Below are 115,343 nucleotides of genomic sequence, written 5' to 3'. Positions count from 1 at the left end.
TACGGAGGTACGGGGCAGGATTTCGCCAGATACCACATTTACCAGGGTGCCATTGCGGATATAGAGGGTAGCCTTTTTTTCTCCTCTCGCAAAAGCTACGAGATCAGGAAGACAATCCGCCAGTTGAGGTCTTGCAAATGTGGCTGCAGCTTGCGTCATTTCATGATTCCACCTTTGAAAATAAATTTACGTTCTATGTTACACAAATGATAGAAAAGAAACTAGTTCTCCTTTTGCCAATCTTGTTCAACAACAAAAAAACGGGGCTCGCTTGGCCCCGGTCTCAGACTTATCAGACTTATGCGGCTAGTCAGGCACCTTTTCGTGTACAGGGAAGTGGCATGATACCAGGTGCCCTTCAGCGTGAGACTGCAAAACAGGCGGTTTGCTGCGGCATATCTCCTGGACATGCGGGCAGCGGGTGTGAAAATGGCATCCGGCAGGCGGATTGGCTGGATTCGGCAGATCTCCCTGCAGGATGATCCGCTCTTTTCGCTTCGTCGGATCAGGTACGGGTACGGCGGCCAACAGGGCCTGGGTATACGGGTGCAGCGGATTTGCAAAGAGAGAGTCGCGATCGGCCAGCTCCACGATCTTGCCCAGGTACATGACGGCGATGCGGTCGCTGATATGCTTGACGGCCGGCAGTCCGTGGGCGATGAAGATGTAGGTGAGCTGAAGCTCTTTTTGCAGCTTCTTCAACAGATTGAGAATTTGCGATTGAATCGAAACATCCAATGCAGAGACCGGCTCGTCGCAGATGATCAGCTTGGGATTGAGGGCAAGCGCCCGGGCAATGCCGATCCGCTGCCTTTGGCCGCCGGAAAATTCGTGGGGGTGCCGATGCAGGTGGTGCTCGCCGAGACCGACGAGGTGAAGCAGCTCCGCGACTCTTTGCGTCAGCTCCGCCCCCTTGTGCAGGCCGTGTACTTTCAACGGTTCGGCTATGATGTCCGCCACTCTCATGCGGGGATTGAGTGAAGAGTAGGGATCCTGAAAGATGATTTGCAGATCGCGGCGAGTCCTGCGCACCTCTTCCTTCGATAGGGCTGACAAATTTCGTCCTTCAAACCAGATTTCCCCTTCTGTAGGCTCCAACAACTGCATGATGAGCTGTCCCGCCGTTGATTTGCCGCAGCCCGATTCCCCGACGATGCCCAGCGTCTCGCCGCGGTATACGGTGAAATCCAGCCCGTCGACCGCGCGGACGTGGCCGACCTGACGGGAGAAGGGCCCTCGTTTGAACGGAAAGTACTTTTTTAACCCTTTGACTTCAAGGAGAGGCTGAGCGGACTTTCTGGTTTGGTTCATAGCGTATTCCTCCCTCCTCTGCATAGAAACAGCGGGCCAAGTGGCCGGAACCCACTTTGGTCAACTGCGGCTTCTGCCTTGTGCACTCTTCGCCGGCCAGCGGGCAGCGGGGATGAAACGAACAGCCGACGGGCATATCGAGCGGATTTGGCACCGTTCCGGAGATGGAGTCCAGCTCCTCGCGCTGTTCATCCAGCTTGGGCAGCGATCCGAGCAGCCCTTTCGTGTAGGGGTGCTTTGGCCGGGCAAACAGCTCAAAAACATCAGCTTCTTCCACGATCTCACCGGCGTACATCACCGCTACCCGGTCGGCCATCTCCGCAACGACGCCCAGGTCGTGGGTGATCAGGATTACGCCGGTGTCCCGTTCCTTGTTCAACTGCTTCATCAATTCCAGAATTTGCGCCTGAATCGTCACGTCCAGGGCCGTAGTTGGTTCGTCGGCGATGAGCAGGGCGGGGTGGCAGGCGAGGGCCATTGCGATCATCACCCGCTGCCGCATGCCTCCGGACAGCTGATGGGGGAAGCTGTCGACGATCTTTTCCGGCCGCGGGATTCCGACCCGCTCCAGCATTTCCACGCTTCGCTCCCTTGCTTGCTGCTTGCTCAGTCTCTGGTGCTGCCGGAATACTTCGCCAATCTGGTTGCCAATCGTAAAGACGGGATTGAGCGACGTCATCGGCTCCTGAAAAATCATCGAGATCTTATTGCCTCTCAGCCTGCGCATCGCTTTTTGGCTAAGGGTTGCCAGATTTTGTCCCTCAAACAGGATTTCGCCGCGTGCGATTTCACCCGGCGGGGAGATCAGCCCCATGATCGACAAGGAGGTGACGCTCTTGCCGCAGCCGGACTCCCCGACGATCGCGAGCGTCTCTCCTCGGGATACGGAAAAGGAGACGCCATTGACCGATGGGACAATCCCTTCTTCTGTCTTAAAATGGGTATGCAGGTTTTTTACCTCGAGCAGTTTTGCTTCCACTTGTCCCACCTCGCTACTTCCCATTTTGCTTCATGCGCGGATCCAGCACGTCGCGCAGCCAGTCGCCGAGGAAAATGATCCCCAGGACCGTCAGGGTAATCGCCAATCCCGGAAACGTGGCAATCCACCAACTGGTCGCGACATAATCCCTGCCGTCGCTGAGCATGCCGCCCCATGATACGGTAGGCGGCTGAATCCCCAGGCCAAGGAAACTCAGCGATGCCTCCAGGATGATCGTGGTCGCCACACTCAACGTCGAGATGACGATGAACGAGGAGACGACGTTGGGCAGGATGTGCGTGAAAATGATCCGGGCGTCGCGGGCTCCTACCGAGCGGGCAGCCCGGACAAAATCGCGCTCTTTGATGCTCAAGACTTCCCCGCGGACGATGCGGGCGTAGTTGGTCCAATTGGTGATGCCAAGCACCAGGATCAGGGTGACCAGACCGGGACCCAGTACAGACAAAATGACGAGTGTAAACAAAATATTGGGGATCGCCAGAAAGGCATCGACGATTCGCATGATCACCATGTCGATCCAGCCGCCGAAGTAGCCTGATACCAGTCCCAAAAACACACCGATCAGCCCGGCGATGATCACGGAGCAGATGCCGACCAAAAGCGACACCTGGGATCCGTAGATGATCCGGCTGAGGATATCGCGGCCCAAATTGTCAGTCCCGAGCGGAAAGTCGGGTTTTCCCCCTTCCAGCCACATGGGCGGCTTCAAACGCTGGGCTACATTCTGCTTGGCCGGATCCTGCGGAGCAAGCTGACCGGCGAAGACGGCCATGAAGGTGATGGCCACGATGATCAACAGGCCGAGCGTGCCTGTTTTGCTTTTCAGCAAGGAACGGACCCCGCGGCGCAGCTTGCCGGCCCGTCTGTTCGTCTGCTGCATGGGGACGGAAGCGGCAGGCGTTTCCAATGATGCAGACATGCAGGTTCACCTCCGGATTATCTTCAGATGAAAAGATTCGCTTCTAGTTGTACTTGATCCGCGGATCGAGGAAGCGGTAGAGCAGGTCGGCCAACAGGTTGCTGATGATGACCAACAGGGCGATGACGAAGACGGCAGCCTGGACGATGGCCATGTCGCGGGTATTTACCGCTTGAATGATCAACTGCCCCATGCCCGGCCAGGAGAAGATCGTTTCGGTGATCAGCGTGCCGCCGATCAAAACGGAGGTCTGCAGGGCCATGATCGTGACGACGGGGATGAGCGAGTTGCGAAAAGCGTGCTTGTAAATGACCAGCATCTCCATCAGCCCCTTGCTTCTGGCGGTGCGAATGTAGTCTTGTCCCAATATCTCCAGCAGGCTGGAGCGGATTAAGCGGGTCATCTCGGCGGCAATGCCGGTGCCGAGAGTGATGGCCGGCAGGATCAGGTGCTTGAACGAACCGTGCCCAGACACGGGCAGGGTTTTCCATTTGACGGCAAACAGCAAAATCAGCATAATGCCTAGCCAGAAACTGGGCATCGCTTTCCCCAGCACCGCACCGCCGGTGACAAAAACGTCCAGAATGGAGTTGCGCTTGGTTGCCGACCAAATGCCCAGCGGGATGGAGATGACTGTCGCGACGAGCATCGCGGCGATGGCCAACTCAAAGCTCGCTGGCAGCCGTTCCAAGACGATGGGCAGTGCGGGCTGATTGTAGCGAAACGACGTGCCGAAATCCCCTTGCAGGAGATTGCCCATAAACTTGAGGTACTGGATATGCATCGGCTGATCCAGGCCAAGTGCTTTGGTAAGAATCTCGCGGTCCTCGTCCGTTGCCGTGTCAGAGAGCATCAACGATACCGGATCGCCCGTGACGTGCATCAGGGAAAAGACGATCAGGGTGATGAGAAACATGACCGGGATAAATTGCAGGAGCGCCTTGACGATGTACTGCCTCACGGTTTCACCTCCACAGGATGCTTGTAATGAAGAGGGGCCTCACCATAGAGATAGAGACCCCTTTTGTTTCGGAGAAAATCCTATTTTAACGTGATTTCATCGGCGAACAGCATTTCATCCAGCCGAGGTTCAAAATTGATCCGATCGCTCACCCCGAAGTTGGCGTTGGTCTGGAACAGATAGATCACCGGGCGGTCTTCCGCGACGATTCTCTGCACCTTTTGGTATTGCTCCGCCCGTTCATCCGGGTTCATGTTGGTTTCTGCTTCATCGAGCAGCTTGTCTACCTCGGGATTGTTGTAATCGGTCTCTCCCTTTGCCCGCTCGCTGTAGATCCGGTCAAATGCCAGCGAAGCGTCGAACATGGAGTTGGCGTAAGCGATCATGAACACTTCGCCAAAAGTCTTGCCCTTGTACTTCTCGTTAAATTTGCTCCATTCCAAAAACTCCAGCTTTACCTTGATGCCGACTTCCCCCAGCATAGCTGCGATCAATTCGGCTGTCTCCTTGTCTTTCAGGTAACGGCCGCTCGGAGAGCTCATCGTGATCTCCAGCCCGCCCGGATGGCCTGCTTCCGCCAGCAGCTGCTTGGCCCGTTCAGGGTCGTACAGTTGTTTCCCGTACAGGTCGGGGTCAGCGCCGAAGTTGCCGGGTGTGACGCGGGTTCGGGTGATGGTTCCGCCGCCGCCAAGGAGGTTGTCGACGATCGCCTGCTTGTCGATCGAAAGTTCGATGGCTTCCCGGACCTTGGGGTCGGCGGTCGCTGTTCCGGCAGTCATGCGCAGCGTCAACTGCATGACCCGCTGCGTCGGACCGGTAGCGGTGTGTGTGCCCTGGTTGTCATCGATGCGCTGCATATCGGTAGGAGGGATGTTGACGGCCAGGTCGACGCCTCCGGTCAAGAGCTCGGCGACGCGGGTCGAATCTTCCGGAATGGCGCGGAAGATCAGCTTGTCCCACTTGGGCTTGTCCCCGAAGTAATCGTCGTTTTTCACCAGGATCAGGCGGTCAGCCTTCTTCCACTCAGAGAACTTGTAGGGACCTGTGCCGACCGGATGGTTGAGAAATTCATCCCAGCCTTTTTCCTTGATGTACTTGGAAGGGAGCATTCCGGAACCGAGCCGGGAGAGCCGGTTGAGCATTACGGGCTGCGGTCCGTCCGTAATGATGTCGACGGTGTGGTCGTCGATGATTTTCACCTCTTTGATCTGTTTGTAGTTGCCGTACTCCAGGAGAGTATTGTCTCTGGCAGCCCGCTCCAGGGTGAATTTGACGTCAGCGGCTGTAAACGGATCACCGTTGTGGAATTTGACCCCTTCCCGCAGCTTGAAGCGCCAGGTGGTCGGATCGGTGTTTTCCCACGAAACCGCCAGGTCAGGCTGTATTTGCTGGCTGCGGTCTTTCTTCACCAGGTAGTTGAACATGTTGACGTGGACTGCTTCGGTGGAGGTATTGTTGTGGTTGTGAATGTCAAAGGATTCGATGTCGTTCCCGCTCGCGATCGTCAGTACCTTTTCGCCTGACGATGCCGTATCGCCGCCGGTCTGTGCTGGCGGCTGTTCTGTCGTCGTCTGCGGCGCCGAAGAGCTTGTACAGCCGGCGAGCAGCCCGGACAGCGCCAGAAACACCGCCAATCCAATTGATGCCAAACGTTTCACGTTGTGATCCCCCTTTTGGTAAACTCAAGTGCCATCGCGGACAGCAGTGCAGCGCCGATGGGAAGCGCTTCTTCGTCTAGATCGAACATGGGGTGGTGCAGCGGGTAGACGGCGTTTTTCTCCGGATTGCCCACCCCCAGGCGGAAAAAGACGCCCGGCACGTGATGGGTGTAATAGGAAAAGTCTTCGCCGCCCATGGAAGGTTCGACGATTTTGGAGCTGCCTTCGCCAAGCAGTCGATCAGCGGTCCCAAGTGCCAGGTCCACCATCCGGTCGTCATTGATGACAGACGGGTAGCCAAACTCGTAAGCCAGCTCGTACGAGGCCCCAAGCGCTCCTGTCACGCCGCCCACCACCTGCTCGATCAGCTTCGGCATCTGCTCGCGAAGCTTGGGGTTGAGCGTTCTGACGGTTCCGATCAGTTCCACTTCGGCAGCGATGACGTTGGCGGCGGTTCCGCCTTGAATCTTGCCGATCGTGATCACGACCGGGTCGAGCGGGTCGACGAAGCGGCTGGGAATATGCTGCAGGGCGGAGATCACTTCGGCTGTCGCTGTGATGGCATCGATCGCCTGGTGGGGACGGGCGGCGTGGCCGCTGTTGCCGATCACCTTGATCCGCAGCGTATCCGCGGCCGCGCAGCCGACGCCCCGCACCGCCGTGATCTGGCCGACGGGAACGCCCGGAAAGACGTGCAGGCCGGCCATGGCCTGGATCTGAAAGTCGCTTAGCAGGCCGTCATTGATCATTTCCTGGGCGCCTCCCTGATCTTCCTCTGCAGGCTGGAAGACGAAGACAATATTTCCCTGCTCGGGCCGGAAGTGCCGGGACAAGAGCTTGGCTGCTCCCATCAGGATGCTGGTGTGGGCGTCGTGGCCGCAGGCGTGCATCTTGCCGGGGATGGCGGACTTGTACGGGACGGTCTTCTGATCCTGTATCGGCAGGGCATCCATATCGGCTCGAAGGCCAATCGTCGGCCCGGGAGCCGATCCGCGAAGCACGCCGACGACGCCGGTGCGGCCTACGCCCCGTTTCACTTCCAGCCCCAGCTCCGTCAGATGGTCGGCGACGATCTGCGATGTGCGCGTCTCTTGAAAGGCAAGTTCAGGATGCAGGTGAAAATCGCGCCGCCAACGAACGATTTCCTCCTGCAGCGCTCTTGCTTTGTCCAGGATTTGCTCCAATGTTCATCCCCCTGTTCGCTTACGGTTGATGGGCGAAGCCCTCGATAATGGCAGCGATGTGTTTGATTCCCTGGATGTAGTCGTCGATGATGATATTTTCATTCGGAGCGTGATTGTTGGATGCAAAATGGCCGACTCCGACTGAGACTGCGGGGATGCCGAGGCTTTGGCAGAGTATGTACATGGGTCCGGTGCCGGGTGACATGGGCATGATCGTGGGTTCCAGCCCGTAAACCTGTCTGGCGGTGTCGATAACGGCCCGGGTCAACGGGTTGTCAAGCGGGGTGCGTGCAGGGTGTTCCAGCGAAAAGGGTTCCAGCTCAATGTCAGGGAAGCCCCTCTCGTCCAGATGCCGGCGCAGCAATCGCAGGATTTCATGCGGGTCCTGGTCCGGAACGAGGCGGAAATCCAGTTTGACACGGGCTTCGGAAGGCAGTACGGTCTTGGAACCGGGACCGGTATACCCCGATTCGATGCCGCATATGGTACAGGTAGGCTGGAAGATTAACTTTTCTTTTAGCGGAATGCCGGACAAATTCAGGAGGAACGATTTCAGGCCGAGCTGCTCCAGGGTGTTCGCCTCATCGTAGATCATGTTTTGCAGCAGTTCATTGTCGTGTTCGGACAACTCTGCCACCTTGTCGTAGAACCCTTTTATCCGGATTTGTTCGTCGGGAGTTTTCAATGTGGCTAACGCCCACAACAGGCGCCATGCGGGGTTCTCGATAATCGCCGCATTGGCGGAATGCAGGTCGGTGTTGGCCCCGCGGCAGATCAGCTCCACGTAGCACATCCCTTTTACGCCGAGGCTGACCTGCGGCCGACCATCGGCGTTTTTATAGCCGAACTCCCAGAGGCATCCGTCTGCTTGCAGCAGCTCGCGGTGCTTGTCCACAAATTCGGGCAGACAGACACTCCCGATTTCCTCTTCGCCTTCGACGATAAATTTGATGCCGATCGGCAGTTTGCCGCGCACCTGCAGGAAAGCGTGCACAGCCGCAAGCCGGGCGATCAGGTTGCCTTTGTTGTCGGCGACACCGCGGGCGTACATCCGACCATCCCTGATCTCTGCGGCAAACGGGGGAGAATCCCACAGTTCAAGCGGATCTTCCGGCTGTACGTCGTAATGGTTGTAAAAAGAGAGGGTCCTCTTGCCGCTTCCGGCAAACTGGCCGTAGACGACCGGGTATCCGGATGTCCCGATCTGCCTGGTTTCGCCGCCTGTATCTCGAATCATCCGCTCCACCATCGCGGCTGTCTCCTTCATGCCGCGGTTCTGGGCGGCGACGCTCGGCTGGCGGCAGAGCTCTTGCAGCCACTTGATATACGTTTCCTGGTTCTGATCGATGAAAGAAAATACGTCCTGCATGGGGTCCCTCCCTTTTGGGAAATATTCCGAAAGGCTTACTCAAAACTATAAATTACGCAGAATACAATGTCAATTTTGAAAATTCAAATATGAAATATAATTCTTGCGAAATGCAGGGAGGAAAAGGAGAAGGGTGGCCGAATTTTTTTGTAATTGAGAACATTTCCCTAAATATTCCCATTTGAAAAAAGTCATGTGAAGAAGGAGTTCCTCGTTATGTCCAGAAACATTCAACAACTGACAGACCAGCTGTATCCTGCGCTGATCGAGTGGAGGCGGGACTTTCACAAGCACGCGGAGTCGGGGTGGGTGGAGTTCCGCACAGCAAGCAAGGTAGCGGCCAAGCTGCACGAATGGGGCTACAATGTACAGGCAGGAGCCAAGGTCGTAAAGGGAGAAGCCAGAATGGGTGTGCCGGCGCCGGATTATCTGGCGGAGCAGGAGCAGCGGGCGATTTCGCAGGGGGCAGAGGTTGAGTGGCTGCCGTATCTGTCCGGCGGGTTTACCGGTGTCGTCGGGACTTTGGAGACGGGCCGGCCGGGGCCAACGGTGGCTTTTCGCGTCGATATGGACGCCTTGGATATAGCCGAGTCGACTGATCCGTCCCACTTTCCAAGCGCAAAGGGATTTCGTTCGATCAACCCCAGGATGATGCACGCCTGCGGCCACGATGCCCATACCGCAATTGGCTTGGGACTGGCCCGGCTGCTGACGCAGCTCAAAGACGAGCTCGTCGGCCGGATCAAACTCATCTTTCAGCCCGCCGAGGAGGGGGTCAGGGGAGCCAAGGCAATGGTGGAAGCAGGGGTGACAGATGATGTGGACATCTTCTTTGCTGCCCACGTCGGCTGTGGTATGCCGCTCGGCAGTGTGGTCTGCGGGGCGGAAGGCTACCTGGCGACGACAAAAGTAGATGTGGAGTATAGAGGTGTCGCGTCACATGCCGGGAGCAAACCGGAGAAGGGGAAAAATGCCCTGCTCGCTGCGGCAGCGGCTGTCCTTAACCTGCACGCCATTTCCCGGCACGGAGCAGGGGCTTCGCGAATCAACGTCGGCGTGCTGAACGCAGGCAGCGGACGCAATGTCATCCCCCATCTTGCTTCCTTCAAGCTGGAGACCAGGGGCGACACAGACGAGATTAACGACTACATATTGGAGCAGGCACTGCAAGTGATCAGGGGCGCAGCCGTCATGTACGGGGTTTCGGAGAAGGTGGAGATCGTCGGCAAGGCGGGCAGCGCCGTCTCCAGCTCTTCGCTGATCCCCTTTATTCGTTCCCAGGCCGAAAAAGTGGCAGAAGTTAGGACGATTCTGGATAGGCATCACTCCGGCGGCTCGGAAGACGCGACATACTTCATCAACCGGGTGCAGGAACACGGCGGGCTGGCCGCTTATCTCGTCTTCGGCACAACATTGGCTGCCGGTCATCACAACGAAAAGTTCGACATTGACGAGCAGGTCTTGAAAATCGCAGTAAAAACGCTGGCTTACTGCGCACTTCACGCCGGTGAGCTGCAAAGAGAAGAAAACGCATAGGAGGATGTGTAAAAGATGGCGGACATTTTAAGCTATTTGCAAGCAAACCAGCAACATATGCTAGCCGACCTGGAGTCCGTGGTAAAGGCGGAATCGCCGTCGAACGACAAGGAGCAGGTGGATCGCTGCGGGGCTGTCTTGCAATCCCTCTTCCAATCCCGTCTCGGTGTGGACGGAGAGGTCATCCCGCAGACCAAGACAGGGGATCATCTCCGCTTTGCCTACGGCGATGGAGATCATCAGATCCTGATTACCACTCACTTCGATACGGTTTGGGATGTCGGGCGCCTGAATTATCGCGTAGAGGGCAACAAAGCCTACGGCCCGGGGATCTTCGACATGAAAGGCGGCATCATTCAATCCCTCTGGGCGCTGAAGGCTTGCCGCGACCTGGGTATCCCGTTGGACCATAAAATCGTCTTCCTCTGCACCAGTGACGAGGAGATCGGCAGCGGCACATCGCGGGACCTGATCGAACAGGAAGCCTTAAAAAGCCAGGTTGTATTGGTCCCCGAACCGGCGGTGGCCGAGACCGGTGCGCTGAAGACCGCCCGCAAAGGCGTCGGCAGCTTTGTCATCAAGCTCAGAGGCAGGGCTTCACACGCCGGCAACCACCACGAAGACGGGATTAGCGCCGTCGATGAAATGGCCCGTCAAATCTTGTTCTTGCACAGCTTGACGGACTACTCCAAAGGTACGACGCTGAACGTCGGAATCGCACACGGGGGAAATCGCGTCAACGTCGTCGCAGAACAGGCGGAACTGCACGTCGATTTGCGGGTGACCAGCCTGGCCGAAGCGGAGCGGATCAGCAGCCTCATCCAGGCAGCCAAGCCGCAGCGGGAAGGCATCATCATGACAGTGGAAGGCGGCATCGAACGGCCGCCGATGGAGCGTACGGCCGGAGTGGGGCGGCTCTTTCACCTGGCGGCAGAAGCGGCGGGCGAGCTGGGGTTTGCCTTGACGGAAGCGGCGGTCGGAGGCGGCAGCGACGGGAACTTCACTTCTGCTTTGGGAATTCCTACGCTGGATGGACTGGGGGCAGTCGGCGACGGACCGCATGCGGAATACGAGCACGTGCGGATCGATCAGCTTCCGATCAGGGCCGCCCTGTTCGCCAAACTGCTCGCGAAGTTATGAGGCAACGAAAAAAGCTCCCGTAAAAGGGAGCGAAGGGGGCAGGCGGAGTCTATAATTAAACGGCTTTGATGTGGTAGAACGAAAATTGGATGCGGGCTGCCAACGCCTGCGATTTGCTAATGGCGAGTTCCCTTGCTTTAGAGGCTGCATCAAACATGCTGTTGGCCTTGATGGTTTCAATCCACTGTTTTGACTTGGTCTCAAATAGGAACTTGTAAGTACGCATATTATCGACCCTTTCTTCATTCTGTCGTTCCACTTACTATTATGAGGCTAAGATGTTAATCATGTGCTGATGTTTGTTAACGAACGGTGAAGAAATCTTGGCGTATTTTTGAACAAACCTGGATTTGCAGTGCCCTTCTGCACGTTTTGTTCATATGACTATAAAAAGGGCCACCTCGATTGATTGTCTGTCTGTGAAAAAGCCGATTTCCGAAAAAGGAGTCGGCTGCTTTTTTTATTGCATAAGGAACGGCCAATTGGCAAATTCTACAATCAAATGAGCAGAGGGAAAGGAAGAACTGCGAGTGTCTTTTTGGTCGAAGATTGGCAGATTGTTCACCGTTGATGATACCATTCTGGACGAAGATTTTTACTTGACGCCCACCAATGAAGAGGCTCAGAAATACTCGAACGAAGAACTTGGAGTTCCTCCCGAGGAGAAAAAGCAGGGTAACAAAAAACGCATTAAGACGATTCGCGAACTGCAGAAAAAGCCGGACACCAGAAGCCTGGATTCCCCACAGGTCTTCTCCGATATCTCCCTCAACAAGAAAAGGATTGAAAGAGACTTTTATTTGCCAAAAAACTCGGACATCGTCGTTCGCGAATTTTGGATTCCGCTTCATCCGCCGATCGAGGCGATGATTGTTTTTACAGAAGGACTCGTAGACAGCAAAGTGATCAACAACAACATTCTGGAACCGCTTATGATGCTGGCTGCGCTTCCCGAAGAGAAACGGGACAATTCCCGTTTTCAGATGATCAAGAACACCCTTTTGCCCGGCAATCAGGTGATGCAGTACGAGAGATGGGAGGACGTGAAGAAAAATATTTTGGCCGGGTCAACCGCTGTGTTTGTAGATGGTGTTGACGTGGCGTTTTTGGTTGAGACAAAGGGCTGGGAACACCGCAACGTCTCCGATTCCAAGGCAGAGGCAGCCATCCGCGGTCCGCATGATGCCTTTACGGAAAATCTGCGGACCAATACGGGTCTGGTCCGTTCGCGGCTGCGCACGGAACACCTGATCACGGAAATGACACAGGTGGGAAAGCTGGCGCCGACAGATGTGGCGATCATGTACGTAAAAGGCATTGCCAATCCCAAATTGGTCAGCGAAGTGAAGCGGCGCATCAACGCAATCAAGGCTGATTTCCTGCAGGACAGCGGCGTGTTGGAACAGTACATCGAAGACCGCACCGCCCTGCTGATCCCAAAAATGACCTCTACGGAGCGGCCGGACCGGGTGGCAGCCTCTTTGGCGGAAGGGTTTGTCGCGGTGTTTGTCGGGCAAAGTTCATTTGCCTTGATCATGCCGACGATGATCTGGTCCATGATGCAGACGTCGGAGGATTACTACATGCGTTCTCCCATCGCCAGCGTCATCCGGGTGGGCCGCATCCTCTCCTTGATCATAGCCTTGCTGCTGCCGGCCCAGTACATCGCCATCGCCAATTACCATCCGGAGATGATCCCGACCGATTTGATGCTGGCCATTGCCGCCGCCAGAGAAAAGGTGCCGTTTCCGCTGATCTTCGAGGTAATCATGATGGAGTTCGGCATTGAACTGATCCTGGAGGCGGGGATCAGGATCCCCAACGTCATCGGACCGACGATCGGAATCGTCGGGGCGCTGATTCTGGGCGAAGCAGCCGTTCAGGCCAGGGTTGTCTCCCCGCTGTTGGTCATCGTCGTGGCGATTACTACTCTCGCTACATTTACCATGCCCAATACCGGCTTTGCACTCGGGATCAGGGTGCTCAGGTTTGGCTATGTCCTCCTGGCTTCTTTTTGGGGATTCTACGGCATTACCCTGGGAGTGATCGCCTTGCTCATGCAGTGGGCCTGCTCCAAATCGTTCGGTGTTCCCATCTTGTCTCCGATGGCCCCGTTTCAACCACCTGTCGGCGATACGATGGTGAGGGTAGAGCCGTATAAGGAAACACATCGGCCGAGTCCGCTCTTCACAGGAAGAGAACACAGGGAAAATACGATTACCCGCACCTGGGATCCTACCGTGCACGACTCCAGGGAAGCCCGGTCAGGCATGAAAGAGGAGCGCGATCAGGATGATTAAGACAGGCCATCTGGGCAAGGTAGAGCTATTCGCGTTGGTAACGATCAGCGGGATCGCGGACATTTTTTTGAGTGATCCCCAACAGTTTGCCGAAAATACCGGTACGGCTGCCTGGATGCCGCCGATCATTGCCATGTTGATTTGCATGGTGATCTGGGCGGTTATCGCGCCGGTGCTCACTGATTCGCACACCAATCAACCGCTAAAGACAGGCTGGCTGCGAGTTCCCATCCTGCTGTTGATCATTATCTATCTGGTCATAGACGCAGGGATTGAAACCAGACTGTTTACGGAAACAGTGGTGACAACGGTCCTGCCGCAGTCACCGCTGTCGTTTGTGCTCATCCCCTTTGTCCTGGTTACGTTTTACTGTACTTACAAGGGGGTTGAAGGTTTATCGCGAATCTCCTGGATCTTCTTTCCGATTGCGATCGGCGGAGTCATTTCGCTGCTGCTGCTGAACTGGAATTGGTATCGGCCTTATTACCTGCTTCCGCTTTGGGGCGACGGCATACCATCAGTGCTCAGCTACAGCCTTGTCGTAACGGGGCAATTTAATAATATATTGCTGCTGGTGATTTTGTCTCCTCTCCTGCATGATTCGCGGGACAGCAAAGCGATCGGGTATTGGAGCCTGATTATCATCGGCTTTTTTTATGCCGTAGTAACGCTTGTTTTTTTAATGGTGTTCCCGTATGAAGCTGCTTTGGAGAGCCCGTATCCGATGTACCAGTTGGGCAGGTTGGCGAGAATCGGGAGGTTTATCCAGCGCCTGGAATCCGGGTATGTCTTCATCTGGATCTCCATGGCCCTGATCAAGACAGCCATTGACATCTGGATCACTTCCTATCTGGTCGCCATCCTGTGCAAGATGCCGGTAAATCGTCCGCTCATCCCGGCGATCATGTTAATGGTTTACGTGCTGGCCTTTTATCCGAAAAACTTTCCAGAGACATTAAGCTGGTATATCATTGTCGTCATTAATTGGAGTTGGCTTGCGGTGATCACCTTGCCTGCCGCTTTGCTGCTGTGGGCCAGGCTGTGCAATCCTTTTACACGTGGGAGGTCTGCTCCAAGATGAATCCAAAGGTGCTTTGCCTTATTCCGGTTGTTGCATTGATGCCGTTTCTGCTCGGCGGGTGCTATGACAAAATTGAACTGGAAGAAGTAGCATTTGTCGCAGCCGTCGGCATCGATGAAGCACCGGACGACCACATCGACGTATCGATTCGCGTTTCCATACCGCGAAAGCTGGCAGGCCAGGAAGGAACAAGCGGCGGAAGCGGCGAGGAAGTGTTAAGCGGAGCGAAGCCAATTACCGTCAGAGCCAAGTCGATCATCGAGGCGATTACACTGCTGCAAACGAATATCGAACGCCGCCTCGACTTCAGCCACATGTCCCATATACTGTTCAGCGATTCCTTGGCGAGGAAAGGGTTGATCAAGCATTTGCGGCCCCTCAGCCGCTATCGTGAATTTCGCCGGACGATTACGATTTCCATCGTCAGAGGCGAGGTAAGGGAACTGCTGCTCATGGACAAGCCGATATTGGAACAGTCGGTTCACCGTTTAACCCTATCGACTAACGCTGTGATGAAGAATACCGGACAAGCATTTCCTGCCAGCTTGCACACCTTTATCTACATGATGGAGACAGCAACCGACGATCCCGTCGCCAGTGTCATTGCCGTAAACAAGGAGGCAGCAAAGGATGAAAAAAGCATCCCCCAAGACAAGAAGATGGCGTTTTTGGCCGGTGACATCGCGCGAGAGGGAGGGAATCCCGTCGATTTTGCCGGGACTGCCTTGTTTAGGGAGGACAAGCTGGTCGGAATGTTGGATACGAAAGAATCTAGAATGCTGACGATGATTCGGGGCGAAATGCCGCAGATCAAGTTTCACTTTACCGACCCCCTCAGAAAAAAAGAACTTGTCACCTTGGAGTTGAAATACGCCAAGCCGCCGAAACTGCAGGTGGACTTGAAGGCAAATCCGATCCGGATCCACCTCAGTGAAAAGCTGGAAGCTACGCTAATCGGCGTCCACAGCGAGGTGAATTACACGACTCCCAAAAATATCTCACTGCTGGAGAAACAGGTCAGCAAGGAACTGGAAAAAAGGCAGGTAGAACTGATGAAAAAGGTTTACCACACCCACCAGTGCGATCCGTTCGGGATCCTCTCGCGGTCCCGCGGACAGTTTGCCACAGTGGGGGAGATGCAACATTTTGATCGCAGGAATGCGTTTAAAAACGCGATCGTGAACGTGGACGTAAAGATAGAGATAAGGAGAATAGGCAGCGTGCTGCGCCCGGTACTGCCTAGGTAAGGAGGTGCGAAGCATGTATGTTGTCATTTTCATAATCGAAGCGCTCATACCGCTTGGAATCCTGATTTACACGATCAATTTTGGCCGCTGGCTGGGGAAGAGAAAGCTGCCGGTCGGAGCCTTTGGCGCTTATTTCGTCGGCGGTTTGTCATTTGCTTTGACCATCTGGATGCTGCTGCGCGGTTTCTCTTGACGCGCCAAAAAAAGGAAGAGAGCACGCTTGATGTGCTCTCTTCCGGATCTTATTCGGTGGCAAATTTCTTTTTGTCCTGAAACAGCAGCTTCAGGATCGGCGGTGTCACAATGGTCGTGAACAGCACGACCATCACGAGAATCGAGAACAAGGCAGGGCTGAAGAATCCTCTCTCCAGTCCCAATGAGGCCAGGATGAGGGCGACTTCTCCCCGGGAGATCATGCCCGCGCCCACTCTGGAGGAGCTGCTCCAGGAGAAACCTGCCAGTTTTGCTCCCAGGCCGCCTCCGATCCATTTTGACAGTACGGCTAACAGTCCAAACGGCAAGATGAGCCAAAGAGAATCGAGTCCGCCGATTTCCGTACTAAGCCCGATGCTGATGAAGAAGATCGGGACGAAGAGGGAATAACTGAGCACTTCCACCCGTTCCATGATCTTTTCCTGGAATTCCGTTCGGGAGATCGCGATCCCCGCCAAATACGCCCCGATGATGTCGGAGATGCCTGTCTCTTCGGCAAAGTAAGCGAAGGCAAGGCATAGGATCACCGCCAGGACGGTCATGCCTTGAGGAATATTGGTATGGGAAAATTTTCGCAAAATCCACGGGACAAGCTTCCAGGCTGCGAAGATGCCGACGACGAAAAATACCAGCATTTTCAGCAGGACTGTCGAGATGCTTACGTCACCGCCGAGAATGCTCATCGTAAAGGCGAGCAGAACGATAACGACGATATCATCCAGCACGGCGGCACCGAGTATCGCCATCCCTTCCTTCGTTTTCAGGCGATCCAGCTCCCGCAGCGTTTGGACAGAGATGCTGACGCTGGTTGCCGACAGGACCAGACCGAAGAGCGCCGATTCGAATTGCGTCAATCCCATAAGCTGCCCGGAAAAGTACCCTCCCAGCAAAGGAACGATAATTCCGCTGAGCCCAACGTAGGTGGAGGCTTTGGCACTGGCTTTGAACTCCTGGAGATTGGTCTCCATCCCGGCGATGAACATCAGCAGGATCACTCCGAGACTGCTCAATTCCTTCAAAACCTCCGTATTATGTACCCAACCCAATAAAGAGGGACCAATGATAATTCCTGCGATCAATTGGCCTAAAACGGAAGGTTGTCCGAGCCGCAAGCTGAGATTTCCCGCGACTTTGGCAGCGATAAGAATAATGATTAATTCCAGTAGCACGTTTTTGTTCCCTCCTTCGTGAAATGCAACGGCTGAACCGCGAGTACCCTTTCGATATGTTGCTTCACTCGCTTCGAATGATTCCGGCAGTGCTCTCCTCCATTAAGTGTCATAAAGCGTTTTCAATCCCTCCTTCAACCATTTAGCCAGTAGATGATGAGAACTCGCAGTCATTTTTTGGCGTATAAATTTTCCAGAAAATAACCGACTGTAACATCCAGTGTCCCGACAAACAATGCGGCAGAGAGCGCAAAGTGGAGATGCGGTGTCCAAAGACGGGCTGAGCTGTAGATCGTCATCGTTCCGAAGAGGATCTCGGGGATCAGTTTCAGGCGGACCGGGAAGTCAAACCGCTGCAAGACGCTTTTGACGACGGGTTCCCCGATCACTTCGTAGAAGAATAAAAAGATCGTGGAAGAGATGGCAAGGATCATCAAGTCCTGTACTTCGGTATTATCGGCCAGGTTTGGAAACAAAATGCCCGCAGTCCAAAGAAATCCGAACAGCAATAATGCTGGTACGGCAAATGAGAGCAAAAAGGCAAAAGCTGCCAATAATATTGTAAGAATTTTGACAAACGTCGGCACGTGCGATCACCTACTAGTACTGGGCTAAAATCTGACAGAGAAGATTATAACATAAAATTTGGCTTCCATATCCATTAAGGTGTATTTTTTGCCGAAAAGTGTCGAGTTTCCGGTGCATAATGGGCATCCGGCTGTCGCAAGATAACGATGTAACATCTTGATAGGAGGGATTTTTGATGGCTTTAGTACCGTACGAACCTTTTCGCCATTTCGAAACGATGAGACGAGAATTTGACCGGTTGTTTCCCTTTTCGCTGGGATTTGGGTACGATCGGGAAATAGGTGTGCCAAAAATTGATCTGTACGAAACAGAGAACGAGGTTGTCGCATCTTGTGAAATCCCCGGGCTGGAGAAGAAAGAGGACGTCAATATAGACGTAGATAACAATATCCTGCACATCTCCGGAACCATCGAGCGGACCCACGAGGCAAAAGACGACCAGATGCATCGAAGCGAGCGTTTTGTCGGGCGGTTTGGGCGTTCGGTAACCCTGCCCGCCCGCGTCTCGACAGAAGGAATCAAAGCCACTTACCGCAACGGCGTGCTGGAAGTGCGGATGCCGAAAGAGCAGTCGCCGACAAAACGCAGGATTGATCTGGAGTTTCACTGACGTTAAAAAAGAGCCGCTTAGGGCTCTTTTTTCTTGCGTGCGGCTTCTTCCTTGCTCAACGTCGTGGAAGCGCGTGTTTGGGAGGGATTTTCCTTTCTGCCTTGTTCGTTTTTGACGCCGTTATGCTTTGACATCATACCACTCCTTTTTGGTTGTCACACATTAGCATGCCCAAAAAGGCGAAGCAGTCAAAAGCTAGACAAGGCGATGTGAATATGGGAAAATCAGTCGTCTTTGCGGGAATAAGCTTTCGTAATCAGCACGACCATCATCGCGATCATAGCAGCAGTCATGAGCAATGTCAACACAATAACCGAAGTACTGCCCAACTTTACGTCCCCCTTGCCTGTACATTAGCCTATTTTACATGAAGGGGGACGAGTCGACAATTGGCTGATCCGAAAATGGTTCAGGACAGCCCGTCTTCCTCCAGGGGAATTCTGACAGCGAGGAGCAGCCAGCAGTTGGCTAGTGTAAACAGGGCGGCTGTATAGTAAGCGGAAAAGGTTAACGGAAGGGCAAGCAGCTCGATGCCGACCACCAAATAGTTGGGATGGCGAAGATAACGGTAGGGGCCGCGTGTCACCCGTTTGGCACCCGGCAGGATAAAAATGCGCGTATTCCAAAAAGGCCCGAGACTGCGAATGCACCAGTAACGGAGCAACTGGGCGGCTGCGAACAGGGAAAACGGCGCCCACCACCAGTCAGCCAGCGGGCGGTCGGCGAGGCTGACTTCGGCTGCCAGGCTGGCAAAGAACATGACGTGCAGTCCGACGAGGTATTTGTAGTGATCCGCTCCAATTTCGTACCCGCCCCGCGAGCGTATGAAAGCTGCATTGCGGTGGGCCAGCCACAGTTCCAACAGCCTTTGGACAATCACGACCAGCAGAACGGAGATAAAGAATATCGACACGGCTACCTCCCCGACTCAAGCAGGATAAGTTCGGAACTAAACCCCGGGCCGAGTGCCGTGACCAGCCCGTATTCGCCCCGCGTCCACTGCTGCTCCAAGCTTTTTTCCAGAACAAACAGGACCGTAGCGGAAGACATGTTGCCAAATTCCGCCAGCACTTCTTCCGCAAGGCTGGTATGGTCGGGCTGCAAACCGAGCACTTCCCGATACGCTGCCAGCACTTTTGGACCTCCGGGGTGCGGAATGTACCGGGAGATATCGGTCAGGCTCATGCCGGTCCTTTCGAGAAAGCGTTCCACATTCATGCGGATTCGCTGTCTGATCAGCGTTGGAATGTCTCGGGAAAAGATCACTTTGAGCCCGTCATCCGTTACATCCCAGCCCATGACGTCAAGTGAATTCTTCCAGGTGGTGCTGATGCGGTCGATGATTTTTGCCAAAGGCCTGAGGGACAAGCTGTCCACACAGGCGTCGCCGGCAATCAGCACAGCAGCGGCACCGTCGGCGAAGAGCGAAGTCGCGACCAGATTGCTTTTGGAAAGGTCGTTTTTAACGAAGGTAAGGCCGCACAGCTCTACCGCCAGCAGCAGCACCATGGTTTCGGGAAAGGCCCTGACGTACTCGAAGGCCCGTGACACTCCCATTGCGCCGGCCGCACAACCCAGTCCCCAGATGGGAATGCGCGTGACATGCTCTTTCATATCCAGAAGGTTGACAATCCTCGCATCGATGCTGGGAGTGGCCAAACCGGTACTGGATACAAAGATCAAACAATCAATTTCAGCCGCAGAAAGGGAGAGTTTATTGAGGCAATTTTGAATCGCTTGGGTCCCGAGTCGGCAGGCTGATTCCACGTATAGCCGGTTTTTCTCGCCCACTGTGTGATCGGCTTGAAACCAGTCCGGGGGAACGGAAAAGTGGCGTTTGCGGATGCTGCTGTTGGCGAACACGGACAACAGCCGGTCGATATCGGAGTAAGCGCTGCCAAATAGCTGGCGGGTCATCCTCATCGATTCCTCCTGGTCTACTTGAAAAGGAGGAACGGCAGTACCGACAGAAAGAATGTAGGGCATCACAATACACTCCCGTTAAACCAAACTCAATGTAAGTGTGCCCATTGGAAAAAAATCCATTCATTGGATTGGGCCGCAAATTAGTGCCCATCGGCATAATGACACGGAAACAAGGATTGGGTTAAATTAATAAAAAAACAGTTTTGTTTTTTGGATCGCCCGAAACTGACAGACGAGGAAGTGAAGGACGTTGAAACAGCTGTATGAGATTATCCAATTCAACCGGGAGTTTGTTCAAAACAAGGGATACGAGCCCTTCCAGACAACCAAGTTTCCCAACAAGCGGATGGTTATCCTGACCTGCATGGATACGCGTCTGGTGGAGCTGCTGCCGCACGCGATGAACATCCGCAACGGGGATGTCAAAATCGTCAAGAATGCCGGCGCGATGATCTCCCATCCTTTTGGGAGCATCATGCGAAGTCTGGTGGTTGCCGTTTACGCACTCCAAGCCGAAGAGATTTACGTCATCGCCCACCACGATTGCGGCATGAGCCAGGTAGATTCGGGTGAAATGCTAAGCAAGATGAAGGAGCGGGGGATTCCGGACAATGTGTTTGATACGTTGCAGAACGCCGGGATTGATCTGAACCGCTTCCTGTCCGGATTTAAGAGCACCAGGGAGAACGTGGAGAACAGCGTCAGGGTCATCCGCAATCATCCTCTGATTCCGAAGAGCGTACCGGTGCACGGATTGATTATCCACCCGGACACGGGTGAGCTGGAACTGGTCATCGATGGATACGAGTCACAGGCGTAAGCCGGCCGCCGCTTCCAAGCAAGACAGTAGGGCTGTACCCGGCAGCGGGAGACTGCTTCCGGGCACAGCCCTTTTTTCTGGCAGACACTAGCGGATGCCCCTCGGCAGCGCAGGCGGAACGTAGTTGAGAGGTTCGGTAAAGGTGATGTAATCCAGGTTGATCATCTTCAACAGATAGCGCATTCCCGTGTCCGGATCGACGAGGATGAGGTGGTCGCGCCCGGCCGCTTCCAATTGGCCTTTGAAGATTTTGGCGTTCCACTCGCTGTTGTTTTCGAATGTCATGTAGACTGTTGCCATCTTCCCGAGGTTCATCCGCAAAATGTTTTCAATATAGGACTCTTCTACGGGTGGGTATGGGGAGGGCACACCTGGAATCCGAGCGCCGCTCGGACCCGGCGGGACCATCTGCTGCTGGGGCCCCGGCCCGCCAAACGGACTTGGAGGATAGGGAGGAAACGGTTGTCCCTGGTTCCCATAATAGGGGTTGTAAGCGTTCATGTATCATACTCTCCTTTTGCTTATGTTTAATAAACCCGGGGGCAATCTTGCGGTGTTGGAGCGTAAAAGCAATGCGCTTTGTATCGTCCCGTATTCTGCTGGTTAAACCAGGTGCCGGGACAGTCGCCAGTCGGCCTGAAGAACCAGAGGGCGTTCGTTGCCGGGTAATACGCTTCCCCCTTGATGACCCGCCTGGCGAGCCGTCTGTCTTTATCCCGGGGCCTTTGGTAAAAGTAGGGCAGCGTCACAGATTCAAACCCGCCAGGAGACTGGTAGACCATGTCTGAGACGGAGCGAATCCCTTTAAAATCAAGACAGTTGGCTATAATGCGATTTACCCCGACGTTGCCAACCATCATCATTCCAAGTTCTCCTTCCCCCTCAGCCTCAGCCCGCATCAACCTGGCCAGCAGATCGATGTCTGCAGAATTTGTTCGAATCAGGGGCATTAGCTCACCTCCAACAACGTAAAGTACAATTACAATATATTAGCGAATGCAAATTAGGTGTTTGTCTATTGAAAAATGCTTTTCTGGCGTAAAAAAGCCGGTTGGTCAGCGTTTCCGCGACCTCACCAGCTTAAATGCCAGCCACCCGACTGCAAGCACGGCAGCGACTCCCAGCAGTGTGATGTCAAGATATTGTTCAAGCAGCGTCTTCGCATATTCCCCGTACCAGAAAAACAGCAAGCCGATCGCGAAAAACTTGATCCCCCGCCCAAGAATCGCGTAAATGATCAGCTTCACAAACGAAAAGCCGAATACTCCCGACAGAATCGTAAACACCTTGAAGGGGATGGGTGTGAACGAGCCGACCAGTACGGCGGCGTCCCCATCCTTGGCGAATTTGTCTGTCGCCACGGAAATCCATTTTTGCGGCAGGATCTTGTTCAGGATGGGTTTCCCCAACACTTTGCCCATGAGATATCCAACAGGCGCACCCGCAATGGAGCCGAGGAAGGCGACAGTGGCATATATCATTGCGTGGGATGGATTGAGAAAACTCATGGCAATTTGCAAGAAAAAAGGGGGAAGCGGCAGAATGATGGAGTCAAGAAAGGCTAGTCCGAAGAGTCCCCAAGTTCCAAAACGCATAAAAAATTCCGTCAGTTGATCGATCATGGCCCGCTCCTTTTGAATGACTCTTACCCATTCATTATAAGCCAAAAAACCTCTGCGTTCTACAGAGGTATTGGCGTCTTTATGACCGCAGGGAGATTTAATAGTAAGGATAGTACGGGTACGGATACGGATATGGATAGTACGGGGGATAGTACGGGGGATAATACGGCGGGTAAGGGTAATAATAGTAGGGGTAGTTAAACAGGAATGGCAGAGCGAGAAACGGCAGCAGAGCTGCTGCCCCACCATCGTAATAACGGCGTCTTCTCCAGATGACAGGGTCGGCTGCCGGCGCGGGATGCGATCCGGGGGTTGGGGGTGGATAATTTTGAACCAACGGGAATCTCTCCTCTTTTGATTGATGATACACATTAAAAATAATATGTACATTCGTCTAGAGGGTGATGGAAGCGCTGGCAAAATAGGCATTCGGCCATTGGCAAAACTTCACAAAGGATAAGGAGGCTCTAACCATGCAGCAGCAATTTGGCGCTCATGAAATTATGGAACTGCACGAAGTGCTAAACGCTTCAATCGATGCGATCAATCTCTGCCAGGTGTATCTCCCGTTTGTCCGGGATCCGGAACTCAGGCAGATCATCTCCAACCAAATGCAGTTTATGACTACGGAATACAACAATCTGATTTACCAAATTAACGGCCGCGGCGGAGGACGGGCCATTCCCTATCGGACTCCGCTGTCCAAGCCGGGACAGTACGGCGTTCAGAATGCCAACCCGGTTCAGCCCCTGAGCAGTCCGGAGCAGATGGGTGATCGGGACGTGGCGTCCGCCGTTCTCGGCCTGCACAAAACGGGTGCCGTCATGAAAATGCACGCCGCTCTGGAATGTGCCGACCCGGAAGTGCGGGCGGCCATGCTGCAGGGGGCCAACAATTGCGCTCACCAAGCGTACGAAATCTGGTCGTACATGAACAGGCGGGGCTACTATCAGATTCCCGTGTTTCAAGAGATGGCGCAAACCAATATGCTGCGCGGCTACCAACCGATGGACCAGGCTTTGCCGCCGCACATGCAGCCGCCCGCGGGGTCGACCGACGCCGGACAGGCTTCGCCGTCTGAGCCAACCGTGACCAGCAGTGTCGGGACGAATCAGGATGCGAGTGCAAACGCCAGCCAGATCTTTTCGTCATCGGTCTACCGCAAGCAGCAGGCGACGACAGCCAGCCCGCTGAACCCCAATCTGTCCATGGGCGGGTCCGCACAATCCCCGCTTCATTCGCTGCCGGACCAGCCTGGGTCTGAACACAAGGCTGACCCGCTGATGTAACACCCTGCTGATAGGCAGGGCGTTTTTTTTGTGTTACGATCAAATGGGAAGAAAAAAGGAGAGAGGAGCGGTCCAGTTGATAGACAAAATACTAGAAAGAGCCGTAGCAGGGGAAAGGTTGGGTCTTGAAGACGGCTTGGCGCTGTTTGAAAGCGACGAGGTCGAGAAGATCGGCCACGCAGCCAACCAGGTCATGCAGAAATGGCACCCTGAGCCGATCACGACGTTTGTCATTGGACGCAATATCAACTATACCAACATATGTGACACCTATTGCCGGTTTTGCGCGTTTTACCGGCGTCCCGGTTCAAGTGAAGGATACGTGCTGCCAACTGAGACAATTTTACAAAAAATCCAGGAAACAGTAGATGTTGGCGGAACGGAAATCCTTATGCAGGGCGGGACCAATCCCGACCTGCCGTTTGATTACTACCTTACCCTGCTGAGAGATATCAAGCGTCGTTTTCCCAACATTACCATGCACTCCTTCTCTGTTGCCGAGGTCGAAAAGATGGCAGAGGTTTCGGGACTCCCCATCCCGGAAGTGCTGCGACAATTGAAAGCGGCCGGACTTGATTCGCTGCCGGGAGCGGGAGGAGAGATTCTTGACGACCGCACCCGCCGAAAGATTTCACGCTTAAAAGGATCCTGGAAAAACTGGATCGAGACGCAAAAAGCCGCTCACCGCGTCGGGTTGCCGGGCACGGCGACAATGGTGATCGGCTTTGGCGAGCTAATGGAAGAGCGCGTGCTTTCGCTCATGCGGATTCGCGAAGCCCAGGACGAAACAAAAGGGTTTACCGCTTTCATCACCTGGACGTTTCAACCTGAGAATACCAACATGAAGGCGGTCAACAATACGCCGGAAGAGTACTTGAAGACACTGGCCATCAGCCGTTTGATGATCGATAATATCCCCAACTTCCAGTCCTCCTGGGTGACTGTCGGCCCGGAATACGGCAAGCTGTCCTTGTCTTACGGGGCCAACGACTTCGGTTCGACGATGATGGAAGAAAACGTCGTCTCGGCAGCCAAGTGTACGTACAAGGTCAACACCAACCTCATTTTGGAGCTGATTCGTCAAGCCGGCAAGATCCCGGCCCAGCGCAATACCCAATACGAAATCCTGCGCGTGTTCCGGGAAGGCGAAGTCGCCGAAACCGACTTTGTCATGCAAAACTAAAGACATGTCCTCCAGGCTGACACCTCCCGCTGCGGGGGGTGTTTGCACTTCGAGCGAGGCTTGATCTTATTTTCGCAGAAGCTCTCGCCTCTGACCGAAGGTGGCGGGAGACTTCAATTACCAACTCCTTAAAAGTATATCGATAGTGGGGGGACATATACTGTAACTACACAAAAACGGTCATGCCCGTTTCGCCAGCCGCAAGCGGCCAGATCCATGTTTTAGGAAGAACGTCAAGACGTTTTCGCAGAAAAAGGAGGTGACGAACATGGAAAAGATATCCGTATTCCTCCCGAATGACCAGCAGTCCCAGCAGGAGGGATTCCGCGTGACGGTTCGGGCTGTTCAACAGCAGGTTTGTACGGACCCTGTAGCCGTAGAATTTCGGGAAGAAAACCGCGGCGATTACCACGCGTTTACCTTTGTCAGCTGGCCCGGTGAGGAATCCGCAGCGGGGACGAAGGATATCGTCCGTTCGTTCGTCGCCTTGATCGTAGTGGAGTGGATCGTTCGCACCCTGGAACCGGAGATGATTCGGGCGATCTTGCGCCGGGATTTCACCCTTGCTGACGCTTCCGACTGGGAAGTGATTTCCCCTTACGTTCAGTTTGTGCTGTACGGGTTGGAGGCGGAAGGCCCTTGGGGATCACGCCGGGCCAGGATGTACAGGAAAGTGTTTGAATACCTGGGGGAAAATCATGAAATGGTGCTTCACGGCTTCGTCCGGTTTCGCTTGAAGGAGGAGCTGGCCGCATTGCCGGACGCAGTGGAGAGCGGGATCGATGAATACCTGCGGGATCAGGAATACCAGCAGTTTGTCAATCTGCTGCGCTATTTCGTCTCGGTACAGGAGCCAAAGCACGAACTGGTGCACATCGTTTTCCCCAAAGATCAGCCGGGCTGGATTTTTGACGATCAGGGGCATCGGCTCAATCTCAAGCAGTTTGATGATTTGTTCGGCATGGCAGACGGGCTCTGCCGGGAAGAGGACTACTGGGTAAGCGTGCTCGTATCACTGGCGCCCAAACAGATCGTCTTTCACCTTGGGGAAAGGAAAAAGGCCCTGGCTGAGACGATCAGCGGCATTTTTGGCGAGCGGGTGACGTTTTGCCGGACCTGCGCATACTGCCTGACCTACTAGACCTGCTTGACTTCAACGTCCCAAATCCCTATAATACATTACATACTCCATACTGAACAGACGATGAGAAGGACGCGGATGTTGCCCTGCCGCCCACAGAGAAGCGGGCCTTTGGCTGCAAGCCTGCTGCGAGCACGCAACGATCTACCCCCTTTGAGTCACAGCCGGGAACGGAACACCTAGTATCGGCATGTCGGATTGATCCGTTATCTTTCGATGAGGGGCCCATTTTGCCTGGTAAAAAGGCGAATTGGCCTGAATTAGGGTGGTACCACGAGAACAAGCGCTCGTCCCTTGGGGATGAAGCGCTTTTATTATTTTTGAAGGAGAAGGGAGTTTTTACAGTGGCACATGTGAACGTTACCCTGCCGGATGGCGCCGTTCGGGAACTGGTTGCCGGCAGTACGATCGAAGACCTGGCGGCGTCGATCAGCCCTGGATTGAAGAAAAAGGCTGTTGCCGGAAAAATAAATGGAAAAGTGGTCGATCTCTACACGCCGATTACGGAGGATGCCGCTGTTGAAGTGGTCACTCTGGACTCGCCCGACGGCCTGGAAGTGTACCGCCACAGCACCGCCCACCTGTTGGCGCAGGCGGTGAAGCGCATTTACGGCAAAGAGGTAAAGCTGGGCATCGGGCCGGTGATTCAGGACGGCTTTTACTACGACATGGATATCCCGGAGTCTCTCACACCCGAAGACCTGGGCAAGATTGAAGCGGAGATGGAAAAGATCGTCCGCGAAAACCTGCCGATTCGGCGCAAAAAAGTAAGCCGTGACGAGGCGATTGCGATTTATCAGGAATTGAACGACCACCTGAAGCTGGAATTGATTCGCGACCTGCCGGAGGATGCGGAGATTACGATTTACGAACAGGGGGAGTTCTTTGACCTCTGCCGCGGTCCGCACCTCCCGTCTACCGGCTTTATCAAAGCGTTTAAACTGATGAGCGTAGCGGGGGCGTACTGGCGCGGCAATTCCGACAACCAGGTGCTGCAGCGCGTCTACGGAACGGCATGGCCGAAGAAGGCGGATCTGGACGAATACCTCCACTTCATCGAGGAGGCCAAAAAGCGCGACCACCGCAAGCTGGGCCGGGAACTGGAGCTGTACATGTTTTCCGAGGAAGCGCCCGGAATGCCGTTCTACCTGCCCAACGGGATGACCATCCGCCATCAGCTGGAACAGTTCTCCCGCCGCCTGCAGGAACTGGCTCACTACACCGAAGTGCGCACGCCGTTTATGATGAACCAGCGCTTGTGGGAACAGTCGGGGCACTGGGATCACTACCATGAGAACATGTACTTCTCCGAGGTGGACGGCGTCAAGTTCGCGTTGAAACCGATGAACTGCCCGGGACATATGCTGATTTACAAAAACAAGATGCACTCTTATCGCGACCTGCCGATCCGCTACTCCGAGTTTGGTCAGGTGCACCGCCACGAATACTCGGGCGCCCTCAACGGGATGCTGCGCGTCCGCACATTCTGCCAGGACGACGCCCACGTCTTTGTCCGCCCGGACCAGATCGAGGCGGAAATCAAGCGGATGATCAAGCTGATCGACAGCATTTACAGCGTGTTCGGCTTCGAATACTCGGTTGAGCTGTCCACTCGTCCGGAAGACTCGATGGGCTCCGACGAACTGTGGGAGATTGCGGAGCGCTCACTCAAGAACGTATTGGACGAGCTGGACATGGATTATGAGATCAATGAAGGCGACGGCGCTTTCTACGGTCCGAAGATCGACTTCCAGATCACCGATGCGCTGAAGCGGCGCCATCAATGCGGTACGATTCAACTGGACTTCCAGTTTCCGGAGAAATTTGACCTCACTTACATCGGGGCGGACAATGAAAAACACCGTCCAGTCGTCCTGCACCGGGCGATGTACGGATCGCTTGACCGCTTCATCGGCATACTGGTGGAGCACTACGGCGGAGCCTTCCCGACCTGGCTGGCGCCGATCCAGGTGCGCTTGATGACGATCAATGAAGCACATGCGCTGTACGCGGAAGAGATGAAAGAGCAGATGATGCTGGCAGGCATCCGCGTCGAGCTGGATGCGCGCAATGAAAAGATCGGCTACAAGATCCGCGAAGCGCAGATGGCGAAGATCCCGTACATGCTGGTCATCGGGGAAAAAGAGGTGCAGGATCGCACTCTCTCCGTCCGCAAGCGCGGCGTAGGGGACCTCGGTGCCCAGTCGCTTGAACAGTTCCTCGCCGATATCAAGAAGGAAATCGAAGAACACAGATAAAACAATGGCTGCCAGGCTGCAGCCCGGCGTAAGCAAACAAGCCAACAGTCCATACCTCCGAAAGCGGAGGATCGGCTGTTGGCTTTTTGCGGTTGAATTGTACACTGACTATTCAGCGGACGGGTTTCCCTTAACGTCGTGTTGTTGAAGCAGTCACACGTTTCAAAAATCACCCGATTGCCAGAGGAGATCCGGGCAACTGGCGGATATTTGGGGGACTTCGTCAGGACAACCTGTTATTCATTCCTCCCTGAAAAGAGATAAAATTGTTTCAATGTATAATTTTCATGTATGGAATAATCAATGAGTTCTTCAGGACTATAACGATCAGGCCAAAACAGCGCATCGTCGCAAGGCACGAGTCAAAGTCTTGACAGATGCCTGAGATACCTGTATTATTTACAAAGCAGTATCAACTTCACATTCGAGAATGAAGAAGAAGCGCCCTGCTTCTCACCTGAATCGACGTCCACATAGGGAAAGTTGACAGGTTATCTGTTGAAGCCTTGAGCCAATGGTTTTTTGCCTGGGTGAGACAAGTGCGGGCGCAGTCGCGTTCGCACTTTTTTAGGTAACGAAAGCGTATGAGACGTCAAGCAAGCACTTCTCGAAAGCTGATGGAGGTGGCAAGTTATTAGCAAGGATCAGATGTTAGTGAATGAAGCGATTCGTGCTCGTGAAGTCCGTTTGATTGGACCGGATGGCGCGCAGATGGGTGTCGTAGGAATCAGAGAGGCCTTGCGGATTGCCCAAGAGGCTAACTTGGACCTCGTGAACGTTGCACCAACCGCAAAGCCCCCCGTTTGCCGAATCATGGACTTTGGCAAGTTCAAATACGAGCAGGCGAAGAAGGAGAAAGAAGCGCGTCGCAATCAGAAAGTCATCGAACTTAAAGAGGTTCGCTTCTCTTCCAACATCGAAGAACACGATTTTCAGACCAAACTTCGCAATGTCCGCAAGTTCCTGGCTGACGAGGACAAGGTAAAATGCTCGATCCGCTTCCGCGGTCGTGAAATTACCCACTCCGAAATCGGTCAACAGGTGCTCGAACGCGTGGCTTCCCTCTGCGAGGATATCGCCAGCGTCGAACGCAAGCCAAAGATTGACGGGCGCAGCATGATCATGATTCTGGCACCGAAGGCGGACAACAAAAAAGATTGAAGACTGGAGGATTCACTATGCCTAAAATGAAAACCCACAGTGGTGCAGCGAAGCGTTTTAAGAGAACCGGTAGCGGCCGCCTGAAACGCGACCACGCTTACACAAGCCACTTGTTTGCCAACAAAACGACCAAAGCAAAACGCCATCTGCGCAAATCCGCTATGGTGTCCAAAGGCGATCAAAAGCGCATGGAGCAGTTGATCACCTACCTGTAAGCTTTTCTTATCCGTACAGCAATACCAATTCACGCAGCATGGCTCCCTAAGCGTCCGACAGCGGACCGCCATGCTCGAAAGATCAGGAGGAGTTTCGTATGCCAAGAGTAAAAGGTGGCACTACAACACGCCGTCGTCATAAAAAGGTCTTGAAACTGGCGAAAGGCTATTTTGGTTCCAAGCATCGCCTGTTTAAAACAGCGAATGAGCAAGTGATGAGATCCTTGATGTATGCGTATCGCGACCGCCGTCAAAAGAAGCGCGATTTCCGCAAACTGTGGATCACTCGTATCAACGCTCAAGCCCGTCTCAACGGCTTGTCCTACAGCCGTCTGATGCACGGTTTAAAAGTAGCAGGGGTCGAAGTAAACCGCAAAATGCTGGCAGACCTCGCTGTCAACGACAAAGCGGCATTCAACGAACTGGCAACTGTAGCGAAAAGCAAATTAAACGCGTAATCGCGCTGCCGATACCAAAGAAAGCACTCATCCAATCAGATGAGTGCTTCTTTTATGGGAATCATGACGGTGAATTCAGGTTCGTCTGTCAGCGGGTGATAGGTGACGGGATATAGCTCCAACTGCCTGTATTCGGCTTCATGCAGGGCGTACCCCTGTTCCTCGATCCACCGGTAGCAGTCCGTATAGGTGCCATTTATATTTTTCCACCGCTCGTGTTTGCAGGTGACATACGTCAGGGCGGGAATGTCGATGCGCCGCATGCCTTCAGGAATCTTGTCCCCTTCGCTTGTCTCCATGCACAGATGGAGGACAGTTCTGATTTCGCCGGAAGCAGCTTGCTGAAACGTTCCCCGCCAGACCACGCCTACTGCTGAAAAAGCGTTTTTTCTGACTACCTTTTTCTCCACATTACTCCACCTCTGCTAAAATCCCATAAGGGCTGCTCTGCAGCATTTCGGTAATATACCAACCTTCCTTGCCGTCGACGGCGAGCTTTTCGACGACAAATTTTTCCTTGGCGGTCGTGTACGGCTCTCCTGCCGAGGTGATTTCCGGGAAGCTTACCGTGTATTCAACCGCTGTGTCGCTTCGTTTCTGTTCCTGCTCCACAGTGATCGCACCCACCCATGGGCTGGAGAAGCCGGACACCCAGAAGGTGTCGCGAAGCCGGGCGTCTGCCTGCTTCCGCAACTCCGGGGACAGCGCTGCGTACTGCAGGGCTGCGCTTCGCGTCTGCTCGCCGCGGCCCCACAATTTCATGGCGGCTTGCGGAGAGTCGGGGATCAACGCGTCTTCGATCAGCTTGATTTGCTGTTCGATCTCTGCTTGATTCAGCGCCTTGATGGTTAATTTGTTCGCAGCTTGATCGTATTGGACTTCGGCTTTAAACAATTCTTCGATCCAATCCATCGGCACGTAGATATGGCCGTCGATGTTCTCGGCGCTGTAGATGAGAGAAGGCGTGTTGTTGATGGTGATCGTGATTCCGCGGCCTGAATGGGGCGCTTCCGGATTCAGCTGCAGCTCCCTTCCGGGGAACTGGGGCAAGGAGATGCTCTTTGCTTTTTCCGGCAGGGGCCACATCGCTGCTTCCCTTTCTGCTGAATGCGGCTGCAGGCCGTTATAGATAAAGGAATCCAGCTTAAGCTTCTGGTAATAGGCCTCATTCGTCGCAATCGTAACGGTTTGGGTTTCCTCATCCCATTGAATCGAACGCGCCCCCAGCTGCTCGGCGGCCCAGCGGATGGGCACCATGACTTGTCCGTTGGCCAAATGCGTACCCGGCGGGGTAGGGACGATCGATTGGTCCACTTGTATGGTCACGGTATCAGACGGGGCAGCGGCAAACACCGGTGCGCAGGTTAACGATAACGACAGGGCAAGACATGACAGTAGCAAACGACTTTTTTTCATCTGGGTCGGCACCTCTTCCTTGGGGTAATAATCATCTTTACCCATAACGACGCGTCCTTTGTCCCTAACGTTTCTGGAAACTTCTAGACTACAATCCGCGCTGCTGGTTACAATGAGAGATGTCGTATTACCATCGAAGAGACGGGGTGCAAACGAAAATGATTAAACAAATTGCGACGGTAGCAGTCTATGTAGAAGATCAGCAGAAGGCGTTGGAGTTTTGGACCCAGAAGGCAGGCTTTGAGGTATATGCCAATCATCCGATGGGACCGGCCGCCAACTGGATCGAGGTTGGTCCCAAGGGAGCTGGGTCTCGTCTGGTCCTGTACCCGCGGACGATGATGAAGAATTGGCAGGAGCAGAAGGCGTCAATCGTGTTTGAATGCGACGACATTCACCAGACGTATGAGCGCATGGCGGCCAACGGAGTGACCTTTTTGCAAGCGCCAAACCAAATGGCGTGGGGGACCTATGCGACGTTTGAAGATGTGGACGGCAACCAGTATTTGCTGAAAGGATGAAGAGAAGGAGCGCTCTGCGGCGCTCCTTTTGCCATTCCTGCTTGGACGGCTCTACTTTCCGCCGCTTATGAGCAGGCGCAGTCCGGCTATAAAGCGGTCCACCTCTTCATCGGAATTGTAGGGAGCAAGTCCGGCGCGAATCCAGCCGCTGGGGTTGATCTCCAGCTTGTCAGCCAGCGTAGAGGCGTAGAAGTCTCCATCGGCGATAAAGACGGCATGGTCTTCGGCCATCCGTAGGCAGACCTCCTGGGGGCTCCAGCCTTCGATGCGAAATGCTATTGTCGGGGTTTTCGCTACGGAAGCGTCAGCTTCGTACAGGGTGACGCCGTCCATCTCCGCAAGGGCCGACCGAAGTCTTGCCGCCAGTCGGTTTTCATGCTCTTCCAGCCGCTCGAATCCGGCGATGATCCGTTCCCTGCGGTTGGCGCCTGATCCCAGGCTTGCGATGAAGTCAATGGCTGGGCGGATGCCGGCGATCCCCTCGTGGTTTTGCGTCCCGGTCTCCAGCTTATCCGGCAGGTAGTCGGGAGCGGGAGCCAGTTTATAGGGCTGAAGCTGCTCAAACAGTCCCTCGCGAATGACGGTAATGCCGATGTGCGGGCCGAAGAATTTATAGGCGGAACACGTCAGGATATCGGCGCCGATCTGATCGCGATCAATGGCGAAGTGGGGAGCTGCGTGTACGGCATCTACCGCGACCAGGGCACCTGCCTGTCTGGCATGGCGGGCGATGCGCTCGACGTCGTTGATCGTCCCGACGGCATTGGATGCGAGGCCCACCGCGACCAGACGGGTGTTGGGCGTGATGATCGAATCCAGTTCATCCAGATCAAGCGTCAATTTCTTTGGATCCACTTTCAGCCAGCGAACAGTCATATTCCGGTCGGCTGCCACCGCAAGCCACGGGTCCACGTTCCCGCGGTGATCCAGCTCGGTCACGACGAGCTCATCGCCGGCTCTCCAGTTCCGGCCCAACGCCCGGGCAATCGCGAATGTAAGCGTCGTCATATTGGCCCCGAACGCGACTTCCTGCGGCTTTGCGCCAAACAGATCGGCGACGGCTTCCCGCGCTTCGGCGATGATTGCCTCGGTCTCGCGGCTGGTGGGAAAGGAGCCGTGCAGATTGGCTCCGCCGTTTGCCATATAGGATGCCATTTCTTGAATCGCAGATTTGACCGTCTGTGAGCCGCCCGGTCCGTCGAAATAGGCGACCGGTTTGCCGTTATACGTGCGGTTCAGGGCAGGAAACTGCTCCCTCACTTCGTGAATCGGAAAAGCATTTGCCAGTTTTGTCATGCGTGGTTTCTCCTTTCGTTCTCTCGCTCGCTTGATGAACTTTCTACCTATTCCCTATTCTCTTTTCAGGCGGATAATCCTTGTGAATATTCCAACCCTTCTGAAACAGGGAATAATACGACCGAAAATTAATAATAGTAAATCATTTTTAATATAATATTTACGCATGTACCTATAAAAACAGGAGGGATTGTATTGAAACTGAAACACGGGTTACAGTCGCCGCCGTTTTGCAAGGGCTTTCCTGACGGCGGAAAAACGCGAACAAAAAGGAGAGGGGCGTCCGCAATCGTCAGAGCGTTGATGGCCGCGACGCTGATCCTGTTCCCTTCGTTGCCGTCCTCTGCGGCGTCTGCAGAGGCAACAGGATTTTCCAAAGACAGGGCGGATTGGCAGCGCGAGTTTGAGCAAATTTTTGCGGACAAGGTGAGCACGGATTCACTCGCAGCGTATTCGAAAGGGCTCAGCCAGCGTCCGCAAATGGTAGGAACAGCGGGCAATGCCGCGGCGCTGGATTACGCCGTCGGCCAATTGCAAAAAGCGGGACTCAAGCCGGAAGTGAAGAAGTACGACGTTTATATGTCTGTCCCGAAAAAGATCTCTGCAGCGGAAACCTATCCCGAGAAGCGCGACCTGCAGGTAACGGAGAATCTCCCGAAAGGAACGCCTTACGCAGATGAGGTCGTTCCGGGGTACAACGCGTACTCTCCTGGAGGCACCGTGGAAGCTGAGCTCGTCTACGCCAACTACGCAAGGCCGGAGGATTTCGCCGAGCTTGAGCGTCAGGGCGTATCGGTCGCGGGAAAAATCGTGATTGCGCGTTACGGGCAAAACTTCCGCGGAGTCAAGCCGGAGCAAGCGGCCAAACGCGGCGCGGTCGGCATGATGATCTACAGCGACCCTGCCGATGACGGTTACATAAAAGGGGCTGTCTATCCGGACGGGCCGTGGAGACCGGACGACGCGATTCAGCGCGGAAGCATCCTGTACATTTTCCATTACCCGGGCGACCCGCTGACGCCGGGAGAGCCGTCAACGCCGGACACCAAGCGGATCGATCCGTCCGAGGCCGCATCCTTGCCGACCATTCCCACAACGCCGATATCGTACGGAGAGGCGCGCAAGCTGCTCGAATCGATGCAAGGAGATGAGGCTCCTGCGGCATGGCAGGGTGGTCTGCCCTTCACCTACAAGCTGGGACCCGGTCCGACAAAAGTCCGGATCTCCCTGGACATCGATTATCAGCGCGTTCCGGTAAACGACGTGATCGTCCGGATCCCCGGGGCGAAGTATCCTGATCAAACCGTGTTGATCGGCGCCCACCGCGACACTTGGGTATACGGATCGACTGACAACACGTCCGGCTGGAGCACGACGATGGAGATTGCCCGCGTTCTGAGCGAGATGTATCAGAAAGGCTGGAGACCTGACCGGACGATTGTTCTGGCAGGATGGGATGGCGAAGAATACGGCCTGTTAGGTTCCACCGAGTGGGTGGAAGAGCATCGCGGAGAACTTGCCAAAAATGCCGTCGCCTATATTAACATGGACAGCATCGGCGGACAGTTCTTCGGAGCGTCGGCAGTGCCATCGCTGAAGCAGCTTGTGTACGAGGTAACCAAGGAAGTGACCGAACCGAGAAGCAATATGAGCATTTTTGACGACTGGTATCTCAGATCAGGACGCAAGGCTCCGGCTCTTGGCGATTTGGGAAGCGGCTCGGACTACACCCCCTTTATTCAACATGTGGGTGTGCCCTCGCTCGATATGGGATTCGGTTCACCAGGGGGCTTGTATCACAGTGCCTATGACAACGTGGATGTCTTGACCCGGTTTGCGGATCCAGGCTATGAGCACCACAAGGCAGGCGCCCAACTCATCGGGATTGCCGCATTGCGCCTGGCAAATGCCGACGTGCTGCCGTTCAGCTACTCCGACTATGCGGCAGATGTAGTGAGCAGGCTGGAGAATCTCGCCAAGGAAGGCACACTGGGTGTCGATATGGCTCCCGCCATCGCCCAGGCCAAGGAGTGGCAGTCGGCAGCAGCAGCCTTGGAACAGAGGGCCCGGCAATTGCTGTCCGATGGCGTCAGCGAGGCTGATCGCAAAGAACTGGAGAAGATCAACGCGGCCATGCTGAAGCAGGAGCGCGATCTGATCCGGGAGGAAGGATTGGCTGGCCGTCCCTGGTACAAACACCAGATCTGGGCTCCCGGCCGGACGACGGGTTACGCTGCCCAGCCTTTGCCCGCCTTGGCGGAAGCCTTGCAAGATGGCGATAAAACGGCTGTGGAAAAGGCGGCAGACCAATTGAAAGAGGTTCTGGCGAATGCTGCGAACACCGCCCGCTCGGCAAACGAGTGAGAACACGGAAACACCCCTGATCCAAAAGAGTATTGACAAAGTACAGAAACATTCGCTAGTATTGAAATAATTAAACTGAATAGCAAACTTCTTATCAAGAGAGGCGGAGGGACTGGCCCGATGATGCCCGGCAACCAATCACCCACAGTGGGGAGATACGGTGCCAATTCCTGCAGAGCGTAAAAAGCTCTGAGAGATGAGAAGGGTTTGCTTACGGCAACGTATCCAAAGCCTTCTTCGCTCTGACGAAAGAAGGCTTTTTTGTTGTTAGAGACAGGGTCAAATAACAGGAGGGACAGACGCAGATGAACATTGAAACCAGACTGGTTCAAATCGGAGTTGGCAGGGAGGAGACGACAGGGGCGATCAGCTATCCCGTATTCAACGCGACGGCTTACCGCCACCCGGCGCCGGGGGAGAGCACCGGTTTTGACTACACGCGGACGGCGAATCCAACGCGCACCGTCCTGGAAGAAGCCGTTGCCGATCTGGAAGGAGGCGACGCTGCGTTCGCCTGCGCTTCCGGGATGGCGGCGATCCAGACGATAATGGGGCTGTTTTCCCAAGGGGATCACCTCGTCGTCTCGCTTGATTTGTACGGAGGTACATATCGCTTGTTTGAACAAATTCTCTCCCGCTTCGGGGTTTCCTTTACCTATGCCGACATGCGGGACATCGAGCAGGTGAGACTGGCGATTCGCCCTGAGACGAAAGCCGTTTTTGTCGAGACCCCGACCAATCCGCTGATGCAGGTGGCCGACCTGGCCGCGATCGCCCGGGTGGCGAAAGAGCATCAACTGCTCACCATCGTGGACAACACGTTTATGACCCCGTATTTTCAGCGCCCGCTGGAACTGGGGGCAGACTTGATCGTCCACAGCGCCACCAAGTACCTGGGCGGGCACAATGACGTGCTTGCAGGGCTCGTCGTTACAAAAGGGCAAGAATTGTCAGAAAAGCTCCGTTTACTGCACAACTCGATTGGCGCTGTGCTGGGACCCCAGGATTGCTGGCTGTTGATCCGCGGGTTAAAGACACTGGCCTTGCGGATGGAACGGCATCAGGCGAACGCCCTGTCGGTGGCCCGGTTTCTGCAGGACCATCCGGGCGTCAGCGAAGTGTTTTATCCAGGGCTGCCCGATCACCCCAGCTATGAGGTGCAGCAGCGGCAGGCGAGCGGTTTTAGCGGCATGGTCTCATTTCGCGTCAAGCACGCGGCACAGGTACCCGAGTTTTTGCGGAGTTTGAAACTGATCTCATTTGCAGAAAGCCTGGGCGGCGTGGAGTCGCTCTGTACCTATCCTTCAACCCAGACGCACGCCGACATCCCTGAAGAGGTTCGCGAAAAAGTGGGTGTCTGCGATCGGCTGCTGCGGTTGTCGGTAGGGATTGAGCATCCGGATGACCTGACGGCAGATCTGGCTCAGGCGCTGGAGGCTTCGGTTGTGAAAGGGGGAGTTCGGGCATGAATTTTGCGACACGGCTGCTGCACGGAACCAATGCGATTGACCAGGCGACAGGGGCTTCCAGCATCCCGATTTACCAGGCGTCCACGTTCCACCAAACTGACATCGACCAGATGGGAAGGTATGATTACGGACGCTCCGGCAACCCGACGCGGCAGGCGCTTGAAGAGGCCATCGCCCACCTGGAAGGCGGCGCCCGGGGCTTCGCCTTCGCCTCCGGCATGGCCGCCATCTCCAGTGTCTTCCTGCTATTTTCCGCCGGGGATCACCTGCTGGTGGCGGAAGACGTCTACGGCGGAACGTACCGCATATTGTCCCGCGTTTTGTCGCGCCTGGGGATCGAGGTGAGCTTCGTCGATACGACAGATCCCGAACGGGTGGCCGCAGGGATCAGGTCCAATACGCGTGCGCTCTACCTGGAGACGCCTTCCAATCCGACGTTAAAGGTAACCGATCTGGCGCTGATGACCGAGTTGGCCCGGCAGCACGGACTGCTGACGATCGTCGACAACACGTTCCTTACCCCGTATTACCAACGTCCGCTGGAATTGGGGGCGGATATCGTCATCCACAGTGCGACCAAGTTTCTCGGCGGCCACAGTGACGTCGTTGCGGGACTGGCGGTGACCCGGGACGAAGAGTTGGGAGAGCAGCTTTACGCGATTCAAAACGGCTTCGGAGCCATTCTCGGCGTACAGGACTGCTGGCTCGTCATGCGGGGCCTCAAGACGTTGAAGACCCGGCTTGACGCCAGCACGCGAAGCGCGGAAAAACTGGCAGAGTGGCTGGACCGGCATCCCGCGGTAGAGCGGGTCTACTACACCGGGCTGCCCCATCATCCCGGCCACGAACTGCAGTCCCGGCAGGCGTCAGGGCACGGTGCCGTCCTCTCCTTTGACGTAGGCAGCCGGCAAAACGCCAAAGCGCTGTTTGACGCTGTCAAGCTGCCGCTGGTCGCCGTCAGCCTGGGAGCGGTCGAGAGCATCCTCTCCTATCCGGCGCTGATGTCCCATGCTGCCATGCCGCCGGAGGAACGGCTGCACCGCGGCATCACCGACGGGCTGATTCGCCTCTCGGTAGGGCTGGAGGATACGGACGACCTGATCGCTGATTTGCAGCAGGCGCTCGCCGCCTGCTCCCAACCTGCCGCAGCCAAGCGCTGATTTTTGCCAAGGAGCTTCGCCTCGCCGTGAGGGAGCGGGTTCCGTTTTGAGTGCGAATATTTTCGGCTGACACATAAAAAGACGTAAGATCTGATAAAACAGTTCTTACGTCTTTTTAGTACCGAATTCAATTCAGATATGGCGTATCCATTTAACGCCTATCTGATTTTACAAAAATCCCAGGTATCATGCACGGGTTCAAGTAAGAATCACCAGCGTTCTTATTTAGGTTAGGAGAAAAGCACGGAGCTCCTGCTTTTACCGCTTTAAAGATTTCCTCTCTTGCGTTCATGTCATCCTCCTTTGCAACCAGCAACTCGTTTTCGGAGTTTTCCGTCTTTTTGTCATTCAGCAGAGCGCCGCCATTTTCCTGCCGGGGAAGACTTGGAACTTCCGTCCGCCCGGTTTGCTTATAGCCGTAAGGATTTCGGACAACTAGGCGGGTATCCATCCGGCCTCCCCTTACATAAGATGGGAAGCGAAGTGAGCGAGGAAAGGAGAGACAGCGCAGGTGAAGAAGTGGACCGAGGAGGAGATTTTGCTTTGGGCCTACCGTCTGGAGGGAAGAGAGCCGCAAGAGATTCTGCAGTGGATGGTGAGAGAATTTGGCAAGGAAGTGATTCTCGCCTCCAGCTTTGGTGCGGAAGATGTCGTGTTGATTGACATGCTGTTCAAAATATCTCCCAAAGCGCCCATTTTTTATTTGGATACAAACAAGCACTTTCGCGAGACGTACGAGACGCGCGACCGGCTGCAAAAACGGTATAAAACCACCTTTATTCAAGTGCTGCCCGAGATGACATTGGAACAGCAGAAAGAAGAGCACGGCGACAAACTTTGGGAAAGGAATCCCAATCTTTGCTGTGAAATACGCAAAGTGCGGCCGCTCAGCCGGATTTTGTCACAATACAAGGCGTGGATTACCGGGATTCGCCGCGACCAGGCTCCGACTCGTGCGCATGCAAGAAAACTGGAATGGGACAGCAAGTTCCAGCTTGTGAAATGCAATCCGCTCGCCTCCTGGAACAGCGAAGATGTATGGACCTATATTCGCGCCCATGACATTCCGTACAACCCGCTGCACGACCGCGGTTATCCCAGCATTGGCTGCGAGGTCTGCACGCGTCCGGTGGGGCCGGGAGAAGATCCCCGGGCAGGACGCTGGGCTGGATTTGACAAGACGGAGTGCGGGCTTCACAAGTAATGTTGAAGGGAGAGATTTGATGAGGCAGGAAAGTGTGCCGCACGGGGGAACGCTGGTCAACCGAATGGTGACGGGAAGGGACCTGGAAGTGCTGCGGCGGGAGAGCAAGGCTTTTCGAGTCATGACGGTCGACGCCTGGGTGCTGTCGGATATCGACTGCATCGCGATGGGCGCGTTTTCGCCCTTGACGGGGTTTCTAACGGAAGCGGACTATCTGGCAGTGCTGGAAAACATGCGCCTGCAGAGCGGGGCGGTCTGGACGATCCCGGTCACGCTTGCCGCAGAAGAGAGCTGGCGGGATGTGGCCATCGGCGAAAAAGTCCTGCTGCGGGGGAAGGATGGCGCAGATTACGCGGTGCTGACCGTCGAGAGCAAATACACGCCAGACAAGCGAACGGAAGCGCTGCACGTCTACCGGACGACGGAGGCGGGACACCCCGGGGTAAAAAAGCTGTATGAACGCCCGCCGCTGTACCTGGGCGGCCCGATCGAGGTCCTGCAGCGTCCGCGTCCGCAGATGTTCCCGGAGTACTATTTTACGCCGGAAGAGACGCGTTCCATCTTCAAGCAGAAAGGCTGGAAGACGGTGGTTGGGTTTCAGACCCGCAATCCCGTTCACCGTGCTCACGAGTACATTCAGAAGGTGGCACTGGAAACCGTCGACGGCCTGTTTCTCAACCCGCTGGTGGGCGAGACGAAATCTGACGATATACCGGCAAAAGTACGCATGCGAAGCTACCTGACGCTGCTGGAAAACTACTATCCAAAAGACCGCGTCTTTCTCGGGGCGTTTCCCGCTGCCATGCGGTATGCCGGACCGCGCGAGGCGGTTTTTCATGCGATGGTGCGAAAAAACTACGGCTGCACCCACTTTATCGTCGGCAGGGATCACGCCGGTGTGGGCGATTACTACGGAACGTATGACGCTCAGTACATTTTCTCCGAATTCACCCCGGACGAATTGGGCATTCACCTGCTGTTCTTCGAGCACAGCTTCTACTGCCGCAAGTGCCAGGGGATGGCCACCGCCAAGACCTGCCCCCATGATGCAGGCAGCCGCCTCACCTTATCCGGTACGAAGGTGCGCCAGATGCTTGGCATTGGCGAGGTGCCCCCGCAGGAATTTACCCGCCCGGAAGTGGCGAAGGTGTTGATCGCCGGTCTGCAGGAAAAAGCTGCCGTAGAGCTGTAACCGTCCCGTCCCTCTCTTCCTGTCAAGAGGGGGAAGGCGGGGTTTTTTGTGTATCCGCTTACATGGAGAGCGATCCAACGATGCCCGATTTTGACTGAACAATCGTTCGGGAGAAAGTTTGAAAAAATCCCGCGAACTGCATTGACACCGCATTTTTACGCGGATATAATCAGACGTAACATTTATTTTCTGACAACAGTGAAAGATGGAAAATCTTTTCCGATGCATAAAGGCAGTGATGAGGATAACGTTGTTCGCCTCTTCTTCCACAGAGAGCCCGGGGGGATGAGAGCCGGGTAAGAATGCGTTCAACTGCTCACCTCTGAGCCGCCTGCTGAAATCCGGTCGTCCGGAGAGTAGGTAAGGCCGTTTGACAAACGTTAGCGTGTCGCAGTCGATAACTAGACTGCATAAGGTCGGTTGTTGCAAAACGCCGATAAATTTTGGGTGGTACCGCGGAACCCTTTCGCCCCAATCAGACATGTACATCGTGTCGGGGAGGAAGGGTTTTCACTTTTTTATACGGAGATGGAGGAGGAGAAAACGATGAGTGTAAATGCCGCCGAACTAACCAAGCTTCGGAGTGTGCCAAATATCGGATTCGGCGAAGAGATGACAGGTGCGGAGGCTTTGCTGCGGTGTCTGTTGTTGGAGAACGTAGAGGTGATTTTTGGATACCCTGGCGGAGCAGTGCTGCCGATCTACGACTCCCTCTACAGCAGTTTTCTCAAACACGTCTTGACGCGCCATGAGCAGGGTGCGGTTCATGCCGCTGACGGCTATGCCCGCGCCACCGGCAAGCCGGGTGTTTGCATCGCCACTTCCGGACCGGGGGCAACCAACCTGGTCACAGGGATCGCGACGGCGCAGATGGACTCGATTCCGCTGGTCTGCATCACCGGAAACGTAGCCCAGCACTTGATCGGTACGGATGCGTTCCAGGAAGCGAACATCACCGGGATCACGCTGCCGATCACCAAACACAATTACTTCGTGCGCGACGTCCGGGATCTGCCGCGCATCGTCAAAGAAGCGTTCTACATCGCGACGACCGGACGCCCGGGACCTGTCCTGATCGACATCCCGAAAGACGTAGCCAATGCCAAAGCGCCGTTTTATTATCCGGACAGCGTGGAGATTCGCGGTTATCGCGACACGGTCGTCCCGAGCGATGAGGAAGTGCAAGCGTTTGTAGGGGCGATTTCGTCCGCGAAAAAACCGGTTATCCTGGCTGGCGGCGGAATTCTCTCCGCCGGTGCAGAAGCAGAACTGCTCGCCTTTGCAGAAAAAACCCGCATCCCGGTCATCAACACCTTTATGGGACTGGGCGGATTCCCGGGCACCCACGAACTGGCGCTCGGCATGCCGGGAATGCACGGCAGCTATACGGCAAACCAGGCCTTGCTTAATGCCGACTGCATCATCGGGATCGGCGCCCGCTTTGACGACCGGATCACGATGGGGCGGACGAAAGAGTTTGGACCCAACGCCAAGATCGTACACGTCGACATCGACCCGGCGGAGCTGGGCAAAAACGTGGCGACGGCCGTTACCGTGGTAGGCGATGCGAAGAGCACGCTGCAAAAGGCCCTGCCGTTGGCGAAAGCTTGCGACACAGCTGATTGGATCGCTCAGCTCAGGCAGTGGCAGCAGGAGCATCCGTACAGCTACAAGAAAAACAGCGATGCCCTGAAGCCGCAGGAAGTGATCGAAATGCTGTACGAAACGACGAACGGCGAAGCGATCGTGACCACAGACGTCGGCCAGCACCAGATGTGGACGGCACAGTACTACAAGTTTAAAAGTACGCGCTCCTTCATCTCCTCGGGCGGACTGGGCACGATGGGATTTGGCTTCCCGGCGGCAATCGGGGCGCAGTTTGCCAATCCGGACCGCACTGTCATTGCCGTCGTAGGGGACGGCGGCTTCCAGATGACCAATCAGGAACTGGCCATTTTGGTCCAGTACAGACTGCCGGTAAAAGTCGTCATCTTGAACAACCAGTGCCTTGGCATGGTGCGTCAGTGGCAGGAATTGTTCTACGAGAACCGCTACAGCCAAATCGATCTGACCTGCAGCCCCGACTTTGTCAAGCTGGCAGAGGCCTTCGGAATCAAAGGGATGCGGGCGACGACAACAGCGGAAGCGAAAGCAGTATGGGCTGAAGCACTCGCCTACGACGGCCCGGTCGTCATCGACTTCCGCGTCGAACCTGAAGAGAACGTCTATCCGATGGTCGCAGCAGGAGACACACTGGATCAAATGGTATTGGGGGAAGAGTAGATGGAACAACATACGATTGCCGTCCTTGTCAACGACCACCCCGGCGTGTTGACGCGAGTCGCCAACCTGTTCAGCCAACGAGGCTGCAATATCAACAGCATTACCGTAGGAGCTTCGGAGGAGCCGGGACTGTCCCGAATGATCATCACCTCCGGGGGCGACGATCAACGCATCGACCAATTGATGAAGCAGCTGAACAAGCTGATCGATGTCATCTCGGTCACTTTGCTCAGCAAAGATCCGATGGTCACGCGCGAATTGGCGCTGATCAAGGTGGATGCCGGCCCCGCACAGCGAGCCGAGATCAACGGGATCGTCGAACCGTTTCGGGCATCGGTGGTGGACATCGGCCCCACGTCGCTGATCATCCAGGCGACCGGGGATATTGACAAAATTGATGCACTTTTAGCACTGCTTGAGCCGTACGGCATTCGCGAGCTGACCCGGACCGGGTTAATGGCCATGGCGCGAAGTGTCGTCGATCAACCTTCATATATGTAAGAAAAACTCAACTGGTATGCGAAACAAGGGAGGAAATGAAAATGGTAAAAATGTACTACGAATCTGATGTAAACAAGGCGGCACTGCAAAACAAAACGATCGCAGTGATCGGTTACGGAAGCCAAGGCCATGCCCAAGCGCAAAATCTTCGCGACAGCGGATACCGCGTCATCATCGGTCTTCGCCCGGGGAAATCCTGGAACCAGGCAGTAGAAGACGGATTTGAAGTTTACACAGTAGCAGAGGTGACAAAAGAAGCTGACCTCATCATGATCCTCATGCCAGACGAGCGTCAGGCCCAGGTTTACAAGGAAGAAATTGCGCCGAACCTCAAATCCGGAGCAGCCCTGTTCTTCTCCCACGGCTTTAACATCCACTTCGGCCAAATCGTTCCGCCGGCAGATGTAGACGTCGTGATGGTCGCGCCGAAAAGCCCGGGCCACCTCGTTCGCCGCACCTATACCGAAGGCTTCGGTACTCCCGGCTTGCTTGCCGTCTACCAAGATACGACCGGCAAAGCACACGAACTGGGACTCGCATACGCCAGCGGTATCGGTTGCACCCGTGCCGGTGTCATCGAGACCACCTTCCGCGAAGAGACGGAAACCGACCTGTTCGGTGAGCAAGCAGTGCTCTGCGGCGGTGTGAGCGAGTTGGTCAAAGCCGGTTTCGACACGTTGGTGGAAGCGGGCTATGCACCGGAAATTGCCTACTTCGAGTGCTTGCACGAGCTGAAGCTAATCGTTGATTTGATGTACGAAGGCGGTTTGGCACGGATGCGCTATTCGATCAGCGACACGGCCGAATACGGCGACTACAGCACGGGACGCCGCATCATCACCGAAGAAACGCGCAAAGAGATGAAAAAAGTGCTGGCGGAAATTCAGGATGGCACCTTTGCCCGCAATTGGATCCTGGAAAATCAGGCAAATCGCCCTGGATTTAACGCACGCCGCCGTATTGAGGCAGAACACGGCATTGAAAAGGTAGGTTCCAAGCTCCGCGATATGATGGCTTGGATCAACAAAGACAAGTAATCACCCAAAAAAAGGAACATCAGTAAATAAACGGAGGAGGAAAGAGGATGCGTACAATCGAGATTTTTGATACCACATTGAGAGATGGCGAACAGTCTCCAGGCGTAAACCTGAGCTTGAATGAGAAGGTGGAAATTGCCCTCCAATTGGAAAAATTAGGCGTGTCTCGCATCGAGGCCGGATTTGCGGCAGCCTCCCCCGGGGATTTACGCTCCGTGGCTGAAGTAGCCGCCCGTGTAAAAAATGCGACAGTGATCAGCCTGGCGCGTTCCAATGAAAAAGATATTGACAAGGCGTATGAAGCGGTGCGAGGCGCGAACGATGCCGGGATCCACGTGTTCCTGGCAACCTCGCCAATTCACCGTCAATATAAGCTATGCATGAGCAAGGAAGAGGTGCTGGAGCGGGCCGTTGCCGCCGTCAAGTACGCCAAAAAATACGTGCAGCATGTTGAGTTTTCCGCCGAGGACGCCGGCCGCACGGAGATTCCTTACCTCGCCGAGGTGGTAGAGGCAGCGATTAAGGCGGGAGCGACCGTGATCAACCTGCCTGATACGGTAGGGTACTTGTCCCCGCAAGAATACGGTGATATCTTCCGGGAGATGTTCCGACTGGTGCCGGGCATCGAAAAGGTGAAGCTGAGCTGCCATTGTCACGACGATTTGGGGCTGGCAGTCGCCAACACGCTGGCTGCGATTGAGGCCGGAGCGACACAGGTCGAGGGAACCATCAACGGTATCGGCGAGCGCGCCGGCAATGCGGCGATTGAGGAAGTGGCCCTGGCTTTGGAGACCCGCAAGGATGTCTTCCAGGCCGTGACGACCTTGAACCTGCGCGAAATTGCCCGCACAAGCCAGTTGGTGAGCCGCCTGACCGGAATGATCGTGCCCGGCAACAAAGCGGTCGTAGGGGCTAACGCCTTTGCCCACGAGTCCGGCATTCACCAGGACGGCGTCTTGAAAGAGGCGACGACCTACGAGATTATCCGTCCGGAAACGGTCGGGTTCAAATCAAACCGGCTGGTTCTCGGCAAACACTCCGGACGCCACGCTTTCAAAGACAAGTTAGCCGAACTGGGATACCACCTGGAACAGGCGGAAATCGACGTCGCCTTCATCGCGTTCAAAGAGTTGTGCGACAAGAAAAAGGAAGTCAGCGATGACGACATCGTGGCGCTCGTCGATTCCAAGATGTCCGGCTCGGCTGAAGCTTACAAGCTGGAGTCCGTGCAGCTCTCTTATGGAAACCTGTCAGTTCCGACTGCCAGCGTCCGCCTGCTGCGTCAGGACGGCACCGTTTTGGAAGAGGCTGCTTGCGGCAACGGCTCGGTCGACTCCATCTACAAGGCGATTGACCGCGCCACCGGCGAAGAAGTAACGCTGGCCGATTACAAGATCGTCTCCGTTACACACGGCAAGGATGCACTCGGCGAAGTGTACGTCCGGCTGCAGCAGGGAGATTTGATCGTTCAAGGGCGCGGCGTCAGCACCGACGTCTTGGAAGCAAGTGCGATCGCCTACGTGAGAGCGATCAACAAAATCATTGAGCGTCGCGGCGAGACACTGGTTGCAAGCGTATAAAGAAGCGAAACGGCAAGAACGGGCATAATTTGCATGATTTATCATTATATGGAAGAAAGATGAGTGGCCTATGACAAAGAAATCTTTTACGATCGCGGTTCTGCCCGGCGACGGCATTGGGCCGGAGGTTACGGCGGCAGCGGTCACATTACTGGAACAAGTAGCGAAACAATCTGATGTTACATTCCAATTCACGTACGGCCGCATCGGCGGATGTGCGATTGACCAGGACGGCACACCGCTGCCGGAGGAGACGCTCCAGCTCGCAAAAGCAGCAGATGCGGTACTGCTCGGTGCGGTTGGCGGCCCGAAATGGGACCAAAATCCAGGCCATCTGCGTCCGGAAGCGGGATTGCTCGGCATCCGCAAGGCTCTTGGGCTTTACGCCAACCTTCGTCCGGCGACGATGCACCCCAGCCTGGTCGAGGCTTCGTCACTGAAACCGGAGGTCGTCTCCGGCGTCGATCTGATGGTAGTCCGCGAACTGACCGGGGGGATTTACTTCGGCGAGAAAAAGCGCTACCAGGGGGCAGACGGCGCTGAAGTGGCCGAAGACCAGCTCATTTACAACGAAGCGGAGATCGAACGGATTCTGCGCGTCTCCTTTGAGATCGCCCGGAAGCGGAACAAACGGCTCTGCTCTGTCGACAAGGCCAACGTATTGGAAAGCTCCCGTCTGTGGCGGAAAGTGGCTGACCGCGTGGCGGCAGACTACCCGGACGTAGAGCTGACGCACATGCTGGTGGACGCCTGTGCAATGCAGTTGGTGCGGGCGCCAAAACAATTCGACGTCATCGTGACGGAGAACATGTTTGGCGATATTCTCAGCGATGAAGCGGCCATGCTGACGGGTTCGATCGGCATGTTGGCTTCGGCCAGCCTGGCAGAAGGCAGCTTCGGCCTGTACGAACCGGTTCACGGCTCGGCCCCGGATATCGCCGGAAAAGGGATCGCCAATCCGCTGGCGACGTTCCTCTCTGCGGCATTAATGCTTCGGTACTCGCTTGGTCTGGATGCCGCGGCAGAGGCAGTGGAGAAGGCCGTCTCGGCCGTACTCGCTGCCGGCCATCGCACCGGCGACATCGCACCGGATCCCAGCAAGGCGATCGGTACCGCAGAAATGACCCAGTTGGTACTGGATGAACTGGCAAAACAAGCGGTGGCAAAATAAACAGAAAAGACAGTTGCCTCGATCATATCCTGATTGAGGCAACCGTAATTTCGCATGGTTACGCGGACTGCACGTACAGCGATAGAATTTTTGCAAGCAACGTTTCCGAATGGGGCAAACGTTGTTTTTTTATCTATTTTCGCAGAAGACTCCCACCTCTAGAGGCGGTGAGATGAATGCGATTTTTTTGCTTTTGCACCACTTTTCAGAACATACGTTTCCTTTCTGTGGTAACCGAATAGAACGTCTCCCAACAAAATCGTCATAAAACAACAAATATATTGACTGTTTTAAAACGATAAAATATGATGTATTTATCTTTGTATACAGAATGCAGTATTCAGAAAATGAAGGAGCGGGGTCAGATGAAAAAACTGATTAGGCGGACAGAGACACTCCAATCCCAGGTGTATGAATATCTGCGTGATAAAATCCTGATTGGAGGATTAGCACCGGGACAAAGGCTGATCGAAGAGAGGATCGTCGAAGAAACCGGGGTCAGCCGCAGTCCTATTCGGGAGGCAATCCGCCGTTTGGAAAAAGATGGATTGGTAGTGGTGCAGCAGCAAGGGGGGGTGACGGTTTACGCACCAAAATGGGAGGATTTTTCTTACCTGTACGAATGTCGGCTTAACTTGGAGCCAGCGGCCGCAATGTATGCAGCCGAGCGGCGTTCGCAGGCCCAGGTGGAGCGGCTGCAGGAATTGCTGGAGATGACGAGGAATCCAGCCCATCAAAGCGATCCGATAAAAATCCACGAATTGAACTTTGAGATTCACCACTTGATTTCGGAGGCAAGTGCCAACCCTTATCTGGTGAAAATGCTGAAGGATTTGAAGGTGTTGATTTCCTTCTATCGAAATGTGATCATTCGCACCCAGGAAAAACGTCCGGAAACGGTCGTGGACGAGCATGCCGCCATTCTGCAGGCGATTGCCGATCAGGACGGCCAAAGGGCCAAGCAGCTGATGGAGGAGCATATTCGGACGGATTACAGGTTGTATTTAGAATCCTATCAAGAATCAAACACACAGGGAGATCATTATGCAGAGGAAGAAACCACTGGAAGGACTTAGGGTGCTGGAACTTGGCACACTTGTCGCCGCTCCTTTTGCGGGAAAGATATTCGCTGAATTTGGCGCAGAGGTGATCAAGGTTGAGGCACCGGGAACGGGCGACCCGCTTCGCAACTGGCGTGCCATGCATGAGGATTCATCCATCTGGTGGTATGTGCAGGCAAGAAACAAAAAATCGATTACCGTAGACATGCGCTTGCCAGAAGGGCAGGAAGTGGTCCGATCGCTGGTGGAAAAAGTGGACGTCATTATCGAAAATTTCCGTCCAGGGACACTGGCGAAGTGGGGCCTTGATTACGAAACACTGTCAAAAATCAACCCCGGCCTGATCATGGCCAGTATCTCCGGCTACGGGCAAACGGGACCGTATCGCAGCAAACCCGGATTTGGCAGCGTGGGAGAAGCGATTGGGGGGCTCCGGTATTTGACCGGTTTTCCGGACCGCCCGCCTGTTCGGGTTGGCATCGCCATTGGCGATATCGTGGCCGGCATGTACGCGGTGATCGGCACGATGTTTGCCCTGCACGCCCGGAATAACCATCCGGAAAAACGAGGGCAGTGGGTTGATGTCGCTTTATATGAATCCGTTTTCAGTTTAATGGAGGGGATTTTGCCGGAATTTGACCTCAAGGGGATTGTTCGCGAGCGTACGGGAAGCACCCTGCCTGGGATTGCACCGTCCAATACATACGAATGTTCCGACGGCAAGTACATCGTCATCGGGGCGAACAGCGACAGCATTTTCAAGCGGATGATGTACGCGATCGGGAGAGGGGATTTGGCCGAAGACCCGCAGTATGCCGACAATCAAGGCCGAGCCGAGCGTGCAGATTTTCTCGACGAGGTCATCGGGAACTGGACGAAGCAGTACCCGCTTAAAGAGGTGCAAAAGCGGCTGGATGAGGCTGCTGTTCCGGTCGGACCGATCTACAGCATTGAAGACATTGTCAAGGACGAGCACTACAAGGAAAGGGAGATGCTGAAATCGGTAACCCTGCCGGACGGAAGGAAGGTCCTGGTTCCTGGCATCGTGCCGAAACTGTCGGAAACGCCGGGAGACCTGGAGTGGAGCGGCCCAAAACTTGGCCAGCACAATCAGGAAATCTTCGCAGGGCTGCTGCAGTTGAGTCAGGAAGCGATCGGCAAATTGAAGGAAAAAGGGGCGATTTAATGGCCGAGGTGCAGATTATTGAAGTCGGGCCGCGGGACGGACTGCAGAACGAGGCGGAGTTTGTCCCTACGGAAAAGAAGCTGCAGCTGATAGACAAGCTGCTCGATGCCGGGATTACGCGGATGGAAGCGACGTCGTTCGTTCACCCGAAAAAGGTGCCGCAAATGTCAGACGCTTCTGATATTATGTGCAAGCTACAGGAGTATAAAAACGTCTCCTTCGGTGCGCTGGTGCCAAACCGGAGAGGGTTTGAACGGGCGCGTGAACAGCGCATTGACGAAGTAAACTGGGTGACAGCCGCCAGTCAGACTTTTAACGCCCGGAACATCAACCAGTCGATTGAGGAGAATTTCGAGGCGTTTGTACAGCTTGTGCCGCTGATGAAAGAGGCTGGAGTAAAAATCCGTTTTTCGATTGCGACCAGCTTCGGCTGCCCGTTCGAAGGAAAAGTGGACGAGGACAAAGTCCTTTCGCTTGCCCTGGCGGCCTTTAAAGCAGGTGCTGATGAAGTAGGGCTGGCCGATACGATCGGAATTGCCGTTCCCGACCACGTCTACAGTCTGTGCAGCAAGGTATTGAAATACAGCAGGTCGGATTCGGTCGCCATTCATTTGCACGATACCCGTGGGCTGGCGCTTGCCAATACGTACGCCGCCTACACGGCGGGCATTCGTCTGTTTGAGGCTGCCGTCGGCGGATTGGGCGGCTGTCCGTTCGCGCCGGGAGCCGCGGGAAATGTGGCGACGGAAGACGTGGTCTACATGTTCGAGCGGATGAACGTCAAAACGGGAATCGATTTTTCCCGGTTGTTGGAAGCATCCGATTTTGCTGTCAGTCTCTCGAAGAGAAATCCGCTGGGCAGAATTCGCCTGGTGGAAAATAGAAATCAGTTGACGATCTAAAGCTGCATAATTACAGGGGGTATTTTTATGAAGAGCCGGAAAATATGGACAACCTTGCTGGCCGGATGTTTGCTGGCCGGATCTGTACTTGCGGGGTGCGGCGGAGGAACTGCCCCGACAGCGGAGAACAAGCCGCAAACCGAGGCCGGAGCTGGACAAACAGCTGCACAAGGCGGAGATGAGTACCAGGAAGTGACCATCCGCCTCGCCTATAATCTGCCGCAGGATCACCACGTTTCCAGGGGGGTGGAGGATTTTGCCAAGAAGGTGACAGAGAAGTCCGGAGGAAAAGTAAAAATTCAAGTATACCCGGCAGGACAGCTGCTCAGTGACAAAGAGATGAACCAGGCGATCTTGACGGGTGGTGTCGAAATGGGGGTAAACTCTTCGACGCTGTGGGCATCGGTAGTGCCGGAGATGGGTATTTTTGATGTCCCGTTCGCTTTCCCTACGTATGACCTGGCCGGAAAAGCGCTGAAGGGAGAAATTGGCGAAAAATTGAATCAACAGATGGAAGCAAAAGGGGCAAAAGTCCTCATGTACGCCGACTACGGTTACGCCCAATTTGCCAACAACGTAAAACCGCTGAAATCCCCCGCTGATTTCAAGGGTCTGAAATTCCGCAGCATCGGGGAAATCCCCTCTGCCATGCTGCAAGCATACGGGGCGGCACCGGTCTTTATGGGAGCGGGCGAGGTTTACATGGCGCTCCAGCGCAATACGATTGACGGCGCTACCTCCGGAACGACCGCGATGGTACAGCGCAAGTACGACGAAGTATCCAAGTATTTGACGATTGCCAACTACGCATACCTGGAATTTTTGCTCGCGGTAAACAAGAAGTTCTGGGACGGGCTGCCGCCAAAAACACAAGAGCTGCTCACCGCGACCGCCAAAGAGACGGAAGATTGGATTCGCCAGCAGGCGGAGCAGGAGGATAAGAAGACGGCAGAGCAGTTGAGAGAAAAGGGAATGGAAGTTTACGTCGTGCCCGAAAGCGATTATCCGGCGTGGAAAGAAGCCGCAAAACCTGCTGTTGACGAATATCTGAAAAACAGCGGAGATACCGGTAAAGAATTGATCCAGCTGGTAGAGAACTTACAGTAACGTAACACCTTGGGAGGGGGATCATGAAGATTTTAAAGTCGGTATACGCAGGTCTTGACCGCTTAATCACGCTGGGCGGACTTATGGCTGGTATCTTTATCTTTTGCGCGACGGGAATGATTTTTTACGAGGTCATTTCCCGCTTCCTGTTTAACGCTCCGACGATATGGTCGACGGAACTCTCGATTTACGCCATAATCGGAAGCTGTTTCTTTGGAGCGGCATACACACTTAGGCGGAACGGGCATATCAAAGTGGACCTGTTGCTCCACAATGTTTTCGCTCCTATTCGGAAAGGCATGCTGATGGTTTCCTGCGTAATCGGGTTTTTGTTCAGCACAGTCTTTACTGTATACGGGTGGGAACACGTCAGCAGCAGCAAGGAATTGGGTTTTACATCTGCCTCCCTGCTGAGGATCCCAATGTACATTCCTGAAATGCTCCTCCCGTTGGGCGGAATTTTGCTTTGCTTCTCCTTTCTGCTCCAATTTGTTGACACGATGAACGGAAAAGGAGAGGAGTCAGAATGATTTCATTTTTTTCAGGCGGTTTTGCCGTCTTGCTGTTGATTGGGCTCCCTGTGGCATTCGCGCTCAGTTTTGTCGCCGCCATCGGGCTGTATCTGTTCAACGGCGGGGCGCTGGGCTTGTCGCAAATCCCGATTATTGCGTACAAATCCCTGGACGATTTTACCATGAGCGCATTGCCGATGTACGTGCTGATGAGCCAGGTTCTCCTGTACAGCGGCGTGGGCAAAGAACTGTACGAGATGGCCAGCAAGTGGTTTCGCCATCTGCCCGGCGGTTTGGCGATCGCGACGCTGACGTGCTGTGCGATTTTTTCCGCGATCTCCGGTTCAAGTGTAGCGACGGCTGTCACGATCGGAATGGTCGCGATTCCGGAAATGACCGCGCGGGGCTACGATAAAAAAAGCGTACTCGGCTTGATGGCAGCGGGCGGCACGCTTGGCATCCTGATTCCGCCAAGCGTGCCGATGATCATTTACGGATCGGTCACCGGCGAGTCGGTCGGCAAGCTGTTTATCGCCGGTGTCATCCCCGGGCTGCTGCTGCTTCTGCTGTTTATGGTGTACGCGTCGTGGAAGACGAGGCATATCAAAGAGGCGCCGGCGACCTGGACTGAACGCTTCCAGGCCACCCGCAAGGCAATCTGGGGATTGCTGATGCCCGTCATTATCATCGGCGGTATTTATTCAGGTATCTTCACTCCTACGGAAGCGGCTGCCGTCGGTGTTGTGGTCAGCTTTTTGATCGCAGGCTTGGTGTATCGCAGTTTGTCGCTGGAAAATATGAAAAAGATTATTCTTTCCACGGTGAAGACGAATGCGATGATCTTGTTCATTATTGTCGGTGCCATGCTGTTCGGGTTTATTCTGACCTATCTGCAAATACCGCAAAAATTGACGGAGCTGGCGACGGCTTTGCCGGTTTCCAAGTGGGTTATCTTTGTGCTGATCAACATCGTGCTGCTCATTTTGGGCTGCTTCCTGGAAACAGTCTCGATCCTGGTCATTACCCTGCCGATCCTGTATCCGATCATCACTGCGCTTGGGTTCGATCCGATCTGGTTTGCGATCGTCATGGTCGTAAATATGGAATTGGCCTTGATCACTCCACCGGTCGGACTCAATTTGTTTGTTCTCAAGGGTGTGGATCCGAGCTCGTCGATTTCGACCATTGTCAAAGGATCCCTGCCTTACGTCGTAATCATGCTCCTGTTTATCGTACTGTTATCGATTGCGCCGGGACTGGCAACGTTCCTGATAGACAATGTGAAGTAAATCAGATGTCGTCAGATAACCCCTCCATCTGCTGTGAACCAGCGGGATGGAGGGGTTGTTTGTGAAAATAAAAATCTGATAATTCGGAATTGATTCGATAGTCATAGTGAATTGATGCCAAAAAAATGGTATGTTGAAAGTAGCGGGGTACCTATGATAATACCGGTGAAGCTAAGGAGGTAGTTTCAGGTGTATCAAATGGACAGCGTTTTACGTGATCATTTGCACAAGTGTGATGCCCAGTTGCAAAAGCGTTTGGCTCAGGCCATGGGCCTGGACGAAGAAATCACCGTATTGATTCAACGTAAAATCGATGATGGCCAGAGCACATGCGACGTCCTCAACAAGTTTGTACAAGATTGCGGATGCAGGATTATCAAGGAACTGCCGATTATCGGCGCCGTTGTCATCCGCCTGCCGGTAAGAATTTTGGGGCAGGTTGCCAGCAGCCACCACGTCCATCGGGTGCATCTCGACCGGACGATGCATGCCCTGCTCGACGTTGCCACACCGGCCATCGGGGTTACGCCGGAGAGCAGCAGCCGATTGACCGGAAAGAACGTTGCGATCGCGATCCTTGATACGGGCATTTACGCCCACCCCGATCTGACCGTGCCGCAGAATCGCATCGTCGCTTTTTACGATGTGATTCAGGGAAAAACCAAGCCTTATGACGATAACGGCCACGGCACCCATGTCGCCGGTTGTGCTGCCGGAAACGGTGGAGCGAGCGGGGGCAGGTATAAAGGCCCCGCCCCGGAAGCTTCGCTCGTCGGGGTCAAGGTGCTCGACGGCAGCGGACAAGGTTCGATCTCAGATATCATCGACGGCGTACAGTGGTGTGTTCAGCATAAAGACCAATGGGGCATTAGCATTTTATCCCTTTCGCTTGGCGGTCCGGCGAGTGAATCGTATCGCGATGACCCGCTTTGCCAGGCATTGGAGAAAGCGTGGCGGTCCGGATTGTTCGTCTGTGTAGCCGCTGGCAATGAAGGGCCGGGAGCGGGGACGATCAGTTCTCCGGGAATTCACCCACTGCTGCTTACGGTAGGGGCGGTAGATGACAAGCGTTCCGTTCCGCTGGAGGACGATAAGCCGGCGCCTTTTTCCAGCCGCGGCCCGACGATCGACGGCTTGACCAAGCCGGATATCGTCGCCCCGGGGGTAAATATCATATCGCTTCGTTCCCCGGGCTCAACGCTCGACAAGACCTATCCCGAACGGCGCGTAGGGGAACAGTACGTCGCCCTTTCCGGAACATCGATGGCAACGCCCATCTGTGCAGGTGCCGCGGCGCTGCTGTATGAAGCGAAGCCGGAAGCTTCCCCGGACGAGATCAAAACAGCTCTCTTGGCGGGAGCAAAGGACCTGTTTCACAACCCCAATACTGCGGGCAAGGGATATGTGCAAGCGGCAGGCGCACTGGATGCCCTCGAAGCGCCGGAGACTCCCGCTGTTTCTGTTAGTGGGGAGGAGACGCATATTTCGGTTGCCTTTACGCCTGAGATCGCAGGTATCATCGAACGGGAGATTGCCGCAGCGGCGTCGGAGATTGCGGTCGAAGTCCCGCGCATCACCGATTTGACGATTGTGACGGCATTGGCAAACGCAGCCCGCCGGGGCGTGCATGTGCGGATCCTGCTTGACGCAGGACATCCGGAAAACGTGGAGACGATTCACTTCCTTGCCGAAAAGGGAGCGGAAATCCGCCGTTTTCACATCGTTCCCGGGCAAGGCGGACCGCTGTACACCGCCTTTGCCCTTTTTGATCAGACCAAGGTGCTGCTGGGCAGCGGGGACTGGCGGCATCGCGACCTATATACCTCGCGAGAGCATGCTGTCTTGACGGACTCCTTGCAAGTGGTGGAGCAGATCGCGGGAGTCTGGCAGGCTGATTGGGATTCGGCGATTTCTGCAGCCGCAGGGGATGCGCGAGACGGCGCAAACGAACAGCTGAGAGCCGCAGGGGCCTGACCCGAACGCAGGCCTTGGCAGCGCCTGCCTGGTCGAAACGGAAAAAACCGGCACACAAGCGCAAGCGTGTGCCGGTTTTTTTTACCCGATCATGATCTTTCCTTTCGGGAAGCGATAATACTCCTTCTGTTTGCGCTGTGCCAGGGCGAAGGCGATCGTCAGCGGTCCCACCCGGCCGGCGAACATGGTGAGCGTGATAACAATCCGGCCGATATCGGTCAAGTGAGGGGTGAGTCCCATCGAGAGACCCACCGTGCCGAATGCTGAGGTCGATTCGAACAGGATCATCAAGAAGTCGACGTTTTGCTCGGTAATCGAAAGGATCATCGATGCGGCTATGACAATGAACAAGCCGCTCACTGTGACGGTAAGCGATTTGTAGATCATATGGGGCAGGATCCGCTGGCGGAAGAAAATCACGTCTTCCTTGCCTTTTACCTGCGCCCATACCGCCCCCAACAGGGTAGCGAAAGTGGTCGTTTTGATCCCGCCGCCCGTGGAACCGGGGGATGCCCCGATAAACATTAGGATGATGATGAAAAACAGCGATGAATGACGCATATCCCCGATGCTGATCGTATTGGAGCCATCAGTCCGGGCCGCTACCGACTGGTAGAAGGAGCCGAAGAATTTTCCCAGCATGGAAAGCGGCTGCAGCGTTTTTGGATTGTTGTACTCCAGCGCAAAAATGGCGACGGTTCCCGCTACGATCAGCCAGGCGGTCGTCGTCAACACGACTTTTGTATGCAGGGAGAGGCGCCGCTTATGGCGGCGGTACTCATACAGCTCCGACAAGACGATGAAGCCAATCCCGCCGAGGATCACCAGCAGAGGGATGACCAAATTGACGATCGGGTCTTCCACGTATGAGGTTAAGCTGTTAAAATGCCCCAATATGTCGAAGCCGGCGTTGTTAAAATTGGAGATCGAGTGGAACAATCCGAAGTAAAGCGCCTGGCCAAGAGGCATCTCAAAAGCAAAGCGGGCAGCCAACAAGAGAGCCCCGGCAAGCTCGATGATCGCGGTGAAGATGAGAACCATCCGGGCCAGACGGACAATTCCTTCGATCGAGATCTGATTGAGTGATTCGCGCAGCAGCAGCCGCTCTTTTAGCGAGATTTTTCGCCGAATCAACAGGGCGAAGAAGGTGGCGAAGGTCATAAAACCCAAGCCGCCCACCTGTATCAGACTGAGGATCACCAACTGGCCGAACAGGGTGAACGTGGTTCCAGTATCGACGACGACCAAACCGGTGACACAAGTGGCAGAAGTAGCGGTAAACAGCGCGTCAATCCAGGGCAGTCCTGTACCGCTGACGGTAGCTGCCGGCAAGGTGAGCAAAAAGGCGCCGATGACAATGATGACGGCAAAACCGAGTACCAGTATTTTGGGCGGGTCGTGCCTGAGGTTATTGATGACTTTTGAGAACATGGTATCGCTTCCTCTATCTTAAGCGTAGCTTTCTCCAGATGTAGATACTTCCACCTAGTAGTATAACCGCGATTGCGGCTCCTACCAAGTAGTCTTTTAACATCAAAACGACCAGTCTCCAATTTTCCCCGAGCAAATACCCTGCGCCGATCCAGAACGTGCAGAACAGAAAAAAGCCGGCAAAACTGTAGACAGTGAAAGCCAGCCAACTCATGTTTCCGACGCCGGCGACATACGAGGAGAGCGTCCGTACGCCGGGCAGCAAGCGGCCCAAGAGCAGCACCAGCGGGCCGTATTTTTTTGTGAACTGGGTAGTCAGTTGAATGGAGTGATCAGAAATCAGCAAGTACTTTCCGTATCGGGTCAAGAGCGGCAGTCCGTATACCTTGCCAAGGGCAAAGGCGATTAACGAACCCGTACCGCTGCCAAGTGAAGCGATCAGGACGACATATCCCAAATCGAATTGCTTCGCACTGGAGAGAAAGCCGAAGAACGCCAAAGCTGCGTCTCCCGGAAAAGGAAGTCCCATCCCTTCAGCGACGAGCGCGAGAAAAATGCCTGGGTAACCCAGCTTTTGCACCAGAGCGACGACAGCATCCCATACACTCGCAATCAAGCAATATCACCTCATGCTAGTATATCGGACAAAGCGGGAAAATAACACCGAATTATTTGAGCGTACTCACTTTCTGTGTTCTTGTTCGATCGTCTCCGAGCCCGCTTCCAGCTCTTGTGCCTTCCCCTGCCTTCCTCCCAGTTTTTTTGAGAACAGGACCGCGATTCCGATAGCCATAACGATCAAAATAAGCATGATTGCTGCCTGCAGTATCAGGTTGTTCCACTCAATGACAATAGCTCCAAAGGACATCCGAATTCACCTCACCCACGGGAATATTTTACCACAAATTAGGTAACCATTTCCGGGTTTGAGTGGCGTTATGCCAAATCTCTAATTACAAAATTTTCTGACGATATGTTAGTAATAAGTTATAACGAATACGATTGACTGGGGGAATGATGAGTTGGAACGGAACAACCGAAAGGAGCATAAATCCTTGCAAACACTTATGCGCTTGGATGGCAAAGTCTGTCTCGTCACCGGCTCGGGGAGCCAATCGGGGATCGGGTTCGCGGCGGCAGCCATCATCGGCCGGTTGGGCGGAAGGCTGGCGATAGCTGCCACGACGGAGCAGATCTACCAGCGGGCCGAGGAACTTGGGGCAGAAGGCATCGAAGCAACCGGCTATATCGCCGACCTGATGGACAGACGGCAGGTCCTGGCCCTGGCCGATTTCAAATGGCCCACTCCTGCTCCGACACAGGCAGGGCGATCGTCACTGTCGTCCCCACCCCGACGCTGCTGCGGATGGAGATGTCTCCCTGATGGCCCTCGATAATCTTTTTGGCAATCGTCAACCCCAAGCCGCTTCCCGCTATCTGCACGCCGTGGTGCTGCGGCTCGCGGTAAAAGGGCGTGAAAATTTTTTCGAGATTTTCCGCAGCGATGCCCGCGCCGTTGTCTGTGATCGCGATCAGCAAGCGGGCATCCTGCTGAAAAGCGTTGATCTGAAGGATCGTCTCCCCTTTATCGCGGGAGTATTTGATCGCATTCTGCAAAATGTTGACCAGCGCGCGATTCAGCTTTTTCGGGTCGACATGGACGAGCGGCAGATCGTCGGGGCAGTCGCATTGGATCTGAATGCTTGTGCTCTCCGCCTTGCCGGTGACAATCTCCAGAGCGTGTTCGAGGATAAAGCCAATCGGCAGACACTCCTTGTCGTACGTTTCGTTGACATCCAGGCGGGAAATCTCGAACAAATCTTCAATCAGCTGGATCATGTGGTTGATCCGGAACAGAATCAGCTGCATGTACTCCTTTTGCTGCTCGGGCGAAAAGCTGTACTCGCTGATCAGCTGGGCGTAGCCCTTGATGGACGTGAGCGGCGTCTTTAAATCGTGTGAGATTTGGACGATTAACTCGGTTCGGGCCAGTTCCGATTTTTTCAGACGGTCAAAGGTCTCTGTCAGCTGGGCGTTTGCTTCCTGCAGCGCTCTGGTGCGTTCATCCACCCGTTCCTCCAATTCGTTGGCCCGCTCGGTCAATTCGCGGATCAGCTTGTCAATCGTCACATTCATCGAGTTAAAGGTTTCCGTCAGATGGCCGATTTCGTCATGTACGGTGACAGGAATGGCGATCCTGTAATGGCCTTTGGCGATTTCCTGGGTCGCTTTCGTCAATTGCTTGACCGGCTCCGTCACAGTCCGGGAGAAATGGTAGGAGAAGAGGATGACGGTCACCGAGCCTAAGAACAGAAAGAATAACAGACGCCGGGCAAACGCCTCCATCTGAATGGCCGTTTGCTCATTGGCATTTTTGATAACCGGATCGATGATATCCGACTCGGGGATGACGAAGTGAAGCACCCAGCCGTTGCTCGAAATCGGCGCAAACATGACATAAAAATTTCCCTCCGGAGTGGACATTTTCCGAATGCCTTTGGCCGCGTTTTCGCTTCTCGCGGTGCTGCTGTCATCGCTGGCTGACGGTGGAAACGATGCGAGCGACCCCTGTGAAAAAAGCGCGGACGGCAGGCTGTTCTTCTGCCCGGCGATGAAATGCCCCTGCTTGTCCCGAATGAAGGCAAACGCGTGGGGCTCCTTAAATTTTAAGTGGAGGATCCGGTCGTCTATGTAGGCGACGGGAAAATCGGCCCCCAGCACACCGCGCAGTTTGCCCGACGGGAGGTAAACGGGAATCAATGCGGTCGTCACCGTTTCCCAGTGGGTGACGTCGTTGTACGGATTGGTCCATGTAATCGTTTTCTGCGGGTTATGCCGCTCATCCGCCAGATAGTAGAATTCGTAATCCTGGACCTTAATATCGGGCGGCAGTTTGTTGATGGCAACCTCGTAGTCGACATTCATCGCCGGGTAGATGATCCAGCCGGATTCGGCAAAGCAAAAAAACACCGCCTTGAGCATGGAGTTGTTCCGGTTCGTCTGCATCATCAAGGGCTCAAGTTCTTTGGCAGTGCCGAGCTCGCCCGTCGTCAGCTTGGGCGAAGCGCTGGCACTGACGAAAATATTGGCTTGCTCGTACGGATTGGCGAACGGTTCCCAGCGGTACCCCTGGGGACGCTGCATCAGCTGAATGTCGGGAAGCGCATCGGGATGCTTGCCGCTTTTGGCAAACAAGTATTCGGCCTGCTTTTGCAGCAGTTTCAAGTTCTCCTCCACTTTGAGAAATTCCATGTTGATCAGCTCCGCCTCTTTTTCCAGCAGGGCGAACTTTTGCTCCAAGGCGTCATCCATCGTGGTTTTGATTTGATTTTCCGTCATTCTGGCCGACAAGTCATTGACCTGAAACAGACTGTAAACACCGAGGACAATGAATGGGACAGACGATAGCAGGGCGGTAAAAGAGAGAATTTTGCGAAAAAACGATGTCTTAATGGTTTGCAGCCTCCACAAATTTGTATCCAACCCCTCTCACAGTCACAATGTAACGGGGATTCAACGGATCTTCCTCAATTTTCTTGCGCAAGCTCGACATGTGCACGATCACGGTTCTTTTTTCGCCGAATGAATCGATGCCCCAGATTTTGTCCAGCAGTTGTTCAGGCGAGAACACCTGGTTGGGGTGCTGCGTCAAAAAGTGCAAAAGATCGAATTCTTTGGCGGTCAGGTGGATCTTTTTTCCGTCACGCAAGACTTCACGGGCGCTGGCGTTAATGATCATGTGGTCAAAGTGAATGCTTTGGTCTTGTTTGGCCTGCTGTTTTTTCAGCATCCGGTTTCGTCGCAGGTGGGCCCGGACACGAGCCAGCAGCACGCTGATGTTAAACGGCTTTTCGATATAGTCGTCTGCCCCGATACTGAGGCCGAGAATCTTGTCGTTGTCTCCGTTTTTGCAGGTGACAAAAAGGATCGGAGACGTGGTCAGCATGCGCAGCTGTTGACAGACCAAAATGCCGTCGATATCGGGCAGCATCATGTCGAGCAGGATCAACGAAGGCGCCCTTTTTTTCACCTGTTCAATCGCTTCTTTGCCGGTAGAGGCTACGGAATAGGGGAGGGCTTCCTGTTCAAAACAGAGCGACAGGAGCTTTTGTATGTCTTTGTCGTCTTCTACGATCAGGATTTCATCCACATCAGATCCCTCCAGTCTTGTTGTTCCCCTCGCCGGTCTGCCGCCGGGGATACGAAGGTGTCATCATATGTCTGAAAATTGACAAAAAAATCAGCGAAACTTGATCAGGGTTTGACGTTGATTTGACTGAATAATCTTACGATTGATTATAGGCCAGATGTACAAAGAAAGAAAGGGGTTGGGCTATGAAGCATGTCCATTCATTAAATTGGAAAGGGAAAATGATCGAACGGGTTGTCAACACGGAAAAACCGCCGGAGGTGGAGGGCCTTTCACTGCTGCCGATGGGATGTGCCAATCTGTTTGATCCCGGATGGGAGACGGACTTTTCCGCCATGGGGCTCGACGGCTTATGCCAGCCGCATTACCGCGACATCTACGGCTGTTACGGCGACTGTTGGTGGGCGGCCCAGGTGCCTGACGGGCTGACGAACTACGGAAGCTGGGCGGATGAATGCCCGGTGGCAGCCAATGATTGGCGCAAATTAAAATACGTGAAGCCGTAAGAGGAGTGCCGCGATGACAAAAACGAGAATCTTGGCCGTGCTGTGCGCAGTCGTCGTAGTTGCGATCATCATCTCGCAATTGTCTGGCTCGCAGGAGACGAGCGACCGGCATGATGATCCGCCAAAAGAGGTTGTGCATGTCAGCAAGCAGGTGGAAAAATCGTGTATGAGCTGTCACGCTGTCGACCAGAACGGCAAACTGGCCCGCATCGAATACGTGCGAAAAAGCCCTGAAGGCTGGTCACAGACGATTGCCCGAATGGAACGCATTCACGGCGTTCAATTGTCGGCAGCGGAACGCGAGCAATTGGTGGCCGACTTGAGCCGGGAGCGCGGCTTGGCTCCGGAAGAAGCGGAGAAGGTGCAGTATTGGCTGGCAGACAAACCTTCCTATGCCGAGCCGTTGCCGCAAAATCCGAACGTGCAGAGCAGCTGCATTACGTGCCACGCAGCCGGGCGGTTTGAAGCGCAGCGCCGCTCGGAAGAGGAATGGAAAAACCTGAAGGACTTCCACCTGGTGATGTTTCCCTCGATCTATCTGAACCACCGCCATATGGACTGGCCGGCTGAAGCGGAAGCCGCACTGGAGTATCTGGCGCAAATGTATCCGCTCCAGACGCCGGAGTGGGACAAGTGGAAAGGCCGCGAGAACGATCTGCAAGGGAAATGGAAAGTAGCCGGATTTCAGGGAACAAAAGGATTCTACCTGGGAGAGAGCCAGTTCAAGAAAACGGAAAGCGGTTACAAGGAACAGAAGCAGATTCAGTTTCTGAAAAGCAAGGCGTCCGTTCAGCTGGAGGGCGAGATTAAGCTCTACGGCGGATTTATGGTACGCGCGGACTACAAGGCGGCAGGAAGAGAGTTGAAGGGAACCTACAATGTGCAAGGGCAGGGGAATGTGATTGAAGGCGACTGGTCAGAGAAGAGCGATTCGGGCCTTGCCGGGGAAGAAACGTATTACAAGCTGCAAACGGAAAAGCCGGAAATTATCCATTTTGAACCAAGGGCATTGAAAAAAGGAGCGACGAACCAGGTCACTCTCTACGGGATGAACCTCGGCAAGCTGAAGGCGTCCGATTTGCATCTGCCCACAGGCGTAACGGCAGAGGAGATCGACGTGGTCGCTGACGAACAGGCGCAGCTTCGCTTGACAGCGGCGGACAGCGCCGACATCGGTTCGTTTGCCATCGGGACCGATCGAGCGGTCGTTCACAAGGAACTCGTCGTGTACGACAAAGTCGACTATATCAAGATTGCCCCGGCGTACGGGGTAGCGCGAATGGGCGGCGAAGGCCCGATGAATAAAGTCAGCACCCAGTTTGTCGCCTACGGGATGAGCAAGGGAAAAGACGGCAAGCAGGGCACTGACGACGACCTGACCTTGGACGCTGTCGACGCCGAGTGGTCATTGGCCGCCTATCCCGAAGGAGCAAACAGCCAATACCTGCAGTATTTGGGGACGCTTGAGCAAGACGGCCTGTACACGCCCAAGGCGGAAGGGATCAATCCGGCAAGGGAATACACCCAGGAAAACGTCGGAAGCGCAACAGTCGTAGCCAAAGCGGCAGTTGACGGCAAGGTGTTTTCTGCTCAAGCCCATCTTGTGTCCACCGTTCCGGACTACAACAACATCGTTCACTAGGAAGGGAGATGTTCCGATTTGGGAACTGCGCAGCTGCGAAACTACATTCCATTTGAAGTAAGCGGCAGTGAGTATTTGTTTCACGGTTTGAGCGGAAATATCGTCCAGCTGGATCACCTTTCCAGGGAATTTGTCCGGTATGCCGAACAGAACGGCACGAGAAGCGGAGATACTGTGGAGCTGGACGTCGATGAGTACCTCGCTCAAGTAGGAGCAGATGCAGCCCCTCGGCACAGGCAGATGTTGGCGGAGTTGTCCCGACTGGAAATTCTGGACCTGGCAGAGACGGAGCTGAAGCGTTTTACCGCTACTCCGCCGGTGCCGGCAAGCACGGAGGGGCTGCCGGTCAAAACGCTGGTGTTTCATTTGGCCAATGCCTGCAACCTGCGGTGTACGTATTGCTATGCCGGGGATGGAGAGTACGGTGCGCCGCAGAAGTACATGTCGATCGAAACCGCCGAGCGGGCGATTCGCTTTTTGCTGGAAAACAGCTTCGACGAAAAGTCGGTGACGATCGTGCTGTTTGGCGGCGAACCGTTTCTCAACTGGAAAGTGCTGAAGCACATCGTCGAGCACGCTGTGGAAGAGGCGAAGAGGTGGGGAAAAACGGTCACGTTTTCCCTCACCACCAACGGAACGCTGATGACGGAAGAGCAGATGGTCTTTCTGCACAAGTACAAAATCGGCACCTCCGTGAGCATGGACGGCACCAAGGCAGCGCATGACAGGAACCGGCCGATGGCAGGCGGGCAGGGCTCGTACGACCGCACCAGCCAAAACGTCGCCAAGCTGCTCGAAACGCATACAACGGCGCCCATCGGCACGCGGGTGACCGTGGCCAAAGGGTTTGAAAAGCTGGAGACGTCGCTTGAGCATCTGCTCGCCAAAGGGTTTTACGAGGTGGGCTTCGCGCCCGTCACCGAATCGAACATGGAGCTTGCCCTGGGCGACGACGATTTGGCCGAGCTGCTGCGGCAGTTTCGCCAGCTGGCCGAGCTGTATGTCGAAGCGGCTGTAAACAATGAGTATCTGGGCTTTTCCAATCTGACCAATCTGCTGAAGGAACTGCATACAGGAACGAATAAAGCGTATGGCTGCGGCGCCGGTCTGGGTTTTTTTGCGGTCAGTCCGGATGGCGGGTTGTACCTCTGCCACCGTTTTAACGAAAATGAACAGTTTAAACTAGGTGATATTTACTTTGGCTTACATCGCCGCAGACAGCAGGAAGTGCTGGCTGAGCTGCACGTCGACCGGAAGGAATCGTGTACATTCTGTGCGCTCAAGCATATTTGCTCAGGCGGCTGCTACTACGAAGCGATGGAAAGGCAGGGCGATTACCGCCGCCCCAATGCCCACTACTGCAGCTGGATGCATGATTGGATCACGCTCGGTCTGCAGACATACGTTAAAATTCTCGAAAAAAACCCGGCGTTTCTCGACCGGATCAGCGGCATCGGCAAAGAGGGGTGTATGAGCAACTGATGATCAAAAAAGCGTTGATAGGAACGTATCTCATCGTCGCCATCTGCTTTTTCTTAAGCTTCGGGGAGGGACATCCGGTCAGTGGAGCCAATTCGGGATATATGGAGAGAGTCTTCGTGTCTGGCTACGGTGAGGTAACGGTCGTCGATCCGGCCAAGCCGGAAGTGGTTGCCAGTATCAAAGTCAACGGGCCGGTTCGCGATCTGAGCTTTACCAAGGACGGAAAGAAGGCGTTGGCACTTGCCAACGGCAGAACCTCGCTGTACGTCATCGACACGCTGGGAAACAAGGTGATCGATGAGATCAAGCTGACCGGCAGGACGGACAACGGCTTGCTTGACCGCCGCGTCTGGGGCAGCGCCATTTCACCGGACGGCAGCAAAGCGTACGCCTTTGTCACCCAGGGGGAAAAGCGAACGAACATCTTCAAGGTACTGCCGAGCAAAATCCTCGAGATTGATCTCGGCACGAAAGAAGTCGTCAGAAGCGTCGAAGCCCCGTACGGGATCCACGTGCTGCAGTGGAAGCCGGACGATTCGAACACGGTATTTGTCTGGGGCTATGATCTGTACACGCTGGATGTAAAAGAGATGAAACTGTCCCTGCTGCATGGAATCAAGCATCCGCAAAAACCCGAGGATGGCATCGGAAACTACCTCCTGATTTGGCCCCGCAGTCACACCGGGTTCAATTCGTTTCCACTCGTCAAGTCGTATCCGGACGGCCGGGTGACGGAAGGGCTGCTCTGGTTCAATTTAAAAACGGAAGAGCTGAAGACGCTGGAGTTCGACAAAGATCCGGTCGGGATGTTTTCCGCCGCAGTAGACCGGAACCAGCAGTACGGCTATGTCGTGCTCAACCACTTGTACAAGGTAGACATGAAGACGGGCAAGGTGCTGAAGGATTCGCATCCGCCGCACGGGAGCACCTATGCCATCGACTTGAGCGCCGATGAAACAAAATTGTACCTGGCTGGCGGAGGAAATGAATTCATCGTCGCAAACACCGAGCTGCAGGTAGAGAAAATCATCACGCTGCCTACAGACGGGTGGGACTTGCAGGTCGTCAAGATTGATAAGCAGCAGTAGGCAGGAGAAAACGGAGGTGCCTATCCGATGGTCGAGTTTGCCGTTTCCGTTCAGTCGTTTCGCGACCTTTGCCTGGCGGAAGAGCCGTGGCTGCCGTTTTCGCGGCAGAACCCGATGGAAGCGGAATTGCAGGAAGTCTTTTTTCAGGAATGGGCAGCGGCATTTGCCAAGCCGAAGAGGCCCGAGAGGATTTACTTCGGTTCCGAATTTTGCCAGTACCGGCTGCCTCCGCTTTCTCTGGTGAAAAAGGCGCTGGCGTACTGCCGGGAGAGCGGATTCGCCTTCACCTTTGCCACTCCGTATGCGCACCGTGAAAAATTTACCCAGCTCGTCAGTATCTTGGCATACTTGGACGGGGCGGCCGCGAGTACGGGAGAGCGGGTGGAGGTGGTCGTCAACGATTGGGGCGTCTACCATCACATCCAGACGCACTTGCCCCGCCTCGATGTCGTAATCGGCAGGCTGTTGAACAAGACGATCCGCGACCCGCGCGTCGCCCACTACTACGCTAACGACAAGGCCCCGGAGGAAGGGCGGAAGTTTTTCCAGCGAACCGGCCTTTTGTCCGCGTGGTTTCAAACGTTTTTGCAGCGGGGGAACGTGGTCGGACTCGATTTTGACGAATTGATCCAGGGCAACGAGGTGCCTTCCATGAAAGAGTGGGAAGCGCCGCTGCTAACCTCCTTCCACTTTCCCTTCGGCTGCGTGGCCAGCGGGAGCGCCTGCATGGTCGGGTTTATGGAAACGGCGAAAGCGGGTAAGTTCCGCGGCGATCCGAAGTGCAAACAGGAGTGCCAGCGCTACGTGTACGAGCTGAAAAACCGGCAGCACAGCGACATGCAAACCCGGATCGTGCAAAAAGGGACGACTGCTTTTTACGCGCATACGCGGGAGTTGGTCAGAAGCGGATTGCGCGGCGTGCAGGCGGTTGAGCGGCCAAGGGTTGTGTACAGCCCGAGGATTCCGGTGTAACGATTTGATCAGGGGAGGCAGGTGCGATGCAGCGATGAAAATATTAGCTCCTTTGGGTTCGGCAGACGAAGTGGAAATGCTGGCGGAGAACGGCGCTGAAGAGCTTTACTGCGGAATTACGCCGATGGAATGGATTCACAAGTACTCGCCGGGCGTGTGGATCAACCGCAGAAACCCTTTTGCCGGACTGCCCTCTTTGAAGGAACTGAAGCGCGCCGTCGATTTGGCGGGCCGCTATGGCATACCCGTATTCCTGACCTTGAATGCTCCCGCTTATGTGGAAGGGCAGTATCCGATGCTCCTCGAGCTGATTTCGCATTGTACGGATGAGATTGGCGTCGGCGCGTTTATCGTCAGCGATATCGGCTTGATGGTGGCGATGAAGGAGCGCTGTCCGCAGGCGACGATTCACGTCAGCAGCGTCGCCGCGCCGATCAATCCGGGTAGCATTGCCCTGTACAAACAGCTGCAGGCGGAACGAATCGTCCTGCCCCGCAGCGTACAGCCAAGCGAGATCCCGGCTTTGCGGGCGGCTGCGGGAGACGGCATCGAACTGGAGGTGTTCGTCCTAAACGACGGCTGCGTGTACGAGGAGAGCTTCTGCCTGACGACGCATTCGGCGGGAGCGTTTTGCTCTCAGGCGCAGTGGGACTACGAGTATTTCCCGGCGGACGGCGATCAGCGGCTGAGTGCTGCGGAACAGGCGAAGTTGGCCCAGCAGGTGCAGGATTACCGCGAGTTTGTCTGGTTTGTCAACGACTGCGGCTGTCAGGTGGCCCAAGACGGACTGCCGCTCGGTCCGTGCGGGCTGTGTGCGATCCCCAAGCTGTATCAGCTCGGGGTGGATTCGCTGAAAATCGTCGGTCGGGAAGGCGCCCCCTACCGGAAACTGGCCAGCCTTCAACTGGTGCGGACGGTTGTTGACCAGGTGAAAGCCGAGGCGAGCGAGGCTGCGGTCATCAAGACAGCCAAAAAGCTGAGAAATCAACCGCAGTTTTGCGACGCCGGACTCATGTGCTACTACCGGTGAGTCAGATGGAAAAGAAGCTGCTGCCGTTTCAGAGGCCGTACATGGGTCCGCTTGTGCTCGTATTGCTGCTGAACATCTGCTCGCTGGCGCTTGCGACGGTCCAGCCGCTGTTCGGCAGGTTTGTGATCGATGAAGTATTTCTGCGGCGTACGTTTCCCTTTTCGCAGGCGATGGGCCTGGCTGTCCTGCTGATGGCCTGCGCCTTGGGCATATCGCTGCTGACCAAATTTTGCTACGTCAAAATGAGCTTGCGGATGATGCTGGATTTGCGGACCGCTTTTTACCGGCATGTGCTTCGGCTTCCGTACTCCTTTTACGCAGGCAAGCGGGTTGGGGATGTGATTTCCCGCGTCAACGAGGATTTGGCCGAGACCCAGCGCCTGTACACGGACAGCTTGCTGCAGTGTGTCAGCATCAGCCTTGCGTTTCTGCTGAATGTCGGCTTTCTCCTGCTGCTGGACTGGAAAATGACGCTCGTTTGTTTTCTGCTGCTGCCGCTTTTGATCTGGGGAACGCAAAAATTTCGCGACACCCTGTTTGCCAGCAACATGGCCCTGCGCGAGCTGGCCGCCGGCAACCAGAGCTTTCTCTACGACACGCTGGCCTCAGTCCGCTTTATCCGCGCATCGAATCTGCAGCCCTGGCTGGAAGCCAGATACAGGGATGAGTTGACAAAGCTGAATGAACAGAGCTTGAAGGTCACTCTGATCGGAGCGTGTGCCCAGGGCGTTCCGCAAGTGGTTGTGCTCGTTTCCACCATCGGCATCATCTGGCTACTCGGGTTCAAGGTTCTCGGAGGAGGGATGAGCCTGGGGACACTGCTTGCCTTTACCGCTTATCAAGCAAGTTTGTACGCCTCTGTCCAGGGCTTTGCGCAGCTGTACATCCGCCTGCAAAAAGGCAGAGTGGCGGTGCGGCGCGTCAGAGAGTTTCTCGGGCTTCCCCTGGAGCGCGACGGGTCGAGGAAGCTGTCGTCGCCGGGTTTGCTCATTCGCTTCGAGCAGGTCTCGTTTTGGCATGAGGCGACGAAGCCGATTTTTCAGCAGCTCGATTTCTGCCTGGCCAAAGGCGAGATGATCGGCATAACCGGCGAGAGCGGGGCAGGCAAAAGCACGCTTGCCGATCTCCTCGCCAGAGTCACTCAACCTACCGCAGGCGTGATCACAATAGACGGGATCGATATCCAAGCCATCAAGCGGGACTGCTGGAACCGCAAGGTGTGCCTCGTCGCCCACGACCATCCGGTGTGGTACGGTTCAATCGCCGAATGCCTCAAACTGGGCGGACAGGAAATCGACGAATGGCAGATGCAGGCCGTGCTCGAAGATGTCGGCCTCTGGCAGGATATCGAACAAATGCCGCAGCGGCTGCAGACACAGGTGGGAGAAAAGGGAGTGCGGCTGTCCGCCGGGCAAAAGCAGCGCCTGCTGCTCGCCCATGCGCTGCTGCGGGACCCGGATGTGCTGATCCTCGACGAGGCCACATGCCATCTGGACGCGGAATCGGAGTGCCGACTATTTGCTCAGATCAGGGAACGGTTAAAACACAAAACGGTTATCATCATCACTCATCGCCTGCAAAACATCATGTGGGTGGATCGCTTGCTGCACGTGGCTGAGGGAAAAATCAGGCCGCACGATCAAGCTCAAGGAGGGGATCAGCATGGCTCTGTCACGCTATTACATGGCTGAGCGTGACTTTGGCAAAGGAAAGGGAATCAGCATCGCCCAAATAGACAGCGGCATCAATGAGTGGCATCCCCATACCGGCAAAATTGCCGGAGGGGCTGCCTTCCAGGTAGATGCCGGGGGGAGGATCCTGCTCACCTGCGATCATACCGATCAGTTGGGACATGGAACTGCGGTGGCCGGCGTCCTCAATGAGCAGGTGCCTGAAGCGGAACTGTGGTCGCTCAAAATCTTTCACGATACCTTGACTGCGCACATCGAGGTGCTCTGCGCCGCGATCGAGTGGTGCATCGAAGCAAAAATCGATTTCATCAACCTGAGTCTCGGCGTTCGCCGGGATATCGGCGAATTTCAGCAGGTCTGCGCTCAGGCTGCGGCGGCGGGAGTGATCATTGTGGCCGCCTGTGACGAACAAAACGGCCTGCTGTGGCCCGGCTGCTACGATTCGGCATTTGGCGTCAAAGCCGCACGGCAGTGCACGGGTGAGCTGTTTTTTTACAATCCCGACGAGCCGGTTTCCTTTCTCGCTTCAGGGCTGCCCCGGCGGCTGGAAGGGCCGATGCAGAAGTTCAACTTTCAGGGACACAGCTTCGCGGCCGCCCATGTTACCGGGTTGCTCGCCAAATTAAAAGAAAAGTTTGGAGTCGGCTCCAAGCAGCAGATGGAAGCCTGTTTGCTCGGGCTGTTCGGGCCTGTCCCGGTAGAAAGCGGATGATCGCTAAAAGCGCTGAAATCCGTTTGATTCATGAAGAAATAAAACAGTTGGTCAGGGGGATCCAAAAGCAAAAAGGCCCGGAGCTTCGCTTCGGGTATTCTTTATTCTCTGCCCAGAGGCAGCCAGCAGGGAAACGACAGCACTGCCAAGAATCTGTAGATACGACCATTCACGCAAAAAAGTCCGTATGACAGGGAGGAATCCAGCAAGTGAGTACCAGCGAACACAAAGCAGAAGCGCCGAAATCTGTCGGCTGCATGGTGATTACCGTCTCTGACACCCGCAGCGAAGAGACGGACAAAAGCGGCGCATTGATGAAATCCCTGCTGGCGGCCGCGGGGCATGAGACACATCTGTACCGCATCGTCAAGGATGAGCAGAGCGAGATTACAGAGGCAATCCTCGAAGGGACAGGACATCCGCAGGTAGACGTCATCCTGTTGAACGGAGGGACCGGGATCGCCCCGCGCGATACCACGTACGAGGCTGTCAAGCAGCTGCTGGAGAAGGAGCTGCCTGGCTTTGGCGAGCTGTTCCGCTATCTCAGCTACACGGAAGACATCGGTTCTGCGGCGATTCTCAGCCGGGCGATCGCCGGCACATACCGCGGCCGGGCGATTTTTTCCACGCCTGGGTCATCGGGGGCCGTAAAGCTGGCGATGGAGAAGCTGATCGTCCCGGAGCTGGGGCATGTCGTCAGGGAATTGAAAAAACAGGGATAGGCGTATATTTGCCCATATCACCGTCTGTTTGCTATAATCGAATGCTAGAAAAAGAGGTGAGCGGGCTTGAAAATCGTATTAGCCACACTAAATGCCAAATATATCCATTCATCCCTGGCTCTCCGGTACCTGCGCAGCTATGTGAAGCCGGTATTTTCCGATGTCGAGCTGGTCGAGTACACGATCAATGACGTCACCATGAACATGGTCGGGGATTTGTTCCAGCGGCGGCCGGACATCGTCGCATTTTCCTGTTACATCTGGAATATCCGGGAGACCCTGGATGTCATTCGCAACTTTAAAAAGGTGTGCCCTGACACTCCGGTTGTGCTCGGAGGGCCGGAGGTATCCTACGATACGGACTTCTGGATGAAAGAGTATCCGTTTATCGATGTCATTGCCATGGGAGAAGGGGAAGAGACGTTTTTAGAGCTGTGTCAGGCGTATGACGAGGCACGGCGAAGCGGCCTGGCCCCCCGGCTGAAAGAGGTGGCGGGGATCGCCTACCGCGACGGCGAACGGGTTCGCTTCTCCATGCCGCGCGGACAAATCGCCGACCTGAACTCGATCCCATCCCCCTACACGGAGAATTTGGACGAGTTGAAAAACCGTGTCGTCTACTTCGAGGCTTCGCGCGGCTGCCCGTTTAAATGCCAGTACTGTCTCTCCTCGATCGAAGACGGCGTGCGCTACTTTGATCTGGACCGGGTCAAGCAGGATCTCAAACGGCTGATCGACTACGGGGTGAAGACGATCAAGTTCGTCGACCGGACGTTTAACATCCACAAGCGGTACGCGCTGGAGATCTTTCAGTTTTTGATCGACAATCACAACGGGACGGTTTTTCAGTTTGAGATCACGGCGGACATCCTCCGTCCCGACGTCGTTGACTTTCTGACGGAAAACGCGCCGCCGGGCATTTTCCGCTTCGAGATTGGCGTTCAGTCGACCAATGACGAGACGAACCGGCTCGTCCAGCGCATCCAAAACTTCGAACGGCTCAGCAATACGGTGAGAAAAATCAAGGCATCGGGGAAAATCGCCCAGCACCTCGATTTGATTGCCGGCCTGCCCGAGGAGGGCTACCAGTCTTTTCGCAAGACGTTTAACGACGTGTTTGCGCTGCGGCCGGAGGAGCTTCAACTCGGCTTTTTGAAGATGCTGCGGGGAACCGGCATGCGTGCGCGGGCGGCCCAGTACGACTACGTCTACATGGACGAAGCGCCTTACGAAATCCTCGGCAACAACTGTTTGAGCTTTGAGGATATGATGCGAATCAAGCGGGTCGAAGATGTGTTGGAGAAATACTGGAATGCCCACCGGATGGACAACACCTTGGAATGGGTGATTTCCCGCCACTTTGCTTCCGCTTTCGACTTCTTTCAGGAGTTTGGCGATTACTGGGAGCAGCAGGGCTGGAGCCGGTTCGGACATCAACTAGAGGACTTGTTTAGCCGGCTGCATCATTTCCTGGGGAATCGTCAGATAGACGGGCTGGATCATGTAGAAAGCTTGATGAGGTACGACTACCTGATTCATCAGAAGTACCGGCCGCGCAAAGTCTGGTGGGATGAGGACACGGGGAAGGCGGAACTCAAGGCGGCCTTCCAACAGGTGCAGGCCCAGCGTGAGCGGCTGCGGGAGGACTTTGCCGACCACGCAGCAAATGAAAAAGAGTACTTTAAACGAACAGTTGTCACGCCGGTCTCGTTTGATGTCGAACGCTGGCTGAAAAACGGCGAAATGGCAGAGGGCGACTATACGCTGGTTGTCTACTATCCTTATACAGATAGCAGGGATAATACGTTTGTGGTCGTGGACCGGCCCGTTTCGATCGCGGGATAAAGGAACGTCCGCACTCCCTTGTAACTTTTTGCCCGGTTTCTGCGTATCAAGAATAGAATCGTCCCATCAATTTTGGGCATAAAAGGAATGTATGACGCCCGGGGAGCATATGATTCGTTATTTCTGCCACTGTACAAAACATTTTCGGCTCATGGATGAAACGGATAGGGGACACATGTTATGGAGATAAATCTCGATCTGCTGATCTCGCTGATCGAACAGTACGGCTATTTTGCTCTGTTTTTTCTACTGTGGTTGGGGATTGTCGGCTTGCCGATTCCTGACGAATTGGTGGTGGCGACGGGAGGCTTTGTCGCTTCACAGGGGTATCTCGACCCGGTGTACACCTTTCTGGTTGACTACCTTGGGGTCGTCTCGGGGTTGTCAATCGGTTATTTGCTCGGGCGGTTGTTTGGCAAGCCGATTCTGAAGTGGTTGTCGCGCAAGAAAAAAATGGAGCGGCATATCGAACGTTCCGTTGCGTTAATTCACAAATACGGGGCGTTTTCGCTGTGCCTCAGCTACTTGCTGCCGGTAGTCAGACACGTTGTCCCCTATATCGTTGCGACCGGCGGGATGAAGTACCGCCGCTACGCGATGTTTTCCTATACCACTGGTCTCGTCTGGACCTTTTGCTTCTATGAAGTGGGCTTTTTGTTTGGCAAGAACATGTGGCAGATCGTAGAAGTGACAAGGCGTTACGGCTTTTATGCGCTCGCCGTTCTCGTCGCTTTGCTGGTCGTGATGCTGCTGGTCAGACGGAGGCGCATCGCCAACTAAACGGCTGCAGGGTCGTCAAAAAAGGAGTCAGGGCAAATGGGGGAAAAGCTGCGGGCACACGTCCGGACGCGCACGGCCGTCCTGCTGCTTGGATGGCTGTTGATTTTGTGGAGCGTATCAATCGGTGGACATCTGCCTTTGTTTTGCGGGCTTCTCGCGATCAACGGCTACGCTTTTGCGCTGATGGCGATCGACAAGCGGGCAGCCAGGCGCAGGCAGTTTCGCCTGCCGGAAAAGAGCCTGCTCTTGACCGGGCTGTTGGGCGGCGCTGCGGGCATTGGCTTAGGGATGGTCTTGGTGCATCACAAAAGCAGGCACGCTTCCTTTCTTACATGTATTCCGTTGTTTTTTTTGCTTCAGGCCGCAGGGATTTGGTATCTTTGGTAAGTTAATAAATGGAAAGGATGGTATAAAATGGGAAATGAAACGCTTGAGATGTTTCGCGAACTGACGGAGGCCCCCGGAGCACCCGGTATGGAATCATCCGTGCGCGATGTGATGCGCAAGTACATAACGCCTTATGCCGATGAGATCAGTTATGACGGACTCGGCAGCCTGATTGCCAAAAAAACCGGAAACCCTGACGGCCCGCGCATCGTCATCGCCGGCCATCTTGACGAAGTGGCCTTTATGGTAACCCAGATCACCGATGACGGCTTTATCAAATTTCAAACCTTAGGCGGCTGGTGGGGACAGGTGATGCTGGCCCAGCGCGTCCAGGTGCAGACGCGGCAGGGCATGGTGGACGGTGTGGTCGGATCGGTTCCTCCCCACTTGATGACTCCGGAAGCGAGAAAAAAAGTCGTCGAGATCAAGGACATGTTTATCGACATCGGCGCCTCCAGCAAAAAAGAAGCGGAAGAGTTCGGCGTTCGGCCCGGCGATGCTATCATTCCCGTCTGCCCGTTTACCGTTTTGAAAAATCCAAAGCTGATGATGGCGAAAGCCTGGGATAACCGGCTGGGCTGCGCCGTGGCAATCGAAGTGCTGAAGCGCCTGAAAGGCGTGGATCACCCCAACACGGTGTTTGGCGTCGGAACCGTCATGGAGGAAGTGGGCACCCGCGGAGCCCAGACCGTCGGCCAGACTCTGCAGCCTGACATTGCGATCGCCGTCGATGTGGGAATCGCCGGCGACACGCCGGGCATCAGTCCCAACCAGTCGGCGTCCAAGATCGGAGCGGGTTTTGAACTTACCCTCTACGATGCCCGGACGATCGGCCACTCCGGGCTGCGGGACCTGATCATCAGCACAGCGGAAGCGGAGAAGATCCCGTATCAGTTTGCCATCGTTCCGGGCGGGGGGACTGATGCCGGCCCGATGCACCTCGTCGGCAGCGGTGTACCGGCCGTCTCTCTGTCTGTCGCCACCCGCTACATCCACAGTCACGCGTCGATCCTTCACTACGATGATTTTGAATACCTCGTCAGCATCCTGGTCGCGCTCGTCAAGCGGCTGGATGCAGAGCAGGTAAAGGCCCTGCGGACGTACGAATAATCGGCAGGCTTGCAGCTCCGTCTGGCGTGAACCTGCTGGCCTTGCCCAAGCAAAAACCCGTCTTTTGCGCAAGACGGGTTTTTCTTTGTTTCGTTTTACGTTCCTACAGGCGAACTGGTGTGGGCTGGGATGTACTGGGAAATCGTACCTGCCATCTGCTGCTTTTCCGCGGAATCGCTGTGCTGCCAGAGCAATTCGAACAGCACGCCCAGTCCGGGCAAGATTTTTTCCTGGCCGGTGGTTACCGCATCGTTGATCGTATCCATCACATCGCTGGCTGTGGAACCCTGCATCTTGTACATGATGGCCTGGCGGAGGTCGAGCTGGTTGATATTCATCGTGTTTTGCTCCTCTCATAAAAGGTCAGTCTGCTTTGTATAGTATGGATTACATTGCCGGCTGCGATTCGCCTTTTGTGGCGGAAAAAGGATATGGTATAATGCTTGCGACGCAATTGTCGGGATATAAGGAGTGGAAAGATCGATGTCGACCAAACAGTTTGCCATCATCGGGATGGGACGCTTCGGTTCCAGTGTGGCCCGTACCTTGTATGAGATGGATTACGAAGTGATGGGGATTGACGAAGACGAAGAGCGGATCAACGAGAATATCCAATACGTTACGCATGCCGTTGCGGCCGATTCGACCGACGAGAACGCTTTGAAGGAAATCGGCATTCGCAATTTTGACGTAGTCGTCGTGGCGATTGGAAACGATATCCAGGCGAGCATCTTGACGACGCTCATCTTGAAGGAGATGGGAGTCAAGAAGATCGTGGCCAAAGCGCAGAACGAACGTCACGGGCAAGTGCTGTACAAAGTAGGGGCGGACCGCGTCGTCTTTCCCGAGCGGGACATGGGCATGCGGCTCGCACACAACCTCATTTCCGCCAATGTCCTCGACTTTATCGAATTGGCCGAAGAATACAGTGTCATCGAGAGTGTCGCTTCTGCCAAAATGGTCGGGAAGACCCTCCGCCAACTGGACGTCCGCGCCCGCTACGGGGTGAACGTCATCGCGATCAAAAGCGGCGAGAGCTTCAATATCTCCCCCGCGCCGGACGATCTGATCCAGGCGAACGACATCCTTGTCGTCATCGGCCACAACAAGGATCTGAAAGAATTTGAGGAGAAGGCGTAATGGCTGGGGTGACGATAACCTCTGTGCAGAATCCGCAAGTAAAGCGCTGGTGCCAGCTGCACAGCCGCAAAGGGCGGGAAGAGCAGGGCAGCTTCCTTGTGGAAGGGGTTCACCTGGTCGAAGAGGCGCTTCGCTCCGGCAAGGCGGTGACAGCGGTTATCTACGACAGCGAACGAGGGATTGACCCTGTCGTAGCCAAAGCGTTGGCCGGGCGGAACGTACGGCAAATCGCCGCGTCCGCTGCCGTGATGGCCAAGCTGAGTGAAACCCGGACACCCCAGGGCATCGTCGCAGAGGTGATGCTGGATTCGGCCGACTGGGATCGCTGGTGGGATACGCAGGCGGATCGCGATTTTTTGCTGCTGCTGCTCGACGGCGTGCAGGATCCGGGGAATCTCGGGACGATCATCCGCACGGCGGAAGCGGCCGGCGTCGACGCTGTCGTGATCGGCAGCGGCAGCGTCGATTTGTACAACGGCAAGGTTGTCCGCGCGACGATGGGGTCGATCTTCCGCCTGCCGGTGTTTGCCCGTGAGCTGCACCAGCTGACGGGATTGCTGAAAGCGGCCGGAGCAAGCCTGCTGGTTACGGCATTGGACCCTTCGAGCCGGTCCTATGATGAGCCTCTGTACCGCGGCAAAACAGCGATCGTGATCGGCAGTGAAGCCCGCGGCGTCTCGGACGGCATGCTGGCCGAAGCGACGCACAAGGTGCACATCCCCTTGAGCGGCCAGGCGGAATCGCTCAATGCCGCGGTTGCGGCTGGCGTCATCCTCTACGAAGCAAGGCGGCAGCGCCTTGCCTGACCCGGCAGCCGGGAGACAATCAGGTGGCCTTTACAAGTGCGGCCGCATGCGATATAATGTGCCAAAAAGTACGAACAAATGGAAAAGCAGACTGCGTTGATGGAGACCAGTACACAGGAAAGACGGCCTTACAGGGAGAAAGCGCCGGAGATTGAGAGCGTTTTTACGTGCCTGGCCTGTGGAATTCCCTCCGGAGCTGACCTCTGAAAAGCCTTCGGGCGGCAAGTAGGAGGGTACCGGATCATTCCGTTATCGATGAGCAAGTGAGACAAACAGTGTTTTGTCTAAGCAGGGTGGTACCGCGAGCCGACTCGTCCCTTTTTTGGGGCGGGTTTTTTTATTTCTTTCAGAAAAGGAGCGATCAAACGTGCAAACACGCTTGGAAAACATGAAGCAAGCAGCGCTTGCCCAACTGGCACAAGTGACGGACGCACAACAGCTGCAGGAGCTGCGCGTCAAGTATTTGGGAAAAAAAGGAGAATTAACCGAGATTCTGCGCGGGATGGGCAGCCTTTCGGCAGAAGAGCGCCCGAAAGTCGGCCAACTGGTGAACCAGGTTCGCGGAGTGCTGGAGACAGCGTTTGCCGATAAGCAGCAAGCACTGGAAGCGGCTGTGCTGAACGCCAAGCTGGCATCGGAGAGAATCGACGTGACCCTGCCAGGCAGACCGATTGCCACGGGAACGATGCATCCGCTGTCCAGGATTATCGAGGAAGCGGAAAACATCTTTATCGGCCTTGGTTACGAAGTCGCCGAAGGGCCGGAAGTGGAGCTGGATCACTTCAACTTTGAAATGCTCAACCTGCCCAAAGACCATCCGGCCCGGGATATGCAGGACTCCTTCTACATTACGGATGAAATTCTGCTGCGGACGCAAACCTCTCCCGTACAGGCCCGGACGATGCTCAGCAAAGCAGGCAAGACGCCGGTGAAAATCATCTGCCCGGGAAAAGTATACCGGCGCGATGACGACGATGCGACCCATTCCCATCAATTCACCCAGATTGAAGGACTGGTGATTGACCGGGGGATCAGCATGAGCGACCTGAAAGGGACACTGCTTACGTTTGCCCGTCAAATGTTTGGCGCCCATCAGCAGATTCGCTTGCGGCCCAGCTTTTTCCCGTTTACGGAACCGAGCGTCGAGGTGGATATCCAGTGCGTCATCTGCGGCGGAGAAGGCTGCCGGATGTGCAAGCATACGGGATGGATCGAGATACTCGGCGCCGGCATGGTTCACCCCCGCGTACTGGAGATGGGCGGATACGACCCGCGAGAAGTCAGCGGCTTCGCCTTCGGCATGGGCGTAGAGCGGATCGCCATGCTGAGGTACGGCATTGAGGACATTCGCCACTTTTACACCAATGACGTTCGTTTCCTGCGTCAGTTCAACCGGTTTTAGAAAGGAGAAGAAGAGATGAAAGTATCGTACAATTGGCTGAAAGAATACGTTGACCTGTCCGGAATCAGCCCGGAGCAGCTTGCGGAACTGCTGACCCGCAGCGGCGTGGAAGTGGAGGCGGTGGAATCCCGCAACGGCGGCGTCTCCAATGTGGTCGTCGGCTATGTCAAAGAGTGCGGCAAACACCCTGACGCGGACCGCCTAAACGTCTGTATCGTCGATGCCGGCCAGGGAGAAGATCTGCAGATCGTCTGCGGCGCGCCCAATGTAGCCAAGGGACAGAAGGTGCCAGTGGCGCTCGTGGGAGCAAAACTGCCCGGCGGCGTCCACATCAAGCGCTCCAAACTGCGCGGGGTAGAGTCGCAGGGGATGATCTGCTCGGCAAAAGAACTGGGATTAAATGACAAATTGCTGGCCAAAGATCAGCAGGAAGGGATCATGGTGCTTCCTCCTGACGCGGAAGTAGGGATGGATGCGGTCTCTTATCTGGGGATGGACGATACGGTGCTGGAACTGGGCCTGACCCCCAACCGCTCCGACTGCCTGAGCATGCTGGGCGTCGCTTACGAAGTAGCGGCGATCCTCGGCAAAGAGGTCATCCTGCCCCAAAACGATGTGACAGAAGACGGCGAAGCCAATCCCGTGACCGTCGAAATCGAGGCAGCCGACCATTGCTATCAATACTCCGGCCGCCACTTTACCAATGTAAAAATCGCCTCCTCGCCGCAGTGGCTGAAAAACAGGCTGATGGCAGCAGGCGTCCGGCCGATTAACAACGTGGTCGACATCACCAACTACGTCATGCTGGAGTACGGCCAGCCGCTGCACGCATTCGACGCTGCCTGTGTCCATGACCGCAGCATTGTCGTCCGTCTCGCCAAGGCAGGGGAGAAGCTGACGACGCTGGACGATCAAGAGCGGCAGTTGGATGAAGAGACCCTGGTGATCGCCGACCGGGAAAAGGGCCTGGCGATTGCCGGGATTATGGGCGGAGCCAACTCGGAAATTACCTCCGATACGACGGAAATCATCCTGGAAGCGGCTTACTTCACGCCACAGTCGATCCGCCGTTCCGCCCGCATGCTGGGGATGCGCACGGAAGGGTGTGTCCGCTGGGAAAAAGGCGTCGACCCGCAGCGCGTATCGCCCGCTTGCGACAGGGCAGCGCTGTTGATCCAGCAGCTGGCCGGGGCGACGGTCTCGAAAGGGGTAGCCGGCGGTACCGTGGTCCGGAAAAAACCTGCCGTGGTATCGGTATCTCTGGACAAAATCAACAGTCACCTCGGCACGAATCTGACGGCGGCAGAAGTAAGCGACATCTTCACCCGCCTGCAGTTTCCATTTGAAACGGCCGATGACATCTGGACGGTGACGGTTCCAACCCGGCGCGGCGACATTACCCTGCCCGAGGATTTGATCGAAGAAGTGGCCCGTCTGTACGGCTACGACCACATCCCGACCAGCCTGCCAAGCGGTGAGAATACGCAGGGGACGCTGACGCGGGAGCAAAAAATCCGCAGGACAATTCGCCACCATCTGATCGGTGCCGGGATGTCGGAGACGATCACGTACGTACTGGTCCATCCGGAACAGAGCGAAAACGTCTCCGGCCTGCACGAGCAGTCGTACAAGCCGATTCCGCTGGCGATGCCGATGAGCGAGGAACACGGCGTCCTCCGCACCAGCCTCCTGCCAAGCTTGCTGCAGACCGCTGCTTACAACAAAAACCGGCAGAACCACGATCTGGCGCTGTTTGAACTCGGCAGCGTCTTCCTCAGCGAAGAGGAGAAGCTGTCCAGACTGCCGGAAGAGAGATTATACCTCGGCGGCCTGCTCAGCGGCTGCTGGGTGCGGCAAAACTGGCTGGGCCTAAAACAGCCGGTCGATTTCTACCTGGCAAAAGGGCTGGTCGACTCCCTGTTGACCCATCTGGGGATTACAGATGTTGACTATCAGCCGTCAGAAGGACGCAGCGGGATGCACCCCGGGCGGACCGCAGACGTACTCGTTCAAGGAGTGCTGATCGGCTTCGTCGGCCAGATCCACCCTGCGACAGAAAAAGCGTACGACCTGGACGAAACCTACGTATTCCAGCTTGACGTGGCCAAACTGGGGACATATGCCAAGAGCTTCAATGAGTACAGGCCGCTTCCCAAATTCCCGGCGATCGGACGCGATCTGGCCTTTGTCGTTGACCGCCGGGTACCGGCAGCAGCGCTGACCCAGCTGATACGGGAAGAGGCGGGAGAGTATTTGGAGTCCGTTTTGCTGTTTGACGTCTACACCGGCGAGCGGATTGCGCCGGAGAAGAAGAGCCTGGCCTTTTCATTGACGTACCGCCATCCGGACCGGACACTCCAGGATGAAGAAGTCCAACAGGCAACAGATCACGTCGTGTCGGTACTGGCCGAGAAAACAGGTGCAGAGCTGCGCAGTTGAGGATAATCTTGACGAGTACTGTCATTTTCAGTAACCTTAGAGGGGAAAGCAACGGTCGTCGTTGGGAGGGGAGGCCATCGTGCAAAATGACGAAAAAAACCGTGTTACGGTAGACATTTTTGGCCAGCAATATCGCCTCAGCGGAAAGGCTAGCATCAACCATATGCGCATGGTGGCGGGCTACGTCGACGACAAAATGAACGAGATCGGTCACGGAAATTCCCGCTTGGATACGACTAAAATTGCCGTGTTGACTGCCGTAAACATTGCTGATGAATACTTTCGACTCCGTCGCGAGTACGAGGACCTGTTGAAGATCCTGAAAGAGGATGCAGCGGATAACGACAAAACATAACCGTTACGAAAGGAGAGGCAAACGCCTCTCTTTTTCATGACGTGGCGGATGCCCTCGTGGCATCTATCCTTCTCTTCATATAATATGGCAACTTGAAAGAGGAGGGGTCACTGTGCGGATTCTGGTGATTGCGCCCGAGCAGCTTCCTGTCCCCCCGATCAAGGGAGGGTCCGTGGAAACTTGTATTTACAATATCTTTCGCAGAATGGCTGGCAAGGCCCAGGTAACGATTCTCTGCCGGGCACATCGGCGGCTGCCGCGCGAAAGCACGCTGGCGGGAGGAGCCGGCAAGATTGTCCGGATCAATCAGGCGGGACGTTCTTCTTATCTGATGGCTGCTCTTCGCAAAATTCGAGGCAAACACTTCGACCTTATCCAAATTGAAAACCGCCCAAGCTTTGTCACCCATGTGGCAAGGGCGTTTCCGCAGACGCCGATCGTCTTGTCGCTGCATTCGCTTACCTACATGTCGCTTCTGTCGCGGGAGCAGGCCGACTCGATCTTAAGCCGGGTCAGGGCAGTGGTATCGGTCTCTTCGTTCGTCACGCAAACGATGAAGCGGCGTTTTCCGAAATACCGGAGGAAGTTTTTCACGAACAGAAACGGTGTCGATACCGATGCGTTTCGTCCGCAGCCTGCCAGCATGAAGCAAAAGCTCCGGCTGAAGCGGGGCGTGCCGGGTTCCTGCAACATCCTATTCGTTGGCCGGATCGTGCACGGCAAGGGGCTGCACACGCTGGTGCGGGCAGTCGCACAGTTGAAACGGCGCTATCCGAAAGTGAGACTGGTCGCGGTCGGCTCCTCCTGGCCCGGGGTGCAGCGGCAGACGGCGTACATGCGCAAAGTCGGCTCCTTGTCCAAACAACTGAACGTGCCGATCCGCTTTACCGGCTACCTGCCGCCAGACAAGATGGCAGATGCCTACCACTTGGGGGATGTCGTGGTCTGTCCGTCGCTCCTTCGCGAAGGGCTGCCGCTCGTCAGCCTGGAAGCGATGTCCTCCGGCGTTCCGATCGTGGCCTCGAGTCGCGGCGGCAATCGCGAAGCGGTCGCACACGGCAGGAGCGGTCTGTTGGTCAAAGCCTATGCCAATCCTGCTGCATACGCCTGGGCGATCGACCGCATCCTCTCGTCTCCCGCAGTATATAGAAAATTGGCATCGGGCGGCAGATACCGCGTACTGACGAAATTCAGTTGGGATCGAACGGTCAGCGGCTTGCTGCGGATCTATCGGCGTATTGCCGGGAGATAGGCGTTTGACCCCGGATGAGCCGCTTCGCACTTAAACACGTGCGCATGACGACCCGACAAAGTATAATAAGGGATATTGAAACATGATACAGACTACAGAACTGGCGAAGAAGGGGGAGTTGCCGCGATGACCGCCATGCCGACCAAAGAGCAGTTGATCGAAGCGGCCAGTCGTTTGACCATTCAGGAAAAGGATGCCAAGCTGGGCGCGATTTTAAGAGAGCTGAAGAGAGTGGTAATCGCTTTTTCCGGCGGGGTCGACAGTACGTTTCTGCTGGCCCGGGCCGTTCAGGAGCTTGGCGACGAAGCGATCGCCGTAACGGCCGCTTCGGAAACCTTTCCGACGCGGGAGTTTGAAGCTGCCAAGCAGTTGGCAAAGCGCCTGAACGCCCGGCTGGTGACGACTCAAATCCGAGAGATGGAAAACCCGAATTTCGTCTCCAATCCGATAAACCGCTGCTTTTATTGTAAGGATGGACTTTATGAACACCTTGGCCAGATGGCGCTGGAAAATGAATGGAACGCTGTCATATGCGACGGGGCCAACATGGATGATCTCGGCGACTACCGTCCGGGAAGAGTAGCTGCGGCCGGGCGCGGGGTGCGGAGCCTGCTGCAGGAGGCGGGGCTGTACAAAGAAGAAATTCGCCAGCTTTCTCTGGAACTGGGGCTGCCGACGTGGAACAAACCATCATTCGCCTGTCTGTCGTCGAGGATTCCCTACGGTTCAGAAATCACATTGGAAAAAATTGACCAGATTGACAGAGCGGAAGGCTACCTGCTGAGTCTCGGCTTCCACCAGGTACGGGTGCGCCACCACGATAAAATTGCCCGCATCGAAGTGATGCCAAGCGACTTTCCAAAGGTGTTGGAACAGTACAAGAACATCGACCAGACGCTGCGGGAAATCGGTTTTAGCTATGTCACGCTGGACTTGTTTGGCTATCAGACCGGCAGCATGAATACCATCTTGGAGAAGGAAGTTAAAGAAAACCATGGCTGAGCTGAAAGATATTTTAGAACGGGTGCGCAGCGGCTCGCTAAGTGTTGAACAGGCGGAGGAGCAGGTGTGGGCTGTAAGCAACCTCGGTTTTGCCAATCTCGATCTTGACCGGGAAAAGCGGACCGGATTTCCGGAAGTGATCTTCGCGGCAGGGAAGTCAGAGCAGCAGCTTGTCGCCATTTTTGAGCGGCTGATGGAGCATCAATCGATTGTCCTGGCGACACGCGTCTCGCCAGAGCAAGCAGAGGTGCTCACGCAGCGCTTGCCGATGGTGGAGTATCACGCGGACGCCCGGATGGCCATCTGGAGCGATCGTCCGCTCGAATCGGTTTCGCCCGGGTACGTCTCGGTAGTCGCCGCCGGAACATCCGATTGGGCTGTTGCCCAGGAAGCGGCCTGGACGATTCGCTGTCTGGGGGCGGAAGCGCGCGTGATTGCCGATGTCGGTGTGGCGGGAATCCACAGACTGTTTCAGCGGCTGGATGAAATCCGCGGATCGACTGCGATTGTTTGTGTGGCAGGGATGGAAGGAGCGTTGGCCAGTGTGGTCGCCGGACTGGTCGACGTCCCGGTGATCGCCGTGCCGACAAGCGTAGGTTACGGTGCCAACTTCCACGGTTTGGCGGCGCTGCTCAGCATGTTGAACGCATGCGCGACCGGAGTGGCGGTCGTCAATATTGACAACGGGTTCGGCGCCGGTTACATGGCCGGAATGATCCACCGGCAGTCCGCTCGTGCGGCACATTCCGATTAGAGCTGTGAAAAGGCCCGGGGCTGTCTGAAGCCCGGGCCTTTCACATGGCATCCTGCGGTACCTTGGTCAGATTAGGTATTCTGGCGGTTGCCCGCGTCCCCGCCCCGAAAATCCATGTGCGTCTTGATCGGGATAAACAAGTCGATAATACCGATGACCAAGGATGCGAGCAGCGCACCGAGAATGGTTACATGGAAGCCAGGGACGATAAACTGTGTGAGGTAGATGACTACGGCACTTACCAAAAAACCGACAATCCCGCGGTGGAAGGGAGATACCCGCTCGCCAAACATGGCTTCAATCGCCCAACCGATCAATGCGATCACGATTGCCGCCAAGATTGCTGTCCAAAAGCTGGTGATGGAAAATCCAGGGACCAGGAAGCCGACGAACATTAACACGATGGCCGCTACAATAAAGCGGATTACGTGGCGTAGGATAGTCATCGTTACTCCTCCTTAATGGGCTAGGTCTTCAAGTTCATTGTGGCTTGTTTTCTCTGTTAGTATGTAAGGGGAGAACTAGTAAATTCAGGAAATCGGCCATCTCCTTCGCCTCTGGCCGCTTCATGGTCAGATAAAGCGGCAAGTGTTATAATGGGGGAATGAATCGCCGAAGGAGGCTTCTTTTTGTGGAGCGCGTGTTGAAGACATTGGAATACGACAAGGTAATCGCCTTACTGGTGGATAAGGCATCCTCTCTCTTGGGGAAGGAACGGGCTGGGAATGCCAGGCCGTTTACAAATATAGAGGAAGTGCGGCTGGCCCTGCAGGCAACCGATGAAGCGAGCACGGTGCTGCGCGTAAAAGGCAGCGTCCCGCTCGGGGGCATCCGCGATATACGTGGGCCGATCCAGCGCGCCAGGCTCGGCTCGATTTTGTCGCCCTCCGAGCTCCTCGATGTAGCCAGTACCATCTTCTCCGGACGGCGCCTCAAGCAGTTCCTGCTGGATGTGAGCCAGACAGAACCGCTTCCGCTGCTGCAGGCGCTGGCGGAAAATATCGAAGGGCTGCGCGAGATCGAAACGGAGATTCGACGCTGCATCGACGAAAACGGCGAGATCGTAGACAGCGCCAGCCCGGAGCTGCGCAGCATCCGCCAGGAAATCCGCGGGTTGGAGGCACGGGTCAGGGAACGCCTCGAACAGATGATTCGTTCCAGTTCTTACCAAAAGATGCTGATGGAAAACATCATTACAATTCGCGGCGACAGGTACGTGATCCCCGTAAAACAAGAGTACCGGCACGTTTTCGGCGGGATTGTGCACGATCAGTCTGCTTCGGGAGCGACCCTGTTCATCGAGCCGGAGGCAATTGTTTCCATGAACAACAAGCTGCGTGAGTCGCGGCTTAAGGAGGAGCGGGAGATAGAGCGCATCCTGCTGGCTTTGACCAACAGGGTAGCCGAGGTGATGGAGCCGCTGCAAGGAAACATCGAAGCGCTGGCCGAACTTGATTTTATCTTCGCCCGTGCGCTGCTTTCGGTCGCGATGAAAGCGACCAGCCCCCGCTTGAACGATCAGGGCTTCATCCGGCTGAGAAAAGCGCGCCATCCGCTGATCGCCCAAGACATCGTCGTCCCGATTGACGTGGAGCTGGGCGGCAGCTATACGGCGATTGTCATCACCGGTCCGAATACAGGGGGGAAAACCGTCTCGATCAAGACAATCGGCCTCTTGTCGCTGATGGCGATGAGCGGCTTGCACATCCCGGCTGAGGAAGAGAGCGAGGTAGCCGTCTTTTCCTCTGTGTACGCCGACATCGGTGATGAGCAGTCGATCGAGCAAAGCCTGTCTACCTTTTCCAGCCATTTGACCAATATTATCCGCATTCTGTCCCAGATAGATGAACGCAGCCTGGTGCTGTTTGACGAGCTGGGCGCGGGGACTGATCCGACCGAAGGGGCCGCACTGGCTATGGCCATTCTCGACCACGTGGTGCAGCGGGGCGCCCGGTTGGTGGCGACCACGCACTACAGTGAGCTGAAAGCGTACGCCTATAACCGCGACGGCGTGATCAACGCAAGCGTCGAGTTCGACGTGCAGACCCTCCGTCCGACCTACCGCCTGCTGATCGGGGTTCCCGGCCGCTCCAATGCTTTTGCCATCGCCAAACGGCTCGGTTTGCCGGAGGAGATCATCGAAGCCGCCCGCAGCTCGATCAGCGAGGAAGAAAACCAGGTGGAATCGATGATCGCTTCCCTGGAGCGAAATACCAAAAAGGCTGAGCGGGAGCGCAGGGAAGCCGAGCAGCTCAGGCGGGAGGCGGAAGAGCTCCGCAAGCTTGTGCAGGAGGAACGGGAGCGTTTCGCCGAAGAAAAAAATGCCCTGCTGGAAAAAGCGGAGGAGGAAGCGCGGCTCGCCGTTCAGTTGGCCAAGGAAGAGGCGAACAGCATCATCCGCGAACTGCGCGGGATGCTGGCAGATGGCATCGAGGTGAAAGAACATCGCTTGATTGAAGCCAAGAAGCGGCTGGGCAATGCCGTACTTCCGCTGGAAAGAGAAAAAGTCGCCAAACCGGCCAAGGCTGTCCGCGCTGTACAGCTGAAACCAGGTGACGAAGTGATGGTGACCAGCTTCGGACAAAAGGGAACGATCCTGGAAAAGGTGTCAGACAAGGAGTACCTGGTTCAGATCGGCATTATGAAGATGAAGGTGAAGCGGGAGGATATGAACCTGCTGCAATCGGTCAAAGCCGAGCCGCAGCTACAGTACACCGCTGTAAAATCGCGGCGGAACAACGTCAAAATGGAACTGGATCTGCGAGGCTACAACGTAGAGGACGGCTTGCTTGAGATCGATCAGTACCTGGACGAAGCCTTGCTGGCTGGCCTTCACTCCGTATCGATCATCCACGGTCACGGTACCGGTGTACTGCGAAAAGCCGTACACGAGTTTCTCCGCAGCCACCGAAGCGTCAAGTCGTTTCGGTTGGGCGGCCAGGGAGAAGGCGGAGTCGGCGCGACGATTGTTGAGCTGAAGTAAGCCGCCGAAAAATGGGGCATTCGGGGCAAGGGAGGAAAGCGCGTGAAAATGTTGTTGGCTAATCCGTATTTTGCGACCGCCGCCTATTTTGCGGTTACAGGTCTGGCGATGATCCTCTTTTTGACCATCTTTGAACTGGTCACAAAATACAGGGTATGGAAAGAGATCAAAAAAGGCAATATCGCCGTGGCGATGGCTACAGGCGGAAAGGTATTTGGCATCGCAAACATTTTCCGCTTTTCCATCGAGCATCACGACAGCATCGGACAGGCGCTGATATGGGGGTCATTCGGTTTTTTGCTGCTCTTGGTCAGCTACTTCGTCTTCGAATTTATGACGCCCAGTTTTCATGTGGATGCCGAAATTGAGCGGGACAACCGTGCTGTCGGCTTTCTCTCCATGGTTCTGTCCATCGGATTCTCCTACATTGTCGGTGCCAGCCTCAAACTGTAGAGCGATACCGGATAAAAGGAGGAGGGACACATGGCGGAAGCGGATATCGTCGTTACCGTAATGGAGGATGACAAGCGGACAGAGTTGCTCGTCAAACCAGGGGATAACTTGCTGTTGGCAATGGTCAAAGCGAATCTGCCTGTAGAGTTTTTTTGCACGACGGGAAAATGCACCACCTGCCGTCTCGTGATGAGCGTTCCCGACGGTTCAGCCGAACCCATCAGCGAGACAGAGGCTTACCGCCTGGGCGCAGATGCCCTCAGCCAAGGGTATCGGCTGGCCTGCCAGCTTTACGTGCAGGGGCCGCTTACTGTCTGTTTGTCGAAATAAGTCGGGTTCTCTACCTTTTTTCGCAAAACACCAGTATAATTAACAGTTGGCGGCAGGGATTCGCGCTGCCGGGCACCTGCCTGACGACCAATGAGGGGAGGAAATCACCTTGCAGGTCCTGTACAAGGTGTTGTTCGTCTTCTGTCTGCTGTTTTTTGCGGCGGGAGCCATCTACGTATTCTACTATTTACCCAAAGTACCATCTACCCCTGCTCCTGTGCCGCAATCGATGAGCAGCACAGCGGTCTTGACACAAAGCTAAACGAGCGATTATCAGGGAAAAGAGGAGATATGCAATGAAGACCCAGCCCGTACGTGTTGCTGTTGTGGGCCTTGGCTTTGTCGGTTTGCCCTTGGCTCTCACTTACGCCATGAAAGGAGCGCAGGTGATCGGAGTGGATGTTCTGCCGAGCGTGGTCGAAGAGATCAACGCGGGCCGCTCTCACCACCTGGAAGCGTACCAGGGAAAGACACTGCCGGAAATCCTGCGGGAACAGCTGGCGGCCGGCCGCTTTCGCGCTACGACGTCTTATGAAGAAGCGGCCCGGACGGTAGACCACTACATCGTCACCGTCGGATTGCCTGTCCGCAGCGGCGACCCGGATCTGCGCCCCCTGCAAAGCTGTGCCCAATCATTGGGGAACGTGTTAAAACGGGGAGACACAGTGATGATACGCAGCACGGTAGTGCCGGGGACTACGGAGGAGATGATCCTGCCGATCCTGGAGGAGACCAGCCGACTTACGGCAGGAGTTGATTTTTATTTGACGTACTGTTCGGAGCGCATCGCGGAAGGGCGTGCGTTCGAAGAGTTTATCCATATGCCGCTGGTGCTTGGCGGCCTGAACGAAGAGAGTGCGCAAAAAGGGAAGGAACTCCTTTCGTTTATCAGCGAGACAGAGGTAACAATTTCCAGTATCCGCGTCGTGGAGACGGCCAAAGTCATTGAAAATATCCAGCGCGACGTAAACATCGCCATGGTCCAAGAGTTTGCCCGTTTTGCCGAAGCGTTTGGCATCGACACATTTGAGATGATCAAAGTGGCCAATACACACACCCGGGTAAATCTGCTGACGCCGGGACCCGGGGTGGGCGGATTTTGCTTGCCCAACGCGCTCTACTACCTGCAGCCCAAAGCAAAAGAATTGGGTTTGGACCTTCACTTGCTGCAGACGGCAAGGCAGATCAACGACGGAGTTCCCCGTGTCCTGACCCGGATGCTGGAGCAGGCTTTAGCCGAGGCGGGAAAAAAACTGGCAGGCAGCCGGGTCGCCGTACTGGGACTAGCCATGAAAGACATGTCCAACGACGACCGCGTCAGCCCTGTCCACGATTTGATCCAATTGCTGCAATCCTGCGGAGCAGAGGTTCGTTCTTACGATCCTGCGGTTCCTACCCGCTACCCGCACAAAAAGGATTCGTTGGAAGAAACTGTAAACAGAGCCGATGCCTTGCTGTTGACTGCGGTGCAGCAGGAATTTCTTGAGTTGGACTGGGCAAAAGTCGCCGAGCAAATGGGCCAAGACCCAGTCCTGATGGATACGAAAAACCGCATTCCCCGCCACGTCGATGAACAGGTCAAAGTGGTGCGGATTTGACAAGACGCCAGTTCCGGGATGCTTTGCTGCTGCTCCTGCTGGTCGTCGGGCTGTTTGTCTCGTCTGAGATGCCGTACGAAAAACAGGACTTGCGCCAGACGATTGATAAGTTTGTCGATAATGAGCAGGCGATACAACAGCTGGGTGACATTTCTTTTCGCTACGGAGCGAAGGAGATCAGTGTCGAGAATGTCGGGGTGGCCGGGTTTCTCGAGTTTTTTGTCAGGAAAGGGACCCACTTCACCTTCTTTGCCCTGCTTACGTTTTTTGCCTTCCGACTGCTCCGACATGTTTGCCCGGCACATGCAGCCCTGCCGTGGAGCGGCCTCTTCGCGGTAGTTGCGGCCGTGCTCGACGAGTGGCACCAGACGTTTACCCCCGGCCGTACCGGGATGATTGTCGACGTGGTCCTCGATACCGCGGGTGTGATGGTTTCTCTCTTGTTGATTTACCTGTTTCTGGCAAGAAAAAGGGTTTGATTCATCTGAAGCAGCCGAGAAACCGAGAAAAATGGAGCGAGCGCAGGCCTTGGCACGCCTACCCAGTCGGAACGGAAAAAAACGGCACACGCTTGTCGACCAAATTCTACGTTGAAACACTACCAGTCATTTTTGGGCGACGTGCCGTTTTTTGGAGTGCAGACGGACAGTGCCGCTTCCCTGTCGGCGTGCCACGAACGAAGCGAGCCCATTTTTCCCGGTTTCCATGACCCATGTTCGCCAAAGCAAAAAGGACGCGGGACTTTTCTCCGCGTCCTTTCCTATGTTTAGGTAAATTGAACCGTATCGGCCAGATTCAGCATCGCCCGCATCGTGCGGTACAGCTCCGATTGATTCTGCGCGACAAAGGTGACCTCAGACGAGCCGGTCTCATACATGGAACCGGGCACGATCGCCGCCATCTCGGCTTCCCCGGCGTGGGAAAATTCGATTTTGCAGGTGAGCGGCACCTGCACGTTGACGGGTGAGAGCTGTGCCCTTTTTGCGAGAGCTTCTTTTGTCTTCTGCTTGAGTTCCTGCCGGCTTTCCTCCAACGCCAGACAGAGCGCCGAGGTACGGGAGTGGGCGTATTTGACGACTGCGGTCGCAATGCCGGGAATGAGCTCCTTGGCCTCCTCTGCGACCAGGTTGTCGCCGGAGACGAGGCAGACCGGCACGCCGTACAATCCGGCGCAGACAGCGTTAAAGCCGAATTCACCCATGACCCGGCCGTTGATGTAAAGATTTCTGATCGGGCGTCCCATTGTATGGCTAAGCACACCCGGTACACCGTGTCTGGTGTGGTAGCCGATGAAGAAGGCAGCATCAAACGAGGAATCGAGTCCCTGCATCATCGAATGGTCGCGCGGCGAGCCGGAGAGCAGTCTGGCCTTCGGATGGAGGTGTTCGATCAGGATGTTGTTCATTCTCGAATGGCTGTCCGTGACGATGATTTCTGTCGCTCCGGATTCCACGGCAGCTTCAACGACTGCATTGACATCGTCGGTCATCAATCGGCGTCCCCGTTCGTAGTTGACTCCGTACTTCGGATCTATGTAAGTCGGGTCGACGATTCCGGAAATCCCTTCCATATCTGCAGAAATGAAAAGCTTCATGCTATGCACAACCTTCCTGTTCGCCTGTTTTTTACTTTTCTATTATCGCACCTGCGGCATGAATTGGTCTAGCGCCGTTCAAAAGGGCCTGTTCCATTTTACAGCTGCAGCCCTTTTTTGCCGCATTATTTTTTGCGTCCGGCGACGATCCGCACTGGGGGGAACATCGACCAATACGGCCCGAAGATTTGGACGTCGAGTGCTTCCAGCTCGCGGAGCGCATCAGCGTATTCCCGCACATTCTGAAAGTCAAGAATGGCCAATCGGCCGCCCGGTTTCAATACCCGCATCATTTCTCCCAGCGCCCTGCGCCGCTCCTCGCGATTGGAAATGTTGTGGACGGCGAGACTGGAGATGACCGCATCGAAATGACCGTCGGGAAACGGAATGGCTCGCATGTCTCCGTTCAACACTTCTACGCGCTCGGCTACCCCTTCCAACCGGGCGTTCTCCTTGGTCACTTCCGGTTCGTTGCCCGATTGGTCCTGCTTGTTCCAAATGTCGATGCCGTACGCTTTCCCCGTCGTCAATCTGCGTGCGGCTGCGTTCAAGACCAGGCCTCGGCCGCATCCGGCGTCGAGCAGCAACTCGTCTCCGCGCAGATTGATGAAATGGAGCAATGTCTCCCGCATGCGGTATTTCCCAACCTTGCTGCTCCATACCATGTACAGCGATTCGGCGAGCAGGATCAGGAACGAAAGCGACAAAACCGTGCCGATTGCGGCGCCGAGCCAATGCAATCTTTCCGGAAAAACGTAAAACGACGCAACGCCAAGAACAAGGCAGCCAATTCCGAGGAGGATCAGGCTGCGTACGACGTTGGGTGCGTCGATGCCGTAATTTCCCGGGCGATATCGAACATCCGCCATCCTTCATTCCTCCTGCTGCAAAATCGCACCGACTTTTCACAGAAAGTAATCCAATATTGTTCGTTCCCAGCGGTTAGCGGTTATCGCAACAGCGACTCGCTCCGTTTCCCGCGGCTCAGCCGCCAACGGCCAGGGGAGACAGATGTCAGGGTAACGCCGGCGAAGACGAGCAAGCCGCCGAGGATTTGTGCGACGGTCACTTGCTCTCCGATGGTGATGCCGATCAGCGCGGTAAAGACGGGTATCAGGTTGAGCGTTATGCCCGCCTGGCTGGCTGAGACAGTGCGCAGCGAAAAGTTCCACAGCAAATAGGAACCGACGGAGGGAAACACGGCCATATACACGATACCGATCACAGACCGGGTTCCGATCGGCTGGATAAAAACAGGACTGCTGGCGACAAAGGGCAGCATCATGAACACGGCGATCAGGGAAGAGACGGCTGTCGCTGTAATCGGCGGAATGTTCGTCAGCTTTTTTATCAGCAGAGAGTATAACGTCCAGGATGAAATCGCGGCCAGCATCAACAGATCCCCTTTGTTGTAATCCGTCGATAAAAGCCGTGACAGGCTGCCCTGCGTCAGGATGAAGAGCACGCCGATCAGCGACAGCAGGAAGCCGCCAATCTGCGCTTTGGCCATGCGCTCGCGAAGCAGGAATGCAGAACATAACACGATCAGTGCGGGATTGAGAGCATTGACGAGCGCGGCGTTGGTCGCCGTCGTGAATTTCAGCGCGGCGTAAAGGGTGATGTTGTAGCCGATGGCCCCGGTCAAACCCAGAACGGCGAGCGGCAGCCACGCTTTTTTCACCTGCCGCCAATCCGGTTTTTCGATCCACAAGGCAAGGGGAAAGAGCAAAAACAGGGCGAGCAGCCAGCGGGCAAAGGTAATGCCGAGCGGCGAAACCTCTGCGGTTACGAATTTGCCAAAGATGTAGTTGCCGGCCCAAAAAACGTTTGCCAGAATCAAAAACAGCCAAGCCATTGATTTACTCAAAAGTCTCACCTAGTCTCATTCAAGTTTGAATTTTCCAATGATATTCCTTATTCTGGAACCACATTACTATCTTAGCATAGGCCAAGCCGGGAGAAAAAGCAGAATATTCCCTTTAAATCGAGCAGCTTTATTGCCGCTACAGATACTCCTCATTCGAATCCATTGTCTTTTCCTGTATTTTACTACAAATATGGCAAATCAAGCTTGACGAATGTCTGCAAGTTAATTTAGAATTTTCAGGACAATAGGATAAGGAGGGCAGAAATGGCTCAAATTCAGCTGGAGATTTCCAAAAGGACAACCGCCAAAGCATTGGTGGCGAGCTTGGTAGGGAGTTCGATTGAGTGGTTTGACTATTTTTTGTACGGTACGATGGCTTCGCTGGTATTTAACAAACTGTTCTTTCCCAACTTTGACCCGATTGTCGGCCTGCTGCTGTCGTACCTGTCATTTGCGCTGCCTTTTTTCATTCGTCCGCTGGGCGGGATTATTTTTAGTCATATCGGCGATAAGATCGGACGGAAAAAGACACTGGTGTTGACCTTGTCCTTGATGGGCGGCGCTACGGTTTTCATTGGCTTATTGCCTGCTTACGATTCCATCGGAGTATGGGCTCCCATCTTGTTGGTTGCCATGCGCCTGATTCAAGGGCTTGGTATCGGAGGCGAGTGGGGCGGAGCCCTGCTGTTGGCGGTGGAGTATTCGGGCAAGGAAAAACGCGGATTTTTCGGCAGCATTCCGCAAATGGGGGTTACCATCGGCATGCTGCTGGGAACGCTGGCTGTCTCGGTCGTGAGCCTGCTTCCGGAAGAGCAATTTATCTCATGGGGATGGCGACTGCCGTTTATTCTCAGCATCCTGCTCGTCTTCTTCGGTCTGTGGATTCGCAAAGGAATCGATGAGACCCCCGCGTTTCAGGCAGCGAAAGGAAGCGGCGATATCGTCAAGGTACCGATCGTCCAAACTCTGCGCTACCACTGGAAATCCGTTCTGATCGCAGTCGGGGCGAAAGTGGTGGAAACCGGCCCTTTTTATATTTTTGCTACCTTTGTCATCGCCTACGCGACGAAGTACCAGGGCTTTGAACAAGTTACCGCCCTAAACGCGGTGACCATCGCCACACTGATTACCACGATCATGATTCCCTTGATGGGCAGGCTTTCCGACAAAATCGGCAGGAAGCCCTTGTACATCGGCGGGACGATTGCCATTATCCTATTTGCATTCCCGTACTTTTACCTGCTCTCGCTGAAGTCTGCCGTCTGGCTGATTCTGGCGACAGTGATCGGCCTGGGCATTCTGTGGGCTCCGGTGACCGCAGTACTGGGCACGATGTTTTCTGAAATTTTCAACACAAATGTTCGCTACACCGGGGTTTCTTTAGGCTATCAACTGGGGGCCGCTCTGGCTGGGGGAACGGCGCCGCTCATTGCTGCTGCCCTGCTTGACAGATTTCATACTTGGATTCCGATTGCGCTTTACATGATTTTGACCGGGATCATCTCCTTGGTATCCGTTGCCCGCATCGGGGAAACGAAAGACGTGGAATTGGAAAACAGTTGAACGAAAAAGAAAAGAGGTGGGGGCCGTGCTCATCTTGGCTCGAGAAGATATTCGCGGGATGTACGCGATGAAAGACTGCCTGCGGGATGTGGAGCAGGCGTTTTCGTACCTGATCGAAGGAAAGACGGTGACACCGGTACGCACAGGGGTGGAGCACAAAAAATTTGGAGCGACCACCCTCTACATGCCTTCTTACATTGAGCCTGTGGACTATGTGGCGGCAAAGGTGGTCAGCATTTTTCCGGACAACCCGGCTAAAGGGCTGCCGGCGCTGCAAGGCGTGATTCTGCTGACTGAAGCCAGAACAGGACGGCACGTGGCGCTGATGGATGCCACATACTTGACCGTGCTGCGTACCGGCGCCAGCAGCGGTGTAGCCACCAAGTACCTGGCGAGAGAGGATGCCGAGGTATGCGCCGTGCTCGGCTGCGGCGCTCAGGCGATCGGGCAGATTCAGGCGGTGATGGAGGTCCGGAAGCTGCGGAAGCTGTCGCTGTTCAATCGGACGCGGGAAAAGGCGGAACAGCTCAAACAGACGGTCCGCGAGCTGTAGCCCGACTGGAACGGGCAGATTGAAGTTGCAGCAGATGCCAACCAGGCGGTGGAGTCCGCAGATGTGGTGATCTGCAGCACCAAGTCTACAGAACCGCTATTTGACGGCCATCTGCTGAAAAACGGGACGCATGTCAACGCGATCGGGGCCTACCAGCCGCACATGCGGGAAGTGGATCTTGTCACACTGCAAAAATGCCGGAAGATCGTGGTAGATACGCTCGAAGGAGCACAGCACGAAGCGGGTGATCTGCTGATCCCCGAAGCCAGTGGGGAGTGGAGCTTTGAGCTGCTGCACGCGGAGCTGGGTGAAATCGTTGCGGGTCAAAAGCCCGGACGCGAAACCAATGACGAGATTACCTTGTACAAATCAGTCGGCATCGCCTGTTTGGATACCGTAGTCGCGCAAGCCGTCTACGAACGGGCGAAGGCGCTTCAGCTCGGCACGGAAGTAACGATCTGAAAAAAGGGAGGGGATTGCCTCGCTGTCGCTTGATCATCTCGTCCATTTTATCAACAGTCATCCGGAAACAGCCGTACAAGCGATAGAGCGGCTGGGCCTTCGCGCCGTCGCAGGCGGGAGGCACGAAAACTGGGGCACGCACAACAGCCTTTGTTACTTTGATCTCACCTACCTGGAGTTCCTGGCGATCGAAGACCGGCAGAGGGCAGCAAAGGTCCAAGGCAACGGGCTGATCCGCCAGATTGCGGCTGATCTGCCGGACAATGAAGGCCTGTCGCGCATTGCGCTTCGGACCAGCGACATGGCGGGCTTGGCTTCGCAGATGCAGAGCAAGGGACTAACTGTGACGGGACCGGTCCTGGGAAGCCGTACCCGTGCAGATGGCAGCATCATTCACTGGCAGATGCTGTTTGTGGAAAGTGAACGGGGCGGCCTGCCGCTGCCCTTCTTTATCCAGTGGGGCGAGGGGGATGATGAGCGGCGCCGGGACTTGACCGAACGCCGGATCATAGCGCAACACCCCGCCGGCAGCCTGCGGATTGAGTACGTGGCCTGCGCCGTACAGAAGTTGGAGGAGACGGCCGCCCGCTGGCAGGAGTGGTTTGGCCTTGTGCCGGGGGAGCCTTATACGGACAGCGAGCTTCAAGCGGTTTGTCAGGCGCTCGCATGTGACGGTGGAGATGTTTTGCTGTGCAGTCCCCTGGGGGAAGGTGTTGTCGCCCGAACGTTGGACGAACGCGGAGAAAGACCGTTTCTGGTCCGGTTTTCGGGGAAGGCATGCAGCTCAGCCAGGCACTTTGTCTTGGGCAGCTTCTATCAACTGTAATACATCCCATGCCAGGGCAGCGTATTCACATTCCGGCAGGGAAGCTGTATACTAACAAGGGGCAGATGTCCCTTGTTTTTCATTTGCGATCAGTGAGGGGTATGCTGAGATGATCATCCAATTCATTCGTTTCCGGTAATGAGAGGTGCAGTTCATCTAAACCCGGTCAATTTTTTCGTTCAATTGGCATCGGGTTATTTGACTGTGCCTTTTTTCATTCACCGACCACGAATGAATGGGGTGCTTTTTTGTGTCCAAAAACAGCAAAAAGATGAGAAGTGCAGGCCTGATAGCAGCGCATGAGGAGATGTTTCGCTGCCCGATCTGTCAGAGCGGGATGAAGCTGGCAGATGGGCAAAGTCTGCAATGTTCCCGCCGCCACAGTTTTGATCTGTCCAGACGGGGATATCTAAACTTTTTGTCCCATCCTGCCAAGGCCAAATATGACAAACAGTTGTTTGAATCCCGTAAGCGGATCTGCAGCAGCGGCTTTTTTGAGCTGCTGCATGAAGGGATAAGCGAGCGGATCGCGCAAGAGGGCAGCTTTGGCAGCGAGTTGATAAAAATAGCGGATGCCGGGTGCGGGGAAGGATCTCACCTCGCGAGGATTCGGGAGAAGCTCATCCGCAAGATGTCAGCGCCGGTTTTGGGTGTTGGTGCGGATATTTCCAAAGAGGGGATTCTGCTCGCAGCCAGAGAACATCCGCAGGCGATCTGGTGTGTCGCGGACATCGCTAGGTCGCCGTTTGCCGATAGACAATTCCCGCTGCTGCTCAACATGTTGTCGCCGTCCAACTACGCGGAATTTCGGCGAATCCTTGCCGATGACGGAATGCTCATCAAGGTGATTCCCGGCAGCGGGTACCTGCAGGAATTGAGGAGTGCGCTTTACGGTCAGACGGGTCGGCAGGGAGATGCCAGCGCAGATACGGAAGCTCGTTTTCGCGAACACTTTGCTCTCGTCGATCGGGAGAGCGTGCGCTGCATCGTTACGCTGGATCGCCCGGCCACCCTGCATCTGGTGAGGATGACGCCGCTCTCCTGGCAGGCAGATGAAGAGCGGCTGCAAAAAGTCATGGAGATGAACGCGATGGAGGTGACGGTGCACCTGATCGTCTTGTACGGCAAAAAACAATCGTGATCGGTCAAGCAAAAGGCAGCCTAAAACGTGAAGTTCACGTCTTGGGCTGCCTTCCTTCATCCCTTTATGGCATTCCAGGTCAATTCCAGCCCCGCTCGCAGCGAAAAGCGCGGAGTCCATTCCAACTGTTCTGCCATCTTCTCATTGCATAAATAGCTGAAGCGAATATCCCCGGGACGATTGGGGGCGTGATGCCGTTCAACGGGGCGGCCGGACAGCCGGACCAACTCGTCGATCAGCTCGTTAATCGAGGTGGGGAGGCCTGTGCTCAAATTCAATACGGTGTTGTCCGCCTTGGTAAACGCAACCTCAATGGCTTCTGCCACATCTGCTACGTAAATGAAGTCGCGGGTTTGCTCCCCGTCTCCGTTGATCGTCAGCGGCAGGCCCTTTTGAATGGCGTCGGCAAAGATGGCGATGACGCCGCCGTCAGACTTGGGCAATTGCCGGGGACCGTACACATTGGCAAAGCGAAACACCGTAAAGGCCAGGCCGTACAGATGCTGATAAGCGGCCAGGTACTTCTCGCCGGCGAACTTGCTGACGGCATAAGGCGAGAGCAGTTGTCCTGCCTGTTCTTCGCGAATGGGGAAGCTGGCCGGTTCGCCGTACACAGCGGCAGAAGAGGAGTAGATGATTTTTCGGGTGCCGTGACGGCGGGCGGCTTCCAGGACGTTCAAGAGGCCGATCAGATTGATCTCGGCATCCAGCTGCGGTTCCCGTATGGAGACGGGAACGACGCTTTGGGCAGCGAGGTGGACGACGACCTCCGGCTTGACCTGGGCGAATACGTCATCGATCTTTTGGTCGCGCACGTCCATTTGGTAATAAATGGCATCCTCTGCTACGTTGCTGCGAATGCCTGTGCTCTCATTGTCGATAACGGTAACGGCATGTCCGTTTAAAAGCAGCCTGTCGACCAGATGGGTACCGATAAACCCCGCCCCGCCGGTAATCAATATTTGCATGGAGTTCACTCTCCCGTTGTTTCCCTCAGGTTGTGCAGCAGCGATTGGTACAAGGAGTACGTCTTCGCAGCCATCTTCTCTATTGTAAATGTCTGCTCAAGCTGCGCCAATGATGCGTTGACCAGTTTTGCGCGCAAAGCGGAATCGTTCGCCAGGCTGTACATCGCTTCCGCCAATTCCCGCTCGGAGCCGGAAGGGACCAACAGTCCCGTCTCGCCGCTCTGGATGAATTCTTTGATCCCGCCTACAGCCGTTGCGGCGACAGGAATTTCCGAGGCGACAGCTTCCAGAATGGTGTACGGCAAGCCTTCGTGGATCGACGACATGACAAAGGCGTCAAACGCATGCAAACATGCGGGGATATCCTGACGAAATCCAGTGAATCGCACCAGCTTGGCCACGCCATAACGCTCCGCCGTCTGCTCCAGTGCGGACCGCTCCGGGCCGTCTCCGATCAGCACCAGGCGGTAGGGTCTTGCCGGATCGCGCGAACAGAGCTTGGCAAACGCTTCGATCATCAGCGGCAGCCCTTTTACCGGGACGAAGCGGGCCACCGTTCCGAAGACAAATGCCTCCGGCGGCAGCTGCCATTCGGCGAACAGCCGCTCCCTGTCGGACTGGCGCTGCTCCGTGCGGCGAAAGCGGGCAATGTGAATCCCGTTGTAGATCAGGCTGATCTTGTCCGCAGCGACTCCCTCTTTTTGCAGGATCTGGCGAATCGCCTGACTGACCGCGATAAAATGGTCGTTGCGAGCGCGCGTGCCGCGCTCCATCAGAGAAACGAGCAGATAGGCAAGCGGATTGGTATAGTCATAACGCAGGTAGCTGTGGACTGTGGTAATCAGGAGAGCCCTGCTTTTGCCGGCAGCCAACCGCGTAAAAAAATTGGCTTTGACCCCGTGCGTGTGGACGATGTCCGGTTGAAATCGTTCGATCGTCCGTTTTAACCCGCCGAGCAGCCGAAAGTCAAAGCGGCCGTACTGGTCCAATACGACTACGGGAATGCCTGCCTCCCGCAGCTTGGCCGCAAAGGTGGACTCGTAAAAACAGACGACAGTCGCTTCTACCTCATCTTTCGGCAAAGACGTAAGGAGGTTGAGGATATGCTGTTCTGCTCCGCCAAATTCTCCTCCGCCGATCACGTGGAGGACGCGCACCCTGTTCTTCATCAAATCCACCCGAACCTTTCCAAACAAACCATTTTCACTATATCAGATGACTGATGTATTCGCAATAAAACGTGAACTGTGGTAAGGTTATCTGTGAGATTTTTTCCTAAGAGGTTATTCGAAAATGACAAAATCAGACCAAAAATCAGTGCTCATGATATGTTACGGCTTTCCTCCCATCGGCGGAGGCGGCGTTCCCCGGCCCTTAAAAATGGCCAAATACCTTGGCGACTTTGGCTGGAAGGTGCACGTGCTAACCGTCGATCCGATTTACCACGCAACTCTGGACACATCCCTTTTGGACGAGGTGCCAAGCGAAGTCAGCGTTCATCGCGCGAAGGAAATTCCCTTGCTTCCCCGGCCGGTGCCGGCAGGGAGCGGCGGCAATGCGGCGGGCGGCCAGACACCCCGGCGCCCTTCGCTCGCATCGCGGCTGAAACGGCGGGTAATTTCGCTGTTAAAACGGGCCAAGCCCTACCTGCTTATCCCGGACGACAACATTTTGTGGTATCCGGCTGCGGTAAAACTGGGGCGGCAGATCATGAAACAAGAAAAAATTGACGTGATTTTTTCGACCTCAGGTCCGGTGACGGATCACCTCGTCGCCCAGACGCTGGTCAAGGAGTTCGGCTGCAAGTGGGTAGTCGATTTCCGCGACCCGTGGACGCAAAACATGCACCGTTCCGGCATTGGCTGGCGAGACCGGCTGGAGGAGCGCATGGAAGCGAAGGTGCTGTCGAGGGCAGATGCAGTGACGACGGTAACTGCCGCGTTTGCCCAAAATTTCCGCAGCAAGTACGGCCGTGTGATTCGCCGCCTGGAGCTGATCTACAACGGCTTTGACCGGGCTGACTTCGCCGGATTGCAGCCGCAGCGGGTGGCTCCCGGCAAATTTCACGCCGTCTATGCCGGGATCTTCTATCAGAAGCGCAACCCGCGCCTGCTGCTTCAGGCGATCAGAGAACTGATCGATGAAGGGCGGGTAAGGCAGGATGAGATTCAGCTCTCCTTTGCCGGCGTATTCGACTATCCCGGCTATTCGGAAAACGCCGATTGTGTGGCGGAATTGGGCCTGCAGGATGTCGTTCGGGTGCTGGGCAATCTGCCGCATCAAGAGGCCCTGGGAATGATGAAAGGAGCCGATGTCCTGCTGCTGATCGGCGATGTCTCAGCGGATGCCGGCGCGTACATCCCCGGCAAGCTGTTTGAATACATGGGCGTCGGAAAGCCGATTCTCGCCCTCAACATGGAGGGGGAGGCGACCGGCATCATCCAGCAATTCCAGCTGGGCCAAATAGCCGATCCGACAGATAAAGCGGCAGTCAAAGAAGCCTATCTGAAGCTCTATGAAGAGTGGAAGGCGGGGCGGACGGGCGATGCGAAAGCGGGCGGCGAGCAGCGCCAGGCCGATTTTGCCGAGCGGGTCAGACCGTACGAACGGCGGGAACAGGCCCGGCAGTTGGCGGCGTTGATGGACGAGCTGACCGGTCGATCCTAGCAATTTTCTTTGCACGTTAAATATGGTATGGTATACAGGTGAGTTTCTATGAAAACTTGGAGATAGCAGGTTTAAAGGAGGAAAATTCGATGAGTCTCATCGATAATCGGGGACGTCTCTTCGGAAAAATCAATCTAATTGATTTTTTACTAATTCTAGTTGTTTTGGCGGCGATTGCATTTGGCGTGTACAAGCTTAACAAGGGCGGGGAGCTGGCAATCCTGCCCGCCGAATCCAAAAAGGTGACGGTGGAGTTTTACGGAAACGCGCTTTACCCGTTCCAGGTAGAAAACATGAAGGAAGGCGACTTTGTCCGGACCCTCGACGGCAATGATGTGATCGGCACGATTGTGAGCATCAAGAAAAACGATGCGATCAACCTCGTAGCGACAGCGGACGGCCGGACAGTGATCAGCAAGATTCCCGATAAGTACAGCGTCTATATCGAAGTGGAAGGCACGGCCAAGCTGACAAACGGGATTTTGATGGCCGGCAATACGCCGCTGCTGGTCGGAAACGAATTCAAGATCAAAAGCAGCAGTTTTACCATGAACAGCGTCATCTCGAAAGTGGTTGAACAATAAGGGGCGACGAGGAATGAAAACGGCTAAACGGACCAGCCTGTGGCGGTCGGTGTTTCTTGTACTGCTGGCGCTCGCCGTCGTCTGGCTGACGGCAGAAAAGTTCGCGATTCGCTCCAAGCTCGGCGAGGGTCCCAGACAGACGCTTGTCAGCGTCAGGGCGGAGGGCGTGCGCGACTTTGAGGCTGCTGCAATCATAAAAGGAGATAACGTGTACAAAAAGGGAGAGCTGACCCAGATATTCGGCAAGATCGTGGAGGTCGAGGTAAGACCCGCCATGGCGACTGTGTTTGACCGCAATACGGGCGAGGCCAAAAACGCCGAGGTGCCTTCCATGTACGACGTCTACTTTACGATTGAAGCGACGGCGTCCAAGTCTCCATACGGCAACACCCTTGTAAACAACGGTTTGGTTGAGCTGAACCAGTACTTCCCCATCTACACGAATCACGGATCGTTCAAGACCAGAGTGCTGGGAATCCAGGACAAACAGGGGGGGACGAGTTGATGTTTGACTTCCTTCAGCGGATGATACAGGCTTCGTGGCAGAAGCGGTTGCAGGACAAGCTGCTTGCCTGTCCGTTTTTGGTGTATGCAGCGCTCGTCTTTTTTCTCGCGGGACTGATTCATCTGATCGCCCGGCTGTTTATTAACTCATTCTACTTTTCCCTGTTCTTCGCGTTCGCTTCAGCCGTGATCGCAGTCTTTCTGTTCGCAGTGCGCATTTACGGCAAAGAGGAATGGCTGACCGGCAGCTGGCCGATTCGCACCTGTATTGACTTGTGGAAACACGATGAAGACGAGGAGTAAACCGATGCTTAACTGGAAAACACTATTGCCGGCGGCCGTCTTGCTGGCCTTTGGCGTCGCCCAGGGGTTCAGCCAAATGGCTATCGAGTTAACCCTGTACGCGGGGTTCTACTTGGCCGGACTGTACAAAAAAGAATACGCACTCTACCTCTTCGCGCTGAGTTATCCATTTTTGACTTTTCGGCCGATCATCTTTTTCCTGTTGGTGCTGATCTTCCTGCTGCTGATGGAGGGGATCGACAAGGAACGGCTGATGAACGTAGTAAAGAGCAAAGTCTTCCTGGCGGCTGCCTTCTTTGTGCTCGCTGTGGGGATTACGGCTGTCACTTCGGTCAATTTGCGGGAGAGCATGCAGGACTACGTGCTGTACTATCTGCCCAGCCTGGTGCTCTTGGCCGTGCTGATGATGTTCATCGATTCGCGCACGGTACTGTACCGCTTCCTGCTCTGCTTTGTCGTGTCCGGGGCGGTGCTCGCCCTGTACGGTCTGGCGCAGTACCTGTTGATCGGACACACGCCGCCGAAGTGGGTAGACGTGAAGACCAATCCGCTTTTGGGTACGCGGATATACGCTGTCTTCGGCAACCCCAACGTGTTTGCCGAGTACCTGGTGCTGGTTTTGCCGCTGTGCTTCGCCCTGATTTACTACGTCAAGGCGTTCAAGCACAAGATTTTGCTCTGCGGCCTGTTCGCGGTAACGGCGCTTGCCCTCGTGCTCACCTATTCGCGCGGGGCCTGGGTGGCGTTCGCGTTCGCGATGCTGCTGCTCTTGTTGAAGACCGATCGCAAGCTGATCTTGTACGGCTTGATCCTGGTGCTGGTCGCAGCGGCTTTCAACCTGATCCCGCAGGTCATCATGGACCGGCTGGCGACGATCGTCAACCCGACGGAAGACACCTCGGGCGATTACCGCTTCAAGATGTGGACGGCAGCGTTCGCGATCATCCGCGATTACTGGCTGACAGGGATCGGAAGCGATCCAAGCACGCTCTTTAGGGTCTATGCCGATTACGAGATTCCCGGAGTAAACATTTTTCACTTGCACAATATCTGGATTCAGGCGTTTGTCAACGGCGGGATTCTCGGCATCGCGGCCCTGCTGTACCTGTTCTACCGCCTGCTGAAGGAAAGCTACACGATCTCGGCCAATCGGCTTGGCGGACGCCAGGCAACCTTGGGGATCGCATTGTTTGCCAGCATAACCGGGATCGGCGTCGCCGGGCTGAATGAGGATATCTGGCATGACTACCGGGTGATGATGGCGTTTTGGATCGTCACTGCGCTGATTGGCAGCATTGAGATGATGCTTCGACTGGGGAGAAACAAGGATGGAACAGTCTAAATTAGCGATCATAGGGGTCTACCCCCCGCCGGTCGGGGGGATCTCCGTGCATATCGAACGGCTGTGTGACGCACTGGACGAGCGGGGAATCGCTTTTACCCTCTACGACAATACCCAGGGTGAGAAAAACCGTGAAGTCGTCCACACGGGCAAGCTTGAGACATGGGCGCTGAAGTACCTGTTTACGTGCAAGGAGAAAGTCGTTCACGTACATTTTCTGCGCTGGCAGGTTCGCTTTCTGCTCTCGCTCTTGCGCCTGCGCGGAAAACGGGTCTTGTTTACCGTGCACAACATGCGGGAGGAGGGGGGACCGCCATCCGGCCTGAAGCGGCTGATGGTCAAATTGACCGGACTCTTGGCAAGCGGATTTATCGTCGTCAATAGAGAGTTTGTGGAACAGTTGGCGTCTTATGGAATCAACCCTAAGAAAATCCATTATATTCCGCCGTTTATTCCCGCGAAAACCGCTTCTGCCGTCTCCGAGCTGCCCGAGGTGGTCAGGCGCTTTCTCGGCGATGACCACAATCGCCTGATTCTGTCAAATGGCGCCATCGGCAACTTCTATCAGGGAGAAGACCTGTACGGTACGGACTTGCTGATTTCTCTTTGTGAAAAAATGGCGGCATCCGATCCCGGGGTACGGATCGTCTACTGCGTCACCCATGTCGTGGATCAGGGTTACTACGCCAAACTGAAACGGGAGCTGGCGGAAAAGGGGTTGGAAAGACACTTCTTGTTCCTGGAGTCGCCGCGCGAGTACCAGACGATCCTGCGCAAATCGGACCTGTTCATTCGCGGGACGAACAGTGAGAGCTTCGGGATATCTGTTTTTGAGGCGCTGCAGGCAGGCGTTCCGGTGGTCGCCAGCAACGCCGCCAAGTGGCCGCCCCAGGTGGTCGTCTACAAAAAGCGGGACCTGGACGACCTGCTGGAGAAAGTGACAGGCGTCCTTTCCGGGGATATCGCCGTTTCGCTGGAGGAACATCCGCTGCCTGATTATGCCGGCCAGATCATTGACCAGTACCGGCTTGTGGGGACCCAGCCATGAGCCGTTTTCAGCGAATTGTCGCGATGGTGTTTGTGGTTACGCTGATCGGGCGGGCACTAGGGTTTGTCCGCAATATGTTCGTCTCCTCGGCGTACGGCACAAGCACAGAGGCGGGGGCTTACTACACCGCTGCAGCCATTCCCATGACGCTGTTTATCGTCTTTCCGACCGTCATCAACTCCCTGTTTATCCCGACGATGAAGGGGATTATGGCGTCGAACAACGAGGGGCGGGGCCGGGAACTGTACAGCAAAATGCTGACTTTGACCGTGATCGTTGGCGGAGCCATCAGTCTGTTGGGCTGGCTCGGAACCGACGCCGTCACCAGCCTGCTGGTTCCCGGCTGGGATGCGGAGGCGAAGGGGATCGTCTCAACCCAGCTTGCCTGGATGTGGCCGTCCGTTTTTTTATCGCCCTGCTCAGCCTCTGGTCGACGATGTTAAACGCCCATGACCGTTTTTTTGCCTCGACGCTGAGCACGGTGGTCAATTCCGCTGCGACCATTCTCGGTTTTGTCGTCTTGGTGCCGTGGCTCGGCCCTACCGGTCTTGCCATCAGTACGACGATCGGATTTATCCTTGCGGCAGCCACTGTGCTGCCGCCGCTTCGTAGGTTGAACTATTCGTTCCGATGGAATTTTCACTGGCGGGGCGATCCTGCTCTGCGCAGCATGGGGGAGCGGCTGTTTCCCATTTTTATCGCGATCATCCTGGGGCAGGTGACGGTTTTCTTTGAAAAAATCATCGCCTCCGGCCTCGGCAACGAGAAAATCTCCGCACTCGCTTACGCCATGACGATTATCCAACTGCCGATGATGGTGGTCGGAGCGGTGACGGTGCCGCTGTTCCCGCTCTTGTCGGAACACGTGAAGCGGCATAACCTGCCGGAGCTGAAGCGGATTCTGAGCCTCGGGCTCAGGTATCTCGCCGTCCTGATGGTGCCGGTTACGGTCGGCCTGTTTCTGGTGGGAAAGCCGCTGATCGAGCTGCTGTACCAAAAAAATCAGTTCGGTCCGGATGACACGCAGTTAACGTACTGGGCTTTAATCTTCTACGGGGTCGGGCTGTTTGCGACGGCGGCGCGGGACTTGTTCACCCGCACGTTTTACGCATTGGAGAACACCAAAACCCCGGTGGCATACGCCGGGATTAACGTAGCCATCTACATCTGTCTCGGCCTCTTGCTGGTGCCTTATCTTGACCACGGAGGGATTGCCCTGGCGATGTCGCTCTCCGCGTTTGTCAATGTCATCCTGCTGGGGGTGGCGCTGCGCCGGAAGATCGGCGGGTTTGTCGGCAGGGATCTGTACCAGACAGCGGGGAAGACGCTGATCGGCGTGGCCGTGATGGCAGTGGTCCTGTCCAAGCTGGAGCAGGTTGTCCACTTCTCGCACGCCCTCGTTTCGTTTACCTTCTTCACGGCGGTCGGTGCCGTTGTATATGCGGCCGTTTTGTACCTGGTAAAAGAGCCGCTGCTCGCAGAACTGCTGGGCAGGGTGCTGGCCCGTTTGCCGAAGAGGCTGAGAGGGCAGCAAAAATAAAAGCCGGCGAGACCCGAGCACTGAAAAGCTCGGGTCTTTTGAGTTTATCGGCATCGTTACCGGCGGCGGTTTTGTCGCTTCGCTCAGCACTGCCTACTACAAATAAAAGCGCAGAAAACAAGCTGGCGCCGATGGGTGTATCGGGCCAGCTTGTTTCTATGCAAGGCTGATTCGGTTTTCCCTATCCCTGTCTCCCGTCCTTTTGGTAGACGCAGACGACCATTTTGACGAAGTACTCGCGCAGCCCGGGCAGTTTGGCCAGCCCGGATACCACCTGGCGCAGCGGAATCTCCTTTTGATAGACCGCAGGATGGGGTACACCCTGCTGGATTCGCCGGAACCGGGCGATGGTCATGCGGTTGATATAGGAAAAGTACTCTTCCCCGCGGTCGTTTTTGCTGATGCGAAAACGCACCCGGTCCTGGCCGTCAGGCAGGTCTGCTACCAACCGCTTATAAGAATCGATCAAGGTTCGTTCGGAGAAGAGCGAATGAACCCAGGGAATTCCAATCGCGTCGGAGAGGTGGGCGCCATACGGGTGGTAGTAGGGAGGAAAGTTGATGTAGAGATGTCCGCCGGGCTTCAGGACGCGGAAGCACTCGGCGAGAGTCTTTTCCGGTTGATCGACGTGTTCCATCGCGTCATTCATGATGATGGTGTCAAATGTCTCGTCGGCAAACGGCATGGCAGAAGCATCAGCCGTCATGAAAGAGGCGATGTCAGCCAGATTTTTTTGCCGGGCAAACGCATTTCCCTCTTCGGCATAGTGCTCGACGATGTCGATGCCGATGATCTTATTCGGCCGGAAAGTGGCGTAGTAGCACGTCTTTCCGCCGCCGCCGCAGCCGATATCAAGGACGGTTTTACCCTGAAACATCTGTTCCTGCGTATGAAAGGGGAGAAAGAACTGAATCGTTTGCCCGCCTTTGACAAACTGCCACTCCGTATAACTCATCTTTCCGTCATTGGCAAGGTTGAACGGATGGACAGGCAGCGGAAACAGCCGATTGAGACGAATCAGCAGGTTGGAAGCAAAAGACACAATTGTTCCTCCTCCATAATGCAGTAGTCACGCTATTTGCGACCCGCCAGTGCCTGCAGCACGAGCTCGCTGCTCTTCATCGCTTCACGGGCCAGCATCCTGGAACGCTCCGCAACGATTTGCCGCTCTTCTTCCAAACGGCCTGTCCGCTCTTGCAGCAAGGCCAGCAGCGAATCGGCCTTCAGCTCGCGAATATGGCCGGCAGACGGCATGCCCGCCCGCTCGACAAAGCGGTCGATCTTGGGATCGTAGGATATGCCCGTAAACGGCACCTGAAAGACACAAGCGAGAATCAGCGAGTGCAGGCGCATGCCGACTACGTAGTCACAATGCTTTAAGACACTCATAATATCGTGAAACGGCACCGGCATCTCCAACAGCTTGGCGCCGGGTTCTTTCATGAAACTGATGATCTCATGAGATGGAGCCAGATCGCTCGGATAGTGCATCGGCAAGAACAGCACGTTCCAGCCCCGGGAGGCGAAAAAGTCGGCTGCCTTGGCAATCACCTGCTTGAACCGCTCTTCCTGCTTCCAGTTGCGGACCGAAAATGCGACCAGGGGCCGCCGCAGATCAGAAAACAGCCGGCCAAGGAGCTCTTGTCCGCGCTGGGTCGAGATGTCCTCCGGTTGAATCATCAAAGCCGGGTCCGCTGTCACGTAAATCGGTGCTTTTGTCACGCCGCAGGCCTTAAAGTCTTCACCCGATTCATAATCCCGGACGGTAATGACGTTGACGTGATTGACGACCTGTTTGATCATAAAACGGCTGAACGATTTGAGAATGGGCCCAAATCCCTGGGCGTAAAAGACGACCGGCTTGCCCAGCATTTTGGCGATGCTGACGATTCCGAGATAGTAAAGGACGCTTCGCGGGCTGGTGACGTCCTGCATCAAGGTGCCCCCGCCCATGACGAGAAGGTCGCTTTGCTTTAACTGACGTACAATAGTAGAGAGCCGCCAGCGATTGTAGGCCGGAATCCCAAATAAAGACGTCGTACGCGCCGGCTGGTTAGACAGAACGGACAGCGAAATATTCGGTTGTTCCCGTCTAAGCGAGCTGATAATCCCGTATAGTACAACATCGTCCCCGGCATTATTAAACCCGTAATAGCCGGAGATGAGAATTCGCGGCATGAGAGAACCTTCTTTCTATCCAAACGTAACCAGAGGCAGGCACACACATCCTAAAGTATAATAGAAAAAAGACGGGGAAGTAAAGCAATCTACCAAAGATACACAATCCCGACAGTGACGAGTATGGCCGCTGCGGCAATAAAGCCGACCGCCAGATAAAACATCCCCTTATTTTTACGGCGACGGTAGAAAAATTCGTCAAACATCAGAGCGCGCCCTCCATTTCTGTAACTCCCATCCCCTCATTTTAAAACGAATACCCTCCCCATAACAAGGCAAAGATATACATGAACTGCCCCCATCCTGGCGAAACATGGAGGAGAACAAGTTGAATGCCGTCATCTTCTATTCGTGGTAAACGCCTTCTTGGCTTAGTCGTGCTATTTTTCTTGTTGGTTGGGGTCGGATTTGCGATCTATTCCGGTTATCACCTGCGTAAAATGACCAGAGAGTGGTATCAACCGCTGCCGGTCAAGGACCAGTCTCCGCAGAAGATCGAGGCCGTGCTGCCGACAGATCAGCCGATTCAGCCCAATATCGCCGCTCCGGCTGTCCCGGCTGCCCCGATCGCCAAGCCGGGGCCGCTTAAGCCATTCACCCTACTGCTGATCGGCACAGACAGCCGGGATGGAGAGCGGGCCCGCTCTGACACGATGATCCTCGCCGCTGTCCATCCCAAAAAGCAGCGTGCCTACCTGCTCTCCATTCCCCGGGACAGCTTTATGAATCTGCCCGACAAAGGGTATGACAAGGTTAATCACGCGATGGCTTTTGGCGGAACGGCTTTGGTAAAAAAGTCGTTGGAAAACTTTTTTGACTTGAAGATTGACCGCTACATGGCCATTGACTTTGAAGGATTCAGGAAGTTGATCGATGAACTCGGCGGCGTACAAGTGAACGTAAAAAAGCGTATGAAGTACACCGACCCGACCGACGACACGTACATCAACTTCTCTCCCGGTATCCAAACGCTCAATGGGAAACAGGCACTTGACTACGCAAGGTACCGCAGGAGCGACATCGGTCCGGATGACGGCGACTTCGAACGGATCTTGCGGCAGCAAGAGCTGATTCGGGCTCTCGCCCAAAAAGGGAATACGGCACAAGCGTTTTTCAAGTCTTTTAAACTGATGGATATTCTCGGCAAGCATGTAAAAACAGATCTGACCGAGGCAGAATTGGCCTCCCTTTTGTTTACGTATTACGATTCCCGACAGAACGAGCTGGAGATGGAGACGTTGAAGGGAACGGACGGGCGCATCTGGCGTCACGGGACATTAGGCTGGTATTACTTTATATCGAAAAAGGAGCGGGAGCGGATTCGCAGCCGTTTCGCCGAGGAACTGGCCCGCTGAATGCGCCCCCACCGCTTTTTTGTCCGCTTGAGGTCAATCTTCAGACTTTACCGTATTATTTGAAAAGTCGGTTGTGTTGGCATACAATGTAGGCAGGAGAGTTAGGATGGAGCGGAGTGACATTCAAAGGATTGGAGGATTTGCCCATGTCAAATGCCAAGCCTTGGATTGCCAGTTATCCGCCGGAGGTTCCTGCGTCAATTGCATACCCGCGCGTTCCTTTGACGCACTTCCTGGAGCAGTCGGCGGTAAAGTACCCCGCGAATTACGCCCTGTTTTTTATGGGGAAACGCATCACTTATTCCGAACTGCTGCATTACTGCTATCAGTTTGCCCATGCCTTGATCAAGCGTGGAGTCAAAAAAGGGGACCGCGTCGCCATCATGCTGCCCAACTGCCCGCAGACGGTGATCGCCTATTACGCTGTGCTGTTTGCCGGAGCCGTCGTAGTGCAGACCAATCCGCTGTACACGGAGCGCGAACTCGGCTACCACCTGAGCGATTCGGGTGCCACTGTCATTGTAGCGCTCGACACGCTGTATCACAGAATCCGGCAGGTACAGCCGCAGACTCAGTTAAAACATGTGATCCTGACGAGTATTGGCGATTTTTTGCCGATGTTCAAGAAGATGCTTTATCCGCTTGTCCAGCGAAGCAAGGGAGAGCGCCAGAGAATCAGCTTTACGCATGAGGTGGAACGGTTTACGCATCTCTTGGCGGAAAGTTCGGCCTCGCCCGTTCACGTTGAGATCGACCCGGATGAGGACCTGGCTCTTCTGCAGTACACGGGCGGAACGACCGGCGTGCCAAAGGGAGTCATGCTGACCCACAAAAACCTGATCGTCAATGCCGTCCAATCGGAAAAAGTGATGTACAAAATGCATCCCGGACAGGAAAAGATCGTCGGAGCCCTTCCGTTGTTTCACGTCTACGGGATGACGGCAGTCATGAACCTCGGGGTGAAACTGGCGGCGGAAATTCTGCTCGTTCCCCGCTTTGAAGCAAAGCAGATCCTGGAACTGATTCACCGGGAAAAACCAAGCCTTTTTCCGGGAGCGCCGACGATGTACATCGCCCTGATCAACCATCCCGAGCTGCATAAATACGACCTGTCCTCGATTGAAGCGTGCGTGAGCGGTTCCGCCGCTCTGCCGCGCGACGTCCAGCAGCAGTTTGAGCTGTTGACTGGCGGCAGGCTGGTGGAAGGCTACGGAATGACGGAAACCTCGCCGGTAACCCACTCCAATCACATCTGGGGGCGGCGTAAATCCGGCAGCATCGGAGTTCCCTGGCCGGATACGGACTGCCGGATTGTCGATCCAGTGACAGGTGAAGAGCTGCCTTACGGCGAGATTGGCGAGTTGGCCGTTCGGGGCCCGCAGGTTATGCGCGGTTACTGGAAGCGACCGGATGACACCGCCGCCGTTTTGCGCAGCGGCTGGCTGCTGACAGGCGATATGGGTTACATGGATCAAGAAGGCTTCTTTTACGTAGTCGACCGGAAAAAAGATCTGATTATTGCCGGAGGCTTCAATATTTACCCACGCGAGGTGGAGGAGGTCCTGTTTGAGCACCCTGCCGTCATGGAAGCGGCAGTCATTGGCGTGCCCGATCCATACCGGGGGGAAACGGTCAAAGCCTACATCGTGTTAAAACAGGGGGAACAGGTCACCGCAGATGAGCTGGACGGATTTTGCCGCAAGCGATTGGCCGCTTTCAAGGTGCCCCATGTGTATGAATTTCGCCGTGAACTGCCAAAGACGTTTGTCGGCAAGGTTCTCCGCAGGCAGCTTCAGGAGGAGGCGCAAATGCGCCAGTCCGATCAACCGCACACCCAGTCGAATCTGTGACGCCATCCGGACGCAGACAACATTGACAGTCGGGCGGTTCGTGTAATAGACTGGAATGTGAATGAATAATCATTCAGTTTAGAATAATCCGTTGAATTTTTGTGCGGAGGTTTCCATGGCCAAAAAAACAGGGGAAAAGTATCAAGCGATTATCGATGCCGCCGTTCGGGTCATCTCCCGTTACGGGTACCACAACGCCCGGGTTTCGCTGATCGCCAGGGAAGCCAACGTAGCGGACGGGACGATTTACCTTTACTTCACGAACAAAGACGATATTCTCATCTCTGTTTTCAACGAAAAGATGGGACAGTTTATTGAAAGCTGCCGACGCCAGATTCACCAGACCGCCGCCGTCGAGGAAAAATTGTACGTGCTGCTCCAGGCTCATCTGGGCCAGTTGGCGCGGGATCCGGAGATGGCGGTCGTGACACAGATTGAGCTGCGCCAGTCCAACCCTGTGGTAAGCCAGGGCATCGGCGAGGTCTTGAAAAGTTACTTTCACCTGATCGACGAGATTGTCTCCCAGGGCATCGAGCAGGGAGTGTTTCACCCGTGGACAGACGTCAGGATCGCCCGGCAGGTCATCTTCGGCACGCTGGATCAGGCGGCTACGGCATGGGTGATGAAAAAGTGCAAATACGATCTGACCGCACAGGCAGGCCCGATCCATGACGCCATCCTGCATGGATTGAAGCGCCGCGCGGAGTGAATCAAAGAAAACGCTTTTTCCGGAAGTGGGTGTCTGTTACAATAAACTTGTCAATATTCTGGTAACGATTGAACTGAGCGTCCGCTCGGTATTGAATACAAAGGAGATGGTAGTAGCATGTCGTTTACCAATCTGAAGGTAGCAGTGGAAACCCGCATAGCGACGCTGTCGATCGACCATCCGCCAGCCAATGCGCTGAATCGTACTGTCCTGGAAGAGCTGAATGCGGCACTGACAGCTCTGGAGCAAAATGACGATGTAAAGGTTGTCATCCTGACCGGCGAGGGCCGCTTTTTTGTCGCCGGAGCGGATATCAAGGAGTTCGCCGGGATCAGCGGAGCCGAAGCTGCTGCCATGGCAGCAGCGGGTCAGGGATTGTTCAACCGGATCGAAGCCTTTCCCAAACCGGTCATAGCGGCAGTAAACGGGGCTTGCCTGGGAGGCGGCCTGGAGCTGGCGATGGCTTGTCACATCCGCTTGGCAGCAACGGACGCAAAGCTGGGACTTCCCGAGCTGAACTTAGGAATCATCCCCGGATATGGAGGAACGCAGCGTCTGCCCCGATTGGTTGGCCGAGGCAGAGCGACCGAGCTGATCCTCACATCCCGAATGGTCACCGGAGAAGAGGCCAAGAGAATCGGTTTGGTGGATGAAGTCTATCCGCAAGAAGAGCTGCTCAGCCAGGCGAGAGAGCTGGCGCAAAAGATTGCCGAAAAGGGCAAAGTGGCCATTCGGCTTGCTCTTTCGGCGATTCACACCGGCTTTGCCGAGGGCTTTGGGCAGGGACTTGCCAAGGAAGCTGCCCTGTTTGGCGAAGCGTTTGAAACGGAGGACATGAAAGAAGGAGTTGCCGCTTTTCTCGAGAAGCGCAAGCCGCAATTTTCAGATCGATAGGGGAGGAAAACGGGATGAACATTCTGGTTGTTCTGAAACAGACGTTTGATACGGAAGAGAAAATCGTGATCAACAACGGCGAAATCAGCGAAGACGGCGTAGAATTTATTATCAATCCCTACGACGAGTACGCTGTGGAAGAAGCGATCAAGCTAAAGGAAGCGCACGGCGGCGAAGTGACTGTGCTGTCGCTCGGTCCTGATCGCGCAGAAAGCGCTTTGCGCACGGCTTTGGCGATGGGGGCAGACAAAGCGGTTCTGGTGGATGACGAGACCTTGTTCGGCGACGAGTTTACGACGGCAAAGGTGCTGGCGGCTGCAGCCAAGAAACTGGGCTTTGACATCATCCTCGGCGGGCAGATGGCCGTCGATTCCGGAGCCGGTCAAGGCGGTCCGCGCCTGGCGGAAGAACTGGGCATCAACCACGTGTCGACAGCAGTAAAGCTGGAAGTGGACGGAACGTCCGTCCGCGTAGAGCGCGATGTGGAAGGCGATTTGGAGATCGTCGAAACCTCCCTGCCGGTATTGGTGACGGCCCAGCAGGGCTTGAACGAGCCCCGTTATCCGTCGCTGCCGGGGATAATGAAAGCCAAGAAAAAGCCTTTGGAGCGCTGGTCGGCGGATGATCTGGGGCTATCTGGCGCAGATGTGCAGGCCAAAACGAGAGTGGTGGATCAGTATTTGCCGCCGAAAAAACAGGCGGGACGCATTCTCTCGGGCGACATTCAGGCACAGGCAGCCGAATTGGTGCAGCTGCTCCGCAATGAAGCAAAAGTGATCTAAGGGGAGAGGGATTAGGATGAATAAGGTACTTGTTCTGGCAGAAGTTCGCGACGGCCAATTGCGCAATGTCTCATTTGAAGCCCTGGCGGCGGCGAAGACGCTTGCTGAAGGCGGCGAAGTGTCGGCGGTCGTGATCGGATCCGCTGCAGACGGATACGCCGATGAACTGGCCAAGTACGGCGCCGATAAAGTATACACGGTTGCAGACGGTCAGCTTGCCAAGTATACGCCGGACGGTTACAGCCAGGCGTTCACACATGTCATCCGGGAAGCTTCTCCCGATGCGATCATCGCCGGGCACACAGCGATGGGGCGGGACCTGGCCCCCCGCGTTGCGGCCCGGCTCGGGTATGGATTGGTTTCCGATGTGACCGCAGTAGAGGCTGGACCAGTCTTCGTTCGCCCGATCTACGCCGGCAAGGCGTTCCAAAAACGCGCGTTTGCAGACGGGAAAATCTTCGTAACGATCCGTCCCAACAACATCGCGATCAGCGAGCCTGATCCGGCACGGACCGCCGAAGTGATCCCGCTGCAGGTCGAGCTCAAAGACCTCCGCACCATCGTCAAGGAAGTCGTACGGAAAACGTCGGGAAAGGTAGACTTGTCGGAGGCAAAAATTATCATTTCCGGCGGGCGTGGGGTAAAAAGCGCCGAAGGTTTCCAACCGCTGGAGGAGCTGGCAGCGGTGCTCGGGGCGGCCGTCGGTGCATCCCGCGGAGCGTGTGATGCGGGCTACTGCGACTACGGACTGCAGATCGGGCAGACCGGCAAGGTGGTGACGCCGGACCTGTACATCGCCTGCGGCATTTCCGGAGCGATCCAGCATCTCGCCGGTATGTCCAATTCCAAGGTCATCGTGGCCATCAACAAAGACCCGGAGGCGCCGATTTTCCAGGTAGCCGATTACGGAATCGTCGGCGATTTGTTTGAGGTTGTGCCCCTGTTGACAAAAGAGTTCAAAAGTTTG

General features: G+C 55.2%; 111 protein-coding genes, 2 pseudogenes, 1 riboswitch and 1 other annotated feature (1 of these 115 cut by a window edge). Of the genes and pseudogenes, 78 read left to right on the top strand and 35 right to left on the bottom strand.

Features of this window, described 5'->3' with window-relative positions:
• The 8 genes from HGBM_RS06875 to HGBM_RS06840 all read right to left on the bottom strand — a co-directional run.
• Window positions 1-159, bottom strand: partial view of an adenine deaminase gene (locus HGBM_RS06875; protein ID WP_019120357.1) — the start only. It extends 1,686 nt beyond the left edge of the window; 159 of the gene's 1,845 nt are visible here — the first part of the coding sequence; it begins with the start codon at window positions 157-159; the stop codon falls past the left edge of the window.
• Window positions 160-306: 147 nt separating this feature from the next.
• Entirely contained in the window at window positions 307-1,311 is a 1,005-nt protein-coding gene (locus HGBM_RS06870; protein ID WP_019120356.1) for an ABC transporter ATP-binding protein, read from the bottom strand.
• Window positions 1,274-2,290 (bottom strand): ABC transporter ATP-binding protein, encoded by a 1,017-nt coding sequence (locus HGBM_RS26845; RefSeq protein ID WP_019120355.1) that lies wholly within the window; start codon window positions 2,288-2,290, stop codon window positions 1,274-1,276. The genes HGBM_RS06870 and HGBM_RS26845 overlap by 38 nt, the downstream gene beginning before the upstream one ends.
• A 13-nt stretch (window positions 2,291-2,303) precedes the next feature.
• Entirely contained in the window at window positions 2,304-3,230 is a 927-nt protein-coding gene (locus HGBM_RS06860; RefSeq protein WP_019120354.1) for an ABC transporter permease, read from the bottom strand.
• A 43-nt stretch (window positions 3,231-3,273) separates the two neighbouring features.
• On the bottom strand, window positions 3,274-4,191 hold the full coding sequence (locus HGBM_RS06855; protein ID WP_019120353.1) for an ABC transporter permease: 918 nt from the start codon (window positions 4,189-4,191) through the stop codon (window positions 3,274-3,276).
• 80 nt (window positions 4,192-4,271) lie between these two features.
• Window positions 4,272-5,849, bottom strand: a complete 1,578-nt coding sequence (locus HGBM_RS06850) for an ABC transporter substrate-binding protein (protein WP_019120352.1) — start codon at window positions 5,847-5,849, stop codon at window positions 4,272-4,274.
• The gene (locus HGBM_RS06845) at window positions 5,846-7,033 is read right to left on the bottom strand and encodes a M20 metallopeptidase family protein (RefSeq protein ID WP_019120351.1); all 1,188 of its coding nucleotides are present in this window, start codon (window positions 7,031-7,033) and stop codon (window positions 5,846-5,848) included. Before HGBM_RS06845 ends, HGBM_RS06850 begins: the two co-directional genes overlap by 4 nt.
• 19 nt (window positions 7,034-7,052) lie before the next feature.
• Complete coding sequence (locus HGBM_RS06840; RefSeq protein WP_019120350.1) at window positions 7,053-8,402, bottom strand: M20 family metallopeptidase; 1,350 nt, start codon at window positions 8,400-8,402, stop codon at window positions 7,053-7,055.
• A gap of 216 nt (window positions 8,403-8,618) precedes the next feature.
• On the opposite strand from HGBM_RS06840, the gene HGBM_RS06830 reads away from it, so the two are divergent.
• Together HGBM_RS06830 and HGBM_RS06825 are read left to right on the top strand one after the other, a co-directional pair.
• A complete protein-coding gene (locus tag HGBM_RS06830; protein WP_019120348.1) occupies window positions 8,619-9,938 on the top strand; it encodes an amidohydrolase in 1,320 nt (439 codons plus the stop codon).
• Window positions 9,939-9,953: 15 nt separating this feature from the next.
• Window positions 9,954-11,078, top strand: coding sequence for a M20 family metallopeptidase (locus tag HGBM_RS06825; protein ID WP_019120347.1), 1,125 nt, complete (start codon window positions 9,954-9,956; stop codon window positions 11,076-11,078).
• 55 nt (window positions 11,079-11,133) lie between these two features.
• On the opposite strand, the gene HGBM_RS31060 is transcribed toward HGBM_RS06825, so the two are convergent.
• On the bottom strand, window positions 11,134-11,304 hold the full coding sequence (locus tag HGBM_RS31060; RefSeq protein ID WP_019120346.1) for a hypothetical protein: 171 nt from the start codon (window positions 11,302-11,304) through the stop codon (window positions 11,134-11,136).
• A 304-nt stretch (window positions 11,305-11,608) separates the two neighbouring features.
• Between HGBM_RS31060 and HGBM_RS06815 the strand changes: the two genes are divergently transcribed.
• From HGBM_RS06815 to HGBM_RS06800, 4 genes are read left to right on the top strand one after another with little or no spacing between them, the layout of a single operon-like run.
• Window positions 11,609-13,378 (top strand): spore germination protein, encoded by a 1,770-nt coding sequence (locus HGBM_RS06815; RefSeq protein ID WP_019120345.1) that lies wholly within the window; start codon window positions 11,609-11,611, stop codon window positions 13,376-13,378.
• Complete coding sequence (locus HGBM_RS06810; protein ID WP_019120344.1) at window positions 13,371-14,459, top strand: GerAB/ArcD/ProY family transporter; 1,089 nt, start codon at window positions 13,371-13,373, stop codon at window positions 14,457-14,459. The genes HGBM_RS06815 and HGBM_RS06810 overlap by 8 nt, the downstream gene beginning before the upstream one ends.
• Window positions 14,456-15,706, top strand: a complete 1,251-nt coding sequence (locus tag HGBM_RS06805) for a Ger(x)C family spore germination protein (RefSeq protein WP_019120343.1) — start codon at window positions 14,456-14,458, stop codon at window positions 15,704-15,706. The genes HGBM_RS06810 and HGBM_RS06805 overlap by 4 nt, the downstream gene beginning before the upstream one ends.
• Before the next feature lie 13 nt (window positions 15,707-15,719).
• Window positions 15,720-15,899, top strand: a complete 180-nt coding sequence (locus HGBM_RS06800) for a hypothetical protein (protein ID WP_019120342.1) — start codon at window positions 15,720-15,722, stop codon at window positions 15,897-15,899.
• 49 nt (window positions 15,900-15,948) lie between these two features.
• Here the strand turns inward: HGBM_RS06800 and HGBM_RS06795 are convergent, their stop codons facing one another.
• Both HGBM_RS06795 and HGBM_RS06790 read right to left on the bottom strand, forming a co-directional pair.
• The gene (locus HGBM_RS06795; RefSeq protein ID WP_019120341.1) at window positions 15,949-17,088 is read right to left on the bottom strand and encodes a cation:proton antiporter; all 1,140 of its coding nucleotides are present in this window, start codon (window positions 17,086-17,088) and stop codon (window positions 15,949-15,951) included.
• Window positions 17,089-17,258: 170 nt separating this feature from the next.
• Window positions 17,259-17,675, bottom strand: coding sequence for a hypothetical protein (locus HGBM_RS06790; RefSeq protein ID WP_019120340.1), 417 nt, complete (start codon window positions 17,673-17,675; stop codon window positions 17,259-17,261).
• Between the two features lie 176 nt (window positions 17,676-17,851).
• Here HGBM_RS06790 and HGBM_RS06785 point away from each other — a divergent pair, with 176 nt between their 5' ends.
• The gene (locus HGBM_RS06785; protein ID WP_019120339.1) at window positions 17,852-18,286 is read left to right on the top strand and encodes an Hsp20/alpha crystallin family protein; all 435 of its coding nucleotides are present in this window, start codon (window positions 17,852-17,854) and stop codon (window positions 18,284-18,286) included.
• Window positions 18,287-18,695: 409 nt separating this feature from the next.
• Here the strand turns inward: HGBM_RS06785 and HGBM_RS06770 are convergent, their stop codons facing one another.
• The gene (locus tag HGBM_RS06770) at window positions 18,696-19,199 is read right to left on the bottom strand and encodes an isoprenylcysteine carboxyl methyltransferase family protein (RefSeq protein WP_019120336.1); all 504 of its coding nucleotides are present in this window, start codon (window positions 19,197-19,199) and stop codon (window positions 18,696-18,698) included.
• A gap of 2 nt (window positions 19,200-19,201) precedes the next feature.
• Window positions 19,202-20,272, bottom strand: coding sequence for a type III polyketide synthase (locus HGBM_RS06765; protein WP_019120335.1), 1,071 nt, complete (start codon window positions 20,270-20,272; stop codon window positions 19,202-19,204).
• A 190-nt stretch (window positions 20,273-20,462) separates the two neighbouring features.
• Between HGBM_RS06765 and HGBM_RS06760 the strand changes: the two genes are divergently transcribed.
• Entirely contained in the window at window positions 20,463-21,032 is a 570-nt protein-coding gene (locus tag HGBM_RS06760) for a beta-class carbonic anhydrase (RefSeq protein ID WP_019120334.1), read from the top strand.
• Window positions 21,033-21,119: 87 nt separating this feature from the next.
• Here the strand turns inward: HGBM_RS06760 and gerQ are convergent, their stop codons facing one another.
• The 4 genes from gerQ to HGBM_RS30935 all read right to left on the bottom strand — a co-directional run bounded on the left by gerQ (window position 21,120) and on the right by HGBM_RS30935 (window position 22,991).
• Window positions 21,120-21,533 carry a spore coat protein GerQ gene (gerQ, locus tag HGBM_RS06755; RefSeq protein ID WP_019120333.1) on the bottom strand — a complete coding sequence of 138 codons (414 nt, stop codon included), beginning with the start codon at window positions 21,531-21,533 and terminating at the stop codon, window positions 21,120-21,122.
• Window positions 21,534-21,559: 26 nt separating this feature from the next.
• Entirely contained in the window at window positions 21,560-21,982 is a 423-nt protein-coding gene (locus tag HGBM_RS06750) for a cell wall hydrolase (protein ID WP_019120332.1), read from the bottom strand.
• Window positions 21,983-22,087: 105 nt separating this feature from the next.
• A complete protein-coding gene (locus HGBM_RS06745; RefSeq protein WP_019120331.1) occupies window positions 22,088-22,654 on the bottom strand; it encodes a YqaA family protein in 567 nt (188 codons plus the stop codon).
• A gap of 97 nt (window positions 22,655-22,751) precedes the next feature.
• Window positions 22,752-22,991 (bottom strand): hypothetical protein, encoded by a 240-nt coding sequence (locus tag HGBM_RS30935; protein WP_081590102.1) that lies wholly within the window; start codon window positions 22,989-22,991, stop codon window positions 22,752-22,754.
• 136 nt (window positions 22,992-23,127) lie between these two features.
• Here HGBM_RS30935 and HGBM_RS26840 point away from each other — a divergent pair, with 136 nt between their 5' ends.
• The 7 genes from HGBM_RS26840 (at window position 23,128) to rplT (ending at window position 30,359) form a co-directional block, all read left to right on the top strand.
• The gene (locus HGBM_RS26840; RefSeq protein WP_019120330.1) at window positions 23,128-23,943 is read left to right on the top strand and encodes a spore coat protein; all 816 of its coding nucleotides are present in this window, start codon (window positions 23,128-23,130) and stop codon (window positions 23,941-23,943) included.
• A 76-nt stretch (window positions 23,944-24,019) separates the two neighbouring features.
• Window positions 24,020-25,126: a cyclic dehypoxanthinyl futalosine synthase gene (mqnC, locus tag HGBM_RS06735; RefSeq protein ID WP_026074253.1), complete on the top strand. Its 1,107-nt coding sequence runs from the start codon at window positions 24,020-24,022 to the stop codon at window positions 25,124-25,126.
• Between the two features lie 268 nt (window positions 25,127-25,394).
• Window positions 25,395-26,267 (top strand): putative sporulation protein YtxC, encoded by an 873-nt coding sequence (gene ytxC / locus HGBM_RS26835; RefSeq protein ID WP_019120328.1) that lies wholly within the window; start codon window positions 25,395-25,397, stop codon window positions 26,265-26,267.
• Between the two features lie 344 nt (window positions 26,268-26,611).
• Window positions 26,612-28,525, top strand: coding sequence for a threonine--tRNA ligase (thrS, locus tag HGBM_RS06725; RefSeq protein WP_019120327.1), 1,914 nt, complete (start codon window positions 26,612-26,614; stop codon window positions 28,523-28,525).
• Between the two features lie 648 nt (window positions 28,526-29,173).
• Window positions 29,174-29,686: a translation initiation factor IF-3 gene (gene infC, locus HGBM_RS06720; protein WP_019120326.1), complete on the top strand. Its 513-nt coding sequence runs from the start codon at window positions 29,174-29,176 to the stop codon at window positions 29,684-29,686.
• 17 nt (window positions 29,687-29,703) lie between these two features.
• A complete protein-coding gene (gene rpmI, locus HGBM_RS06715) occupies window positions 29,704-29,901 on the top strand; it encodes a 50S ribosomal protein L35 (RefSeq protein ID WP_019120325.1) in 198 nt (65 codons plus the stop codon).
• Window positions 29,902-29,999: 98 nt separating this feature from the next.
• The gene (gene rplT / locus HGBM_RS06710) at window positions 30,000-30,359 is read left to right on the top strand and encodes a 50S ribosomal protein L20 (RefSeq protein WP_019120324.1); all 360 of its coding nucleotides are present in this window, start codon (window positions 30,000-30,002) and stop codon (window positions 30,357-30,359) included.
• A 35-nt stretch (window positions 30,360-30,394) separates the two neighbouring features.
• Here the strand turns inward: rplT and HGBM_RS06705 are convergent, their stop codons facing one another.
• Both HGBM_RS06705 and HGBM_RS06700 read right to left on the bottom strand, forming a co-directional pair.
• Window positions 30,395-30,769: a GyrI-like domain-containing protein gene (locus HGBM_RS06705; RefSeq protein ID WP_019120323.1), complete on the bottom strand. Its 375-nt coding sequence runs from the start codon at window positions 30,767-30,769 to the stop codon at window positions 30,395-30,397.
• 1 nt (window position 30,770) lies between these two features.
• Window positions 30,771-31,820, bottom strand: a complete 1,050-nt coding sequence (locus HGBM_RS06700; RefSeq protein ID WP_019120322.1) for a copper amine oxidase N-terminal domain-containing protein — start codon at window positions 31,818-31,820, stop codon at window positions 30,771-30,773.
• 113 nt (window positions 31,821-31,933) lie between these two features.
• Between HGBM_RS06700 and HGBM_RS06695 the strand changes: the two genes are divergently transcribed.
• A complete protein-coding gene (locus tag HGBM_RS06695) occupies window positions 31,934-32,296 on the top strand; it encodes a VOC family protein (protein WP_026074251.1) in 363 nt (120 codons plus the stop codon).
• Between the two features lie 51 nt (window positions 32,297-32,347).
• On the opposite strand, the gene HGBM_RS06690 is transcribed toward HGBM_RS06695, so the two are convergent.
• Window positions 32,348-33,592 carry a cysteine desulfurase-like protein gene (locus HGBM_RS06690; protein ID WP_019120320.1) on the bottom strand — a complete coding sequence of 415 codons (1,245 nt, stop codon included), beginning with the start codon at window positions 33,590-33,592 and terminating at the stop codon, window positions 32,348-32,350.
• A 195-nt stretch (window positions 33,593-33,787) separates the two neighbouring features.
• On the opposite strand from HGBM_RS06690, the gene HGBM_RS06685 reads away from it, so the two are divergent.
• From HGBM_RS06685 to HGBM_RS06675, 3 genes are all read left to right on the top strand, one after another.
• On the top strand, window positions 33,788-35,956 hold the full coding sequence (locus tag HGBM_RS06685; RefSeq protein WP_019120319.1) for a M28 family metallopeptidase: 2,169 nt from the start codon (window positions 33,788-33,790) through the stop codon (window positions 35,954-35,956).
• Between the two features lie 88 nt (window positions 35,957-36,044).
• Window positions 36,045-36,159, top strand: a riboswitch (SAM riboswitch).
• Between the two features lie 102 nt (window positions 36,160-36,261).
• Window positions 36,262-37,425 (top strand): aminotransferase class I/II-fold pyridoxal phosphate-dependent enzyme, encoded by a 1,164-nt coding sequence (locus HGBM_RS06680; RefSeq protein WP_019120318.1) that lies wholly within the window; start codon window positions 36,262-36,264, stop codon window positions 37,423-37,425.
• A complete protein-coding gene (locus HGBM_RS06675; RefSeq protein ID WP_019120317.1) occupies window positions 37,422-38,585 on the top strand; it encodes an aminotransferase class I/II-fold pyridoxal phosphate-dependent enzyme in 1,164 nt (387 codons plus the stop codon). The genes HGBM_RS06680 and HGBM_RS06675 overlap by 4 nt, the downstream gene beginning before the upstream one ends.
• 151 nt (window positions 38,586-38,736) lie before the next feature.
• On the opposite strand, the gene HGBM_RS06670 is transcribed toward HGBM_RS06675, so the two are convergent.
• Window positions 38,737-39,036 (bottom strand): hypothetical protein, encoded by a 300-nt coding sequence (locus tag HGBM_RS06670; protein WP_019120316.1) that lies wholly within the window; start codon window positions 39,034-39,036, stop codon window positions 38,737-38,739.
• A gap of 60 nt (window positions 39,037-39,096) precedes the next feature.
• Here HGBM_RS06670 and HGBM_RS06665 point away from each other — a divergent pair, with 60 nt between their 5' ends.
• From HGBM_RS06665 to HGBM_RS26830, 14 genes are all read left to right on the top strand, one after another.
• On the top strand, window positions 39,097-39,789 hold the full coding sequence (locus tag HGBM_RS06665; protein WP_019120315.1) for a phosphoadenylyl-sulfate reductase: 693 nt from the start codon (window positions 39,097-39,099) through the stop codon (window positions 39,787-39,789).
• A 19-nt stretch (window positions 39,790-39,808) separates the two neighbouring features.
• Window positions 39,809-40,981 carry a sulfate adenylyltransferase gene (sat, locus tag HGBM_RS06660; RefSeq protein ID WP_019120314.1) on the top strand — a complete coding sequence of 391 codons (1,173 nt, stop codon included), beginning with the start codon at window positions 39,809-39,811 and terminating at the stop codon, window positions 40,979-40,981.
• Between the two features lie 546 nt (window positions 40,982-41,527).
• Window positions 41,528-43,264 carry a biosynthetic-type acetolactate synthase large subunit gene (gene ilvB, locus HGBM_RS06655; RefSeq protein ID WP_019120313.1) on the top strand — a complete coding sequence of 579 codons (1,737 nt, stop codon included), beginning with the start codon at window positions 41,528-41,530 and terminating at the stop codon, window positions 43,262-43,264.
• The gene (gene ilvN, locus HGBM_RS06650) at window positions 43,265-43,765 is read left to right on the top strand and encodes an acetolactate synthase small subunit (RefSeq protein ID WP_019120312.1); all 501 of its coding nucleotides are present in this window, start codon (window positions 43,265-43,267) and stop codon (window positions 43,763-43,765) included.
• A 35-nt stretch (window positions 43,766-43,800) separates the two neighbouring features.
• Entirely contained in the window at window positions 43,801-44,802 is a 1,002-nt protein-coding gene (ilvC, locus tag HGBM_RS06645) for a ketol-acid reductoisomerase (protein WP_081590100.1), read from the top strand.
• Window positions 44,803-44,849: 47 nt separating this feature from the next.
• On the top strand, window positions 44,850-46,382 hold the full coding sequence (locus HGBM_RS06640) for a 2-isopropylmalate synthase (protein WP_019120310.1): 1,533 nt from the start codon (window positions 44,850-44,852) through the stop codon (window positions 46,380-46,382).
• 70 nt (window positions 46,383-46,452) lie between these two features.
• Window positions 46,453-47,553: a 3-isopropylmalate dehydrogenase gene (gene leuB / locus HGBM_RS06635; RefSeq protein ID WP_019120309.1), complete on the top strand. Its 1,101-nt coding sequence runs from the start codon at window positions 46,453-46,455 to the stop codon at window positions 47,551-47,553.
• Window positions 47,554-47,918: 365 nt separating this feature from the next.
• Window positions 47,919-48,629 (top strand): GntR family transcriptional regulator, encoded by a 711-nt coding sequence (locus tag HGBM_RS06630; RefSeq protein WP_019120308.1) that lies wholly within the window; start codon window positions 47,919-47,921, stop codon window positions 48,627-48,629.
• Entirely contained in the window at window positions 48,598-49,800 is a 1,203-nt protein-coding gene (locus HGBM_RS06625; protein ID WP_026074250.1) for a CaiB/BaiF CoA transferase family protein, read from the top strand. The genes HGBM_RS06630 and HGBM_RS06625 overlap by 32 nt, the downstream gene beginning before the upstream one ends.
• On the top strand, window positions 49,800-50,702 hold the full coding sequence (locus HGBM_RS06620; protein ID WP_019120306.1) for a hydroxymethylglutaryl-CoA lyase: 903 nt from the start codon (window positions 49,800-49,802) through the stop codon (window positions 50,700-50,702). Before HGBM_RS06625 ends, HGBM_RS06620 begins: the two co-directional genes overlap by 1 nt.
• A 27-nt stretch (window positions 50,703-50,729) precedes the next feature.
• Window positions 50,730-51,809, top strand: a complete 1,080-nt coding sequence (locus tag HGBM_RS06615; protein WP_019120305.1) for a TRAP transporter substrate-binding protein — start codon at window positions 50,730-50,732, stop codon at window positions 51,807-51,809.
• Window positions 51,810-51,832: 23 nt separating this feature from the next.
• Complete coding sequence (locus tag HGBM_RS06610) at window positions 51,833-52,339, top strand: TRAP transporter small permease (RefSeq protein ID WP_019120304.1); 507 nt, start codon at window positions 51,833-51,835, stop codon at window positions 52,337-52,339.
• A complete protein-coding gene (locus HGBM_RS06605; protein ID WP_019120303.1) occupies window positions 52,336-53,610 on the top strand; it encodes a TRAP transporter large permease in 1,275 nt (424 codons plus the stop codon). Before HGBM_RS06610 ends, HGBM_RS06605 begins: the two co-directional genes overlap by 4 nt.
• A 198-nt stretch (window positions 53,611-53,808) precedes the next feature.
• Entirely contained in the window at window positions 53,809-55,584 is a 1,776-nt protein-coding gene (locus HGBM_RS26830; RefSeq protein ID WP_245552895.1) for a S8 family serine peptidase, read from the top strand.
• A gap of 81 nt (window positions 55,585-55,665) precedes the next feature.
• On the opposite strand, the gene HGBM_RS06595 is transcribed toward HGBM_RS26830, so the two are convergent.
• From HGBM_RS06595 to HGBM_RS06585, 3 genes are all read right to left on the bottom strand, one after another.
• Entirely contained in the window at window positions 55,666-57,015 is a 1,350-nt protein-coding gene (locus HGBM_RS06595) for a TrkH family potassium uptake protein (protein ID WP_019120301.1), read from the bottom strand.
• A gap of 13 nt (window positions 57,016-57,028) precedes the next feature.
• On the bottom strand, window positions 57,029-57,631 hold the full coding sequence (locus HGBM_RS06590) for a DedA family protein (RefSeq protein WP_019120300.1): 603 nt from the start codon (window positions 57,629-57,631) through the stop codon (window positions 57,029-57,031).
• A gap of 66 nt (window positions 57,632-57,697) precedes the next feature.
• On the bottom strand, window positions 57,698-57,883 hold the full coding sequence (locus HGBM_RS06585) for a hypothetical protein (protein ID WP_019120299.1): 186 nt from the start codon (window positions 57,881-57,883) through the stop codon (window positions 57,698-57,700).
• Window positions 57,884-58,070: 187 nt separating this feature from the next.
• On the opposite strand from HGBM_RS06585, the gene HGBM_RS30250 reads away from it, so the two are divergent.
• Entirely contained in the window at window positions 58,071-58,412 is a 342-nt protein-coding gene (locus tag HGBM_RS30250) for a hypothetical protein (RefSeq protein ID WP_147512814.1), read from the top strand.
• On the opposite strand, the gene HGBM_RS06580 is transcribed toward HGBM_RS30250, so the two are convergent.
• Complete coding sequence (locus tag HGBM_RS06580; protein WP_019120298.1) at window positions 58,309-60,486, bottom strand: HAMP domain-containing histidine kinase; 2,178 nt, start codon at window positions 60,484-60,486, stop codon at window positions 58,309-58,311. The genes HGBM_RS30250 and HGBM_RS06580 overlap by 104 nt on opposite strands.
• Window positions 60,464-61,165 (bottom strand): response regulator transcription factor, encoded by a 702-nt coding sequence (locus HGBM_RS06575; RefSeq protein WP_019120297.1) that lies wholly within the window; start codon window positions 61,163-61,165, stop codon window positions 60,464-60,466. Before HGBM_RS06575 ends, HGBM_RS06580 begins: the two co-directional genes overlap by 23 nt.
• A 185-nt stretch (window positions 61,166-61,350) precedes the next feature.
• Between HGBM_RS06575 and qhpC the strand changes: the two genes are divergently transcribed.
• The 13 genes from qhpC to HGBM_RS06505 all read left to right on the top strand — a co-directional run bounded on the left by qhpC (window position 61,351) and on the right by HGBM_RS06505 (window position 75,132).
• Complete coding sequence (gene qhpC, locus HGBM_RS06570; protein ID WP_019120296.1) at window positions 61,351-61,671, top strand: quinohemoprotein amine dehydrogenase subunit gamma; 321 nt, start codon at window positions 61,351-61,353, stop codon at window positions 61,669-61,671.
• 13 nt (window positions 61,672-61,684) lie between these two features.
• Window positions 61,685-63,313: a quinohemoprotein amine dehydrogenase subunit alpha gene (gene peaA / locus HGBM_RS06565; protein WP_019120295.1), complete on the top strand. Its 1,629-nt coding sequence runs from the start codon at window positions 61,685-61,687 to the stop codon at window positions 63,311-63,313.
• A gap of 18 nt (window positions 63,314-63,331) precedes the next feature.
• Window positions 63,332-64,795: a radical SAM/SPASM domain-containing protein gene (locus tag HGBM_RS06560; RefSeq protein ID WP_019120294.1), complete on the top strand. Its 1,464-nt coding sequence runs from the start codon at window positions 63,332-63,334 to the stop codon at window positions 64,793-64,795.
• A complete protein-coding gene (locus tag HGBM_RS06555) occupies window positions 64,795-65,883 on the top strand; it encodes a hypothetical protein (protein WP_019120293.1) in 1,089 nt (362 codons plus the stop codon). Before HGBM_RS06560 ends, HGBM_RS06555 begins: the two co-directional genes overlap by 1 nt.
• 27 nt (window positions 65,884-65,910) lie before the next feature.
• Window positions 65,911-66,855, top strand: a complete 945-nt coding sequence (locus HGBM_RS28850) for a hypothetical protein (RefSeq protein ID WP_019120292.1) — start codon at window positions 65,911-65,913, stop codon at window positions 66,853-66,855.
• A gap of 34 nt (window positions 66,856-66,889) precedes the next feature.
• Complete coding sequence (locus HGBM_RS06545) at window positions 66,890-67,885, top strand: peptidase U32 family protein (protein ID WP_019120291.1); 996 nt, start codon at window positions 66,890-66,892, stop codon at window positions 67,883-67,885.
• A gap of 5 nt (window positions 67,886-67,890) precedes the next feature.
• Window positions 67,891-69,576 (top strand): ABC transporter ATP-binding protein, encoded by a 1,686-nt coding sequence (locus tag HGBM_RS06540; protein WP_019120290.1) that lies wholly within the window; start codon window positions 67,891-67,893, stop codon window positions 69,574-69,576.
• Window positions 69,548-70,288: a S8 family serine peptidase gene (locus tag HGBM_RS26820; protein WP_019120289.1), complete on the top strand. Its 741-nt coding sequence runs from the start codon at window positions 69,548-69,550 to the stop codon at window positions 70,286-70,288. Before HGBM_RS06540 ends, HGBM_RS26820 begins: the two co-directional genes overlap by 29 nt.
• A gap of 209 nt (window positions 70,289-70,497) precedes the next feature.
• Window positions 70,498-71,010, top strand: coding sequence for a MogA/MoaB family molybdenum cofactor biosynthesis protein (locus tag HGBM_RS06525; RefSeq protein ID WP_019120287.1), 513 nt, complete (start codon window positions 70,498-70,500; stop codon window positions 71,008-71,010).
• A gap of 66 nt (window positions 71,011-71,076) precedes the next feature.
• Window positions 71,077-72,855, top strand: a complete 1,779-nt coding sequence (locus HGBM_RS06520) for a B12-binding domain-containing radical SAM protein (protein WP_019120286.1) — start codon at window positions 71,077-71,079, stop codon at window positions 72,853-72,855.
• Window positions 72,856-73,035: 180 nt separating this feature from the next.
• Complete coding sequence (locus HGBM_RS06515) at window positions 73,036-73,635, top strand: DedA family protein (RefSeq protein WP_019120285.1); 600 nt, start codon at window positions 73,036-73,038, stop codon at window positions 73,633-73,635.
• Window positions 73,636-73,671: 36 nt separating this feature from the next.
• Window positions 73,672-74,022 carry a DUF1294 domain-containing protein gene (locus HGBM_RS28845; protein ID WP_019120284.1) on the top strand — a complete coding sequence of 117 codons (351 nt, stop codon included), beginning with the start codon at window positions 73,672-73,674 and terminating at the stop codon, window positions 74,020-74,022.
• 27 nt (window positions 74,023-74,049) lie between these two features.
• Complete coding sequence (locus tag HGBM_RS06505; protein ID WP_019120283.1) at window positions 74,050-75,132, top strand: M42 family metallopeptidase; 1,083 nt, start codon at window positions 74,050-74,052, stop codon at window positions 75,130-75,132.
• Window positions 75,133-75,227: 95 nt separating this feature from the next.
• Here the strand turns inward: HGBM_RS06505 and sspI are convergent, their stop codons facing one another.
• The gene (gene sspI, locus HGBM_RS06500) at window positions 75,228-75,470 is read right to left on the bottom strand and encodes a small acid-soluble spore protein SspI (protein ID WP_019120282.1); all 243 of its coding nucleotides are present in this window, start codon (window positions 75,468-75,470) and stop codon (window positions 75,228-75,230) included.
• A gap of 145 nt (window positions 75,471-75,615) precedes the next feature.
• Between sspI and HGBM_RS06495 the strand changes: the two genes are divergently transcribed.
• The 8 genes from HGBM_RS06495 to larB all read left to right on the top strand — a co-directional run bounded on the left by HGBM_RS06495 (window position 75,616) and on the right by larB (window position 84,282).
• Complete coding sequence (locus HGBM_RS06495; protein WP_019120281.1) at window positions 75,616-76,272, top strand: potassium channel family protein; 657 nt, start codon at window positions 75,616-75,618, stop codon at window positions 76,270-76,272.
• Window positions 76,272-77,078: a TrmH family RNA methyltransferase gene (locus tag HGBM_RS06490; RefSeq protein ID WP_019120280.1), complete on the top strand. Its 807-nt coding sequence runs from the start codon at window positions 76,272-76,274 to the stop codon at window positions 77,076-77,078. The genes HGBM_RS06495 and HGBM_RS06490 overlap by 1 nt, the downstream gene beginning before the upstream one ends.
• An 87-nt stretch (window positions 77,079-77,165) precedes the next feature.
• Window positions 77,166-77,400, top strand: a binding site (T-box leader).
• 45 nt (window positions 77,401-77,445) lie between these two features.
• Window positions 77,446-78,480: a phenylalanine--tRNA ligase subunit alpha gene (gene pheS, locus HGBM_RS06485; RefSeq protein WP_019120279.1), complete on the top strand. Its 1,035-nt coding sequence runs from the start codon at window positions 77,446-77,448 to the stop codon at window positions 78,478-78,480.
• Window positions 78,481-78,495: 15 nt separating this feature from the next.
• Entirely contained in the window at window positions 78,496-80,919 is a 2,424-nt protein-coding gene (pheT, locus tag HGBM_RS06480) for a phenylalanine--tRNA ligase subunit beta (protein ID WP_019120278.1), read from the top strand.
• Window positions 80,920-80,998: 79 nt separating this feature from the next.
• Window positions 80,999-81,274 carry a cell division protein ZapA gene (gene zapA / locus HGBM_RS06475; RefSeq protein ID WP_019120277.1) on the top strand — a complete coding sequence of 92 codons (276 nt, stop codon included), beginning with the start codon at window positions 80,999-81,001 and terminating at the stop codon, window positions 81,272-81,274.
• Between the two features lie 112 nt (window positions 81,275-81,386).
• Window positions 81,387-82,526, top strand: coding sequence for a glycosyltransferase family 4 protein (locus HGBM_RS06470; protein ID WP_019120276.1), 1,140 nt, complete (start codon window positions 81,387-81,389; stop codon window positions 82,524-82,526).
• A gap of 126 nt (window positions 82,527-82,652) precedes the next feature.
• Entirely contained in the window at window positions 82,653-83,528 is an 876-nt protein-coding gene (larE, locus tag HGBM_RS06465; protein WP_019120275.1) for an ATP-dependent sacrificial sulfur transferase LarE, read from the top strand.
• A complete protein-coding gene (gene larB, locus HGBM_RS06460; protein ID WP_019120274.1) occupies window positions 83,521-84,282 on the top strand; it encodes a nickel pincer cofactor biosynthesis protein LarB in 762 nt (253 codons plus the stop codon). The genes larE and larB overlap by 8 nt, the downstream gene beginning before the upstream one ends.
• 71 nt (window positions 84,283-84,353) lie before the next feature.
• On the opposite strand, the gene HGBM_RS06455 is transcribed toward larB, so the two are convergent.
• Window positions 84,354-84,728 carry a phage holin family protein gene (locus HGBM_RS06455; RefSeq protein ID WP_019120273.1) on the bottom strand — a complete coding sequence of 125 codons (375 nt, stop codon included), beginning with the start codon at window positions 84,726-84,728 and terminating at the stop codon, window positions 84,354-84,356.
• Window positions 84,729-84,886: 158 nt separating this feature from the next.
• On the opposite strand from HGBM_RS06455, the gene HGBM_RS06450 reads away from it, so the two are divergent.
• From HGBM_RS06450 to HGBM_RS06425, 6 genes are all read left to right on the top strand, one after another.
• Window positions 84,887-87,265, top strand: coding sequence for an endonuclease MutS2 (locus tag HGBM_RS06450; RefSeq protein ID WP_035286482.1), 2,379 nt, complete (start codon window positions 84,887-84,889; stop codon window positions 87,263-87,265).
• Between the two features lie 48 nt (window positions 87,266-87,313).
• On the top strand, window positions 87,314-87,718 hold the full coding sequence (locus tag HGBM_RS06445) for a DUF350 domain-containing protein (RefSeq protein WP_390620956.1): 405 nt from the start codon (window positions 87,314-87,316) through the stop codon (window positions 87,716-87,718).
• Window positions 87,719-87,748: 30 nt separating this feature from the next.
• Window positions 87,749-88,048, top strand: a complete 300-nt coding sequence (locus HGBM_RS06440) for a 2Fe-2S iron-sulfur cluster-binding protein (protein ID WP_019120270.1) — start codon at window positions 87,749-87,751, stop codon at window positions 88,046-88,048.
• 109 nt (window positions 88,049-88,157) lie between these two features.
• Window positions 88,158-88,310, top strand: coding sequence for a hypothetical protein (locus HGBM_RS30245; RefSeq protein ID WP_019120269.1), 153 nt, complete (start codon window positions 88,158-88,160; stop codon window positions 88,308-88,310).
• Between the two features lie 34 nt (window positions 88,311-88,344).
• Entirely contained in the window at window positions 88,345-89,646 is a 1,302-nt protein-coding gene (locus HGBM_RS06430; RefSeq protein ID WP_019120268.1) for a nucleotide sugar dehydrogenase, read from the top strand.
• Entirely contained in the window at window positions 89,643-90,125 is a 483-nt protein-coding gene (locus HGBM_RS06425) for a VanZ family protein (protein WP_019120267.1), read from the top strand. Before HGBM_RS06430 ends, HGBM_RS06425 begins: the two co-directional genes overlap by 4 nt.
• 287 nt (window positions 90,126-90,412) lie before the next feature.
• On the opposite strand, the gene HGBM_RS06420 is transcribed toward HGBM_RS06425, so the two are convergent.
• The 3 genes from HGBM_RS06420 to HGBM_RS06410 form a co-directional block, all read right to left on the bottom strand.
• Window positions 90,413-91,240, bottom strand: a complete 828-nt coding sequence (locus HGBM_RS06420) for a M55 family metallopeptidase (RefSeq protein ID WP_019120266.1) — start codon at window positions 91,238-91,240, stop codon at window positions 90,413-90,415.
• Window positions 91,241-91,365: 125 nt separating this feature from the next.
• Window positions 91,366-92,109 carry a class I SAM-dependent methyltransferase gene (locus HGBM_RS26810; RefSeq protein WP_019120265.1) on the bottom strand — a complete coding sequence of 248 codons (744 nt, stop codon included), beginning with the start codon at window positions 92,107-92,109 and terminating at the stop codon, window positions 91,366-91,368.
• A gap of 80 nt (window positions 92,110-92,189) precedes the next feature.
• Window positions 92,190-93,107, bottom strand: a complete 918-nt coding sequence (locus HGBM_RS06410; protein ID WP_026074246.1) for a DMT family transporter — start codon at window positions 93,105-93,107, stop codon at window positions 92,190-92,192.
• Between the two features lie 264 nt (window positions 93,108-93,371).
• Here HGBM_RS06410 and HGBM_RS06405 point away from each other — a divergent pair, with 264 nt between their 5' ends.
• The 4 genes and pseudogenes from HGBM_RS06405 to HGBM_RS06390 all read left to right on the top strand — a co-directional run bounded on the left by HGBM_RS06405 (window position 93,372) and on the right by HGBM_RS06390 (window position 97,652).
• Entirely contained in the window at window positions 93,372-94,670 is a 1,299-nt protein-coding gene (locus tag HGBM_RS06405) for an MFS transporter (RefSeq protein WP_019120263.1), read from the top strand.
• A 25-nt stretch (window positions 94,671-94,695) separates the two neighbouring features.
• Window positions 94,696-95,685, top strand: a pseudogene (locus HGBM_RS26805) (ornithine cyclodeaminase family protein).
• Between the two features lie 13 nt (window positions 95,686-95,698).
• Window positions 95,699-96,511: a VOC family protein gene (locus tag HGBM_RS29385; RefSeq protein WP_026074245.1), complete on the top strand. Its 813-nt coding sequence runs from the start codon at window positions 95,699-95,701 to the stop codon at window positions 96,509-96,511.
• Window positions 96,512-96,761: 250 nt separating this feature from the next.
• A complete protein-coding gene (locus HGBM_RS06390) occupies window positions 96,762-97,652 on the top strand; it encodes a putative RNA methyltransferase (RefSeq protein ID WP_019120259.1) in 891 nt (296 codons plus the stop codon).
• Between the two features lie 56 nt (window positions 97,653-97,708).
• On the opposite strand, the gene HGBM_RS06385 is transcribed toward HGBM_RS06390, so the two are convergent.
• Window positions 97,709-98,620 (bottom strand): NAD-dependent epimerase/dehydratase family protein, encoded by a 912-nt coding sequence (locus tag HGBM_RS06385; protein ID WP_019120258.1) that lies wholly within the window; start codon window positions 98,618-98,620, stop codon window positions 97,709-97,711.
• 5 nt (window positions 98,621-98,625) lie between these two features.
• Entirely contained in the window at window positions 98,626-99,789 is a 1,164-nt protein-coding gene (locus HGBM_RS06380) for a glycosyltransferase (protein WP_019120257.1), read from the bottom strand.
• Window positions 99,790-99,913: 124 nt separating this feature from the next.
• Between HGBM_RS06380 and HGBM_RS06375 the strand changes: the two genes are divergently transcribed.
• The 7 genes and pseudogenes from HGBM_RS06375 (at window position 99,914) to murJ (ending at window position 106,608) form a co-directional block, all read left to right on the top strand.
• A complete protein-coding gene (locus tag HGBM_RS06375; protein ID WP_019120256.1) occupies window positions 99,914-101,287 on the top strand; it encodes a glycosyltransferase family 4 protein in 1,374 nt (457 codons plus the stop codon).
• Window positions 101,288-101,376: 89 nt separating this feature from the next.
• Window positions 101,377-101,871: a DUF4330 domain-containing protein gene (locus HGBM_RS06370; protein WP_019120255.1), complete on the top strand. Its 495-nt coding sequence runs from the start codon at window positions 101,377-101,379 to the stop codon at window positions 101,869-101,871.
• Between the two features lie 13 nt (window positions 101,872-101,884).
• Window positions 101,885-102,376: a DUF4330 family protein gene (locus tag HGBM_RS06365; RefSeq protein ID WP_019120254.1), complete on the top strand. Its 492-nt coding sequence runs from the start codon at window positions 101,885-101,887 to the stop codon at window positions 102,374-102,376.
• Complete coding sequence (locus HGBM_RS06360; RefSeq protein WP_019120253.1) at window positions 102,376-102,678, top strand: hypothetical protein; 303 nt, start codon at window positions 102,376-102,378, stop codon at window positions 102,676-102,678. Before HGBM_RS06365 ends, HGBM_RS06360 begins: the two co-directional genes overlap by 1 nt.
• Before the next feature lie 4 nt (window positions 102,679-102,682).
• A complete protein-coding gene (locus HGBM_RS06355; protein ID WP_019120252.1) occupies window positions 102,683-104,020 on the top strand; it encodes an O-antigen ligase family protein in 1,338 nt (445 codons plus the stop codon).
• Complete coding sequence (locus tag HGBM_RS28840) at window positions 104,007-105,068, top strand: glycosyltransferase family 4 protein (RefSeq protein ID WP_019120251.1); 1,062 nt, start codon at window positions 104,007-104,009, stop codon at window positions 105,066-105,068. Before HGBM_RS06355 ends, HGBM_RS28840 begins: the two co-directional genes overlap by 14 nt.
• Window positions 105,065-106,608: pseudogene (gene murJ, locus HGBM_RS26790) on the top strand (murein biosynthesis integral membrane protein MurJ). Before HGBM_RS28840 ends, murJ begins: the two are co-directional and overlap by 4 nt.
• Before the next feature lie 181 nt (window positions 106,609-106,789).
• Here the strand turns inward: murJ and HGBM_RS06340 are convergent.
• Window positions 106,790-107,650 carry a class I SAM-dependent methyltransferase gene (locus HGBM_RS06340; RefSeq protein ID WP_019120249.1) on the bottom strand — a complete coding sequence of 287 codons (861 nt, stop codon included), beginning with the start codon at window positions 107,648-107,650 and terminating at the stop codon, window positions 106,790-106,792.
• 32 nt (window positions 107,651-107,682) lie between these two features.
• The gene (gene csaB / locus HGBM_RS06335) at window positions 107,683-108,786 is read right to left on the bottom strand and encodes a polysaccharide pyruvyl transferase CsaB (protein WP_019120248.1); all 1,104 of its coding nucleotides are present in this window, start codon (window positions 108,784-108,786) and stop codon (window positions 107,683-107,685) included.
• 332 nt (window positions 108,787-109,118) lie between these two features.
• On the opposite strand from csaB, the gene HGBM_RS06325 reads away from it, so the two are divergent.
• The 6 genes from HGBM_RS06325 to HGBM_RS06300 all read left to right on the top strand — a co-directional run.
• Window positions 109,119-110,141 carry an LCP family protein gene (locus tag HGBM_RS06325; protein WP_019120246.1) on the top strand — a complete coding sequence of 341 codons (1,023 nt, stop codon included), beginning with the start codon at window positions 109,119-109,121 and terminating at the stop codon, window positions 110,139-110,141.
• A gap of 146 nt (window positions 110,142-110,287) precedes the next feature.
• Window positions 110,288-111,991, top strand: a complete 1,704-nt coding sequence (locus HGBM_RS06320; protein ID WP_019120245.1) for a long-chain-fatty-acid--CoA ligase — start codon at window positions 110,288-110,290, stop codon at window positions 111,989-111,991.
• A gap of 115 nt (window positions 111,992-112,106) precedes the next feature.
• Window positions 112,107-112,700 (top strand): fatty acid metabolism transcriptional regulator FadR, encoded by a 594-nt coding sequence (locus HGBM_RS06315; RefSeq protein ID WP_019120244.1) that lies wholly within the window; start codon window positions 112,107-112,109, stop codon window positions 112,698-112,700.
• Between the two features lie 117 nt (window positions 112,701-112,817).
• The gene (locus HGBM_RS06310; protein WP_019120243.1) at window positions 112,818-113,594 is read left to right on the top strand and encodes an enoyl-CoA hydratase; all 777 of its coding nucleotides are present in this window, start codon (window positions 112,818-112,820) and stop codon (window positions 113,592-113,594) included.
• A gap of 14 nt (window positions 113,595-113,608) precedes the next feature.
• The gene (locus tag HGBM_RS06305) at window positions 113,609-114,376 is read left to right on the top strand and encodes an electron transfer flavoprotein subunit beta/FixA family protein (RefSeq protein ID WP_019120242.1); all 768 of its coding nucleotides are present in this window, start codon (window positions 113,609-113,611) and stop codon (window positions 114,374-114,376) included.
• Between the two features lie 16 nt (window positions 114,377-114,392).
• Window positions 114,393-115,343 (top strand): electron transfer flavoprotein subunit alpha/FixB family protein (locus HGBM_RS06300; protein ID WP_019120241.1); only part of this gene is annotated, 951 nt, incomplete at its 3' end.

Source organism: Brevibacillus massiliensis (assembly GCF_000311785.1).
In the GTDB taxonomy this organism is placed as follows: domain Bacteria; phylum Bacillota; class Bacilli; order Brevibacillales; family Brevibacillaceae; genus Brevibacillus_C; species Brevibacillus_C massiliensis.
This window is presented reverse-complemented; position numbering and strand designations above follow the sequence as displayed.

What these genes read in the sequence shown, in the direction of transcription:
- HGBM_RS06690 (WP_019120320.1), bottom strand. Translation starts at nt 33,592, where the DNA reads ATGACAAAACTGGCAAATGCTTTTCCGATTCACGAAGTGAGGGAGCAG.
- ilvN (WP_019120312.1), top strand. Translation starts at nt 43,265, where the DNA reads ATGGAACAACATACGATTGCCGTCCTTGTCAACGACCACCCCGGCGTG.
- rpmI (WP_019120325.1), top strand. Translation starts at nt 29,704, where the DNA reads ATGCCTAAAATGAAAACCCACAGTGGTGCAGCGAAGCGTTTTAAGAGA.
- HGBM_RS06325 (WP_019120246.1), top strand. Translation starts at nt 109,119, where the DNA reads ATGCCGTCATCTTCTATTCGTGGTAAACGCCTTCTTGGCTTAGTCGTG.
- csaB (WP_019120248.1), bottom strand. Translation starts at nt 108,786, where the DNA reads ATGCCGCGAATTCTCATCTCCGGCTATTACGGGTTTAATAATGCCGGG.
- HGBM_RS06745 (WP_019120331.1), bottom strand. Translation starts at nt 22,654, where the DNA reads ATGATCGATCAACTGACGGAATTTTTTATGCGTTTTGGAACTTGGGGA.
- HGBM_RS06610 (WP_019120304.1), top strand. Translation starts at nt 51,833, where the DNA reads ATGAAGATTTTAAAGTCGGTATACGCAGGTCTTGACCGCTTAATCACG.
- ilvB (WP_019120313.1), top strand. Translation starts at nt 41,528, where the DNA reads ATGAGTGTAAATGCCGCCGAACTAACCAAGCTTCGGAGTGTGCCAAAT.
- HGBM_RS06360 (WP_019120253.1), top strand. Translation starts at nt 102,376, where the DNA reads ATGTTTGACTTCCTTCAGCGGATGATACAGGCTTCGTGGCAGAAGCGG.
- HGBM_RS06420 (WP_019120266.1), bottom strand. Translation starts at nt 91,240, where the DNA reads ATGAAGCTTTTCATTTCTGCAGATATGGAAGGGATTTCCGGAATCGTC.
- HGBM_RS06355 (WP_019120252.1), top strand. Translation starts at nt 102,683, where the DNA reads ATGCTTAACTGGAAAACACTATTGCCGGCGGCCGTCTTGCTGGCCTTT.
- qhpC (WP_019120296.1), top strand. Translation starts at nt 61,351, where the DNA reads ATGAAGCATGTCCATTCATTAAATTGGAAAGGGAAAATGATCGAACGG.
- HGBM_RS06625 (WP_026074250.1), top strand. Translation starts at nt 48,598, where the DNA reads ATGCAGAGGAAGAAACCACTGGAAGGACTTAGGGTGCTGGAACTTGGC.
- infC (WP_019120326.1), top strand. Translation starts at nt 29,174, where the DNA reads ATGTTAGTGAATGAAGCGATTCGTGCTCGTGAAGTCCGTTTGATTGGA.
- HGBM_RS06670 (WP_019120316.1), bottom strand. Translation starts at nt 39,036, where the DNA reads ATGGATACCCGCCTAGTTGTCCGAAATCCTTACGGCTATAAGCAAACC.
- HGBM_RS06320 (WP_019120245.1), top strand. Translation starts at nt 110,288, where the DNA reads ATGTCAAATGCCAAGCCTTGGATTGCCAGTTATCCGCCGGAGGTTCCT.
- HGBM_RS26810 (WP_019120265.1), bottom strand. Translation starts at nt 92,109, where the DNA reads ATGGCGGATGTTCGATATCGCCCGGGAAATTACGGCATCGACGCACCC.
- HGBM_RS06310 (WP_019120243.1), top strand. Translation starts at nt 112,818, where the DNA reads ATGTCGTTTACCAATCTGAAGGTAGCAGTGGAAACCCGCATAGCGACG.
- HGBM_RS06540 (WP_019120290.1), top strand. Translation starts at nt 67,891, where the DNA reads ATGGAAAAGAAGCTGCTGCCGTTTCAGAGGCCGTACATGGGTCCGCTT.
- leuB (WP_019120309.1), top strand. Translation starts at nt 46,453, where the DNA reads ATGACAAAGAAATCTTTTACGATCGCGGTTCTGCCCGGCGACGGCATT.
- HGBM_RS06555 (WP_019120293.1), top strand. Translation starts at nt 64,795, where the DNA reads ATGATCAAAAAAGCGTTGATAGGAACGTATCTCATCGTCGCCATCTGC.
- HGBM_RS06315 (WP_019120244.1), top strand. Translation starts at nt 112,107, where the DNA reads ATGGCCAAAAAAACAGGGGAAAAGTATCAAGCGATTATCGATGCCGCC.
- HGBM_RS06450 (WP_035286482.1), top strand. Translation starts at nt 84,887, where the DNA reads ATGAATCGCCGAAGGAGGCTTCTTTTTGTGGAGCGCGTGTTGAAGACA.
- HGBM_RS06455 (WP_019120273.1), bottom strand. Translation starts at nt 84,728, where the DNA reads ATGACTATCCTACGCCACGTAATCCGCTTTATTGTAGCGGCCATCGTG.
- HGBM_RS06305 (WP_019120242.1), top strand. Translation starts at nt 113,609, where the DNA reads ATGAACATTCTGGTTGTTCTGAAACAGACGTTTGATACGGAAGAGAAA.
- HGBM_RS06640 (WP_019120310.1), top strand. Translation starts at nt 44,850, where the DNA reads ATGCGTACAATCGAGATTTTTGATACCACATTGAGAGATGGCGAACAG.
- HGBM_RS06695 (WP_026074251.1), top strand. Translation starts at nt 31,934, where the DNA reads ATGATTAAACAAATTGCGACGGTAGCAGTCTATGTAGAAGATCAGCAG.
- HGBM_RS06405 (WP_019120263.1), top strand. Translation starts at nt 93,372, where the DNA reads ATGGCTCAAATTCAGCTGGAGATTTCCAAAAGGACAACCGCCAAAGCA.
- rplT (WP_019120324.1), top strand. Translation starts at nt 30,000, where the DNA reads ATGCCAAGAGTAAAAGGTGGCACTACAACACGCCGTCGTCATAAAAAG.
- HGBM_RS06870 (WP_019120356.1), bottom strand. Translation starts at nt 1,311, where the DNA reads ATGAACCAAACCAGAAAGTCCGCTCAGCCTCTCCTTGAAGTCAAAGGG.
- HGBM_RS06785 (WP_019120339.1), top strand. Translation starts at nt 17,852, where the DNA reads ATGGCTTTAGTACCGTACGAACCTTTTCGCCATTTCGAAACGATGAGA.
- HGBM_RS26830 (WP_245552895.1), top strand. Translation starts at nt 53,809, where the DNA reads ATGGACAGCGTTTTACGTGATCATTTGCACAAGTGTGATGCCCAGTTG.
- HGBM_RS06675 (WP_019120317.1), top strand. Translation starts at nt 37,422, where the DNA reads ATGAATTTTGCGACACGGCTGCTGCACGGAACCAATGCGATTGACCAG.
- HGBM_RS06620 (WP_019120306.1), top strand. Translation starts at nt 49,800, where the DNA reads ATGGCCGAGGTGCAGATTATTGAAGTCGGGCCGCGGGACGGACTGCAG.
- HGBM_RS06370 (WP_019120255.1), top strand. Translation starts at nt 101,377, where the DNA reads ATGAGTCTCATCGATAATCGGGGACGTCTCTTCGGAAAAATCAATCTA.
- HGBM_RS06800 (WP_019120342.1), top strand. Translation starts at nt 15,720, where the DNA reads ATGTATGTTGTCATTTTCATAATCGAAGCGCTCATACCGCTTGGAATC.
- gerQ (WP_019120333.1), bottom strand. Translation starts at nt 21,533, where the DNA reads ATGAACGCTTACAACCCCTATTATGGGAACCAGGGACAACCGTTTCCT.
- HGBM_RS06490 (WP_019120280.1), top strand. Translation starts at nt 76,272, where the DNA reads ATGGCTGGGGTGACGATAACCTCTGTGCAGAATCCGCAAGTAAAGCGC.
- HGBM_RS06615 (WP_019120305.1), top strand. Translation starts at nt 50,730, where the DNA reads ATGAAGAGCCGGAAAATATGGACAACCTTGCTGGCCGGATGTTTGCTG.
- HGBM_RS06765 (WP_019120335.1), bottom strand. Translation starts at nt 20,272, where the DNA reads ATGCCCTACATTCTTTCTGTCGGTACTGCCGTTCCTCCTTTTCAAGTA.
- HGBM_RS06830 (WP_019120348.1), top strand. Translation starts at nt 8,619, where the DNA reads ATGTCCAGAAACATTCAACAACTGACAGACCAGCTGTATCCTGCGCTG.
- HGBM_RS06840 (WP_019120350.1), bottom strand. Translation starts at nt 8,402, where the DNA reads ATGCAGGACGTATTTTCTTTCATCGATCAGAACCAGGAAACGTATATC.
- larB (WP_019120274.1), top strand. Translation starts at nt 83,521, where the DNA reads ATGGCTGAGCTGAAAGATATTTTAGAACGGGTGCGCAGCGGCTCGCTA.
- HGBM_RS06365 (WP_019120254.1), top strand. Translation starts at nt 101,885, where the DNA reads ATGAAAACGGCTAAACGGACCAGCCTGTGGCGGTCGGTGTTTCTTGTA.
- larE (WP_019120275.1), top strand. Translation starts at nt 82,653, where the DNA reads ATGACCGCCATGCCGACCAAAGAGCAGTTGATCGAAGCGGCCAGTCGT.
- HGBM_RS06750 (WP_019120332.1), bottom strand. Translation starts at nt 21,982, where the DNA reads ATGCCCCTGATTCGAACAAATTCTGCAGACATCGATCTGCTGGCCAGG.
- sat (WP_019120314.1), top strand. Translation starts at nt 39,809, where the DNA reads ATGAGGCAGGAAAGTGTGCCGCACGGGGGAACGCTGGTCAACCGAATG.
- HGBM_RS06700 (WP_019120322.1), bottom strand. Translation starts at nt 31,820, where the DNA reads ATGGGTAAAGATGATTATTACCCCAAGGAAGAGGTGCCGACCCAGATG.
- HGBM_RS31060 (WP_019120346.1), bottom strand. Translation starts at nt 11,304, where the DNA reads ATGCGTACTTACAAGTTCCTATTTGAGACCAAGTCAAAACAGTGGATT.
- HGBM_RS06375 (WP_019120256.1), top strand. Translation starts at nt 99,914, where the DNA reads ATGACAAAATCAGACCAAAAATCAGTGCTCATGATATGTTACGGCTTT.
- peaA (WP_019120295.1), top strand. Translation starts at nt 61,685, where the DNA reads ATGACAAAAACGAGAATCTTGGCCGTGCTGTGCGCAGTCGTCGTAGTT.
- HGBM_RS06595 (WP_019120301.1), bottom strand. Translation starts at nt 57,015, where the DNA reads ATGTTCTCAAAAGTCATCAATAACCTCAGGCACGACCCGCCCAAAATA.
- HGBM_RS06630 (WP_019120308.1), top strand. Translation starts at nt 47,919, where the DNA reads ATGAAAAAACTGATTAGGCGGACAGAGACACTCCAATCCCAGGTGTAT.
- sspI (WP_019120282.1), bottom strand. Translation starts at nt 75,470, where the DNA reads ATGAATATCAACCAGCTCGACCTCCGCCAGGCCATCATGTACAAGATG.
- HGBM_RS06585 (WP_019120299.1), bottom strand. Translation starts at nt 57,883, where the DNA reads ATGTCCTTTGGAGCTATTGTCATTGAGTGGAACAACCTGATACTGCAG.
- HGBM_RS06380 (WP_019120257.1), bottom strand. Translation starts at nt 99,789, where the DNA reads ATGAAGAACAGGGTGCGCGTCCTCCACGTGATCGGCGGAGGAGAATTT.
- HGBM_RS28840 (WP_019120251.1), top strand. Translation starts at nt 104,007, where the DNA reads ATGGAACAGTCTAAATTAGCGATCATAGGGGTCTACCCCCCGCCGGTC.
- HGBM_RS06680 (WP_019120318.1), top strand. Translation starts at nt 36,262, where the DNA reads ATGAACATTGAAACCAGACTGGTTCAAATCGGAGTTGGCAGGGAGGAG.
- HGBM_RS06605 (WP_019120303.1), top strand. Translation starts at nt 52,336, where the DNA reads ATGATTTCATTTTTTTCAGGCGGTTTTGCCGTCTTGCTGTTGATTGGG.
- HGBM_RS06505 (WP_019120283.1), top strand. Translation starts at nt 74,050, where the DNA reads ATGGGAAATGAAACGCTTGAGATGTTTCGCGAACTGACGGAGGCCCCC.
- HGBM_RS06810 (WP_019120344.1), top strand. Translation starts at nt 13,371, where the DNA reads ATGATTAAGACAGGCCATCTGGGCAAGGTAGAGCTATTCGCGTTGGTA.
- HGBM_RS06385 (WP_019120258.1), bottom strand. Translation starts at nt 98,620, where the DNA reads ATGCAAATATTGATTACCGGCGGGGCGGGGTTTATCGGTACCCATCTG.
- HGBM_RS06825 (WP_019120347.1), top strand. Translation starts at nt 9,954, where the DNA reads ATGGCGGACATTTTAAGCTATTTGCAAGCAAACCAGCAACATATGCTA.
- HGBM_RS28845 (WP_019120284.1), top strand. Translation starts at nt 73,672, where the DNA reads ATGGGGGAAAAGCTGCGGGCACACGTCCGGACGCGCACGGCCGTCCTG.
- HGBM_RS28850 (WP_019120292.1), top strand. Translation starts at nt 65,911, where the DNA reads ATGGTCGAGTTTGCCGTTTCCGTTCAGTCGTTTCGCGACCTTTGCCTG.
- HGBM_RS26840 (WP_019120330.1), top strand. Translation starts at nt 23,128, where the DNA reads ATGCAGCAGCAATTTGGCGCTCATGAAATTATGGAACTGCACGAAGTG.
- ytxC (WP_019120328.1), top strand. Translation starts at nt 25,395, where the DNA reads ATGGAAAAGATATCCGTATTCCTCCCGAATGACCAGCAGTCCCAGCAG.
- HGBM_RS06430 (WP_019120268.1), top strand. Translation starts at nt 88,345, where the DNA reads ATGAAGACCCAGCCCGTACGTGTTGCTGTTGTGGGCCTTGGCTTTGTC.
- HGBM_RS06545 (WP_019120291.1), top strand. Translation starts at nt 66,890, where the DNA reads ATGAAAATATTAGCTCCTTTGGGTTCGGCAGACGAAGTGGAAATGCTG.
- pheT (WP_019120278.1), top strand. Translation starts at nt 78,496, where the DNA reads ATGAAAGTATCGTACAATTGGCTGAAAGAATACGTTGACCTGTCCGGA.
- HGBM_RS06495 (WP_019120281.1), top strand. Translation starts at nt 75,616, where the DNA reads ATGTCGACCAAACAGTTTGCCATCATCGGGATGGGACGCTTCGGTTCC.
- HGBM_RS06860 (WP_019120354.1), bottom strand. Translation starts at nt 3,230, where the DNA reads ATGTCTGCATCATTGGAAACGCCTGCCGCTTCCGTCCCCATGCAGCAG.
- HGBM_RS06440 (WP_019120270.1), top strand. Translation starts at nt 87,749, where the DNA reads ATGGCGGAAGCGGATATCGTCGTTACCGTAATGGAGGATGACAAGCGG.
- ilvC (WP_081590100.1), top strand. Translation starts at nt 43,801, where the DNA reads ATGAAAATGGTAAAAATGTACTACGAATCTGATGTAAACAAGGCGGCA.
- HGBM_RS06805 (WP_019120343.1), top strand. Translation starts at nt 14,456, where the DNA reads ATGAATCCAAAGGTGCTTTGCCTTATTCCGGTTGTTGCATTGATGCCG.
- HGBM_RS06445 (WP_390620956.1), top strand. Translation starts at nt 87,314, where the DNA reads ATGTTGTTGGCTAATCCGTATTTTGCGACCGCCGCCTATTTTGCGGTT.
- HGBM_RS26820 (WP_019120289.1), top strand. Translation starts at nt 69,548, where the DNA reads ATGGCTCTGTCACGCTATTACATGGCTGAGCGTGACTTTGGCAAAGGA.
- HGBM_RS06515 (WP_019120285.1), top strand. Translation starts at nt 73,036, where the DNA reads ATGGAGATAAATCTCGATCTGCTGATCTCGCTGATCGAACAGTACGGC.